We start from the raw sequence: 110,541 nt of genomic DNA on the forward strand, positions 1-110,541 counted from the left end.
GTGGATTTCAACGGGAAAACCCGTCCTTGGAAAGGAGAAGACTATTTTGGAAATAGTCTTCTTCCGGCTTTTTCCAGTCTGCAATTTCGGTGGAGTTGCCGTCGGATTGGGCACATCATTGGGGTGGGACGGCCCACCGATCCGCACCAGGAGGGCGTCGTGCAAGGGAGACGGGGGTGGTGCATCCCGAAACCATCGATTGGCGCGCGGTGTTCGCCGCCAGCCCCGCCCCGGCCTGCGTCGTCGGCGCTGGTGGTGTCATTCTGGCCGCCAATCCGGCGTTCGCTGCCCTGGCCGGTGCCGAGGCCGCCGTGCTGTCCGGCCAGCCCCTGGACGCGTGGCTGACCCTGGACGGCAGCCGTTGGGCCGTCGGAGCCCCGGAGCCCCCCATGGGCGGTCCGGCGGAGGAGCGGCGCGGCGTCGCCTTTCTCGCGGCGGGGGAGGGGCGGGCGATCCCCTACAGCCTGACCGCGCTGCCGGCCGGCGGCGGCCTTTTGTCGTTGAGCGACGCCGCCGACGAGCATTGCTTCATCTGCAAGGTCTTCTCCAGCCGCGACAAGTTCCGCACCGCCATCGACGACCAGTCGGAGGTGATCGTCCGCGTCGCTCCCGACCTGTCGGTGACGCTGGTGAACCGCGAGTTCGCCGCCCTGTTCGGGGTGCCGCCGCGCGCCCTGATCGGTCGTGGGCTGCACGACCTGATGCCTCCGGATTCGGCGGCGGCGACGGCGGCGCTGGCCGCCCGCGCCACCCCCGACGAGCCGGCCTCGGCCGCCGAGGAATCCTGGCCCTGCCGCGACGGGCGTGAGCGCTGGTTCAGCTGGCGCCGCTACGCGGTGTTCGACGGCGCCGGGCGGCTGACCGCGGTGCAGGCGGTCGGCCGCGACACCACCCGCCGCCGTCTGGCCGAGCAGGAGCGGCGGCGGCTGGAGGCGATGATCGCGCGCAGCCCGGTGATCGGGCTCGGCTGGCGCAGTGGCGGGCGGATGGCGATCGACCATGCGACCGAGAACATCTCCCGGCTGGGGCTCGACCGCCGGGCCTTGCTGGACAGCGGCGCCGGGCTGCTCGACCTCGTCCACCCCGAGGACGCGGCGGCCCTGCGCACCTGGGCCGCCGCCTGCCCGCCGGCGCAGACCGGCGACGCCGCGCCGTTCCCGTCGCTGAGCTTCCGCCTGCCGGGCGCCGGGGGCGAGCGCTGGCTGACGCTGAACGGCTGGTGCGCCGGCCCCGGCCGGATGGAGGGCGTGCTTCTCGACATCACCGAACGGCGCGACGCGGCGCTGGCGCTGCGCGAGCGCGAGCGGCGCTTCCAGGCCATCATCAACAGCGCCGCGGATTTCGTCGGGCTCCTGACCCCCGACGGCGTTCTGATCGAGGCCAACGAAGCGGCCCTCCGCTTCATCCAGGCCGATGCCACGGCGGTCTGCGGCCGGCCTTTCTGGGAAACCCCCTGGTGGACCGGCTGCCCCGAGCAGCCGCTGCTGCGCGCGGGCATCGCGCGGGCGGCGTCCGGCGACAGCCTGCGGTTCGAAACCACCCACGCCAGCCCGGACGGGGTGGTCATCCATCTCGATTGCAGCCTGCGTCCGATGCGCGACGCGGCGGACGCCATCGCCTTCCTGGTCATCGAGGGGCGGGAGATCACCCGCTTCAAGATGACGGAGGCGGAGCTGGTCGCCGCCCGCCGGCTCGCCGAGGCCGCGAACCGCTCCAAGACCCAGTTCCTGGCGGTGATGAGCCACGAGCTGCGCACCCCGCTGAACGCCGTCCTGGGCTATTCGGAGGTGATGCAGCGCGGCCTGTTCGGGCCGGTCGGCAACGAGCGCTACGCCGGCTATGTCGACGCCATCCACAGCGCGGGCCGGCATCTTCTCGACATCATCGACGATATCCTGGAGATCTCGCGGATCGAGCTGGGCGTCGTCGATCTGGTGGAGGAGATCATCCCGGTTGCCGATCTGCTCGACCGCTCCGTCCGGCTGCTGGCGACCCGCGCGGCCGAGGCCGGGGTCGAGCTGACGCCGGAGGCGGCGCCCGGCCTGCCGCCGCTGCGCTGCGACGCGCGGCGGGTGGTGCAGATCCTGGTGAATCTGGGCGTCAACGCGATCAAGTTCACCCCGCCGGGCGGCTGCGTCCGGCTGGAGGCCCGCCCCGCCGGCGCGGAGGAGGAGGCGGAGGGCGGTCTGCTCCTTGCCGTCCGCGACACTGGAAGCGGCATCGCGTCGTCTGACCTTCAGAAGGTGTGGGAACCGTTCGGTCAGGCCGGGAACGCCCATGTCAGCGGGGCCGGCGGCGTCGGGCTGGGGCTTGCCATCACCAAGGCGCTGGTCGAGGCCCATGGCGGCACCGCGTGGCTGGACAGCGCGCTCGGACGCGGCACCACCGTCACCCTGCGCTTCCCGGCGGAGCGCTGCGCGGCGGGGTAGGGAAGCCGAACCCGCCGGTCCGCTCCGGCGTCAGGGGAGCCGCCATCCGCGAAGGCCCGCCGGCTGCGGGCTGCCCATCCCCCGTCCGCCCATCCCCCGGCTGTCCATCCCCCGGTTCCGGCGTCGTCGCCGGGCCGCCGGGGCTGTCGGACGGCGGGAGCCGGTTCAGCTCCGCGACCAGGGTGGCGACGCCCTGGACGACCGCGCCCTCGTCGCCGGTCCGGCAGGCCTCGCACAGGGCGCGGGCGGCGCTGACGATGGCGGAATAGCCGAGCATGCCGGCCGCGCCGATCAGCCGGTGCGCGGTTTCGCACAGGGCGTCGCGGTCGGCGCGGGCGAAGATCAGTTCCGTGCGGGCGGCGGCGGCGCGTTTGAGGAAAGCGTCCTGCAAGGCCACCAGATGCGTCTCGCCGATCGCCGAGGCCATGGCGTCCCGCATCGCCGATTCCGGCCTGGGGGGTTTGGGCATGGACGGTTTGGGCCTGGGCGGCCTGGGCGGGGCCGGCCTGGGCGGGGGCGACGCGGCGGGGGCCGGCGTGTCCGCCGGTCCGGCCGGCCGGCCGCGGCGAAGCGCCTCGTCCACCGCCGCCAGCAGGTCGTTGGGAAAGAAGGGCTTGGCTACATGCCCGTCCATGCCGGCCTCGCGGCAGGCGGCGACGGTGCTGTGGAAGGCGTCCGCGGTCAGCGCCAGGATCGGCACGCCGCCCGTCGGCCCGTCGAGCGCCCGGATGGCGCGGGTCGCCCCGGCGCCGTCGAGGACCGGCAGATGGAGATCCATCAGCACGAGGTCGACGGGAGCCCGGCGCACCGCCGCGACCGCTTCGGCGCCGTCTCCGGCGACCATCACGTCGTAGCCGGCCCGTTCCAGCACCGTCCTGGCCAGGATCTGGTTGATCCGGTTGTCCTCCACCAGCAGGATTCGGGCGCCCGCCTGCCCGCGCGCCGGTTCGGCCGGCGCGGCGTCCGCCGCCGGGGCGGCAGCCAGGGGCAGCGACACCTCGAACCAGAAGGAGCTGCCGCGGCCCTCGATGCTGTCGACGCCGATGCGGCCGCCCATCAACTCGACCAGCGACTTGCAGATGGCCAGCCCCAGACCGGTGCCGCCATACTCCCGCGTGGTCGATGAGTTCGCCTGGCTGAAGCGCTGGAACAGCCGGTCGCAGCGGTCGGCCGGGATGCCGATGCCGGTGTCCTGCACGGCGACCCGCAGCCGCGAGCGCCCCTCCTCTTCCGGGACCTGGCCGACGAACAGCCGGATTTCGCCATGTTCGGTGAACTTGACGGCGTTGTTCAGCAGGTTGCCGATCACCTGTTGCAGGCGGGTCGGGTCGCCGCGCAGCCAGCGCGGCATGTCGGGCGCCACCTCGACCCGGATCGACAGGGCCTTGATCGCCGCCATCGGTTTGACCAGCGCGATGCATTGCCGGAGCATGCGGCGGAGGTCGAAGTCGATGATCTCCAACTCCACGCGGCCGGCCTCGATCTTCGAATAATCCAGGATGTCGTTGATGATCGACATCAGCGTCTGGCCGGTGGCGCGCTGGAAGGTCACCCATTCCCTCTGCTGGTCGTCGAGGGGCGATTTGGCGAGCAGATCCGAGAAGCCGAGGATGCCGGTCAGCGGGGTGCGCAGCTCGTGGCTCATCATGGCGAGGAAGGCGGACATCTCGTCGCTCTGCCGGTGGGCGTCGTCGAGGTCGGTGGACAGCGTCCGGGTCTGGCTCTCCAGCCGGCCGACCCGGCTCCAGACGGCGGACAGGGCGAGCGCGATGGCCGCCAGCAGCGCCAGCCCGCCGCCGGCGACCAGCAGCAGGCGAACCGGCCGATAGCTCCGTTCGGCCACGCTGTCCGGGATGGACATCATCAGATACCAGCCGGTTCCCGGAATGGGAACGACGGCGCCATAGGCCGGGGCGCCGCTCTTCATCGTGGTGCGCCCCAGCTCGGTGCGTCCGTTCTGGATCGCCGCGATGGTGGAGGGGGTTGGGGAGGCGCCGACGAATGCCTCGCCCTGCTCGCTGCGGGCGAGGATGGTCATGCTGCCGTCGATCAGCGCCGCGATCCAGCCCTTGGCGGCGACGTTCCTGCTCAGCAGTTCGTCGAACGTCTGGTGGGTGATGATTTCCGACAGCACGTAGCGGACCTGGCCCTGCCGCAGCACCGGGACGCGCAGGGCGATCTTGCCGTTCACCAGATTGCCGATGACCGGCTGCCTGGTGATCCAGACCGCGCTCAGGCTTTCCGGGTCCAGCAGGGAGGGGCGCGGCTGGTCCGGCGTGAGCCGGAGGTTGAAGATCTGGCGGCGCTCGTCGTTCAGGATGATGTTGGAAACGGTCGGCCGCATGCGGCGGGCAAGCTCGGCCTCGGCGCGGAAGTCGTCGAGATTGTCGGAGTCCAGCGTCTTGGAAATGGCGACTCCCGACAGATAGGCGATCTCCTGGGACAGGGTTCTCTGCACCGATTGGGACAGCGCCTCCATCTCGCCCTGAAGCTGTTCGCGAAGCATTGACCGATGCATCTGCGAAACAATCACCAAGAGCAACGCCGCAAAAATTACCAATGGCAACAATGCCGCCACGATCCACTGCCGCCGCATACACAGAGCCTCCCGACGATGCGGAAAGAGTACCTCAGCGCTGGATTGGGATATAGGCAATGAAATTGGCGCAAATTTCGCCGCTTCGCCATAAAGTGGCGCGGAATCGCTGATTTTCCTGATTGGATATACTGAATCGTAAACCCCGATGTTGAAACACAACGTCAGGTTCTTGGAAATATTTTCTCTTTCAAGAGAAGCAATCGTTCCGGAACGGCTTCGCGAAACGGAAGCCGGCATCGTCGCCACCGGACGCCTTGCGGAAGCGGGATGCGGCGGGGATGGCGGGAGGATTTTCTTGGCGGGATCATCCGCCGTTGGGCGGGACCGCCGTCATCCAGGGCGTGCCGGCCGCCGCACGGATCTCTTCGCTGCGCTCCAGCGCCGCCTTGAAGCCGGCCAGCGGGAAACGAACCTCGGCCTTGGCGCCGGATGGCGACTGGCCGACCACCGACACCTCCTGGGCGGCGGACAGGCGGTCCACCAGCTTGCGGTTGGTGTCCGGATCGGCGACGGCGCAGGTGTTGGTCTCGAAGGGGAAGGGCTTGCAGGGAAATTCGGGGCGGAACAGCCCCCGGTCCACCCAGACGCGCACCGGCTTGCCAAGCTCCAGCGCCTCGGCATCGACGCGGAAGCGCAGGCCGTCCAACCAGCGCTCGGTCGAGCGCAGCCAGACCAGCCGGGCGGTCCGGTCGTTGACCCCGCGCGCCGACAGCTCGCATTCCACGCGGCGGGTGGCGGTCCAGGTCCGGCAATAGAGCTTCCAGCCCTTGACGCTTTCCTCATGCTCCAGGAAGGCGCGGCCGTCCGGCGGGGAGGGCAGGAGGGCAGGCGGGGGCTCGGCGGCCCAACCCGGCGGGGCGAGACCCGCCACCGCCAGCGCCACCAGCCCCAGAAGCGTTCCGCGCCACCACCGTGCCGTTCCCGTCATCGCCCCCGGCTCCGTTTCCGTTCCGCAAACCCCGGCAGGTTATGGAATTTTCCCGAACGGGGCAATCCGATGGGGCGGCCGGAGCCCCCTCCGGGTCGCGTCCCTCCGCGCGCTTCAATCGTGCCTTTCGGCGACCCTTCAATCGCGCCGTTCGGCGCGGCGGCGCAGCAGATGGTCGGCCAGCACGCAGGCCATCATCGCCTCGCCGACCGGGACGGCGCGAATGCCGACGCAGGGGTCGTGGCGGCCCTTGGTCAGGATGTCCGTCTCCTGGCCGTGGACGTCCACCGTCTGGCGCGGCGTCAGGATCGAGCTGGTCGGCTTCACCGCGAAGCGCACCACCACGTCCTGGCCCGTGGAAATCCCGCCCAGGATGCCGCCGGCGTTGTTGGACTGGAAGACCGGCTTGCCGTCGGGCCCCATGCGCATCTCGTCGGCGTTGGTTTCGCCGGTCAACTCGGCCGCCTCGAAGCCGTTGCCGATCTCGACGCCCTTCACCGCGTTGATGGTCATCATCGCGCGGGCGAGGTCGCTGTCGAGCTTGTCGTAGAGCGGGTCGCCCAGACCGACCGGTACGCCGGACGCCACCAGCTCCACCACCGCGCCGACCGACGAGCCGCTCTTGCGGATGCCGTCGAGATACTCCGCCCACTGCGCGGCGGCCACCGGGTCGGGGCAGAAGAAGGGGTTGTTGTCGATCTCCGCCCAGTCCCAGCGGCTGCGGTCGACCTTGTGCGGGCCGATCTGCACCAGCGCGCCGCGCACCGTGATGCCGGTCCCCAGCACCTTGCGCGCCACGGCTCCCGCCGCGACCCGGCAGGCGGTCTCGCGCGCCGAGGAGCGGCCGCCGCCGCGATAGTCACGGATGCCGTATTTTTCCCAATAGGTGAAGTCGGCGTGGCCGGGGCGGAACTTGCCGGCGATCTCGCTGTAGTCCTTGGAGCGCTGGTCGGTGTTCTCGATCATCAGCGAGATCGGCGTGCCAGTGGTCCTGCCCTCGAAGACGCCGGACAGGATCTTGACCTGATCGGGTTCCTGGCGCTGGGTGGTGTAGCGCGACTGGCCGGGGCGGCGCTTGTCCATCCAGGGCTGGATGTCGGCCTCGCTCAGATCGAGGAGCGACGGGCAGCCGTCCACCACCACGCCGATGGCCGGGCCGTGGCTCTCGCCCCAGGTGGTGAAGCGGAAAAGCGTGCCGAAGCTGTTGCCGGCCATGTTTGGATCCTCCCCGAAACGGACGCCGCGTTTTGCGGCCTTTCGCGCGCGCCGTCAAGGCGGCGATGCGTCAGCGAAGCGGGATTGGGGAGGCGATGTGAAGAGGGGGAATGGTGCTGCCAGAGAGGATTGAACTCTCGACCTCTCCCTTACCAAGGGAGTGCTCTACCACTGAGCTACGGCAGCGCCGGGCGATGCGCATCGCCTTCGAAGGCCGGGGGAATGGTGCTGCCAGAGAGGATTGAACTCTCGACCTCTCCCTTACCAAGGGAGTGCTCTACCACTGAGCTACGGCAGCCCCGAGAACCGGATCATCCGAAGATGCACTCGCGAGGGGCGTCCAGGCTGTCCGCCCCCTGAGGTGGCGCGGGTTATGCCACAGCCCTCCGGGGGATGCAAGCGCGGAAGACCACTTGCATCCCGCTTTTTTTCAGGCTCCCGTCAAGCCTGGGTTCCGGTGGGTGGAAGCACCGCTTCGGCGCGGAAATCCGGCACGATGTTGCCGAGGATGGTCAGCACCCGCTCGCCGTCGCCGGCCTTCGCCGCCGCCTCCAGCTCGTTCAGCGCGCGGTTGACCAGCGCGTAGTCGATCAGCCGGGGCGAGGCCAGGAACACCCCGTCGGCCTCGGTGCGCGACGGCGCCTCGGCGGCGGTCAGGATCTCCTCGAACAGCTTCTCGCCGGGGCGCAGGCCGGTGTAGGCGATCTCGATGTCGATTCCGGGCCGGTAGCCGGCCAGCCGGATCATCTGGCGGGCGAGGTCGGCGATCTTCACCGGCTCGCCCATGTCGAGCACCAGCACCTTGCCGCGGTCCTCGCCGCGCGCCACCCCGTGGGCCGATGCCTGGAGCACCAGCTCCACCGCCTCGCGCACCGTCATGAAGTAGCGGCGCATGTCGGGGTGGGTGACGGTCAGCGGCCCGCCCTTGGCGAGCTGTCGGGTGAACAGCGGCACCACCGAGCCGGACGAGCCCAGCACGTTGCCGAAGCGCACGGTCATGTAGCGGGTGGCGTGGTCCGTCCCGTCGCGCGGCGGCAGCACGTCCAGCGCCTGGCAGTAGGTTTCGGCGAAGCGCTTGGCCGCCCCCATGATGCTGGTCGGGCGGATCGCCTTGTCGGTGGAGATCAGCACCATGGCGAGGCAGCCGGCGGCCCGCGCCGCGTCGGCGACGTTGCGGGTGCCGACCACGTTGGTCAGCGCGCCCTCGCACGGGTTGGCCTCGACCAGCGGCACATGCTTCAGCGCGGCGGCGTGGAAGACCATCGCCGGGCGTTCCTCCTGGAACAGCCGCATGACGCGGTCGCGGTCGCGCACGTCGGCGATGACGGCGCGGGTGTCGAGGGCGGGGAAGCGCTCCCGCACCTCCATCTCGATGCTGTAGAGGTTGAACTCGCCGGCATCGACCAGGATCAGCCGCTCCGGCGCCAGTGCTGCGATCTGGCGCACCAGCTCGCTGCCGATGGTGCCTCCGGCCCCGGTCACCACGACGCGCCGGCCGCCGACCAGCCCGGCGATGGCGCCGCGGTCGAGCACCGCCTGGGGGCGGCCCAGCAAATCCTCCAGCGCGATCGGGCGGACCTCGATGCTCTTGCCCTCGCCGAGCGCCGACTTGAACTCGGTCAGGCTGGGCAGGCGCGACAGGATCAGGCCGAGCGCCTCGGCCTGGTCGAGCAGGCCGCGCAGCAGGGCACCGGGAATTTCGTTGGATCCCTTGGCGATGATCAGCCGCTGCGGGCGGTCGCCCTTGCGGTCGAGGCTCTCGACGACGCGGGCGAGGTCGTCGGGGCCGCCCAGCACCTTGACGCCGCGCACGGCGTGGCCGACGCGGCGGCCCTTCTCGTCGAGGATGCCGACGACGCGGTAGGCGGCCTGCCCCGACTGGTCGAGCGAGCGGATGAACAGCTCCGCCGCGTCGCCGACGCCGAGCAGCAGCACGGGGATGCGCGGCACCCCGGCGGCCTCCTCGCCGAAGCTCAGCCGGCGGTCCTTGAACAGGCGGTAGGCGAAGCGCGGGCCGCCGAGCAGCACGATCTGCACCAGCCAGAGGATCGGCGGCAGCGAGCGGGGCAGTGATTCCAGCCGGGTCAGCAGGAACATCGCCAGCACGAAGCACAGCACCGCCACCGTGACGGCGCGGATCACCTGCACCAGGTCGGGGACCGACGCGTAGCGCCAGATGCCGCGGTAAAGCCCGAACAGAACGAAGACCACGGCCGAGATGCCGACCAGCATCGGCAGCGCGGTGGCCAGCGCGTCGGCGTAGTACGGGAAGGCGAAGCCGCCGACCCGCAGATAGAGCGCGACCGCCAGCGCCACGCCGGTCATGGTCAGGTCGTGAAGAAAGACGAGAAACGCCCGCGTGGACGGGATGCGCATGCCGCTTGCCCTGCTGTCGTTCGGCCGTGGCCGGGGCTTCTGCCCGGTCAGCCGCGTGAAGCTTTGAACCATTCCGCCGTGGCGCGCAACCCGGACGCGGGGTCGTGGGGCGGACGCCAGCCGAGCCGGTCGCGGATGGCGCGGTCGTCGATTGTCAGCGATCCGGCGATGCGGTCGTACACCGCCTGCTTGCCGGCCAGCCGGGCGCCAAGCGCCAGCAATCCGGCGGGAAGCGGCACCAGCCGGGCCGGCCGGCCGATCGCCGTGCCGATCGCCCGCACCAGCTCCGCCGTGGAGAGCGGCTGTCCGTCATGCACCAGAAAATGACCGCCGGAGGCCCCTGGGTGGGTCAGGCAGAGCGCCGCCGCGTCGGCGAGATTGCCGACGAAGATCAGGCTGCGCCGGTTGTCGAGCCCGCCCAGCGGCAGCGGCAGGCCGGACGCCACGAGTTTCAGAAGGCTGCGGAAATTGCCGGCGACACCGGGACCGTAGACCAGCGGCGGGCGGATCACCGCGACCTCCAGGCCACTGTCGGCGGCGATTCCGGCCAGCGCTTGCTCGGCCTCCAGCTTGGAGACGCCGTAAGGGGAGTGCGGGTCGGCGGGTGTGGCCTCGTCGAGCGGCCGGGGCTGGCTCTCGTCGACCAGCGCCTTGATGCTGCTGAGATAGACGAAGCGCCGGACGCCGGACGCCGCCGCCTGTTCGGCCAGCCGCCGGGTGCCGTCCGTGTTCACCGCGCGGAAGGCGGCGAGCGGGTCGGCGGCGGTGTCCTTCATGACATGGACGCGGGCGGCCAGATGCGCCACCGCGTCGATGCCGTCGAGCGCACGGTGCCAGTCGGTGTCCGGGCCGATGTCGCCGATGGCCACCGTCTCGGCGGCGTCGGGGACCACGGTGCCGGCCTTGCGGACGGCTGCGCGCACGTGATGGCCGCGTTCGGCCAGCAGCGGCACCAGCGCGCGGCCGACGAAGCCGTTGGCCCCGGTGACGAGGACGCGCATCACGCGGCGACCCGTGCCGGACGGGCCAGCGTGGCCAGCAGCAGAATCACCGCCACGGCGCCCGGAAGCACCACCACCCAGCCCAGCGACAGCGAGGCCGCGGCCAGCGCGACCAGCACGCCGTTCAGCGCCAGCACCAGCCGGACGACCTGCGCGTGGCTGCGTCCCCGCTGGGTGGCCTTCTGATAGAAATGCTCGCGGTGGGCCTGCCAGACCTTCTTGCCCTCGGCCAGCCGGCGCAGCAGGGTGAGGGTGGCGTCGGTCAGGAAATAGGCGGGGATCAGCAGGGCCGCCGGCCAGAATCCGGCCGCCGCCGTGCCCAGCAGCAGCCAGCCCAGCGCGAAGCCCAGCGGCACGCTGCCGACGTCGCCCATGAACAGCTTGGCCGGGTGCCAGTTCCACATCAGGAACCCCAGCGCCGCCCCCGCCGCCGCCAGACCGTAGAGCCCCAGCGCCGGATTCAGCGCCGCCGGCCCGGTCAGAGCGGCGACCAGCGCCAGCCCGCCGCCGATGGTCGCGGTCTCGCCGCCGGCCAGCCCGTCGATGCCGTCCATGAAGTTGAACAGATTGACGAACCACAGCCAGCCGACGGCGGCGACCAGCCGGTCGGCCCAGGCGGGCAGCAATCCCTGGAAGACCAGCCCGTCTCCCGGCAGCGCGGCGAGTCCGCCGGCGACGGCGGCAATCTGGATCAGGAAGCGCGGCGCCGAGCCGAGGCCGCGCCGGTCGTCCATCCAGGACACCGCCATCAGTGCCGCGATCCCGGCCAGGACCGGCAGGGCGCGCCGGAGGTCGCCGGTGGCGGCCCCGACCGCCACCCAGGCCGGAAGCAGGGTCAGCATGACGCCCCAGCCGCCGCCGCGTGGTGTCGGGATGGAGTGGCTCGACCGGTCGTTCGGGTGGTCGAGGATCGCCTTGCGCCGCAGATAGGCGAGAACCCGGCCGGTCAGCGCCCAGGACAGCAGCCAGGACAGCCCCAGCACGGCGAATGCGGCGATCGGACTCATGGTCATGACGCTCCCGACGCTTCCGCCGGCACGGTGGAGAGGGCGGCGCGGTCCAGCAGGCCGCGATACAGCTCGACGGTCTTCGCGCCGACATGCTCGGCGGACATGTCGGACTCGACCAGACGGCGGCTCGCCTCGCCGAAGCGGGCGCGCAGGCCGGGATCCCGCGCCAGGCGCTCAAGGGCCTCCGCCAGCGCTCCTGGATCGTTCCTCGGCACCAGCAGGGCGTTGACGTCCGCCTGGGCGACCTCCCGGCAACCCGGCACGTCGGTCGCCACGATGGCCCGGCCGCAGGCGGCGGCTTCCAGCAGACTTTTCGGCAACCCCTCGCCGCCGCGCGAGGGCAGCACGGCGACGTGGCAGCGCGCCCACAGCTTGCGGACATCCTCCACCTGCCCCAGCAGGGTCACGCCTGGCAGGGCAGCCCAACGGTCCAGCAGGGATTGCGGGATCGAGGTCGGGCTGGCCGGGTCGGGCTGGCCGGCCAGCAGAAGCTCGACGTCCAGCCCCTTGGCGCGCAGCCGCCCGTGAGCCTCCACCAGTTCGGCAATGCCCTTGTTGGCGAGCAGGCGGGCGGCGCAGCCGATCACCAGCGGCGGGGCCGGCGGGGCGGGAAGCGCCCGATAATGGTTGGTGTCGATCCCCGACCCCCGGATGATGCGGACCTGCGCGCCGTCGATCAGGCCGTGCCGCTCCAGCGTCCTGCGGTCGTCCGGATTTTGCAGGAGAAGAACGCTGTTCCGCCGGTTCAGCAGCCGGCGCAGCAGCGGATGCACGGCCAGCGCCACCAGCCGCGGCTTCAGCTTTCCGGCAGGGGTGAAGACCGTTCCCAGCCCGGCCAGCGCGTTGACCACCGCCGGCACGCCCGCCGCCAACGCCGCCAGCCCGCCGAGCAGCACCGGCTTCATGGCGACATGATGGACGACGTCGGGTTTCTCCCGCCGGTACAGCGCGGCGATCTCGCGGACGGCGGCCAGGGCGCCCAGCGGGTTGACGCTGCGCCGCTGCCAGGACAGCGGCAGAACCCGGAACCCTTCCGCCGCGATGCGCTCCCCGTGCCGGTCCACCCGCGTGGCGACCGTCACGTCGAAGCCGGCGTCGCGCGCGGCGCGCGCCATGGGCAGGCGGTGGGACCAGAAATACCAGTCCTCCGTCACGAGATAGAGCAGCTTCGGGCGGGGCGGCGGGGCCATCGGCGCAGTTGTGGGCAGGGTCATGATCGGGTCGGGCAATCTCGGGATGGTCCTTGCACCACGCTCGTCGACGCGAAGACCAGGAGACACCGCATGGTTCCTTGAAATCGTCATGCGCCGCGCCTGCCGGAGCGCGGCGAAGGTTTATATCATGCCGCCCGCCCTGACAACGGATCGCGGGCGGCGGGTTCCCCGGCTGTCGCCCGCCCGGCCCGGTCAGCCCGGCGCGTCGAAGGTCAGGGTGACGGCGTCGGCGGAGCGCTCGGCGGGGCCGTGATGCACCGCCTCGATGTTGTTGCCGTCGGGGTCGAGCAGGAAGGCGGCGAAGTAGCCGGGATGATAGGCCCGCTCGCCCGGACCGCCGTTGTCCCGCCCCCCGGCGGCGAGGCCCGCCTCGTGAAAGCGGCGGACCGCGTCGCGGTCCCGCGCCTGGAACGCCAGATGGACGTGGCTCGCCTGCTCGCCGGCGTCGATCCACAGCTCGTCCGCCCACAGGTGGGTGTCGGCCTCGACCACGGGGATCTCCAGCGTCGCCAGCACCGCCTTGTAGAACCGCTTGGTCGCCGGGAGATCCCTGGCGCGCAGATGGATATGGTCGATCAGGCGTCCGCGCTTCAGCTCCATGGTCTTTCCTCCGCTGGATGCAGCCCGTGCGACAACAGCACGGACCGTGCCGGATTGTGATCCTCCATTCGTCGGTTGTCGACTTGCGCCGATTGCGTGGTCATGATCCCGCCTCGCGGGTCCAGCGAGGACGCGCGGTTTTGGAGGGACGGGACTATGTCGAAGGCCGGGATGATCGCCGCTGTCCTGGGAGTCTGCGTGGCGACGGCATCGTCCGCCCATGCGGAGTCCAGAAATCTGTCGATCACCTACACGAACTGCATGGACAACGCCGGCGGCGTCACGGCCGAGATGCACGGCTGCATCGGGGCGGAGCACGAGAAGCAGGACAAGCGGCTGAACGCCGCCTACAAGGCCGCCATGAAGACCGTCGAGGGCAAGCGGGCGCAGGATTTCAAGGAGGTTCAACGCGCCTGGCTGAAGTTTCGGGATCTCAACTGCGGTTTCGCGGGCGGCGGCGAGGGGACGATCGCCGGCATTCTCGGCGCCTCCTGCGTTCTCAACATGACGGCGGAGCGGGCGGACGAACTCCAGGCGATCGCCGAAGCGCCGTAGGCGAGGGCGCGGAGCCGCCCGTTCATCGTCAACGATAAGGGCGGCTTTCCGGTCTCGCTGCTTGCCAAGAGTTGCCGCTAGCGCGCTTCTGATCGGCGTAATTGAGACAATTTCCGTTGTTGCAGCTCCCATGTTTGGGAGTGTGGCGAATTAGGGGGTGGCGTCATTTGGGCCGTGATTTTCTTGAGAGCGCCGTAGTTAAAAATATATATCTATATAGTCAGTGGCGTCGTCGCACGGGTTTTTCATATATGGCTCTCTCATTCTCCAGTATTTTCTATTTTCCGTTATGGCAAATCTCACTTTATTACTTCTTGTGCATATATTTCCTCCATTAATATGGTAAATTTTCATATTTATTTCTCCATCGAAGAAAAATTCCTTATCATTTATTTCCGTAATAACTCCATCCAAGGAAACGAAATCGTCTTCGTGCCTCTTGTATCCTCCCTGGCGTCCTTTTAACGTGATGATGCCGTTTTTTTCCGTTACAGCCACTCGGCCGATGGGGCCTTTGTCGAGCCATTGCAGTGTCAGGCCATGATTGCCCATGATCTTCGCCTTCGAAGCCCTGTCCGTCACAATCGTTGATACGATTGGTTTTTCAGGCTCCCCAGGCCGATCCTGGCGGTTTGGCGCCGGCGGCGAAGTCAACACCAGCGTCACCCGTGCGTTCGAGACGCCGCCGCCGTCCTCCTGGGCGCTGTATTCGAACGACACCTCACCGCCCCCGCCGTCCAGGGGAGCCGTATAGGTGAGGCTTTGACCGCCTTCGCTGATCTCCGCCCGGCCGCGCTGCACCCCGTCCAGGGAAACCACCCGCAGCCGGCCGCCGTTCGTCCCGCTGTCATTGTCCAGCACGGGCAGGCGGTAGGATTCTCCAGGCTCCAGCGCCACCCAGCGATCGTTGGCCAGGCGAGGGTTGGAGATTTTTTGCGTCGCCGTTGCCGTTGCCGTCGCTGGAGGCGGCAAGAGGAAAACGTCGCGCGACGGCAGCCGGTCGACCACTTCGGGCCTCTGCTTGCCGTCCGTGGTCCTCTCCACCTCCTCCCGCACCGCCGCGAACAGCTTGCGCAGATCGAGTTGCGGGTTTTCGGTCGGCGGGTGGTCGAGCACGTCGATCAACGCCGCGGCATAGGGGCTGTTTCTGCCGGTGCCGTCGAACGCGACTTCCCCCGGCATCGCCGCCAGCGCAACCACCGATCCTCCCGAAAGAACACGGCTGTCGATCCGCGCCATGCCGCGCGAGGCGCCCAGGGAGCGGCCCAGCTGCCCGGCGGAACGCGCCAGCCTGTCGCCGAACGGATTGTTGCGGCAGGCGTCGAGGATCACCGCGTTGACGGTGCCGCGCATCTGCGACAGCGCCGCCTCGAGTCGCACGGTTTCGAGATCGGCGTCGCTCACATCCTCCAGCCGCGCATCCACCGGGACCAGCAGGTTGATGCCATCGATCTGGACCCCATGGCCCGAATAGTAGATCACCGCCAGCCGCGCCCCCTGGGAACGGATGCGGAAATTCCTCAAGGCCCGTTCCAGCGCGCCCTTGTCGGTGTCCAGCACCAGGCCCTCGTCGCCCGGACCAAGGTCGAAACCGCGCCTCTGCAAGGCCGCCGCGACGGCGCGGGCGTCGTTGATCGGGTTGGCCAACGCTCCGCCATGGCGATAGGCGTTGTTGCCGATTACCAGCGCCACCTTGTCGGTGGCCCGCGCCGGCGACGCGACGGTGAAAAGCGCAATGGCGAGGATACAGGCGACAAGCCGACCGCACATGCCCGGGCATCTCCGCATTGGTTCGCTTTAACCGATGGGAGGACTTTCTATCATCGAGAGCGGTCGGCGTCACGCGAACTCAAAAAGCGATCGTGCTGGGCGCCGGTTCGTCTTGCGCCCCATGGCTCCCGTGCGTCACCCGACGGTCTTGACGCCGTGATACCCCTTGTACCACTCGACGAAGCGGGGCAGCCCGACCTCGATCGGGGTCCTGGGCTCGAAGCCGAGGTCGCGGCGGCTGGCCTCGATGTCGGCGGCGGTCTCCGGCACGTCGCCGGCCTGGAGCGGCTCCATGATCTTCACCGCCTCGCGCCCCAGCGACTCCTCCAGGATGCCGATGAAGCGCATCAGATCCTCGCAGCGGTTGTTGCCGAGGTTGTAGACCCGGTGTGGCGCGCCGGTCTCCGCATCCGGCGGCGCCGGGCGGTCGAGCGCCGCCAGCACGCCGGCGGCGATGTCCTCGACGAAGGTGAAGTCGCGCTTCATCCTGCCGCCGTTGAAGACACGGATCGGCCGCCCGGCGACGATCGCGTCGGCGAACAGGTAGGCCGCCATGTCCGGGCGCCCCCAGGGGCCGTAGACGGTGAAGAAGCGCAGCCCCGTCGCCGGGATCCGGTAGAGGTGGCTGTAGGAGAAGGCCATCATCTCCGCCGCCTTCTTGGTCGCGGCGTAGATCGACATCGGGCTGTCGACCCGGTCCTCGACCGAGAAGGGCATCTTCTTGTTGGCGCCGTACACCGAGGAGGTCGAGGCGTAGACGAGATGCTCGAGCTTCGGCATCCGCCGCGCCGCCTCCAGCAGGGCGACCTGCCCGGTGACGTTGGCGTCGACGTAGGCGTAGGGGTTTTCCAGCGAATAGCGCACCCCGGCCTGGGCCGCCAGATGCACCACCCCGGTCACGTCCTGGAACTGCGGCCACAGCCCCTCGACCGTCGCGCGGTCGGCGACGTCGGCCTTGACGAAGCGGAAGCCGGGCCGGGCCTGGAGCCGGGCCAGCCGCGCCTCCTTCAGCGCCACCGAATAATAGTCGTTGAGGTTGTCGAGGCCGAGCACGCTCTGCCCACGGTCCAGCAGGGCCGCCGCGACGTGCGAACCGATGAAGCCGGCGGCGCCGGTGACGAGGATGGTCATGGTCTGCTGGCCTCTTGCGGCAACCGAAGCTGTGGGTGCGCCTTCGCGTCCCGCACGCGTCTTATGCCCGACCGTCTTCCGCCGCGCCAGCCTTCAGAGGCTGGTCGCACGGCTTGACAGCGCCTTTGCCATCCCGGTCTACTGCGCCGACACCCGATACCAAGGACCGATGGGACGCGACCATGCCCCCCAAGAAGAACCCGCTGAACCTGAACCCGCTGCAACTCCGCACCCTGACCCTGTTGCAGGAGATCGCCCGGCTGGAGGACAAGCCCGCCGAGGGTGAGGAGGGCGCCTTCCTCATCACCGGCCTGCCGCACGCGCACGGCAACCACTTCCACCTCGGCCACGCCGTCGTCGCCGCCAAGGATGCCACCGGCCTCCAGAACGACGCCGTCTGGACCATCCTGGAGCGCAAGGGCATCGTGAAGCGCGAGCCGGGCCGCGCCGTGCTGACCGCCGTCGGCGTCGGCTACGACACCGGCCTGCGCGACGAGATCCTGCACCACTCCGACCACTGACAAGGCGGGGGTAGCGTCCGTGTGCGGCTTCTGCGGCTTCCTGCTCGACGCGGACGGGCGCGCGGCCTCCGCCGTGGCCACCGCCGGCGGCTTCGCGGCGGTGGTCGGCCGCATGAACGATCGCATCGCCCATCGCGGCCCCGACGGGGACGGCCTGTGGGCCGACGAGCCCGCCGGGATGGCGCTGGGCCATCGGCGCCTCGCCATCGTCGAGCTGTCGCCGCTCGGGCGGCAGCCGATGGAGTCGGCCGACGGGCGCCTCGTCATCGCCTACAACGGCGAGATCTACAATTTTCCGGAGCTGCGCGCCGAGCTGGAGGCCGCCGGCCACCGCTTCCGCGGCCAGTCCGACACCGAGGTGCTGGTCGAGGCCTGCGCCGCCTGGGGCATCGGGCGGGCGGTGCGCCGGTTGGTCGGCATCTTCGCCTTCGCCCTGTGGGACCGCCATGAGCGCGCGCTGACGCTGGTCCGCGACCCGCTCGGGGTGAAGCCGCTCTATTGGACGCGGCAGAACGGCGCGCTGCTGTTCGGCTCGCAGCCCAAGGCGCTGCGCGCCCATCCGGCCTTCACCGCCGGACTCGACCGCGACGCGCTGGCCGCCTATCTGCGCTTCAGCTACGTCCCGGCGCCGCACAGCATCTTCGAGGGCGTGCGCAAGCTGGAGCCCGGCCGCATCCTCACCGTCCGTCCCGGCCGCGAGCCGGAGGAGACGGTCTATTGGGACGTTGCCACGGCGGCGTGCGACGGTCTGGCGAACCCGCTGGCCCTGTCCGACGCCGAGGCGACCGACGCGCTGGAGGAGCTGCTGTCCGACGCGGTCGGGCGGCAGATGATGGCCGACGTGCCGCTCGGCGCCTTTCTGTCGGGCGGGGTGGACAGCTCCGCCGTGGTGGCGCTGATGGCCCGGCGCAGCGACCGGCCGGTGCGCAGCTTCACCATCGGCTTCCGCGAGGGCGGCTACGACGAGGCCGAGGCGGCGCGCGCCGTCGCCCGCCATCTCGGCACCGACCACACCGAGTTGGTGGTCGAGCCGCGCCACGCGCTCGACACCATCCCGAACCTGCCGGAGTGGTACGACGAGCCTTTCGCCGACAGCTCGCAGATCCCGACCGTTCTGGTGTCGCAACTGACGCGGAAATCCGTCACCGTCGCCTTGTCCGGCGATGGGGGGGACGAGCTGTTCGCCGGCTACAACCGTTATCTCTGGGGCGATTCGGTGTGGCGCCGCATGGCGCCGCTGCCGCCGGGGCTGCGTCGGACCGCGGCCGGAATGATCCAGGCGGTGCGGCCCGGTGGCTGGGATGCCCTGTTCGGGCTGCTGCCGGAGGGCCGCCGCCCGCGCCAGCCCGGCGACAAGCTGCACAAGCTGGCCGGCGTCCTGGCCTCTCCGGAACCGGACGCGCTCTACCGCCGATTGGTGTCGCAGTGGGACGATCCCGACGCGGTGGTGCGCGGCGGGCGCGAGCCGAAGGGGCTGGTCTGGGACGCGGAGCTTGCCCGGCGGATTCCCGGCTTCGTTCCGCGCATGCAACTGCTCGACAGCGCCACCTATCTGCCGGACGACATCCTTGCCAAGGTGGACCGCGCCAGCATGGGCGTCGGGCTGGAGGCGCGGGTGCCGCTGCTCGACCACCGGGTGGTGGAGTTCGCGTGGCGGGTGCCTCTGTCCCAGAAGATCCGGGACGGGCAGGGCAAGTGGCTGCTGCGGCAAGTGCTGTACCGCCATGTTCCGAAGGAACTGATCGAACGGCCGAAATCCGGCTTCGCCGTGCCGATCGACGCGTGGCTGCGCGGCCCCCTGCGGGACTGGGCGGAGGATTTGCTGAGCGAGTCCGCTCTGCGCTCGGAGGGTTGGTTCGATCCCGCAACGATCCGCGCTTGCTGGACCGAACATCTGTCCGGAACCCGGAACAACCAGCACAGGCTCTGGAACGTGCTGATGTTCCAGGCCTGGACCCGCCATTGGGCGCGCTCCGCCGCCGCCGCCCCGCTCGCCGCCTGATGCCCTGACGATCCTCCGATGACCGACGAGACCGAAACCCCCGCCCCGCCGAAGGGCAAGCCCGCCGCCAACAGCCGCGACGACCGTCTGGCCGCGCGGCTGCGCGAGAATTTGCGCAAGCGCAAGGAGCAGGCACGGCAAAGGGACAAGGCGGAGTAGCCGTCACCCCAGCGTCTTGCGGAACCAGATCTGTTTGTGCCCCTCGGGGTAGCCGTCCAGTTCGGCCCAGACCTCGTAGCCGTGCCTGGGGTAGAAGTCCGGCGCCTGGAAATCGTAGGTGTAGAGTCGCGACCAGCGGCAGCCGCGCGCCAGCCCCTCGGCCTCGGCCGCCGCCAGCAGGCGGGAGCCGACGCCGCCGCGCCGTCCCCCCTCGGCGATCCACAACTGATCGACGTAGAGCCAGTCCCACTGGGTGTAGCCGGCCAGCCCGCCGAGCAGCGTCCCGTCGGCGTCGCGGGCGACGATGGTCACGTCGCGCCGGTCGGGCGCACGCCCGGAGGCGGCTTCGTTGTAGCGCTTCAGCCCATTGAGGATGCTTGCGGCATCGGCGGAATCGGAGGCGTCCGTGAGGGACAGCGTGATGGAATCGTCGGTCATGGACGCGATCCTAGCGGCCCGCCGGCCAAGGGCAAAGACCCTTGCCCCCGGCCCCCGCGATATCCCGCCATGCGCGCCTGCCCCATTTCCTGTCCTTGAGCGGCCGGGCCGGCTCCGCTACAAACGGCCCTCGACCCCACACTTTCGATACGTCAAGGAGTTCCCCGATGGGCATCATGCCGGACAGCTGGATCCGCGAGATGGCCGAGACCAAGGGCATGATCGAGCCCTTCGTCGAGACGCAGAAGCGCGAGGGCGTCATCTCCTACGGCGTGTCGTCCTACGGCTACGACGCGCGGGTGGCCGACGAGTTCAAGATCTTCACCAACGTCGACAACGCCCTGGTCGATCCCAAGCGCTTCGACGACAGCAGCTTCGTCGACCGCAAGACCGACGTCTGCATCATCCCGCCCAACAGCTTCGCGCTGGCCCGCACGGTGGAGTATTTCCGCATTCCGCGCGACGTGCTGGTGATCTGCCTCGGCAAGAGCACCTACGCCCGCTGCGGCCTGATCGTCAACGTGACCCCGCTGGAGCCGGAGTGGGAGGGCCACGTCACGCTGGAGATCTCCAACACCACGCCGCTGCCCGCCAAGGTCTACGCCAACGAGGGGCTCTGCCAGTTCCTGTTCCTCAAGGGGGACAGCGTCTGCGAGGTGTCCTACGCCGACAAGGCCGGCAAATACATGGGCCAGAAGGGCGTGACGCTGCCGCGTCTCTGACCCTCCGCGTCCGGTTTCCCCATCTCCCGCAAGGCACAGGTCCCCATGGACAAGATCCGCATTCGCGGCGGTCGCCCGCTCAACGGCTCCATCACCGTCGGCGGCGCCAAGAACGCGGCGCTGCCGCTGATGACCGCCTCGCTGCTGAGCGACGAGACGCTGACGCTCACCAACCTGCCGATCCTCGCCGACATCAACACGCTGTGCAACCTGCTGCTCCAGCACGGCGTGGCGATCCACATGGCGGGGGCGGGCGGCGACTGCGCGGGCCGTGCGGTGGACTTCACCGCGCGCGACGTCACCAACACCACGGCGCCCTACGATCTGGTACGCAAGATGCGCGCCAGCGTGCTGGTGCTGGGGCCGCTGCTCGCCCGCTGCGGCGAGGCCAAGGTGTCGCTGCCCGGCGGCTGCGCCATCGGCGCGCGGCCCGTCGACCTGCACATCAAGGGCCTGGAGGCGATGGGCGCCGACATCCGGATCGAGGGCGGCTACATCGTGGCCAAGGCCCCGGCCGGCGGCCTGCGCGGCGCGGAATACGTCTTCCCCAAGGTGTCGGTCGGCGCCACCGAGAACCTGCTGATGGCGGCGACCCTGGCGAAGGGGACCACCATCCTGGTCAACGCGGCGCGCGAGCCGGAGGTGACCGACCTCGCCGAATGCCTGGTCAAGATGGGCGCGCGGATCACCGGCATCGGCACCGACCGGCTGGTGATCGAGGGCGTCGACCGGCTGCACGGCGCCCGCCACATGGTGGTGGCCGACCGCATCGAGACCGGCACCTACGCGATGGCGGCGGCGATGACCGGCGGGCGTCTTGACATCATGAACACGCGTCTCGATCTGATCAAGGCGGCGGTCAAGGCTCTGGCCCCCGCCGGTGTCGCCTTCGAGGAGATCGAGAACGGAATCCGCGTGTCCCGCGCCAACGGCGAGTTGCACGGCGTCGACGTGATGACCGAGCCCTATCCCGGCTTCCCCACCGACCTCCAGGCCCAGATGATGGCCCTGATGTGCGTGGCGTCGGGGGCGGCGATGATCACGGAGACCATCTTCGAGAACCGCTTCATGCACGCGCCGGAACTGACCCGCATGGGCGCGCGGATCACCGTGCACGGCTCGTCGGCGCTGGTGCGCGGGGTGGAGCGGCTGACCGGCGCGCCCGTCATGGCGACGGACCTGCGCGCCTCGGTCTCGCTGGTGCTCGCCGGCCTGGCGGCGGAGGGGGAGACGGTGGTCAACCGCGTCTACCACCTCGACCGCGGCTACGAGCGGGTGGAGGAGAAGCTCGCCGCCTGCGGGGCCGACATCGAACGCATTCACGGCGGCGAGGACTGAGCCCTCCCGCCCAAACGAGAGGTGCCATGAGCGTCCACCCGACCGCCGCCCCGATCCGCCTGCGCGCGGAGGACGACGAGGATTTGAAGGTCGTCTCCGCCTGCCTCCAGGACGCCATCCTGCCCATCGGCGACATGGGTTTCCTGCCGGACGAGAAGCGTTTCGTCATGGTGGTGAACCGTTTCCGCTGGGAGAGCGCCGACCGGCCGCGTCCCGGCCCGACGGCCGACGACGACGATCTGGCGCCGTTCGAGCGCGTCCATTGCGGGGTGCGCGTGGAGGGGGTGACCGGGGTCAAGCTGCGCGGCATCGACGTGAAGGACCGCGGGCAGATCCTGGAGCTGCTGTCGCTGGAGACGGTGGAGGGCGGGGTCGCCCTGCATTTCGCCGGCGGCGGCTGCGTCCGGCTCGACGGCAGCGGCTGGCGCCTGCTGGTCGAGGATTTGGGCGAGCCTTGGCCGACCGGCTGCAAGCCGAGCCACACGCTGGAGGGATGAGGGGCGGCGCTGCGCCCCCACCCCGACCCCTCTCCCCCTCGGGGAGAGGGGCGCTTGCGTTGCCGCCGATGTGGTCCCCTACCGCTCGGCCACCTGGGTGTCGTCGCGCATCCGGCGCAGCACGTCCGCGGCGGTCACCCTGACCGTCACCGTGTCCTCGTCCTCGCCGGGGCTGAGCTGCGAGCGGCGCAGCGTGAAATAGCGGTGGCCGACGTCCAGCATGCCGCTGGCCTCGACCAGAACGACGGCGTCCTTGTGGTTCGGCGTGTCGGACACCGAGGCGATCTGCCCCAACTCCTCGCCCAGCAGGCCGGTGACCTCCAGGCCGGTCAGGTCGCGCGTGCGCAGCGACTCTTCGGCATGGGCCGACTCGGGCAGAGCGAATGGCAGGGTTGCGACCAGGGCAACGGTCGCAAAAGCGTGACGGAGTCGCATGATTCGGCGCTCCCGGCTGTGAGTGTGATCCTTATGCAACGATCAACATGGGAATTGCCGGGCGGTTCCAAGGGAACGATGCGGGGGTAATCCGGTTGCTGCGGTTGTGAGGCCAACAGCAAGGAGGTTCCCCATGGCTCAGAACTTGACCGGCAAGACCGTGGCCGTGCTCGCCACCGACGGCTTCGAACAGGTGGAACTGACCGAACCGGTGAAGGCCCTGCGCGACGCGGGCGCCACGGTTCATGTCGTCGCCCCGAAATCCGGCCGGATCCAGGGCTGGAACCATCACGACAAGGGCGACATGGTTGCGGTCGACACGGTGCTCGACCAAGCCGACGCGGGCCGCTACGACGCGCTGATGCTGCCGGGCGGCGTCATCAACCCCGACGCCCTGCGGCTGGAGCCGAAGGCCATCGACTTCATCAGGAGCTTCGCCCAGGCGGGCAAACCCATCGCCGCGATTTGTCACGGCCCCTGGACGCTGATCGATGCCGGTGCCGTGAAGGGCCGGCGGGTGACGTCCTGGCCGTCGCTGAAGACCGACCTGACCAACGCCGGGGCGACCTGGGTCGACGAGACGGTGGTCACCGACCGCGGCCTCGTCACCTCGCGCAAGCCGGACGATCTGGCGGCCTTCTGCCCCAAGATGATCGAGGAGTTCGCCGAGGGCCGGCACGACCGCCAGCGCCACGCGGCGGAATGATCGCGGAACGGGGAGGGCGCCGGCGATCCCGGCGCCCTCTCCCCTCGCATCGGAGCGCCGCGCTCAGGCGGTGATGAGCGGCGACAACCCGTTCTGGATCGCCCACACCGCCGCCTGGGTGCGGTTCTGGGCGTTGATCTTCCGCATCACGTTCTTGAAATGCATCTTCACCGTCGATTCGGTGATGTGCAGGTTGCGGGCGATGGCCTTGTTCGACTGGCCGGCCAGCAGACAGCGCAGGATCTGCACCTCGCGCTTCGACAGGTCGCCGTTGGAGACGGCCGCCGCGACCGGCTGCGGGGTGGGGCGCTCGTTGCTGGCGGCCATCAGCAGGCTCGCCACATGGGTCGGGTAGACCACCTCGCCCAGCATGACCAGTTGCAGGGACCGCAGCAGCGACTCGCTGGACATGCTCTTGTTCAGATAGGCGTCCGCCCCGGCCTTCAGCGACAGCGACAGGGAGCGGTCGGCGATGGTGTCGGCCAGCACGACGATGCGGGCCTGGGTGGCGGCGCGCAGGCGCTTGATGCCGGCGATCTCCTCCGCCAGCCCGTCCTGGAGGGCCAGCACGATCACGTCCGGGGCGGCGCCGGCCGCGATGTCCTCCAACGCGTCGTCGGCGCTCAACGCGTGGGTGCCCACATGGAATGGGCCGCCGGCGATCAGCGTCGCGAGCGCCGCCGAGAACAGCCGGTCGTGATCCACCAGCATGACGTTCCACGTCTTCATAGACTCTCCTCCGCCGCGCCGTCCCCAGTCCCGTACCCGGTCCGGCGCTTCGTGAACGCCCGCCCCGCGTTCGAATTCCCGGAAAGGAAAAATACAAACAATATTGTCCGGAAAAAGCGGGCTTTACGCTTGATGACCCGATGATTTATACGGATGTCCGTTGACAGACGCAAGGCGCGACGGCGAAATCGACGATAATGATTTCGATTTTGTCGGAAATTCGTGCCAGTTGAACTGTCCAATCTTTCGGAGTAGTCGGGGTTCTTGACGCTTCGAAAGAAGGTCTTCCGGTTTTCGGCCAATCGTTGTCTTTGGCCGGTCTGGAGAACGACCGGATGCCATGTGGGGATACAATGGAGATAACGCTGCAAACCCGCGGCTTTGAGCGTGTCGCGACCGAAGCGGCACCGACCTTCCTGGTGGTCGACGATCATCCTCTCGTGCGGCATGGCTTCGCGCTCTCCGTTGGCGAAATCCATCCCGACGCCCGTGTCCTGGAGGCGGGATCGCTCGACGAGGCGATCGCGCTGGCCCGGCGCACGCCGGACCTGACCCTTGTGCTGTTCGACCTCGGTCTGGGCGGGGCGGGGGGCGGGGCAGGGGGTGGGGAGGACGATCGTCTGGAAACGGCCGGGACTGGAATCCATCCCGGCGTCCGCCGGATGATCGACGCGCTGGGCAGCGTGCCTCTGCTGGTGATCTCCGGATCCGACGAGGTGTCGGACATCGTCGACAGCGTCCGGCTGGGCGCGCGCGGCTACATCCTGAAGACCAGTTCGGCCGAGGTGTTGGAGCACGCCATCTCGCTGGCGCTGAGCGGGGACATCTTCCTTCCCCTGCCGCGCGCGGTGCTGAGCGGCACCGTGGTGAGCGATCCGGTGCGGCCGGCCTCCGGCATCCTCGACCGCCTGACCGACCGCCAGCGCGACGTCTTCCAGCTCCTGCTGGCCGGCCACTCCAACAAGGAGATCGCCCGCGGGCTCGGCGTGCTGGAGGGCACGGTGAAGGTGCATGTCCGCGCCATCATGCAGAAGCTCGGCGTGCGCAACCGCACCCAGGTCGCGGTGGTGGCCGCTCGCAGCGGCTGCTTCTCCGGCGAGGCGTAGGACGGCCACAGGACGTTTCGCATATTGTCCGTCACGCCACCAAAAGGTAACTTTCGGAGCAGGGAAGAGGAAGGTTCGCAACAAGAATCCATTCGGCTGCCGACCCTCGGCGCCATCATCGCCACGCAACCCAGAGGAGGTTCCGCGCATGCCCACCCGGCCCGTCCGCGCCGTCACGCGCAACCAGCGCATCCACACGGTTCCGGCCTCCGCGACGGTGCGCACCGCCGCGCATGTGATGAAGGAACACCGCATCGGCGCCCTGATGGTGGTGGAGGGAGAGCGGCTGATCGGCATCTTCACCGAACGCGACGCCCTGTTCCGCGTGCTGGCCGGTGGGCTCGATCCCGACCGGACCCGGGTCGGCGAGGTGATGACCGCCGAGCCGACCACGGTGTCGCCCGACCAGTCCGTGATGCACGCGCTGCATCTGATGCATGAAGGCGGTTTCCGCCACCTGCCGGTCGCCGAGCGGGGGATGCCCGCCGGGATGGTGTCGATCCGCGACGCGCTGGGCGTCGAGCTGTCGCGCTTCGAGCGGGAGGTCCACGACCGCGAGGCCATCGCCGAGATCCTCGGCTGATCCCGTGCCGACACCGCGGGTTGCGCCGCCCCGCTCCCTTCCGGCAGACTGCGGCCGCCACACGGGAGGGGAGCGGAACAGCGTGCTTCAGACGATCGAGGAGGCGGCCGGCGGGGTGACGACCACGAGCCGGGCCGCTCCGTCCGGCGAGGAGAAGAAGGTCGCGGTGCATGGCGCCGCGACCGTGCGTTTCGAACACCGGCACGGCGAGACCCGGCTGGCGACCCTCTACCACCACGACCCGCTGCGGGTGCTGCTGCCGACGCCGCGCCGCGGCGACGTTCCCATCGCGGTGCTGGCGACGACCTCCGGCGGGATGGTCGGCGGCGACCGCATGGACATCGACCTCTCGGTGGGCCCGTGCGCGCGGGCGCTCGTGACCACCCAGGCGGCGGAGAAGGTCTACCGCTCCACCGGCCCGGACTGCCGCATCGACACCCGCGTGGCGGTCGCGGACGGGGCGTGGCTGGAATGGATGCCGCAGGAGGCCATCGTCTTCGAGGGCTCGCGCCTGCGCCGGCTGACCCGGCTGGAACTGGCGGGCGACGCGCGGCTGATCGCCGGCGAGATGCTGGTCTTCGGCCGCGCCGCCTTCGGGGAGACGGTCACGCGCGGCCTGATCCGCGACGCCTGGGAGGTGGTCCGCGACGGCCGGGCGCTGTGGGCCGACGCGCTGCATCTGGATGGCGACATCGCCGAAACCCTGAACCATACCGCCGGCTTCGGCGGGGCCGGCGCCTGCGCGACCCTGCTGCACGCCGCGCCCGACGCGGCGGACCGGCTGGACGCGGTGCGCGCGCTGGCGGACGGAGCCGCCCAGCAGGACGGGCGGGCGCGGGTCGGGGCGACGGCTTTCGACGGGTTTCTGGTGGTCCGCATCCTGGGCGGCGACGCCCGCGCGGTGCGCCGGGCCTACATGACCTTGTGGTCGGGCCTGCGCGCCGAGGCGGCCGGCCTGCCGACGCGGCTGCCGCGCCTCTGGGAGGTGTGAGCGGTTATCGGCGCATGGATCGGGTCGCACGCCCGATAGCCCCTCACCCTCCCCACCGCTTCGCGGCGGGTCCCACGGTCGCTCGCAAGTCTCGCGATCGCGCGCCACCTACGATCGCCTTCGGCGCTTGTCCGGCCTGCGGCCGTCGGTTCTGCGCCCTCTCCCGGGGCGGGAGAGGGCTCAATCCGCCGCCATGGCGACCGGCGCCGGGCTGTCCGCCCGGTCCGCCCCCTCGCGGAGCAGCAGGGCGTAGCGGCGGGTCAGCCAGACGATGCGCTCGAACAGCGCGGTCTGGGCGACCAGAGCCTGCTGGACCGCCGGGGCCGGCGGGTCGTCGCCGCGCAGCAGCGCGCGGCGGATGCGCCCCATCAGCTCCCCGCGGTCGCCGGTCAACCCGACCAGAAGGGACACGCCGTCATGGTCCGGGTCGGCGGCGGTGTCGGCGAGGCTGGCGAGCAGCGCGTGCAGGCTCTCGGCCATCTGGCCGGGCAACGGATGGCGGCGCAGCGTTTCGGGCGCGTCGTGGATCTGGCGTACCAGCTCGTGCACGCTGTCGTGGAGCGACACCAGGATTTCCAGCCGGTTCTGCTGGGCAATGGCGCGCACCAGCGTGCCGCGCGGCAGGTCGCCGCCGATCAGCTCGGTCTGGAAGGCTTCGACGGCGCGGGCGACGGCGGTCATGCTCTCGTGCAGCGCGCCGAAGGGGATCGGGTCGGGGGTGTCCGGCTCGGCCCGCACGCAGTCCAGATAGTCGGGCAGATGGCGCAGCAGGCGGAGCTGCTCCTTCCCGGCCAGCGGCAGGGCGCTTTCGGGATCGATCAGCGCCTCGTCGGACAGGTAGCGCGGGCGCGACAGCTCCTCCGTCTCGGTCGGCGGCGACCAGCGAGCGAGCAGCCGCTCCGCCACGCCGAAGACGGGCAGCAGGACCAGCGCCGGCACCACCTGGCACAGCACGAAGACCCAGGCGATGCGCTCCGGCAGGCCGTCGGCCACCGAATCGATGGCGTGGCGCAGCAACGGCAGGCCGATGCCGTCCTCCAGCAGGAACAGCGGCAGCAGGATCGCGACCCCCAGCGCCTTGAACAGCGCCTGGAAGATGGCGAGCTGCCCGGCACGTCCGTCGAGGTTGCCGCCGAGCAGCAGGGTGGTCAGGCCGGAGCCGAGGCTCGACCCCAGCACCAGCAGGATGGTCTCGCGCTCCCCGAACAGACCGGCGCCGGCCATGGTGACGGCCAGCACGGCCACCGTCGCCGAGGATTGCGCGATCAGCGTGATCGCCGCCCCGATCAGCAGCAGCAGGAAATCGGACGAGGCGGCGAACAGCAGGGCGGCGCGCATCGCCGGCACGTCGCGCAACGGCCCGGCCCCGGCCTTCATCAGTTGCAACCCCAGGAACAGGATCCCCAGCCCGAGCAGGGCGCCGACCAGATGGCGGTAGCGCGCCGAGCGGTCGAGGTCGAAGTAGAAGCACAGTCCGGTGACGCCCAGCACATAGAGCACCGCCAGCCGCAGATCGACCGCCGTCAGCGCCACCAGCACGGCGGTGCCGAGGTTGGCCCAGCCGACCAGCGGCATCGCCTGCCGCATGGTGACGGCGCCCGCCGTGATCAGGTTGATGACGATGAAGGTGGCGGCGTTGGTGCTCTGGGTCAGCACGCCGAGCAGCGTGCCGGCGACGGTGGCGCTCAGCGGGTTGGCGGTCGCCCTGGCCAGCACGGCGCGGAAGCGGCGCCCGGCCATGTGCTGGAGGTTGCGGCCGATCAGCTTCACCCCGGTGAAGAACAGCCCGAGCCCGCCGAACAGCGTGGCGACGATGTCCATGATCGCTCCGCCCCCGCCGCTCAGCCGCGCCGCCCGACCGCGCGGCCCAGCGCCACGGCGATCAGCAGCAGGCCGAGCAGCATGCTGGCGACGGCGACCACCCGCGTGCCGGTGTAGCGCTCGGCCGCCGCCGCCGCGAGGTCGCCTTGCCGGGCCTTGGCGTGGGCGCGGGTCGATTCGGCGATGGCGTCGATGGCGCTGTCCAGCGGCCGGTCGATGCCGCGCACCGCGCGGTCGACCGCCGCCGCGTCGCCGCCGGGCGACGTCGGGTCGAAGCGGGTCAGCGCCTGCCGGTAGCGCTCGCCGAGCGTCGCGTGGTCGCGAATCGCCGCTTCCACGGCGCCGTGGTCGAGGCCGAGCGCCGGGGCGGTGGCCCGGAGCCGGGTCAGCGCCTCGCCGACCCGGCGCTCCTGCTCGGCGAAACGGTCGAGGTAGCGGCGGCTCTCCTCCGGGTCGCTGCCGCGCAGCAGCAGGTTCTTCCACTCCTGCACCTGGATCTTGAAGGCGATCTGCGCTTCCCGCGCGGTGTCGAGCGCCTCGATCAGGCTGGACTGGGTGGCGTGCCCGGCCTCGTCGGCCTTGCGGGCGTAGTCGATGGCGAAGAGGCCGACGAGGCTGTTGACGATGAACACGGCGATCAGCGCGCCGGCCAGCGCCACCACGGGTCGTCGCCCGCCACCGGCCCTGTAGCGCGGCCGTTCGCCGGTAGACCCTGCCGCCTGCGTCATCTGATAAACCCCATTGCGCGAATGCCTTCGGCCGTTGCTGTACGCGCGGCGGCGCGGAGCGGCAAGTTACGGTCCTGTGACAGCCCCGCTTCCGCTCCCTTCGCCTCCCGACTCCGGCCCATCCCCGGTCCAAGTCCCTGATACGTCATACGACGCACTTGGCGCGACGCGGCAACGTGGCATAATCCCCGGCAACGAACAGGGCGGCAAAAGGCAATTCCCCGATGAACCTGACAGGGCGCGAGAAGGACAAGCTGCTCGTCGCGATGGCCGCGATGGTGGCCCGGCGGCGGCTGGAGCGCGGCGTGAAGCTGAACCACCCCGAGGCGGTCGCCCTCATCACCGACTTCGTGGTCGAGGGGGCCCGCGACGGGCGGACCGTCGCCGAGCTGATGCGCGACGGCGCCACCGTGCTGACGCGCGAGCAGGTGATGGAGGGCATCCCCGAGATGATCCACGACATTCAGGTCGAGGCGACCTTCCCCGACGGGACCAAGCTCGTCACCGTCCACCAGCCGATCCGTTGAAGGGGAGTTCCTGCCCATGAAACCCGGTGAGATCCTCCCGGCGTCCGGCGAGATCGTGCTGAACGCCGGCCGCGCGACCGTCGAGCTCGACGTCGCCAACGCCGGCGACCGGCCGATCCAGGTCGGCTCGCACTACCATTTCCACGAGACCAACGCGGCGCTCAGCTTCGACCGCGAGCAGGCGCGCGGTTTCCGGCTCGATATTCCGGCCGGCACGGCGGTGCGCTTCGAGCCGGGGCAGACCCGCCGGGTGACGCTCGTCGCCTATGACGGCGACCGGGTGGTGATCGGCTTCAACCGCAAGGTCAACGGCGCCCTCTGACGGGCCTGTCCAGCAAGGGGCAAACCAGACATGGCGTACCGCATCGACCGGGCCGAATACGCGGCCCTCTACGGTCCCACCACCGGCGACCGCGTCCGGCTGGCCGACACCGACCTGATCGTCGAGGTCGAGCACGACCACACCGTCTACGGCGAGGAGGTCAAGTTCGGCGGCGGCAAGGTGATCCGCGACGGCATGGGCCAGTCGCAGCGCTCGCGCCACCAGGGCGCGGTGGACACGGTCATCACCAACGCGCTGATCATCGACCATTGGGGCATCGTCAAGGCCGACATCGGCATCACCGGCGGGCGCATCGCCGCCATCGGCAAGGCCGGCAACCCCGACGTCCAGCCCGGCGTGACCATCGTCGTCGGCCCCGGCACCGAGGTGATCGCCGGCGAGGGCAAGATCGTCACCGCCGGCGGCATCGACGCCCACATCCACTTCATCTGCCCGCAGCAGGTCGACGAGGCGCTGAACAGCGGCGTCACCACCATGCTGGGCGGCGGCACCGGCCCGGCGGCCGGCACCTCGGCCACCACCTGCACGCCCGGCCCCTGGCACATGGAGCGCATGCTCCAGGCGGCGGAGGGGCTGCCGATCAACCTCGGCTTCTTCGGCAAGGGCAACGCCAGCCGTCCCGACGCGCTGATCGAGCAGGTCGCCGCCGGCGCCTGCGGCCTCAAGCTGCACGAGGATTGGGGCACCACCCCGGACGCCATCGACACCTGCCTGTCGGTCGCCGACCAGCTCGACGTCCAGGTGGCGATCCACACCGACACGCTGAACGAGTCGGGCTTCGTCGAGGACACCATCGCCGCCTTCGCCGGCCGCACCATCCACGCCTTCCACACGGAAGGGGCGGGCGGCGGCCACGCGCCGGACATCATCAAGGTGGCCGGGCTGCCCAACGTGCTGCCCAGCTCGACCAACCCGACGCGGCCCTTCACCGTCAACACGGTGGACGAGCATCTCGACATGCTGATGGTCTGCCACCATCTCAGCCCGCGCATCCCCGAGGACGTCGCCTTCGCCGAGAGCCGCATCCGCCGCGAGACCATCGCGGCGGAGGACATCCTGCACGACCTCGGCGTCTTCTCGATGATCAGCTCGGACAGCCAGGCGATGGGCCGGCTGGGCGAGGTGGTGCTGCGGACCTGGCAGACCGCGCACAAGATGAAGGTCCAGCGCGGCCGGCTGCCGCAGGAGACCGGCGACAACGACAATGTCCGGGTCAAGCGCTACATCGCCAAATACACCATCAACCCGGCGCTGTCGCACGGCATCGGCCATGTCGTCGGCTCGGTCGAGGTCGGCAAGCTCGCCGATCTGGTGGTGTGGTCGCCGGCCTTCTTCGGGGTGAAGCCGGACATGGTGCTGAAGTGCGGCACCATCGCCGCGGCGCTGATGGGCGACCCCAACGCCTCGATCCCGACGCCGCAGCCGGTGCATTACCGCCGCATGTTCGGCTCCTTCGGACGGTCGTTGCAGGCGAGCAGCGTGACCTTCGTCAGCGGCAAGGCGCTGGAGCTGGAGGTCGGCCGCCAGCTCGGGCTGCACCGCGAGCTGATCGCCGTGCAGGGGACGCGCACCGTCGGCAAGAAGGACATGATCCACAACGCCGAGATGCCGCACATCGAGGTGGATCCGGAAACCTACGAGGTGCGGGCCGACGGGCAATTGCTGACCTGCGAACCGGCGGCGGTCCTGCCGATGGCGCAGCGCTATTTCCTGTTCTGAGGTTAGTCTCCCTCTCCCGCCCCGGGAGAGGGAAGGGGCCCATGCGCAGCATGGGAAGGGTGAGGGGCTGTCGGGCGAGCTACGACATCCATGTTCGGGGAGCCCCTCACCCTTTCCACCGCTTCGCGGCGGGTCCCCTTCCTCTCCCGGGGCGGGAGAGGAAATGGACGACAAGAGGTTTCCATCCGTGATCGGTGTCTTTGATTCGGGCCATGGCGGGTTGACGGTGCTGCGCGCGCTGGTGGATGCGGCTCCCGGACGGCCCTTCGTCTATCTCGGCGACCACGCCGCCGCCCCCTACGGGCCGCGCGACGACGGGGACATCCACCGCCTGACCATTCGCGGGATGGAGCATCTCTTCGCCCAGGGCTGCCGGCTGGTCGTCATCGCCTGCAACACCGCCGCCGCCGTGGCGCTGCGGCGGTTGCAGCAGGAGTGGCTGCCGACGGCCCATCCCGGCCGCAACGTGCTGGGCGTGCTGGTGCCGATGGTCGAGGCGATCACCCGCGTGCCCTGGATGATCGACACCGTGCCGCCCGACCATCTGGGCGAGCCGCGCACCGTCGGCGTCTTCGCGACGCAGGCGACGGTCAACTCCGGCTCCTTCCCGCGCGAGATCGGCAAGCGGGCGCCCTCGGTCCGCGTCGTGCAGCAGGCCTGCCCCGATCTGGTCCCGCTGATCGAGCGCGGGGCGCCCGACGAGGTCCTCGCGCCGGTCGTGGCCGGCTATGTCGCGGCGCTGCTGGAGCGGCTGGGCGGCCAGCCGCTCGACACCGTGGTGCTCGGCTGCACCCATTACCCGCTGGTGGAACGCCTGTTCCTGCGGGCGCTGCCGCCGGGGGTCGAGGTGCTGTGCCAGCCGACGCTGACCGCCCGCTCGCTGGAGCAGTATCTGGAGCGCCACCCCGAATACCGTCCCGCCGCCGGCGAGCATGGCGTGCGTTTCTTCACCACCGGATCGGCGCCGCTGGTCAGCGAACTGGCCGGGCGCTTCTTCGGCCACCCGACTCCTTTCGAACGGCTCTCACCATGAACGATCTTTCCCGCCGCGCCACCCGCGTCCACGCCCGCGCCCACTGGCCGCTGGAGCGCGCGGCCGGCACCGTGACGCTGGCCTTCGACGACCGCCACCGGCGGCGCATGGCGATGACCGATGATGCCGGCGTCGGCTTCCTGCTCGACCTGCCGCGCGCGGTGGCGCTGGACGACGGCGACGGGCTGGAGCTTGGCGACGGCGGTATCCTGCGCGTCGTCGCGGCGCCCGAGGAGCTGATGGAGGTCCGCGTTTCCGGCCCGGCCGAGGCCTTCGCGCGGATCGCCTGGCATCTCGGCAACCGGCATCTGCCGGTGCAGATCGTCGGCGACACCATCCGCCTGCGCCGCGACCATGTGATCGCGGACATGCTGCGCGGGCTCGGCGCCGAGGTGCGCGACGTGCATCTGCCCTTCATGCCGGAGGGCGGGGCCTATGGCGGGCAGGCGCATGGCGGCGGGCATGGGCATTCGCACGGGCATGATCACCATGGGCACGATCATGACCATGGACACGATCACGGGCATCCGCATGAGCATTGACGATGCCGGCGCTTCTCTCCTTCTCCCCCCTGGGGAGAAGGTGGGGATGAGCGGTTTCGGCGAAGCCGAAAATCTCCATGCGGCGCATCCCCCTCACCCCGACCCTCTCTCCGGGGGGGAGAGGGGGATGGATGCGGGGGTAGGTATCCACGCGCTGACCCGCCTGCTGGCGTGGCTGTCGCCGTCCTTTCCAGTGGGCGGCTTCTCCTACAGCCACGGCATCGAGGCGGCGGTCGAGCAGGGGCTGGTGCGCGACCGCGCCTCGCTGACCGTCTGGCTCGACGGCATCCTGCGCCACGGCGCCGGGCGCACCGACGGGATGCTGTTCGCCGCCGTCCACCGCGCGGTGCGGACCGGCGACGAGGCCGCCTTCGCCTGGGCGGTCGAGCGCGCCGACATCCTGCGCGCCTCGTCCGAGACCGCGCTGGAATCGCGCGCCCAGGGGCAGGCCTTCCTGGTCGCCATCCGCGCCGCCTGGTCGCTCGACGGGCTCGCCCGCTGGGACGCGGCGCTGGCCGCCACCGGGCGTCCACCGGCCTACGCCGTCGCCGTCGCGCTGGTGTCGGCCCTGATCGGCGTCGCCGAGGGGCCGGCGCTCGCCGCCTACCTGCACGCCTTCGCCGCCAACCTCGTCTCCGCCGGGGTGCGGCTGGTGCCGCTCGGCCAGACCGACGGGCAGCGGGCGCTGGCGGCGCTCGACCCGATCACCCACGCGGCGGCCGAGGCCGCCCTCGCAGCGCCGCTCGAGGATCTCGGTGGCCGGGCGATGGCCGTCGATTGGACCTCGATGATCCACGAAACCCAATACACGAGGCTTTTCCGCTCATGAGCACGCTTCCCGCTATCGAGAAGAGCCACGCCGGCCCCTTGCGCGTCGGCATCGGCGGCCCGGTCGGCTCCGGCAAGACGGCGCTGACCGACGCGCTGTGCAAGCGCATGCGCGACGATTGGGAAGTCGCCGCCATCACCAACGACATCTACACCAAGGAGGACGCCGAATTCCTCACCCGCTCCGGCGCGCTGAAGCCCGAGCGCATCATGGGGGTGGAGACCGGCGGCTGCCCGCACACGGCGATCCGCGAGGACGCCTCCATCAACCTCGCCGCCGTCGACACGATGAACGCGAAATTCCCCAACCTCGACCTGATCTTCATCGAATCGGGCGGCGACAACCTCGCGGCGACCTTCTCGCCGGAGCTGGCCGACATCACCATCTACGTCATCGACGTGTCGGCCGGCGACAAGATCCCGCGCAAGGGCGGGCCGGGCATCACCCGCTCCGACCTGCTGGTCATCAACAAGATCGACCTCGCCCCGCTGGTCGGCGCCAGCCTGGAGGTGATGGACCGCGACGCCCGCAAGATGCGCGGCGACCGTCCCTTCGTCTTCACCAACATCAAGACCGGCCAGGGGCTGGACGCGGTGCAGTCCTTCATCGTCCAGCGCGGCGGCCTGCCGCTTCCCGGCTGACGGGAGCCCGGCCGCCCGGCCGACAAAACCGGGCGGCCTCCGGGTAAACACGGAACCTCCGGCTTGACCGTGCTGTTCATTCAGCACGCGATGTTCCGAGCCGGAGGAGTCCCTTGATGAAACGCCCGCTGCTTGGCGCTGCCCTGACGATGGCCGCGCTGGGGGTATTGTCCGCCGCGACGCCGGCGCTGGCCGCCGATGGCTGCACCGAGGGACTCGACCGGCTCGGCCAGCGGGTCGCCGCGCTGGAGGCCGCCGGACCGGGAACCCCCGCCCCCGTCACCCCGCAGGAAACCGCCCAGCTCCGCGCGCTCCAGCAGACCGCGCAGCGCGTGGCGCAGACCGGCAACGCGCCGGCCTGCCTCGCCATCCTCGGCGAGGCCGACGCCCTGCAAAGCTCCATCGCGCACCCACGCGCGGTCGCCGCCGACGATCTGGCGAAGGCCAGGCTGCACGGCGCCGACGGCGCCGAACTGGGCAAGATTTCCGAGCTGGTGATCGATCCCAACAGCGGCCGCGTCGCCTACGCCGTCGTCGAGATGGGCGGCTTCCTCGGCATCGGCGACGCCCATGTGCCGGTGCCGTGGGCGCTGTTCCAGCCGGCCGCCAGCAATGGCGGCCCCGACAGCGGCGGTTATGCCCTGAACGTGCCGAAGGACCGGCTGGCCGGGGCGCCGCGCTTCAGCGGCTCCAGCCGGCCGGACATGGGCGACCGGCAATGGGCGATGGCCGTCCACACCTACTATGGCGTGCCGCCCTACTGGATGCGCGATTCCGCCACGCTGGCGGCGGCCGGCGGGCCGATGGCGCAGCCGGCGCCGCTCCAGCAGGAGGTGCAGCGGCTGTCGCAGGAGGTCGCGCGCCTGAACGCCGAACTGACCCAGGCGCGCGCCGCCTCCGGGGGAAGCGCCGCGTCCGACACGGCGGGCGGGCGGAGCGGCGCCGCGCAGCCGTCATCCCCGCAGCCGCCGACCGCCAACCAGTGACCCGACGAGCTTGAGCAAAGCAGGAGGACCAGCCATGGCACTCTCGACCATCACGGACAATTTCGACCACGGCGTCAACAGCGGCCACAGCATCAACGTCGGCCACACCGAACGGCTGGTGTCCCTGGTCGGCGGCGGGCTTTTGGCGGTGCTGGGGCTGCGCCGCGCCGACACGGCGGGGGCGGCGCTGGCGCTGGCCGGCGGCGCCCTGGTGGCGCGCGGCCTCACCGGCTACTGCCCGGTCAAGGGCATGATGGCCGGCTGGGGGCACGACCACCGCGCCTTTCCCGCCCAGGACGTCGAGGAGGGGCGCAACCAGTTCTCGCGCCATCCCGGCGACATCTACGACACCGATCCCGAATGCGAGACGGTGGATGAAGCGTCGCAGCAATCCTTCCCGGCCAGCGATCCGCCCTCCTTCAATCCGGGCGTCGCCCGCTGATCCTGGGAAATTCCAAGAAACGGCCTCCCGGCATCCGATCGGGGGGCCGTTTCTTTGATATGGATCAATGAAGGCGGACGCCGCATCTGGCCTGTTTTATTGTTCGAATGCGAAGGGTTTTCTCCCATTATTTCGAATGTCGTTTTTGTTTCAACACGAATGACTTGATCGCCTTTGGATCCTGGTTTATGGTGCGCTGCACAAGGGACGGGACGCGAAAGTCCGGCACCGGTCACGACCCGCGGGGGCGACGGGGTCGAGGCCTCGCGGTTCCCTTGTTCCTCCCACCCTGACTCCAGGACTGCTCGCATGACCACGATCATTCCCGCCGCCGCCACGCTCGAAGGCAAGAAGGGACTCGTCCTCGGCATCGCCAACGACCAGTCGATCGCGTGGGGCTGCGCCCGCGCCTTCCGCGCGCTGGGCGCCGATCTGGCGATCAGCTACCTGAACGAGAAGGCCAAGAAGCACGTCGAGCCGCTGGCCGAGCAGGTCGAGGCCGAGATCTTCGAGCCGGTCGACGTCACCAGCGAAGGCCAGCTCAAGGCCATCTTCGACAAGGTCGCCGACAAGTGGGGCCGTCTCGACTTCGCGCTGCACAGCATCGCCTTCGCCCCGAAGGACGACCTGCACGGCCGCGTCACCGACTGCTCGCGCGAGGGGTTCCAGCAGGCGATGGACGTCTCCTGCCACTCCTTCATCCGCATGGCCAAATACGCCGAGCCGCTGATGACCAACGGCGGTTCGCTGTTCACCATGTCCTATTTCGGCGCCAACCGCGTCATCGACAATTACGGCGTGATGGGGCCGGTCAAGGCGGCGCTGGAGGCCAGCGTGCGCTACGTCGCCGCCGAGCTGGGCCCCAAGGGCATCCGCGTCCACGCCATCTCGCCGGGCCCGATCAAGACCCGCGCCGCGTCCGGCATCGCCCATTTCGACGAGCTGATGGACAAGGCGGCGGAGCGCACGCCGGAACACCGTCTGGTGACCATCGAGGAGGTCGGCTACACCACCGCCTTCCTCGCCACCGACGGCGCCAAGGGCATCACCGGCAGCACGACCTATGTCGATTGCGGCTACTCGATCATCGGCTGACGCGTCTTCCATCGTGACGGCGGGCGGGGGCGGCGACGCTCCCGCCCGTTTCGCGTTCCGGTCTTCCAACCGTCATCCGGCTGTCACGGGTGCGTCAAATTGACGTGTGACTCCGCCAACCGTTTGGTTCCTCCGGCCGGACCACCATAATCGCCGGACGAGCGGGCCGGAAGCCGCCGCGGAGAACCCGGCGGGACCCGGCAGGGAGGAGGCTGAGAGAGCATGAGCGTCATTCTGTGGCGTCGGCAATTGAGCGTCGGCCAGCCGACCATCGACGACGACCACAAGCACTTGATCGCGTATCTGAACGAACTCGACGCCGCCCTGAACGCCGAACGCTTCCAGCCGGTCCGCGTCGCCAAGATCCTGGTCAAGCTGCTGGAATACACCAAGGAGCATTTCGCCCGCGAGGAGCGGATGATGCAGGCCGTGCGCTACCCGCACTTCAGGGAGCACGCCGAGCAGCACCGCGAGGCGGTCCGCGCCGTGAGCGAGCTGTCGCACAGCTTCTCCGTCGAGCCGACGCACGAGAACGCCGCGAAGCTGTACAAATTCACCGCCGACTGGCTGGTCCGCCACATCATCCTTCAGGATACCCAGCTGACGCCCTATGTGAAGGGCGTCTGGACCTGAGGCGCCGGCCGTCCGGCCGGCGGGATCATCGCCGCCCTCACCCGACGAACTGGTCGATCCGGTAGCCCTGGGCGAACAGCAGCGCCGTCAGATCGCCGTGGTCGACGCGGGCCCGTGCCTCGGCGGCGACCGCCGGCTTGGCGTGGTAGGCGATGCCGAGCCCGGCGGCCAGCAGCATCGGCAGGTCGTTGGCGCCGTCGCCGACCGCCATCGTCTCGGCCACCGGCACCCGGTGCTCGCCGGCGTAGGCCAGCAGGGCCTCCAGCTTGCTGTCCTTGTCGAGGATCGGCTCGATCACCCGTCCGGTCAGAACGCCGTCGGCGATCTCCAGCCCGTTGCCCTGGTCGTCATCGAAGCCGATCCAGGCGCGCACCCGGCTGGTGAAGCAGCGGAAGCCGCCCGACACCAGCGCGCAGACCGCGCCGTTCGCCCGCATGGTGGCGACGAGCTGGGCGGCGCCCGGCATCAGGGTGGCGCGCTTCCACACCGTGTCGATGACGCTCTCCTCCAGCCCCTTCAGCAGGGCGACGCGCTCGCGCACCGCGTCCTTGAAGTCGATCTCGCCGTTCATGGCGCGGGCGGTGATCGCCGCGATGTGGTCCTTCAGTCCGACGCAGTCGCCCAGCTCGTCGAGCAGCTCCTGCTCGATGATGGTGGATTCCATGTCGGCGACCAGCAGCCGCTTGCGCCGGGTGGCGGCGGGCTGGGCGATGACGTCGAACGGCAGGGAGAGGGGCAGTGTACGGCGGATCGCCGCCTCGGCCTGCTCGGGGGCCAGATTGCCGAAGGGCAGGTCGCAGGCGGTGCCGGGGGCCAGCCAGTCGGGCTGGCCGGCGTCGGCGCCGAGCGCCAGCAGCGCCGCGCGGGCGGGCATGACGACGCTCTCGTCGAGGGCGACAAATCGGGGGGCGATCAGCGTGGCGACGGCGTTCATGGCGTGTGTTCCGGCAGAGCAAAGGGCCTTCGGGCCGCTGCCTACCACAGTGGGGGAGGCGGGTCCAACGAAGCTTCGGCGAAACGGGCGCGTGCGGGGCGGGGATCGCGGCCGGGCCGGGGGATTTTTGACACGGATGGACACGGATGCGGGCTGCGCCCGCCCATGGATGAGGTTCGGCAAGGCCCATGCGTCCCATATCCGTGTCAAAGGCAACCTTTCACCCGCTTCGATTTTTCTTGGTCTTCCGGCGTCTCGGTGGTGAATCTCCGCCATGGAAACGAGGGCCGGGGACATGAGCGAGCTTACGGACGTCGTCGTCATCGGCGGGCCGACCGCATCGGGGAAATCGGGGCTGGCGCTGGACGTCGCCGAGCAATTCGGCGGCACCGTCATCAACGCCGACAGCATGCAGCTTTACGCCGAGCTGGACGTCGTCACCGCCCGCCCGCCCGCCGGGGATCTCGCCCGCGCGCCGCACCGGCTCTACGGCGTGCTGCCCGCCGCCGAGCGGGGGTCGGCGGCGCGCTGGCGCACCCTGGCGCTGGAGGAGATTGCCGTCGCCAAGGCCGCCGGCCGCCTGCCCGTCGTCGTCGGGGGCACCGGCCTCTATCTGCGCGCCCTGATGCAGGGCTTGAGCGAGGTTCCGCCCATCCCCGACGCGGTGCGCGCCGCCGCCCACGCCCGCTTGGCCGAGCTGGGCGGCGAGGCCTTCCGCGCGGATCTCGTCGCCCGCGACCCGGACTCGGCCAGGCTCAACCCCGGCGACACCACCCGCCTGACCCGCGCCTGGGAGGTGCTGGAGGCCACCGGCCACAGCCTGACCCATTGGCAGACGCGGAGCGGACAGGGCGCGCCCGAGGGGCTGCGCTTCGCCGTCGCCGTGCTCGACCCGCCGCGCGAGGAGCTGTACGCGCTGTGCGACCGCCGCTTCCTCCTTATGATGGAGCAGGGCGCCCTGGAGGAGGTCCGCAACCTCGACCGCATCGCGCGGGAGCGGGATCTGCCACCCGACCTGCCGGTGCTGAAGGCGCTCGGCGTGCCCGAGCTGCGCCGCCACCTGCACGGCGACGTCACGCTGGACGACGCCATCGCGCTTGCCCAGCAATCGACCCGGCGCTATGCCAAGCGGCAGGTGACGTGGTTCCGCCACCAGCTTGTCGAGCGTCCGCCGCATACGGCACCGCATGGCTGCCATCATGCGACGGATTCGCTCTGTTCATTGGCCCAGCGGAATGCAATTCTCGCTCACCTAAGCACCATGTTGGGCCGTTAAATCTTTGCCTTGGGAGAATCGACGTGTCGGTTGATTGGGGTCATGTGTTCGCGGGCCGCGTGGGCGGCATGACGGCGTCCGAAATCCGGGAGCTGCTGAAGCTGATCGACCGTCCGGAGATCATCTCCTTCGCCGGCGGCATCCCCGACCCGGACTTCTTCCCCACCGCCGCCATCGCGCGGGCCTACGAGAAGATCTTCCAGTCCAACGGCGGCGCTGGCGGCGCCCTGCAATACACCATCACCGAGGGCTACACGCCGCTGCGCGAGTGGATCGCCTCCTACATGGGCCGCAACGGCGTCAATGTCGGGCTGGACGGCGTGCTGGTCACCAACGGCTCGCAGCAGGTGCTGGAGTTCGTCGGCAAGCTGCTGATCGGCGCCGGCGACAAGATCGTGGTGACGCGGCCGACCTATCTCGGCGCGCTCCAGGCCTTCTCGCCCTACGAGCCCGTCTACATCTCCATCCCGATGGATGAGGAAGGGCCGGAACTGGCGGCGCTTGAGGCGGCGCTGGCCGAGAAGCCGAAGTTCTTCTACCTCGTCCCCGACTTCCAGAACCCGAACGGCACCACCGTGTCGCTCGCCCGCCGCGAGGCCATCCTCGACCTCTGCGCCGCCGCCGGCGTGCCGGTGATCGAGGACACCGCCTATTGCGAGCTGCGCTACGACGGCGAGCCGCTGCCGCTGATGGCGGCGCTCGACTGCGCCCGCAACGGCGGCAAGCTGACCAACGTCATCTATTGCGGCACCTTTTCCAAGACGATGGTGCCGGCGCTGCGCGTCGGCTGGGTCAACGCGGCGCCCGAGGTCATCAACCGTCTGGTGCTGATGAAGCAGGCGGCCGACCTGCACACCAGCACGATCAACCAGATCATCATGCACGATGTGGTGTCGCAGCTCTTCGACAGCCACATCAAGCATCTGCGCGTCCAGTACAAGGAGCGCCGCGACGCCATGCTGTCGGCGCTCGACGAGTTCGCCCCGCCCGGCGTCACCTGGACCAAGCCCGAGGGCGGCCTGTTCGTCTGGATCGAGGCCCAGGAGGGCGTCGACGGCACCGCGCTGCTGGCCCGCGCCATCAAGGAGGCCAACGTCGCCTTCGTTCCCGGCTCGGCCTTCCACGCCGACCGTTCGGGGAAGAACACGCTGCGTCTGGCCTTCTCGGTCACCAAGCCGGAGCGCATCCGCGAGGGCATCCGCCGCCTGTGCAACCTGCTGAAGGACGCGGCGTAATCCGCGCTCCATCGACCCTTGATCCCGTTCATGCACATGCGCATAGTCGACGCGCATGTGCATGGAGGGATCGATGCCCGATACGCGCCTTCCGTTCGACCCTTCCGCCCCGAAGCGGGCGACCAACGTCAGCCTCAACAGCGATCTTCTGGAGCAGGCCAAGGCTCTCGGCATCAATGTGTCGCGGGCCTGCGAGCGCGGACTGGCGGACCAGATCGCCGAATTGCGTGAAAAGCGCTGGCTGGAGGAGAACCGCGAGGCTCTGGCATCCTCCAACGCCTATGTCGAGACGCACGGCCTTCCGCTGGCCAAGCATCGCCCTTACTGATGGCGCGCTTCGACGTCCACCGCCGCCTCGACGGTCCCGGCTATCTCCTCGACCTTCAGGCCAACATCCTGCGCGACCTCAACACCCGTTTCGTGGCCCCGCTCCTGCCACCGCATGGGGCACCGCAGCCCGCCGTCCGGCTCAACCCGGTTTTCACCATCGAGGACAGTCCGCACGTCATGGTCACGCAGTTCGCCGGTGCGGTGCATGTCTCCGAACTCGGTCCTTGCGTCGGCAGCCTCCTGTCGGAGGACACCATCATCATGGCGGCTCTCGACCTGTTGACCGGCGCCTGACGCCCTTTGCACGCCCGACCGACGGCGGCCGCCTTCCGAGCGGCCGCCGCTTTCGTTTAGATCGGATCGCGTGAAATCTGAATCGATTTGAAGCGTGAATCCGATCGCCAAACATAGAGCTATAGCAGCGGCCCGACTTTCCATCCGCGACGGGCAGTGCGCAACAATCGGAAAAATCGCGACAAAAAAACTTCTCGATCATTCGCAAAATGGGTTGACCTGTGATGCCCCCTTTGGCTAGTTTGCGGCTCCCGCCCCAAATCCACGGGGCTAAGCCGTTGTTTTGACGGCAAGGCTTCATCCGGGGGGCGTGGCAGTTCCGAGGAAACGGGCGCCCGAAGGAGAGGCGCCCCTACGAGAAGGTCGCGAGCGATGTCCGAACAGAAGCTGACCGGCGCCCAGATCATCATCAAGGCTCTGAAGGATCAGGGCGTTGACACCATCTTCGGCTATCCCGGCGGCGCCGTACTTCCCATCTACGACGCGCTGTTCCAGCAGAACGACCTTCGCCACATCCTCGTACGCCACGAGCAGGCCGCGGTCCATGCGGCGGAAGGCTACGCGCGCTCGACCGGCAAGGTCGGCTGCGTGCTGGTGACCTCCGGCCCCGGCGCGACCAACGCGGTGACCGGCCTGCTGGACGCGCTGTGCGACAGCATTCCGATCGTCTGCCTGTCGGGGCAGGTGCCGACCCACCTGATCGGCAACGACGCCTTCCAGGAGGCCGACACCACCGGCATCACCCGTCCCTGCACCAAGCACAATTACCTGGTGAAGGACGTCAACAGCCTGGCCCGCACCCTGCACGAGGCCTTCTATGTCGCGCGCAGCGGCCGTCCGGGTCCCGTGCTGATCGACGTGCCGAAGGACGTGCAGTTCGCCGACGGAATCTACGTCCCGCCGGCCGAGGTCAAGCACAAGACCTACCGTCCGCAGGTCAAGCCGGAGATCGCGCGCATCGAGGAGGCGGTCGAGCTGATCGCCAACGCCAAGCGGCCGATCTTCTACACCGGCGGCGGCGTCATCAACGCCGGCCCCTTCGCCGCCAAGCTGCTGACCCAGTTCGTCAAGGCCACCGGCTTTCCGATCACCTCGACCCTGATGGGTCTGGGCGCCTTCCCGGCGTCGGACAGCCAGTGGCTCGGCATGCTCGGCATGCACGGCACGTACGAGGCGAATCTCGCCATGTACAATTGCGACGTCATGATCAACATCGGCGCCCGCTTCGACGACCGCGTGACCGGCAAGCTGTCGGAATTCGCGCCGGGTTCCAAGAAGATCCACGTCGACATCGACCCCAGCTCGATCAACAAGACGGTCGAGGTCGACATCCCGATCGTCGGCGACTGCGGCGCGGTGCTGGAGGACATGCTGCGCATCTGGAAGGCGCGGGCCAAGCGCCCCGACCAGGCGGCGTTGAAGAGCTGGTGGGGGCAGATCGAGGGCTGGCGCGCCCGCAACTGCCTGAACTACAACCGCACGGAATCGGTCATCAAGCCGCAATACGCGCTGGAGCGGCTGCGCGAGGCGCTGCGCGGCAAGGACCATTACGTCACCACCGAGGTCGGCCAGCACCAGATGTGGGCCGCCCAGTTCCTGCCCTTCGACCAGCCGAACCGCTGGATGACCTCGGGCGGGCTGGGGACCATGGGCTACGGCCTGCCGGCCGCCATCGGCGCGCAGATCGCCCATCCCGACGCCATCGTCGTCGACGTGTCGGGCGAGGCCAGCTTCCTGATGAACATGCAGGAGATCGGCACCGCCGTGCAGTACCGCGCCCCGGTGAAGATCTTCATCCTGAACAACCAGTACATGGGCATGGTCCGCCAGTGGCAGGAGCTGCTGCACGGCTCGCGCTTCTCGCAGAGCTATTCGGAGGCGCTGCCCGACTTCGTCAAGCTGGCCGAGGCCTGGGGCTGCGTCGGCCTGCGCGCCACGACGGTGGCCGAGGTGGACGACGTCATCGCCAAGATGCTGGCCGTCACCGACCGCCCCTGCATCGTCGACATCGCGGTCGATCCCAAGGAGAACTGCTTCCCGATGATCCCCGGCGGCAAGGCCCACAACGAGATCCTGCTCGGCCCGGAGGACAGGCCGTCGGACGCCACGCCGGAAGACGGCATGGTTCTGGTCTGAGACCAGGTCTGATCGGCTGCTGACGGAACGCTCCTCGGGGGAATGGGAATCATGGACGAGCACAAGATCGAGAAGCACACCATCGCGGTGCTGGTGGACAACGAGCCGGGCGTGCTGGCGCGCGTCATCGGGCTGTTCTCCGGCCGCGGCTACAACATCGAGAGCCTGACGGTGGCGGAGGTCAACAACGCCGACCACCTGTCGCGCATCACGCTGGTGACGTCGGGCACCCGGATGATCATCGAGCAGATCAAGGCCCAGCTCAGCCGGCTGGTCCCGGTCCACCGGGTCCACGACCTGACCGACGAAGGTCCGTCGGTCGAGCGCGAGCTGGCTCTGGTCAAGGTCGCCGGCACCGGCGACAAGCGCATCGAGGCGCTGCGGCTGGCCGACATCTTCAAGGCCACCGTGCTCGACGCGACGCTGACCTCCTTCGTCTTCGAACTGACCGGCACCACCGCGCAGGTCGACGATTTCGTCGGGCTGATGGGCCAGCTCGGTCTGGTCGAGGCCAGCCGCACCGGCGTCGTCGCCATGTCGAAGGGCGCCACCGGCTTCTGAGGCCGCTTCCGGCCCCGATTTCCGGGGTTGGGTTCTTATCCGATGGTCAGGGTGGCGAAAAACGCAAGGAAGCTCCGCGTTTCGCCGCCCGATCATGCGATTGTTTCGCTTGACGCGCAGCTTTGCTCAATGGAGTAATCCGCCGGCAAGGGAACGCACTTCATCTCTCTGGTTTGCGAATTCAAGGAACCATCACCATGCGCGTCTATTACGATCGTGATGCCGACGTCAACCTGATCAAGGGCAAGAAGGTCGTCATCGTCGGCTACGGCAGCCAGGGCCACGCTCACGCCCACAACCTGCGTGACAGCGGCGTCAAGGACGTGCGGATCGCCCTTCGTCCCGGCTCGGCCACCACGAAGAAGGCCGAGGCCGCCGGCTTCCAGGTGATGGCGCCGGGCGAGGCCGCCGCCTGGGCCGACGTCGTGATGGTTCTGACCCCCGACGAACTCCAGGCCGACCTGTACAAGGACGATCTGGCCAAGAACATGAAGCAGGGCGCCGCGCTCGCCTTCGCCCACGGCCTGAACGTCCACTTCAACCTGATCGAGCCGCGCGCCGACCTCGACGTGTTCATGATCGCGCCGAAGGGCCCCGGCCACACCGTGCGCAGCGAATACCAGCGTGGCGGCGGCGTGCCGTCGCTGGTCGCCGTGCACCAGAACGCCTCGGGCAACGCGCTGGACATCGCGCTCTCCTACGCCTCGGCCAACGGCGGCGGCCGCGCCGGCATCATCGAGACCACCTTCAAGGAAGAGTGCGAGACCGACCTGTTCGGCGAGCAGGTCGTCCTCTGCGGCGGTCTGACCGAACTGATCAAGTGCGGCTACGAGACCCTGGTCGAGGCCGGCTACGCCCCGGAGATGGCCTATTTCGAGTGCTTGCACGAGGTCAAGCTGATCGTCGACCTGATGTACGAGGGCGGCATGGCCAACATGCGCTACTCGATCTCCAACACGGCCGAGTACGGCGACTACCGCACCGGCCCGCGCATCATCACCGCCGAGACCAAGGCCGAGATGAAGCGCGTGCTGACCGACATCCAGGAAGGCCGCTTCGTGCGCGACTGGATGCAGGAGTGCAAGGTCGGCCAGCCCTCCTTCAAGGCGATCCGCCGCCGCAACGCCGAGCACGAGATCGAGAAGGTCGGCGAGAAGCTGCGCGCCATGATGCCGTGGATCGCCGAGCGCCGTCTGGTCGACAAGTCGAAGAACTAATCTGGCCTCTGCTGCCGGTTCGGTTTGGAAAGCGCGTCCCTCGGGGCGCGCTTTTCTTTTGTGCACCCTTTCCCGCGGCGGGAGGGGGGCGTCACCCCCGCGGGCCGTCCTTCATCGACGAGGGCGGATTCTCCGCCACCGCCGCCCGGCCCGGATCGCGCTTCTGGCATTCCAGCAGGATGTCGCGGGCGATCGGCGCCGCCGCCGTCGAGCCGCCGCCGCCATGCTCGACGAAGACCGAGCAGGCGTAGCGCGGCGCGTGGACCGGCGCGAAGGCGACGAACAGCGCGTGGTCGCGCTCGCGCCACGGGATGTCCTCGTTCTTCTTCACGCCGGTGCTGCGCTCGGCCATGGTGATGCGGCGGACCTGGGCCGAGCCGGTCTTGCCGGCCAGCTCGAAACCGGGCTGGGTGATGCGCGACTTGTAGGCGGTGCCGTTGGGCGCGTTGGAGACCTCGTACATGCCGCGCAGCACGACGTCGAGATTCTCCTTCTTCACCCCCAGGCTGGGCCAGGTCACCTGCTCGCCGCTGACCGACTTGATCTGCTTGGTCAGGTGCGGCTTGACCGCGTAGCCGCCGTTGGCCAGCCGGCAGGTCATCACCGCCAGCTGGAGCGGCGTCGCCAGCACATAGCCCTGGCCGATCGACGCCACCAGCGTCTCGCCCATGTCCCAGCCCTTGCCGAGCGTCGCCTTCTTCCAGGCGATCGAGGGGATCAGCCCGCCGCGCTCGTGCGGCAGGTCGAGCCCGGTGCGTTCGCCCAGCCCGAAGCGCCGCGACATCTCGGCGATGCGGTCGACGCCGACCCGCCGCGACACGTCGTAGAAGAACACGTCGCAGGAATGGCGCAGCGCCCCCACCATGTCCACGGTGCCGTGGCCGCCCCGCTTCCAGCAGTGGAAGCGGTGGTCGCCCAGCTCCATGTGGCCGGGGCAGAACACCGTGTGGCGGCTGTTGATGATGCCGGATTCCAGCCCGGCCAGCGCCACCACCATCTTGTAGGTCGAGCCTGGCGGGTACTGGCCGGCCACCGCCTTGTTGCTCAGCGGGGTCGCCGGGTTGGCCAGCAGCTCCTCCCACAGCTCGGCGCTGATGCCCATGGTGAACTGGTTGGGGTCGTAGCTGGGGTGGGAGGACAGCGCGTAGATGCCGCCGGTGTGGATGTCCATCACCACCGCCGACGCGCTCTGCTCCTGCGACAGCCGTTCCTGGACGTAGCGCTGGAGCCCCATGTCGATGGTGAGCTGGACCTCGCGGCCCGACTGGCCCTCGTCGCGCGACAGCTCGCGGATGACGCGGCCGACCGCGTTGACCTCCAGCTGGCTGGTGCCGGCGGTGCCGCGCAGCACCTTCTCGTGGTGCTTCTCGATGCCGGCCTTGCCGATGCGGAAGCCGGGCAGCGAGAGCACCGGGTCGCTGTTGCCGCTCAGCTCGGCCTCGGAGACGGCCCCGACATAACCCATGATATGGGCGGTCGCCTCGGCCTGCGGGTAGTTGCGGATCTCGCCCACCTCGATCGACACGCCGGGCAGGTCGGGCGTGTTCATCTCGATGGTGGCGACCTGCTCCCAGCTCAGGTTCTCGCGCACGGTGACGGGGACGAAGCGGCGCTTGCGGTGCAGCTCGCGCATCACCCGCCGCCGGTCGCTGTCGGTCAGCGGCACGATGCGGGAAATCTTGTCGAGCGTCTCCTGGATGTTGCGGGTGCGCTCCGACACGACGACGACGCGGTAGTTCTGCTGGTTGATCGCCAGCGGCGTGCCGAAGCGGTCGACGATGGTGCCGCGCGACGGCGCGATCAGCCGCAGGCTGATGCGGTTCTCCTCGGCCAGCATGGTGTAGCGCGCCGATTCCACGACCTGGAGATAATAGAGCCGCCCGACCAGCGTCGACAGCCCGGCCAGCTTGATCCCGCCCAGCACCAGCGCGCGGCGGGTCAGCAGGCGGGAGCGGTCGGTGTCGCGGTCGATGGAACTCATGAAAACCGTTACCCGTTCAGGAAGGCGCGGTGCATCCGGATCAGCAGCCAGCCGACCGCCGGGAACATCGCCACCGTCAGCAGGCCCTGGAACAGAGCCGGCTTGACCGGCAGGATGCCGGCGTTCAGCACCGAGAAGGCCAGCCATTGCAGGAAGGCCGCGCCGGTCATCACCATGGCGAAGCCGATCCACAGCAGCGCGAAGGTGCTGGCCAGGAACACCCGGCGCTGGTTCAGAACCGCCCATTGGGCGACGACCAGCATCAGCGCGTTGACGCCCAGCGGCCCGCCGGTCAGCAGATCCTGCAACAGCCCGATCAGAAAGGCCACCCCCGGCCGCATCAGGTCAGGCCTGTGGATCGTCCAGTAATAGACCGAGATCAGCGTCAGATGCGGCGCGACCCAGCTGTAGGACGGGATCGGGATGGGGATCATGCCGACCAGCACCAGCATCACCGTGACGGCGAAGGGCGCCAGATTCCGCCCGGCCTTGTCCAGCCGTTGCCAGAAGGTCGCGGTCATCGTGCCACGCCTACTTCAACTCGGCCGTCAGATCCAGCTCGGTGCCGGCCAAACCGAAATCGACCAGCCGCAGATGCTCGACCCGCGACAGGTCGGCGTTGGGCAGCACGCGCACGCCGCGCTCGCTGGCCGAGGTCACGACGCCGACCGGCAGGCCCGGCGGGAACAGCCCGCCATGGCCCGAGGTGACGACCCGCTCGCCGACCTGCACCGGCGATTCCGGCGGCAGGTAGAGCAGCCGGGCCTGGTCGGAGTTGTCGCCGGCCAGCACCGCGCGCTGGCGCGAGCCTTCCAGCACCACGGGCACGCGGGCGTTGATGTCGGTCAGCAGCAGCACGCGCGACGACCATTCGCCGACTTCGATCACCCGGCCGACCAGGCCGGCGCCGGCCAGCGCCGCCTGCCCCTTGCGCACCCCGTCGCGCCGGCCGGCGGTGACCACCAGCGTGCGGACGAAGGAGCTGCCGGGCGTGGCGATGACGCGGGCGGTGATGAAGGAGACCGACGGCTCGGCGGTGGCGTGCAGCAGGGTGCGCAGGCTGGCGTTCTCGGTCTCCAGCCGCAGGGCCGCCTGCTTCCATTGCAGCAGGCGCGCGTTCTCGGCCTTCAGCCGCCGGTTCTCGTCGAAGGCGTTCTCAAGCTCGACCGCGGATTCGATGACGCGGGCGGCGGTCGCGGCGGGGCGCGAGATGGCGTCGAGGATCGGCGCGAAGGCGTCGGTGACACGCGCCCGCGCGGCATCGACCGACACGGACTCGACCTTGCCGACCATCATCAGGGCGATGGAGGCCAGCACCAGCAAAAGAAAGGAGAAGCGATGCGCAAGAGCCCGCAAGGGAGCGGCAAGGCGTATGACGGAGCCGGATGAGCGTGGCTTCACAGGAAATTCCCGTCCAGATACGCGGTCCGTCTTCGATTTTCACGCTGCGGAGAGCGTGAAAATCGAAGGCCTTCCACCCGAGAGATACACCAGTCAGTAGGCGCTGACCAAGACGTTTCGCAGCGTCTTCATCTCTTCCAGGGCGCGCCCTGTGCCCAGCGCGACACAGGAGAGCGGGTCGTCGGCGATCGACACCGGCAGGCCGGTGGCGTGGCGCAGGACGAAGTCCAGGTTCCCCAGCAGCGCGCCGCCGCCGGTGAGCACGATGCCCTTGTCGACGATGTCGGCGGCCAGTTCCGGCGCGGTGTGCTCCAGCGCCACCTTGACCGCCTCGACGATGGCGGACACCGGCTCGGCCAGGGACTCGGCGATCTGCCGCTCGGAGATGATCAGCTCCTTGGGCACGCCGTTCATCAGGTCGCGGCCCTTGATCTCCAGGATGCGGCCCTCGCCGTCTTCCGGCGGGCAGGCCGACCCGATTTCCTTCTTGATGCGCTCCGCGGAGCCTTCGCCGACCAGCAGATTGTGGGTGCGGCGGATGTAGCCGATGATCGCCTCGTCCATCTTGTCGCCGCCGACGCGGACCGAGCGCGAATAGACGATGCCGCCGAGCGACAGGACCGCCACCTCGGTGGTGCCGCCGCCGATGTCGACGACCATCGAGCCGGTCGGCTCGGTCACCGGGAGCCCGGCGCCGATCGCGGCGGCCATCGGCTCCTCGATCAGGAAGACCCGGCGGGCGCCGGCGGCCTCGGCCGATTCCTGGATGGCGCGGCGTTCCACGGCGGTCGAGCCCGACGGCACGCAGATGATGACCTGCGGGCTGGCGAAGCTGCGGCGGTTGTGAACCTTGCGGATGAAATGCTTGATCATTTCCTCCGCGACCTCGAAGTCGGCGATCACGCCGTCGCGCAGCGGCCGGATGGCCTGGATGTTGCCGGGCGTGCGGCCCAGCATCATCTTGGCCTCGTCGCCCACGGCGAGAACCTGCTTCTTGCCGCGCACGTTGGCGATGGCGACGACGGACGGTTCGTTCAGGACGATCCCGCGGCCCTTGACATAGACCAGGGTATTGGCCGTCCCAAGATCGATCGCCATGTCGGCGGACAGAACGCCAAGCAGTTTGGAAAGCATGGAGCTGACGGACTCTTCGAAAGCGGTTGCGACGGCCGATCCGGCGGAATGGCATAGCACGTCCGCCAGCGGTTCCATAGACGAATGCTGATGCACCCTCAAGCGGAGAGTGCGCCCCGGCGGAAACGAACGCCGGATCGTCGAAATCCCAACCGTTCGGAAGGGCTCCGGTGCCGGCCACACTGGCGGATCAGGGTTAATTTTCCGTCAACGGAACCGGCCGGTCTTCCGGATCGCCGGGCCGCTCGGCCGCCTGCGAATCCGGCGGCCGGCGGCCCCGTTTCCGTTGCCCTGTCTAGGCCGATTCATGCTGCGCCGCAACGGCCTTGTGACGGAAGGAAACGGGGGCGGTCAGTGTTCCGCGGGAACGGATTTGGCGGTTCTGCCGGGGGCGGGCTTGGCGGCGTGGTGGCCCTCCAGCCGGTCCATGCAGGCCAGCAGCACGCCGGACACCACGAAGGTCATGTGGATGATGACCAGCCACATCAGCTCGTCGCGCGAGATGTTCTGGAGATTCATGAAGGCCTTGAGCAGATGAATGCCGGATATGGCGACGATCGAGGCGATCAGCTTCAGCTTCAGCCCGCCGAAATCGACCTTGCCCATCCAGTCGGGCCGGTCCTCGTGGTTGGCGACGTCGATCTTCGAGACGAAATTCTCGTAGCCGGAGAAGATCACCATCACCAGCAGGTTGCCGGCCAGCGACAGGTCGATCAGCGTCAGGATCGCCAGCAGCACGTCCTTTTCCGGCATGTCCAGCACATGCGGGATGATGTGGAAGACCTCCTGGCCGAACTTCACCATCAGGGCGGCGAGCGCGATCACCAGACCGAGATAGAAGGGGGCGAGCAGCCAGCGGCTGGCGAAGATGACCTGTTCAAAGCGGCGTTCGATCATGGCGGGCATCGTGGCTGTTGTCGTCGGGGGGAGGGCGGAGAGCCGGCGGGGGAGGCCCCGCGCGCCCCGCATGTGACAGTGTTGCACTGCAAAATCAACCGTCCGGCGTTGCGGCGCGGCGCAAAAATCGACGGGCGATGCGACGTCTGGCCGCGACCGTCATGCATCGGTAACGTGGGCGCGCTATTGTGCCGCCGTACCAATGATGCCGTGTCGAAAGGGCCCCCGCGATGACCAACTCCGCCCCGCACATCGTGTCTGCGTTCGAGGACGCGCTGAAGCGGCTGAAGTCCGCCATCGTCCAGATGGCCGGCGCCGCGGAGACGCAGCTCGACCAGGCGATGACCTGCCTCGCCCAGCGTAACCCGGAGCTGGCGCTCGAGATCGTGCAGTCCGACGCCCGGCTCGACAGCTTCGAGCAGGACATCGAGGCGCATTGCCTCAGCCTGCTGGTGCTGCGCCAGCCGGTCGCCGACGACCTGCGCGAGGTGATCGCCGCCCTGAAGATCGCCGGCAACCTGGAGCGCATCGGCGACTACGCCGCCAATTCGGCCAAGCGCACCGCCGCCATCGCCAGCTTCCCGGAGACGGCGCCCTTCGCCGGCCTGCCCAAGCTCGGCCGTCTGGTGCGCGAGCGGCTGACCAGCGTCATCGACGCCTACGTCGACACCGACGGCGAGGCGGCCCTGCGCATCTGGCGCACCGACGACGAGGTCGACGCGCTCTACACCAGCCTGTGCGGCGAGATCGAGCGTTCGGCGGTGGAGCATCCCGGCGGCTTCATGCCCCACATGCACCTGATGATGATCGCCAAGAACCTGGAGCGGATCGGCGACCACGCCACCAACATCGCCGAGGTGGTGTATTTCGTCAGCACCGGCCGTCCGCTGCTGGAGGAGCGCCCCAAGGCCGACCGCTCCTGCGACCCGGCCCAGTGACCGCCCGGTGCGGGGGGGCTGACGGGACTATCCGCTTCGGAGCGGGGCTGAATATCGGGCGATAACCGAGAGTTGGATGGAAAGTTCGGCGCGAAGGGTTCACGCTGTCGGTGCGATCAACGCCGAATCCCGCAATGACCGAGACCATGACCAGCTCCGACCAGCCTCCACCAGCCCCGGCACCCGTTCCGGCCGCCCCGGCCGCCGCCCCGGCCGCCGATGACCTGCTCCGCCTGTACGAGGCCATCCTCGCCCGGCGGGGCATGAATCCGGCCGAGTCGAAGACCGCCCGCCTGTTCGCCGCCGGTCCGAAGAAGATCGCCAAGAAGGTCGGGGAGGAGGCGGTCGAGGTGGCGCTCGACGCCATGAACGAGGACCGCCAGGGCGTCGTCAACGAAAGCGCCGACCTGCTCTACAACCTGTCGGTCCTGTGGGCGACGCTGAGCATCCATCCCGACGACGTGTTCGCCGAGATCCGGCGCCGCGAGGCGCTGTACGGCATCGCCGAGAAGCTGCCGAAACCGTCGGGGGGCGGCTCGTCGGGGCGGTAGAGCGCCCCATGTGCCCCCGTCAGCGCACCCCCAGCCGAGCCAGCAGCGGCTGCCGCCGCGCGGTGAAGGCCGCGTGACGGCTCGCCAGTTCGGCGATGCTTTCCTCCGCGCTCTCGAATCGGCGGCCGTCCCGCCCCAGCGCGATGCCGTCCGCCGACAGGTGGCGCCACGCCAGGTCCGCCGGATCCTCGGCCAGCCGGGCGGCCAGCAGGAACAACCCCTCGATCCGCGACAGCGCGACCCCCGATCCGAGAAGCGGTGAGGCGAGATGCCCCGGCGTGTCGCCGCTGCGGTGGCGCTCCAGCACCGCGCCGTTGAAGCGGTCGGCCTGGGCCTGCCGCTCCGCCAATCCGTCCTCCTCCGGCAACGGGGCGGCGAAGCCGAGGCTGGTCAGCAGGACGAGGGCGCGCACCACCGCCGCTTCCCCCTGTGCGGCGAGCGCGGGAAGGGCGAGCAGTTCGCCCAGCCGGCGCGGACCGGCGCCCAGCGCCTCGCCCAGCGGCCCATGCACGGCGCGGGGGAAGGGCAGGCGGCCGAGCGGGGTGGAGGCGACCTCGGGGAGATCGTCGGGCGGCACCAGCAGGGCGAAGCGGGTGGCCCGCAGCAGGAGGGAGCGTTCGGCCGGCGTCAGCCGCTCGCCGCCCTTGACGAACAGGTCGCGGCGGAAGCTGCGGTTGGTCAGCACGTCGCGCAGGGTCTCGGCCACCGCCGGGTCGGCGGCCTCGGCCGCCATCGCCTGGGCGGCGGGGGAGAGGGTCAGGTCGTCGAGCTGCTCCATCGGCACGGCGGCGCCGGCGAACTCCAGCTTGGCGGCGGCCAGTTCGCGCGCGACGTCGGCGTGGTAGAAGGCGGTCCAGTCGCCGTTCAGATACTCGTGCGCGATGTAGTTGGGCGATTTGTGGCGCAAGGATTCGATGCGCTCCGTCACCCCGTCCGCCCCGGCGAACCAGCCGCCGCCCAACGCCGCGAGGCGGGCGGCGAACTCCACCGCCCGCTCGATGCGGTCGGGCAGGGGGCCGGTTCCGGCGGCGCACTGCTCGACCAGGAGGCGGCGCAGCGGCATGTGGGCGAGCGTGCCGGGCAGCGCGTTGTAGCTGACGAAGACGACCCCGCCGGGGGCCAGCCGGCGACGCAGCACCTCCACCAGGATGGCCCGGTTTTCGGCGCTGACCCAGGACCAGACGCCGTGCAGCGCCACCGCGTCGAGCGGCGGCCCATCGCGCCGGGCGTGCTCGGCGAAGCTCTCCTCCAGGAAGGCGGCGTTGGCAAGGCCGCCCTCCGCCGCCAGCCGGCGTGCCCCGGCGATGTGGGAGGGGTTGAAGTCCATTGCCTCGAAGCGCGCGCGCGGGTTGGCGCCGGCCAGCACGGCGCTGGTCAGGCCGTGGCCGCAGCCCAGCTCCGCCAGGGTGAAGGCGCCGTCGCGCAGCGCCGTGGGCGGACGCCAGCCGCGCAGCGTCAGTGCGAAGGACAGCAGCGCCGGCGACCAGTCGCGGTAGAAGGCGCGGATGTAGTCGATTCCGCCGACATACCCTTCCGTCCAGCCGTTCATGCCGTGTCCTCCCCTGCGATCATCCGTTGCGCGGTGGTGTAGCGGGCGGGTGGCCGGCACCGCTTCAAAAAAATGCACGCATTCGGGTATTTTGCTATCGACAGCTCCGAGGGGCTTCGCTATAAACCGCGCCACACCGGCCGGGCCCACGGCAAGGCCGGAACGATGGACAGTCGGTTGCGCGAGCATCGGCTGGTCATCGATCGAGAGATGGGCGCATAGCTCAGTTGGTAGAGCAGCTGACTCTTAATCAGCGGGTCCAAGGTTCGAGTCCTTGTGCGCCCACCATCTCTTGAAGCGAACGACGTTGCGGATGGGCGCATAGCTCAGTTGGTAGAGCAGCTGACTCTTAATCAGCGGGTCCAAGGTTCGAGTCCTTGTGCGCCCACCATCCCAGCGGACGACGACACGACGACCCACGAAAAGCCGGCCTCCCCATGGAGCCGGCTTTCGTCGTTTTTGGGCCGGTTCCAGGCGGCCTGGTCCGGCGATCCGGATGCCTGAAACCGCCCGGTCCGGTCATGATCAGGGCGCGTTCGCCAGGAAGGCCGCCGTCACCCGGTCCATCGTCGCCAGATGATTGTGGAACCAGTCCGGGAACTGGTGACGCAGATAGCGCCGGGCGCGCTCCTCCCCGCCGCCGGCCAGTTCGGCCTCGACCGACGCGATGCCCTCCAGCACGCGGGCGTGCTCGCCGCTGTGGCAATGCAGGGCGAAGAAGCCCTTTTCGGTCATCAGCGCCTCCTCCCGCGCGAAATGCTCGCGCAGATGATTGGCGAAGGCGGCGAAGGGAGCGACCAGCGCGCCGGCCGGCGCCGCCTTGGCGGCCTCCCACAGTTCCAGGGAATCGGCGTGGTCGCGGTCCATGACCGCGTAACCCAGGGCGATGTCGTCGAACGCGATCATGGCGGGTGCTGTCCTTGGAAAAGAACGTGGGGGAAAAGAAAATGGCCTCCGGAACCGAAGCTCCGGAGGCCATCATACCCACACACGAATCAGGGATGATTGACCGCGGTCAAGCCGCCTCCAGCTCGTCGACGAATCCGCGGATGACGTTCAGCCCCTTCTGCCAGAAGGCCGGGTCGGAGGCGTCCAGCCCGAAGGGGGCCAGCAGCTCCTGGTGGCGCAGCGTGCCGCCGGCCGTCAGCATCGCCAGATACTTCTCGGCGAAGCCCTGCTCGGCGTCCTGGTAGACCGCGTAGAGCGAGTTCACCAGACAGTCGCCGAAGGCGTAGGCGTAGACGTAGAAGGGCGAATGGATGAAGTGCGGGATGTAGGACCAGTAGTTGCGGTAGCCCTCGTCGAAACGCAGCGCCGGGCCGAGGCTCTCGGTCTGCACGGCCATCCAGATCTCGCCGATGCGCTCGGCGGTCAGCTCGCCCTCGCGGCGCTCGGTGTGGACCCGGCGCTCGAAATCGAAGAAGGCGATCTGGCGGACCACCGTGTTCAGCATGTCCTCGACCTTGCTCGCCAGCATGATGCGGCGGCGCTTCGGGTCGGTCTCGGCGGCGAGCAGGGCGCGGAAGGTCAGCATCTCGCCGAAGACCGACGCGGTTTCGGCCAGCGTCAGAGGCGTGTCGGACAGGAAATGCCCCTGCTTGCCGGCGAGGATCTGGTGGACGCCGTGCCCAAGCTCATGGGCGAGCGTCATCACGTCGCGTGTCTTGCCCTGGTAGTTGACCAGCAGGTAGGGGTGGACGCTGGGCACCGTCGGGTGGGCGAAGGCGCCCGGCGCCTTGCCGGGGCGGACCGGGGCGTCGATCCACGGGTTGTCGAAGAAGCGCTTGCCGATGCTCGCCAGCTCCGGCGAGAAACGGCCGTAGGCGCCGAGCACGATGTCGCGCGCCTCGTCCCAGCGGATGCTGCGGTCGCTGTCGTCGGGCAGGGGGGCGTTGCGGTCCCAGTAGTCGAGATGCTCCTGGCCGAACCATTTGGCCTTCAGCTTGTAATAACGGTGCGACAGGTCGGGGTAGGCGCCCTTGACGGCGGAGGCCAGCGCGTCGACCACCTCGTCCTCGACCCGGTTGGACAGGTTGCGGGCGGCGGTCGGCGTCGGGTAGTTGCGCCAGTTGTCCTCGATCTCCTTGTCCTTGGCGAGCGTGTTGGTGATCAGCGCGAACAGGCGGGAGTTGTCGCCCATGACCCGGCCGACCACCTCGCCGGCCTCGCGGCGGGCGGCCGGGTCGCGGTCGGACAGGCGGTTCAGCGCCTCGGCGCAGGTCAGATCCTTGCCGCCGATGGGGAAGCGCAGGCTGGCGATGGTCTCGTCGAACAGGCGGTTCCAGGCGGCGCGGCCGACGACGTACTTGTCGTGCAGCAGCCGTTCGGCCTCGTCGGAGAGCTGGTGGTCGCGGTAGAGCCGGGTGTCGCGCAGCCAGGGGGCGTAGCGCGCCAGCGCCTTCGACTGCTTCAGCCTGGCGGCGAGCGCCTGTTCCTCCAGCCGGTTGATCTCCAGCGTGAAGAAGATCAGGTGGGCGGAGATGGCGTTCACCCGCTCCTGCGCCGACTGGTAGAATTTGGCGATGTCGGGATCGACCATGTTGCCGTTGTAGACGAGCCCGGCGTAGGACATGGCGCGCGACAGCGTCTCGTCGATGTCCTCGTAGGCGCGGATGGCCGCCGCCAGCCCGTCGCCGTCGAGATCGGCAAGCTTGCCGGCGTAGCGGTCGCGGAAGCCCTTGGACTCCGTCTCCATCCGGTCGAGGTCGGCCTTCAGCTCGGGCGAGTCCATGCCGGGATACAGGTCGTCGAGGTTCCAGGCGGGAAGAGCGCCCAGATCCGGGCTGTCGGTTGCGGCCGTGGCGGCGCTGCTGGTCATCGAACCCTCCTGACGATTGGTCCGATGGATATAAGCGCCCCCGTGTTCGGCTCAAAGCCTTGCGTGAGCGATGAAAGCCCTGCGTGAGCGACGAACAGGGGGTCAGGCCGGATCGGCGTCCTGCGCGCGGCGGATCGCCGCCTCGACGCATTGCAGGTGCAGCTTCTTGCGGGCCAGCAGGCGGGCGCGGCGCTCCTCCGGGTCGGTGCTCGCCATCGCCTCGATCCGGCAGCCGCGCCAGCCGTTGGCGTCGAGCGCGCGGGCGACCTCGGCGTAACCGAAATAGCCCTTGTCCGGCTGCGGCCAGGGCGGGCGGAAATCCGGCTGGCGCAGCACGAAGCGGTTCGACTGGCTGCCGCCGCCGAGGTTGGTCAGCCGGGCCACGATCAGCCGTTCGCCGTTGCCATGCACGACGGTCAGGATGGGGCGGATCCCGGTGATGGGCGGATCGGACGACATGCTCCATCCATAGCCGTCCGGCGACCGTCTGACCAGAGACTAGGGCGGGCGGGATGGCCGGCGATCCGGTGCAACCGCTTCACCGGAAACGGAAAATCGCCTATCATCGCCCGATCCGTTCCACGGAAGCCCGTTCCACGGAGGCGACCCTCATGATCCGCGCGGCCCTGCTGTCCCTCGCCCTGCTGTGTCCGGCCGGCGCCTTCGCCCAGTTCGCGCCGGCACCGGCACCGGCGCCGCTGCCGGTCATGGACTGCGCCGCGCTGGCCGGCAGCCCGATGGTCGAGGCGACGCTCTACTTCGGCCGCAACGTCGGCGACGCGGTGGGCGTCAGCGAGAAGGATTGGACGCAGTTCCTCGACCGCGAGATCACGCCCCGCTTTCCCGACGGGCTGACGATCCATGACGCCTTGGGCCATTGGCGCGACAGCGGGACCGGCCGGCTGATCCGCGAGCCGAGCAAGATCCTCACTCTGCTGACGCCGCAGGACGCCGCCTCGCTCACGCTGATCCGCGAGATCGTCGACCTCTACAAGGAGCAGTTCCACCAGCAGTCGGTCGGCACCGTGCTGCGCCCCGCCTGCGTCGGGTTCTGAGACGGATTGGGAGATAACCCGAAAGTAGGGGGTGTGACGGTCCGTCGCACCCCCGACTTTCTGACATTTGCACAAGCTTATGGACTCGGCGCAGATTGGGGTGGGGGAGCGTGGCGATTCGTTGCGCGCCCGTGAGGAAATGCTGGCCAAATATAACAAAGGGGACGCCCCGATGAGCCCGAGCACAGCCGAACGCTTCAACGAGATGCACGCCCGCTCCCTGTCCGATCCCACCGGATTCTGGGGCGACGCCGCCAAGGACATCGACTGGTACAAGCCGGCCGACACGATCCTGGACGACAGCAACGCGCCCTTCTACCGCTGGTTCGTCGGCGGCGAACTGAACACCTGCCACAACGCCGTGGACCGCCACGTCGCGGCCGGGCGCGGCGCGCAGGCGGCGATCATCTACGACAGCCCGGTGACGCAGACCGTCCAGACCATCAGCTACGCCGAGCTTCAGGACCAGGTCGCCCGATTCGCCGGCGCGCTGCGCGCCCAGGGCGTCGGGAAGGGCGACCGCGTCCTGCTCTACATGCCGATGATCCCGCAGTCGGTCGTCGCCATGCTGGCCTGCGCGCGGCTGGGGGCGGTGCATTCGGTGGTGTTCGGTGGCTTCGCCCCCAACGAGCTGGCGACGCGGATCGACGACTGCACGCCCAAGGCCATCGTCTCGGCCTCCTGCGGCATCGAGCCGAACCGGGTCGTCAAGTACAAGCCGATGCTCGACGCCGCCATCGAGCAGTCGTCGCACAAGCCGTCGCGCGTCATCGTCTTCCAGCGCCCGCAGGAGACCGCCACCCTGGTCGAGGGCCGCGACGTCGACTGGGCCGAGGCGGTGGCGGCGGCCGAGCCGGCGGACTGCGTGCCCGTCGCGGCGACCGACCCGCTTTACATCCTCTACACCTCGGGCACGACCGGTCAGCCCAAGGGCGTGGTGCGCGACAACGGCGGCCACGCGGTGGCGCTGCGCTGGACCATGACCAACATCTACAACGTCCAGCCCGGCGAGGTGTATTGGGCGGCCTCGGACGTCGGCTGGGTGGTCGGCCATTCCTACATCGTCTACGCGCCGCTGCTGACTGGGGCGACGACGCTGGTGTTCGAGGGCAAGCCGGTCGGCACCCCCGATCCGGGCACCTTCTGGCGGGTGATCGAGCAGCACAAGGTCGGCACGCTGTTCACCGCCCCCACCGCCTTCCGCGCCATCAAGCGCGAGGATCCCGACGCCAACTATCTCAAGAAGTACGACCTGTCGCATTTCCGCGCCCTGTTCCTGGCCGGCGAGCGCTCCGACCCCGACACGCTGCATTGGGCCGAGGACAATCTGAAGGTTCCGGTGATCGACCATTGGTGGCAGACCGAGACCGGCTGGGCGATCTCCGGCAACCCGCTGGGCGTCCATCTCTTCCCGATCAAGTACGGTTCGGCGACTCGGCCGATGCCGGGCTGGGACGTGCGGGTGCTGAACGCCGAGCTTCAGGAGGTGCCGCGCGGGGACATCGGCGCCATCTGCGTCAAGCTGCCGCTGCCGCCGGGCACGCTGCCGACCCTGTGGAAGGCCGACGAGCGCTTCAAGAAATCCTACCTCGCCGACTATCCCGGCTATTACCAGACCGGCGACGCTGGCTTCATCGATGACGACGGCTACGTCTATGTGATGGCGCGCACCGACGACATCATCAACGTCGCCGGCCACCGCCTGTCGACCGGCGCGATGGAGGAGGTGCTGGCCAGCCACCGCGACGTGGCGGAGTGCGCGGTGATCGGCGTCGCCGACGACCTCAAGGGGCAGGTGCCGCTCGGCTTCGTTTGCCTCAAGGCGGGGGTGAGCCGTCCGCACGCCGACATCGTCAAGGAGATCGTCGCTCTGGTGCGCGAGCGAATCGGCCCGGTCGCCGACTTCAAGCGCGCCCTGGTGGTGGAGCGGCTGCCGAAGACCCGCTCGGGCAAGATCCTGCGCGGCACCATGCAGAAGATCGCCGACAGCCAGGACTACAAGATGCCGGCGACCATCGACGACCCCGGCATCCTGCCGGAGATCGCCGAGGCGTTGCAGTCGCTCGGCTACGCCAAGTCCGGCGGCGCGGCGTAGGAATCGCGGCATAGAAATCGCGGCGTAAGAATCGCGATGGTGGCGGAGGGGGCGTTTTCCCGCCTTTTCCCTCTCCGCCACACGCACCGCATGGTTGTTCCGACTGCGTTCCGATGCTAGGATTTCCCTCCGTTTTCCGTGCCACGGCAGACGCGGAGACCGTGGAGGGGAACCGAGGGTGCGGGCATCGGGGGAGGGCGGCGCGGAATGATGGCGTCCTCGCACATCATCGTCGGTGCCGCGACCTGGACATGGCTGTCGGCGCGCTTCGGCCTGCCCGCGCTCGACCCGCTGGCGCTGGGCATGGCGGTGCTCGGCTCGCTGGCGCCCGACATCGACCACCCGAAATCGGCGCTGGGCAGCCGGCTGAAGCCGATCTCGATTCCCATCTCCGTCGTCTTCGGCCATCGCGGCATCACCCATTCGCTGCTGGCGGTCGGGGCCTGCACGTGGCTGTTCCTGGAAAGCGGCGCCTACGCCCGCTTCACCGCGCCCTTCCTGGTCGGCTACATGATGCATCTGGCGGGCGACCTGCTGTCGCCGGCCGGGCTTCCGTTGCTCTATCCGCTGAAGCGGCGGCGCACCTTCGCTCTGCCGATCATCAAGACCGGCGGCTTTTCCGAGCAGATCGTCGTCGTCCTGCTGTGCGGCTGGCTGATCTCCGGCCTGTTCGGCTGCGACTGGCGCGGCATCCTCGACACCGGGCCGTGGCGCAGCGTCGTCGCCGTCCTCGACGAGACCGAACGCGCGCTGTCGCGGCTGCGGCCGGTGGTGGAAACCCATGTCCCGTCCCACACCCCCTCCCACGCCTCGCCTGTTCCGCCCAAGCCGGTTCCGAAGCCGGTGCCCAAGCCGCCGCAGCGGGTGGCGGCGGTGGCCTGCGGCGGTTGCGGCTGAAGCCTTTCCGCGTCATCGCCACCTTTTCGCCGGAATTTTGCTGCACGCCGACAAAAGTCTGGAATAAAGGATGCGGGACGCGCGTTCGCACCCATATGCATCGGGTCCTTGTTCATAAGGCCCGGCCCTGGATTGCGGCGCCGCGTTCCTCGTCTCGACCCCTCCGTCGAGAGGGGGCCATGGCGCGAGCCATGGCGTGACCGAAACGATCGGGTGCGCGGTTGAGCAAATTCGGGGTCGATCTGGAAGTCCACATTGCGTCCTTGCGGCGCTACGCGCGGGCTTTGCTGCGCAACAACCGCGCGGACGCCGAGGATCTGGTGCAGGAAGCGCTGACGCGCGCGGTGGCGCGCGCCGACAGCTTCCAGGCGGGGACGAACCTGCGGGCGTGGCTGTTCACCATCCTGCACAACGTCCACGTCAATCAGGTCCGGTCCAAGGCCTCCCGTCCGGTCGAGGTCGACGTCGAGGACGTCGAATCGAAGCTGGTCACGCCGGCACGGCAGGAGGAGCGTGTTGAACTGCGCGAGATGATGCGCGCGGTCGACGAACTGCCCGAGGAGCAGCGCAAGGTGCTGCTCCTGGTGGCGCTGGAGGGCCTGAAATACGACGAGGTCGCCGAGATGCTCGGCGTGCCGATCGGGACCGTCATGTCGCGCCTCTCGCGGGCGCGCGAGGCGGTCAGGGCGAAACTGGCGAACGAGGGCGGCGTTGCCCTCCGGCGGGTGAAGTGATGAGCGCGCAACGGGTGAGCGAGGCCGAACTCCACGCCTATGTGGACGGCCAATTGGACGGCAACCGCCGTCTTGCGGTGGAACGCTGGCTGGCCGACGATCCGGAGGCCGCCCGGCGGGCCGAGGATTACCGGACGCAGACGGCGCTGCTGCACGACCTGTTCGACACCGTGCTGCGCGAGCCGCCGACCGACGAGGAGCAGGAACTGGCCGACCGGCTGAAGGGCCGGCTGGCCTTCAACGACAACCGGCCGCCCTGGCACGCCCGGCCGCTGGTGCGATTCGCCGCCGCCGTCATGCTGGTGGTGGCGGGGGCCGGCGGCGGCTGGTTCGGGCGCGGCGCCCAGGGTCCGTCGCCGGTGGTCCAGCAGCAACAGCAGCAGCGCCAGACGCTGGCCACTTTCGCCGAGGAGGCGACCCAGGCCCACCGCTTCTACACCGCCGACGAGCGCTTCCAGGTCGAGCTTGGCGCCGACAACCAGGACGAGCTGAACGGCTGGCTGTCCAAGCGGATGGGACGCGACGTGTTCGGGCCCGATCTGGGTCGCGTCGGCTTCCGGCTGATCGGCGGGCGGTCGCTGCCGACCGATCTCGGCGCCGGCGCCCAGTACATGTACGTCAACGACGGCAACAAGCGGATCACGCTGTTCGTCGGCGCGCCGCGTTCCGGCAACGCCTCGGAGTTCAGCTTCACCCAGAACGGCGACGTCCTGACCTTCTACTGGGTCGAGGGACCGCTTGCCTATGCGCTGGCCGGGCGTCTGTCGAAGGAGGAGCTGCTCCAGATCGCCAAGGCGGTCTACAGCGACGTCAAGGCCGGCCCGCCGCGCCGCGAGGAACCGCCACCGCAGGATCAGCGCCCGCAGGACCAGCAGCAGCAACAGCAGCAGCAGGACCAGCCGGCCGGCGTTCAGCCGATCAGCGACACGCAGAAGCCGAAGGACAGCTGAGAAGAGGGGCCGCCGTTTCCTTGCGTCATGCCCGTGCTCGGCACGGGCATCCACGGGCAGGCTTTAGGGTTCCGCGTGGATGACCGGGACAAGCCCGGTCATGACGGGAGGCGCCGCTGCCGAAGCGTCACTGCGCCTTGCGGGCGTGCTGAACGGCGCGCCGCACGATGGAGCGGGCTTCGACCGTCACGTCGCCGTTGCCGAACAGGCGCAGGAACATCGCGTTCAGCGAGGCGCGGCCGCTGACCGTCAGCGTGCCGGCCGCCGCATCCTCGGCGATGGTGAGCGGGGCGGCGTGGGCGCCCAGGAAGCCGTTCGGGAAGGCCTTGTCGAAGAAGCTGCGAATGTGTCCGTCGCGCTGGGTGTCGAACATCACCCGTCCGCCGGCCAGCGCCGCCGAATCGACGGCCTGGGCCAGCCGGGCCCGCACCGCGTAGCCGCGCAGCGCGTCCACCGTGCAGCCGGCCCCGAGAATCGCCGGCGCGGTGAGGACCAGCGCCAGGACGAGCGCGAAACGTCGACCCGTCCGCCGGCCCTCATGCCCGCCGTAGGGCAGGGGACGATAGACCAAGGTCATGCCGGCCTCCCAAGCAATCGCCAATGTGAAATGCAGTGATGAAGATATGCGGCCCTCTCTTAACATGGGTTTAAGGCTGCGAGAACCTGGATTTTACCAAAAAGTTCACAACGAGTTTCGGTGTATTTTATATGTTAACCATTCCCGGTCCGCGCGATGGGGCGCGGCGCCGGAAAAACCCCTGTCGAGGCCATGCCATGATGAGGTCGGGGTGGGCGGTTCGACTTGCCGGATGCCTTTGGTCCGCAAGGGAATGAGGCAAGTTTGCGACAAATCTTAACAATGCCGGCCCCGTTCAGACATTGTTTCCCGACCCGGCGCCAGAATCTTGCGGATCCTGTCACTGTTCCTCCTCCGCGAGCGCGCATGCCCGACCTCTCCTCCCTCTTCCGCAACCGGGCCGGTCTGCCGGTCCGCGACCATGCGCTCCTGGTGGCGGTGGTCGCCCTTCTCCTCCTGGGCCTGTCGGGGGAGGTGCGCGGGTCGCTCGCCGTGCTGATGGCCGGCTTGCCCGGCCCGCTCCTCTGAGCCGCCCTTTCGGAGCGCGGAACGGCGGGCCGCTTCACCGTTTCCGCCGCTGTGGGTAATGTCGGGTCATGATGGTGACGCAACGGGAGGCGGCCCGATGATGGGCGGTGCATGGCGGGTGGCAATGGCGGGGCTGGTGACCGCCGCCGCGGCCCTGGTCTTTCTCGGCATGGACATCGCCGGGACGGCCGGCATCGATCCGGGCGTGCCGATGCGGGAGGTCCAAATCCGCGACATGGCGGCGGCCGGGATCGGTCTGATCGCCGTGTGGATCGTCTTCGCCAAGCTCAACCGCCATTTCCGCGATCTCGGGCGCCTGCGCGACCGGCTGGCCGGGGGAGGGGGGCGGAGCCGTGACGACGACTGGGCGTCCGGCCGCAGCGACGAGGTCGGCCGGCTGGCCCAGGCCGCCGCCCAGTTGGCGCGTCCCGACCGGATGGCCGAGCGGACGCTCCCCGGCCGTCCGGAACGGAGCCTGTCGGCCCTGCTGGGCCTGGCGGATTCGCCGCTTCTGCTGCTCGACGACCATGGGCGGGTCGAGCGGCTCAACGCCGCCGCCGTCCGCCTGCTGGGCATCGGGGAGGGCGACGACATCGGCCAGGCGCTGGTCCGCGCCGATCTCGCACGGGCGATCGAGCGCGCGCGGGGCAGCGGCGAGGCGACGCCGGCCGTGCTGCGCCGTTCCGACGAGAGCGAGCTGTCGGCGCGGGTCGTCGATCTCGGGCTGAACGCCGGGGTGGCCCTGTCCTTCGTGCGCGGCGGGGCCGGGTTGAGCGGCACCCGCACCCTGTCCCTGCGTCCGGCCGCTCCGGCCGAGCCGCTGGGCGACGAGCAGCCGCTGGCCTCCCTGCCGTTCGTCGCGCTGTGGGTGGCCACCGCCGGGCCGGGGCCGGAGGAAGGGCCGGTCGTCGCCGTCGGCACGGTGCGTCTGGCCGGGGCGCGGGTGTTCCGCACCGTGTCGCTGTCGCTGCTGGTCGATCCCGCCACCCCGATCGCGGCGGAGGCCACCGCCCGCCACGGCATCGCCACCGGCACCGTTGCCGGCGAGCGTCCCTTCGCCGAGGTCTGGCCGTCGGTCGCCGAGGCGATGCACCATTGCCTCGCGGTCGGCGTCGGGGTGGATATGGCGCTGGCGGCGCTGGCGCGGACCTGCGCGCAGGTGGGGCTGCCGCTGCCGCCCCTGCCGCCGTCGCTCGATCTCGGCGCCCTGGCGGTGGCGCTGGAGCCGTCGCTGGCCGGTGCGGCGCTCGACCGGCTGGCGGATGCCTTCGGCGTGGCGCCGGCCGCCGCCGGGCCCTTCGCTCCGGCGCTGCGGCAAGCCGAGCTGGCGGCGGTCCTGCTGCGCCGTCTGGACGCGCGCGGCATCGCCACCCACGGGCAGGTTCGGGCGCTGCTGGCCGGTGGGTCCGGTTCCGCGCCCGCTTGACCCGGAATCCGACTCGGGAACCGCCGCCACCGCCGGAGCGTTGCTTGTCCCATGGCGGCGTTCCAACCAGCGGCAATCGACCGGTGTCCATGGCCGGCGGCAGGCGGTGACCGATGAGCGGTGGATTGACGGACTGGCTGGTGCAGGTGATGCACCAGCTCGATTATTTGGGGATTTTCCTGCTGCTGGTGCTGGCGCGCGTCGTGCCGCCGGTGCCCGCCGAGTCGGTGATCCCTCTGGCCGGCATCGGCGCGGCGACCGGCGAATACAGCCTGCTCGGCATCGCCATCGCCGGCGGGCTCGGCTCGCTGGCCGGGCAGCTGGTCTGGTTCCTGCCGAGCCGCCTGATGGGGCGCGACCGGCTGGAGGCTTTCCTGAAGAGGTATGGTCCCTGGCTGACCATCCACCCCAGGAAGGTGCGGCGCAGCACCGACTGGTTCGAGAAGCGCGGCGGCCTCGCCGTCCTGTTCTCGCAGCCGGTGCCGGGCGTGCGCACGCTCATCTCGATTCCGGCGGGGGCCTGCCGGATGCCGATCCTCAACTATTGCCTGGCCGCCGGCGCCGGGTCGGTCCTGTGGACGCTGGTGCTGGCCTGGACCGGCTACACGCTGTCCTCCTGGCCCTTCGCCCACCGGCTGGTCGGGTATGCCACGGTCGGGCTGCTGGTGGTCCTGGTCGGTCTCTACCTGTTCCGGCTGGTCGGCCATCTGCGCCTGCTGCGCAAGGGGACCGCCGGCCCGCAGCCCTACACCCCGTCGCCCAACTGCTGAGGGTCAGCCGGCGTTGGCGGCGATGCCGGTGGCGGCCATGCCCAGCGCCCACAGGCCGAATGCGGCCAGGGCCACCCCGGTGCAATGGTTCAGCATGACCAGTCCGCGGTCGGAGATGCGGTGCCGGACGGCCGCCACCCCCATCGACAGGGTGAACCACCAGAGCGACGCGCCCAGGAACACCCCGAGAACCAGCGTCGACGCCTCGACCCGGTCCAGCGTGCCGCCCAGCCCGAATCCGGCGAAGATGGCGATGAAGGCCATGATCGTCGCCGGGTTGGTCAGGGTCAGCGACAGGCCGGTCATGAAGCCGCCGATCCAGGTTTTGCTGTCGGGGGCCGAGGCCGCCTCGCGTTCCTCCGCGTCGGGTTTCTGGCGGAAGGTGCGGACGGCGACGACCAGCAGGAAGATGCCGCCGACGAGCTGGAAGGCGACCTCGTGCCCGCGCAGGAAGCTGAGCGCCGCCGACACGCCGAAGGCGGCGATGGCGCCGTAGATGGTGTCGGCGATGGCGGCGCCGAAGCCGGTGAAGAAGCCCATCAGCGGGCCGTGCTGAAGCGTGCGGCGGATGCACAGCAGGCCGATCGGCCCGACGGGCGCGGCGATGGCGAACCCGAGGACGATTCCCTGAATCAGCACCCACAAGCCTGCCACCGCGCGTCGCCCCCATTCCAGGAATTCATCGCGGTGTCGATTCGTCGCACCGGCGCGTCGGCGGGTGATAAACGGCCCGGCCGCATCCGTCAATCTTCCATCCTTCAACCGGGGGAACCCGGATTCGCTGCTGTTCGAGCCGAGTGTTTCTTTGTTGTGTGGAATGATGGGACGGATATCCTTTGGGTCAAGTTTCGACGTCCGGGAGAGGGTGGGACATGAAGACGCGTTTTCTTGCCGCGCTGTTGACGGGTTCGGCCCTGGCTCTGCCGATGGTCGCCGCCACCGCCCCGGCCGTGGCGCAGGAGTTCGTGCCGGCCGTGGTGTTCGACCAGGGCGGCAAGTTCGACAAGTCCTTCAACGAGGCCGCCTACAACGGCGCCGAAAAGTTCAAGAAGGACACCGGCACCGCCTATCGCGAGTTCGAGATCACCAACGAGGGCCAGCGCGAGCAGGCGATGCGCACGCTGGTGCGGCGCGGCGCCTCGGTGATCGTCGCCGTCGGCTTCTCGCAGACCGCCGCCGTCGAGAAGGTCGCCAAGGATTCGCCCAACACCAAATTCTGCCTGATCGACGACAAGCTCGACGCGCCCAACGTCCAGTCGGTGACCTTCAAGGAGCATGAGGGCTCCTTCCTGGTCGGCATGGCGGCGGCGCTGGTGTCGAAGACCGGCAAGGTCGGCTTCGTCGGCGGCATGGACATCCCGCTGATCCGCAACTTCCTGACCGGCTACGAGCAGGGCGTGAAGCACGTCGCGGCCGGCAACGAGGTGTTCGTCAACATGACCGGCACCACGCCGGCCGCCTGGAACGACCCGACGCGCGGCGCCGAACTCGCGAAGAGCCAGTTCGGGCGCGGCGCCGACGTGGTGTTCGCGGCGGCCGGCGCCACCGGCCTCGGCGTGCTCCAGGCGGCGGCGGACGCCGGCAAGCTCGGCATCGGCGTCGACAGCAACCAGAACCATGTCCATCCCGGCAAGGTGCTGACCTCGATGGTCAAGCGGGTCGACGTCGTCGTCCACGACTGCATGAAGTCCGCCAAGGAGGGGAGCTGGAAGCCCGGTCACCGCGTCGTCGGGCTGAAGGAGGAGGGCGTCGGCTACGCGCTGGACGCCAACAACCGGGCGCTGATCTCCCCGGAGGTCGAGGCGAAGCTGGAGGCCGCCAGGAAGGACATCATCGACGGCAAGCTGGCGGTGAAGCCCTACCAGCCCTGACGCCACGGCCCCGCCATGGATGGCGCCCTCCCGCCCCCGAATCCCGCCCCCGGCTCCGCCCCGGCCTCGCCTCCGGCCGCGCTGGAGGCGGTGGCGATCAACAAATGGTTCGGCGCCAACCACGCCAACCGCGACGTCTCGCTGGCCATCCCCGCCGGGACCATCCACGGGGTGATCGGCGAGAACGGCGCCGGCAAGTCGACGATCATGAGCATCGTCTACGGCTATCTGCGCGCCGACAGCGGAGAGATCCGGGTGAACGGCCGGCCGGTCGCCATCCGCAGCCCGCGTCACGCGCTGGCCGCCGGCATCGGCATGGTCCACCAGCACTTCATGCTGGTCGATCCCTTCAGCGTGCTGGAGAACGTGCTGCTGGGGGCGGAGGGCGGCGTCACGCTGTCGGTCGGGCTGGCCCGCGCCCGCGCCGAGCTGACCCGGCTGGCCCGCGACTACGGGCTGGAGGTGGATCTGGATTGTCCGGTCGGCGATCTGCCGGTCGGGGCCCAGCAGCGGGTGGAGATCCTGAAGGCGCTCTACCGCGGCGCCGACATCCTGATCCTCGATGAGCCGACCGGGGTGCTGACCCCGCAGGAGGCCGACCATCTCTTCCGCATCCTGCGCGCGCTGCGGGCGCAGGGGAAGACGGTGGTCATCATCACCCACAAGCTGCGCGAGATCATGGAGCTGACCGACAACGTGACGGTCATGCGGCGCGGCCAGGTGGTCGCCGACGTCGCCACCCGCGACACCAGCCGCGAGCAGCTCGCCGAGCTGATGGTCGGCCGCAAGGTTCTGCTGCGGGTCGACAAGCCGCCGGCCCGGCCGGGTGCGGAGGTGCTGCGGGTGGAGGGGCTGCGGGTGCGCGACCCGTCCGGGGTGGAGCGGGTCAAGGGCGTCGGCCTGTCGGTGCGGGCGGGGGAGATCGTCGGCATCGCCGGCGTCTCCGGCAACGGCCAGTCGGAACTGCTGGAGGCGCTGGCCGGGATGCGGCCCATCGCCGGCGGGTCGGTGCGGCTGCGCGGCGAGGAGCTGGCCGGGCATCCCGAGCGCTTCAACGCGCGGGCGCTGCGCCGGCTCGGCGTCGGCCATATCCCGGAAGACCGCCAGCGGGTCGGCCTGGTCACCAGCTTCTCGGCGGAGGAATGCTCGATCCTCGGTTTCCAGGACGACCCGGCCTGGAACGGCGGCCTGCTGCTGGACCGTGGCGCGGTGGCCGAGCGTTGCGCCCGCCAGATGGAGGATTACGACACCCGTCCGCGCGATGGCGGCCTGAGCGCCGCCAACTTTTCCGGCGGCAACCAGCAGAAGATCGTGCTGGCGCGCGAGATCGAGCGGAATCCCGACCTGCTGCTGGTCGGCCAGCCGACGCGCGGCGTCGACATCGGCGCCATCGAGTTCATCCACCGCCGTCTGGTGGCCCTGCGCGACCAGGGCAAGGCGATCCTGCTGGTGTCGGTCGAGCTGGACGAGATCCGCGCGCTGTCCGACCGCATCCTGGTGATGTTCGACGGCCATCTGGTGGGGGAGGTCGCTCCCGACGAGGCCGACGAGAAGCGGCTGGGCCTGATGATGGCCGGCGCGGCGGATTGAGGTCCCTCTCCCGCATCGGGAGAGGGACGATCCTTATTTCGCGAACAGCTGCCCCATGTCGGCGAACGCCTTGAACTCCAGCGCGTTGCCGGCCGGGTCGAGGAAGAACATGGTCGACTGCTCGCCGACCTGCCCCTTGAAGCGGGTGTAGGGCTCGATCACGAATTTGACGCCGGCCGCCTTCAGGCGCTCGGCCAGGGCATCCCAGTCGGCGGGGTGCAGCACGACGCCGAAATGCGGCACCGGCACGTCGTGGCCGTCCACCGGGTTGTGGTGGGCGCCGGGAGTCGCCTCGTCGCGCGGCTTCAGGTGGGCGACGATCTGGTGGCCGAACAGGTCGAAGTCGATCCACTGGTCGCTGCTCCGCCCTTCCGGGCAACCGAGCACATGGCCGTAGAAGCGGCGGGCCTCGGCCAGATCGTCGACCGGGAAGGCGATGTGGAAGGGCGTCAGTGTGCTCATGGGTGAGGTCTCTTTCCCGCTGGCGGATGGCTGTTGCGGTTCCCAGCAGACCGTATCGTCGCGGGGTTGACAAACGAGTTCTTGGTCGGATTTGTATGAGTTGAACTCATAGATCGGCCCAACCCCATGTCCGACCGCTCCCTGCCGTCCCTGAACGCCGTCCGCAGCTTCGTCGCGGTGGCCCGCCATCTCAGCTTCACCAAGGCGGCGGCCGACCTGTCGGTGACCCAGGGGGCGGTGAGCCGCATGATGCAGACCCTGCACGCCGACCTCGGCGTCGAGCTGTTCCGTCGCGTCGGGCGCGGCATCGAGCTGACGCCGACCGGCGAGGCGTTCTACGCCGAGGCGTCCCAGGCGCTCGACCGCATCGCGGCGGCGGCGCGCGCGGCGCGGTTGCAGGAGGGCGGCGTGCTGCGGGTCAGCGCGTTGCCGACGCTGGCCCAGCGCTGGCTGGTGCCGCGGCTGAAGCGTTTCCAGGCCGAGAATCCCGACATCCTGGTGGACGTCAGCGTCGGCGAGCACAACGTCGATTTCGCCAAGGAGCCGCTGGACGTCGCCATCCGTTTCGGGGTGGCCGGCTGGCCGGGCACCGTCACCACGCCGATGATGGCCGAGACGATCGGCGTCTTCTGCGCGCCGTCGCTGTTGGAGCAGGGGCCGCCGCTGCGCCACCCCTCCGACCTGCCCAAGCACCGGCTGTTGCAGCACACGACGCGGCCCGATTCCTGGCGCGGCTATCTCGGCGCCTTCGGTCTGACCCTGCCGGAATCGTCCCTGTCGCTCGGCTTCGAGCATTTCTTCATGATCATCGAGGCGGCGTCGGCCGGCATGGGGGTGGCGTTGCTGCCGGTCTTCCTGGTGCAGGACGATCTCGCCTCGGGCCGGCTGGTGCAGCCTTTCGCCGAGACCCTGCGCCAGCGCGGCAGCTACTTCATCGCCCACGCGCCGGGGGCCGAGCGGGCCCGCCGGGTCCGCCAGTTCAAGGCGTGGCTGCTGACCGAGATCGGCTGAAACAGCGCGTCATGCCCGGACTTGGTCCGGGCATCCATCGCCGCAAATCACGATGGAAAGGTTGCGCGTGGATGGCCGGGTCAAGCCCGGCCATGATGAATGGGGAAGGCGGTTGTCAAAAAGAGATGGAGCTGTTTGGGATCGGCCCAAAAACGAAAAGGCCGCCCATTGGGCGGCCTTTCGTAGAACGGTCGATTGGGAGCCTTACTTGATCTTGGCTTCCTTGAACTCGACATGCTTGCGAGCCACCGGGTCGTACTTGCGGAACGACAGCTTCTCGGTGGTCTTCTTCGGGTTCTTCTTCTTCACGTAGAAGAAACCGGTGTCAGCCGTGCTCAGCAGCTTGATGAGGACGGTGTTCTGCTTGGCCATGATCTCGATCCCGACAAAAAATCCGTGCCCGCCGGCCCGGCGGGGGCGGCGTCGTAGCGGCGGAAGATACCGTCTGCCACCACGATGTCAAGAGTTAAGGGAGGCGGCTTCCAAGAAGAAAATCATCCCCCGACCAAGTCGCCGAGTCTAACGCTCCGCCACGGTGTTGACCACGGCAAGAGCCGCCGCGCGCTGGTAAAGCGCCGGTTCGGACAGCAGGCGCGTCGCGACTTTCAGGTCCAGTTCCGGTTCGTGCTCCTTCCAGGGGCAGGACTCGCGGAGCCGGGCCAGCGCCTGCTCGTCGTCGGCCGCCTTGGCGCGCCAGCCGGCGATCTGGGTCGGGCGCAGCCGCCCGTCGCGCAGGTCGCCCAGCAGGGCGTCGGGGTCGTCCTGGCCGGCCCGGCTGGTGCAGACGGTGGGTTGGACGCCCTGGCGGTGCAGCGTGTAGCCGGCCGGGGTGTAGATGCGGCTCCAGGTCAGGAAGAGCTCGCCGTCGTTGGGCAGGCGGGTCACCGTCTGGACGCTGCCCTTGCCGTAGGAGGAGGCGCCGACCACCACCGCGCGGCCCGAATCCTGGAGCGCCGCCGCCACCACCTCCGCCGAGGAGGCCGAGCGGCCGTCGACCAGCACCACCAGCGGCAGCCCGTCGGCGATGTCGTCGGGGGCGGCGTCGAAGCGCTGGCGGCTGTCGGGATGGCGGCCCTCGGTGGCGATGATGCGGCCGCGCCGGATGAACAGGTCGGCGACCGACACCGCCTGGTCGAGCAGCCCGCCGGGGTTGCCGCGCAGGTCGAGCACGAGGCCGCGCAGGTTCCGCCCGGCGCTCTGGCGGATGGTCGCCACCGTCTCGCGCAGGTTGGCGGCGGTCGTCGCGTTGAAGCGTTCCAGCTTCATCACGCCGACCTGATCGGTGATGGAGTAGCTGACGGTGTTGGGCACCACCCGTTCGCGGCGCAGCGGCAGGCGGCGCGGCGTGCCGCCGTCGCGGGCCAGCGTCACCATGACGATGGTGCCGGTCGGGCCGCGCAGCCGGTCGCGCATGTCGGCCTCGCTCATGCGGCCGGTCAGGTCGCCGTCGATGGCGAGCATCTGGTCGCCGTCGCGCATGCCGGACCGGTCGGCCGGGCTGCGCGGCAGCACGTCGCGCACCGTCACCCGTCCGTTGGCGAGGTCGAGCGAGACGCCGATGCCGCCGTAGCCCTCGCGCTGCGCCCGTTCGTTGGTCGCGCGCTGGACGCCGGTGTAGCGGGAATAGCCGTCGAGGTCGGCGGTCACGCCATCGAACACCACCTGATAGATGCGCTCGGGCGTCGCCTGGGCGATCGGCGGCGAATAGAGGCGGGCGCGGTCGATGACGCGCGTGGTCAAGGTCGCCCAGCCGGCGGCGTCGGCCGCCCCGGCGGCGCCGTACTCGCCGGCCAGGCCGCCGGACACGTACAGGCGTACGGTGCTGTTGGCGCGCTCGACCTTCACGGTCGGGTCGATGACGGTCAGGCCCTTCAGCCCGTCGACGCCGAGCTGGTCGAAGCTGACCGGCTTCAGATAGACCTCGGCGATCTTGCCGAAGCCGACGGCGAAGACCTGTTCGCTGACCGTCGCCGGATCGGCGTTCGGCACGGCGTGGACCGGGTTGCCATGGGCGTTGAGGGCAAGGAAGGCGGCGGCGGCGGGAGCGGCGATGCGTCGGGCTCCGCGCAGGCGATGCGACAGAACCCGGAACGGCGAAACGCGAGACGGAGCGTTGCGATCGCGACTGGCCATGGGGCGAACCCGGCCTCCCTTTCCAGCAAATCCGGACCGGAGGGGGGATGATCCCGATCCCGGATGGGTAAGAGATAGCACCATCGTTCGTGGCCGAAGCGGGACAAAATTGAGAGTCCCAACACAATCTTGCGAATTCCATGCCAGTGTGGCGTCAAGGCCACGCTTGCCTGACCGACTCGCTGAAACGCCACGCTTTCGCTGGTGAGCGGAAGCGTGGCTTGACGGTCACACCTGGGGATCGGCCCCGGAGTCGGCGAGCCGGAAGAGGGTGCTGCCGGTCAGCGGATCGGCCTCGGTCAGCACCACCGCCACCGGCGCGCCGAGGCGGTAGGCGCGGCCGCCGCGCTCGCCGACCAGCGCGTGCCTCGCCTCGTCATGCTCGTAGCGGTCGTCGGGCAGGGTGCTGGCCGGGACCAACCCGTCGGCGCCGCTCTCGTCGAGCCGCACGAACAGGCCGAAGCGCGTCACCCCGGCGATGCGGCCGGTGAAGCGATCGCCCACCCGGTCGGCGAGATGGGCGGCGGTGAAGCGGTCCACCGCGTCGCGTTCCGCCGCCGCCGCCCGCCGTTCGGTGGTGGAGATGTGGTCGCCGATCTCCTCCAGCCGTCCCAGCGTCCCGTCGTCGAGCCCACCGACGCCGAGGTTGAGGCTGCGGATCAGCGCGCGGTGGACGATCAGATCGGCGTAGCGGCGGATCGGCGAGGTGAAATGCGCGTAGCGCCGCAGGGCGAGGCCGAAATGCCCGATGTTCTCCGGGCTGTAGACGGCCTGTGCCTGGGCGCGCAGCACGACCTCGCTGACCAGCGGGGCCTCGGGCGTGCCCTCCACCTTGCGCAGGATGCGGGTGAAATGGTCGGGCGTCAGCTCCTGCCGCTTGGGCAGCGCGAGGCCGAGGCTGGTCAGGAACCCGCGCAGGGATTCCATCTTCTCCATCGCCGGCTGGTCGTGGACGCGGTAGAGGCCGGGCATGGTCCGCGTCTCCAGCGTCTCGGCGGCGGCGACGTTGGCGGCGATCATGAACTCCTCGATCAGCCGGTGGCTGTCGAGCCGCTCGCGCACGGCGATGCCGAGGACCCGGCCGCGCTCGTCGACCCGTACGCGCCGTTCCGGCAGATCGAGCTCCAGCGTGCCGCGCCGCGCGCGCGCCTGCCACAGCCGGGCGTACGCGCCGTAGAGCGGGGCGATCACCGGTTCGGCGAGCGGGCCGGTGTCGTCGTCCGGCCGCCCGTCCCGGCAGGCCTGGACCTGTTCGTAGGTCAGCCGGGCGGCGGAGCGCATCAGCCCGCGCACCAGCCGGTGCCGGATCAGCGCACCGTTGCGGTCGAGCCACAGATGGAAGGCGAGGCAGGCGCGGTCCTCGCCCGGCCGCAGGGAGCACAGCCCGTTCGACAGCGCCTCCGGCAGCATCGGCACGACGCGGTCGGGGAAATAGACCGAGTTGCCGCGCTCATAGGCGGCGCGGTCGAGCGCCGAGCCGGGGCGGACGTAGTAGGAAACGTCGGCGATGGCGACCAGCAGGTGCCAGCCGCCGGCATTGGCCGGGTCGGGGTCGGCCTCCGCCCACACCGCGTCGTCGAAATCGCGGGCGTCGGAGCCGTCGATGGTGACCAGCGGGATGGCGCGCAGATCCTCGCGCTGCCCGAGCGGCGGCACGGCGGCCAGTTCGGCCTCGCGCAGGGCGGCGTGGGGGAAGCCGGTCGGCAGGCCGTGGCTGTGGATGGCGATCAGGCTGAAGGCGCGCGGCTCGGCGGTGGAGCCGAAACGCTCGGTGACGCGGGCCTGCGGCAGGCCGAGCCGTCCGGCCGGCAGGATGTCGGCGAGCACGAGGTCGCCGTCCTCGGCCTCGCCCCGGTTGGGCGGCAGGACGACGAACTCGGTGCGGTTGCGGCGGTCGGTCGGCAGGATGCGCCCGCCGTCGGGCGCCGGCCGGTAGACGCCGAGGATGCGGCCGTCGGTTCCGGCGTCCACCCGGCGGACGATGCGGCCCTCGTAGAGCCGGTCGTTGATGCGGGCCAGCTTGGCGAGCAGCCTGTCGCCGACGGCCAGGGCGGGAAGGCCGGGGCGGTCGCCCTTGCGCCCACCCTTGGACTCCGGCAGCAGGAAGATGCGCGGCGGCGCGCCCTCGCCGGTCCAGGTCAGCGGGCGGGCCTGGAGCTCGCCGTCGGGGTCGATGCCGGACACCTCCAGGACGGCGATCTCGGGCAGCGACTGGGGTGGGGCCATGCGCTTGTTGCGGCCGCGCTCGACGGTGCCGCCGGCCTCCAGGTCGCGCAGCAGCTCCTTCAGCCGCTCGCGGTCGGCGGAGCCGGACAGTTTGAAGGCGCGGGCGATTTCCCGCTTGCCGACCGGCACCGTGCTGGAGCGGATGAAGGCGAGGACGGCGTCCTTGGTGGGAAAGCGGGAGTCGGTCAAGGGAGGGCGCCGTTCGGGAAGGGGAGGGCGGATAGGTAAGCCCTGGCTCGGGGAAATCCAACCATTCCCCGCGCGATCGCCCGCTCGTCCAGCGTCACGTCTTCCGCGCCCGTGGATGGGCGGAGCGGTAGACGCTCATCAGCTGCTCGCTCTCGACGTCGGTGTAGCGCTGGGTCGTGGAGAGCGAGGCGTGGCCCAGCAGATCCTGGATCGCCCGGAGGTCGCCGCCGCCGGCCAGCAGATGAGTGGCGAAGCTGTGGCGCAGGGCGTGCGGGGTGGCGCTGTCCGGCAGGTCCATCAGCCCGCGCAGGCGCTGCATCTGGTGTTGGGCGATGCCGGGGCTCAGCCGTTTGCCGCGCACGCCGACGAACAGCGGCCCGTCCGGCGCCAGCGTGAAGGGGCAGAGGTCGAGATAGGCGCGCACCGCCTCGTTGACCGCCGGCAGCACCGGGATCATGCGCTCCTTGCGGCCCTTGCCGGTGACGCGCAGCGTGTCGCCCAGCGGCGCCTCCTTGCGCGCCAGCCCCAGCGCCTCCGAGATGCGCAGGCCGCAGCCGTAGAGCAGGGTGAACAGGGCGCGGTCGCGCTTGCCGACCCATGGCTCCTCGCGGTCCTGCTCGGCCTCGCCCAGGAAACGGTCGGCGTCGATCTCGGTCAGCGGGCGGGGGGCCGGACGCAGCACCTTGGGCGTCGTGAGGGTGCCGACGGCCGGGTTGTGCAGGCGCCCGCTGCGGTCCAGCCAGCGGAACAGGTTGCGCACGGCGGCGAGCTTGCGCGCCCGGCTCGCCCCGACCAGCCCGGCCATGGCGAGGCGCGACAGCCACGCGCGGAAGTCGCCGGCCTTCAGGTCGCCGAGATCGTTGAGCGAGGGCGTGGCGCCGCCGCGGTATTCGGTGAGGAACTGGAGAAACTCGGCGACGTCGCCGATGTAGGCCGACAGGGTGTGGCGCGAGACGATGCGCTCGCTCTCCATCCAGCGGCGCCAGTGCTCCAGCGCCTCCTGCGCGTCGGGCTTCGCGGCGAAGCCGAGGCTTGGTCCGGTCATCGGGGTGTGGTCATCCGCGTTCGCTCACGCCGGCAGTTCCAGCCAGCCGCGGATGACCCGCTCGACCACGCGGGCGAGGAAGCCGACCAGCTCGGTGCCCTGGCCGCCGTGGAAGGTGTCGGGCTCGCGGCTGCCGAAGGCCAGCATCCCCTCGGGCGTCTCGCTCGACACATGGATGCGGATCAGCGCCTCCGAGCGCACCAGACCGGCACCGGGGCCGTAGAGTTCGGGATCGCCCTGGATGTCCTTGTTGAGCACCACGTCGGCGCGGCCCAGCCGCTCGGCGATGGCGCCCGGCTCGACCACGCGCACGCCGGACGTGTGGACGTGCGGGATGTCGGCCCCGTTCGATTCGACGACCAGACAGGCGACGTCGAGGTCGAGCAGGACCGCCAGATCGGTGGTGATGGTCTGAATCAGCTGCTCGAAGCTCTGGGCGTCGAGCAGGAACAGCACGGCGGCGTGGATGCGGTTCTGGCTGTTCAGGTTGGCGCGGCTGGTGGCGATCAGCTCGCGCTGCTCGGCCTTCAGGCGCCGCACCTCGCCGCGCAGCCGCTCGACCATGAAGGCCTGGAGGTCCACCACCCCGCGCCCGCGGTCGAGCGACGGCGGGGTCAGGTGGTGGACCAGATCGGCGTTCTGGACCAGGAAATCCGGGTGGTCCCGCAGATAGGCGCAGACATCCTCGGCGGAGAGGGTGTGCGTCGGTCGTTGGGTGTGGCCCGGCTCCCGGCCCATGGCGCGTCGGCCCGCCCTTAGAGGATCGACTGGCCGGTCTTCTTCCAGTCGTCGACGAACTGGGCGAGGCCCTTGTCGGTCAGCGGGTGGTTGAAGAGCTGCTTGAGCACCGACGCCGGGGCGGTCACCACATGGGCGCCCAGGCGGGCGGCCTTGACGATGTGCATCGGGTTGCGGATCGAGGCAACCAGCACCTCGGTCTTGAACTGTTCGTAGTTGCTGTAGATCTCGCAGATGTCGGTGATGATGCCCATGCCGTCCTGGCCGATGTCGTCCAGCCGGCCGACGAAGGGCGACACGAAGGTGGCGCCGGCCTTGGCGGCGAGGATGGCCTGCGCCGGGGAGAAGCACAGCGTGACGTTGACCATCGTCCCTTCCGACGACAGGATCTTGCAGACCTTGAGCCCGGCCGGGGTCAGCGGCACCTTCACCGCGACGCGGTGCGAGATCTTGGCGATCTTGTGGCCTTCGGCCAGCATGGTCTCGAAATCGGTCGAGGCCACCTCGGCGCTGACCGGGCCGTTCACCACCTCGCAGATCTCGGCGACGAGGTCGAGGAACTTGCGGCCGCTCTTGGCGATCAGGGTGGGGTTGGTGGTAACACCGTCCAGCAGACCGGAATCGGCCAGATCGCGGATTTCGGCGATGTCGGCGGTGTCGACGAAGAACTTCATGACGAAGGGTCCATGCTTGCAGAAGATGACCGGGACCGGCCGCACCGGCACCTTACCGACGCGCCGCCCCGCCCGGTGTCCGGGACATGAGGTCACTGTAGCCGATGCGTGAGCCTTCCGCCAGTTCCGGCCCCAGCGGCCAGGGTGATCTTCTGGGGCCGGTGCCGCGCGTCGCCGTGCTGCTGCCGCTGCCGCTGCGCGAGCCCTATGACTACCGCGTGCCCGACGGCATGATTCTCAACCCCGGCGACGTGGTCGAGGTGCCGCTGGGACCCCGCCGCGTCGTCGGCGTCGTCTGGGGACCGGGGAGCGGGCAGGTCGAGAGCGGGCGCTTAAAGGCCGTCGTCCGCCGCTTCGACGTGCCGGCGATGACGGATGTCGCCCGCCGCTTCGTCGAGTGGGTTGCCGCCTACACCATGACGCTGCCCGGCTTCGTGCTGCGCATGGCGATGAGCGTGCCCTCGGCGCTGGAGCCGCCCAGGCCGATGCTGGCCTACACCCGCAAGCCCGGCGCCGAGCCGCCGCCCGGCTTCAAGATGACCGACCCGCGCAGGCGCGTGCTGGCCCTGCTGGAAGACACATCGGTGGGCGACACGCTGGCCGGCGGTCCGCCGCGCACGCCGGCCGAACTGGCCGAGGAAGCCGGTTGCGGCGTCACCGTGGTGCGCGGGCTGGCCGAGGCCGGGCTGCTGGAGCCGGTGATGCTGAACCCGACGACCATCGGCCGCCAGCCCGACTGGCTGCGCCCCGGCCCGGCTTTGTCGGCCACCCAGCAGGCCGCCGCCGACGATCTGCGGACCCGCGTCGAGGCCGGCGGCTATTCGACCGTGCTGCTCGACGGCGTCACCGGGTCGGGCAAGACCGAGGTCTATTACGAGGCGATCGCCGCCGCGCTGAAGCAGGGCAGGCAGGCGCTGGTCCTGCTGCCGGAGATCGCGCTGTCGGCCCAATGGCTCGACCGCTTCGCCCGCCGTTTCGGCGCGCCGCCGGCCGAATGGCACTCCGAGCTGACCGGCGCCCAGCGCCGCGACACCTGGCGCGCCGTCGCCAAGGGCGAGGTGCCGGTGGTGGTCGGCGCCCGCTCCGCCCTGTTCCTGCCCTACCCCGACCTCGGCGTCATCGTCGTCGACGAGGAACACGACTCGGCCTACAAGCAGGAGGAGGGGGCCATCTACCACGCCCGCGACATGGCGGTGGCGCGGGCCCATCTCGGCGGGTTGCCGATCGTGCTGGTCTCGGCCACCCCGTCGCTGGAGACCAAGGTCAACGCCGACAGCCGGCGCTACGCCCGCATCGAGCTGCCGGGCCGTCACGGCGGCGCCGTGCTCCCGGACATCGAGCTGGTCGACCTGCGGCGCGACCGCCCGCCGGCCCGCCACTGGCTGGCGCCGAGCCTGACCAGGGCGCTGACCGAGACGCTGGCCGGCGGCGAGCAGGCGATGCTGTTCCTGAACCGGCGCGGCTACGCCCCGCTGACGCTGTGCCGCGCCTGCGGCCACCGCATGCAGTGTCCGAACTGCACGGCCTGGCTGGTCGAGCACCGGCTCGCGCGCAAGCTCCAGTGCCACCATTGCGGCTTGCAGCAGCCGCTGCCGCACGCCTGCCCGGAATGCGGCGAGGAGGGCACCATGGCGGCCTGCGGGCCGGGGGTGGAGCGCATCGCCGAGGAGGTGGCCGAACTCTTTCCCGAGGCCCGCGCCGCCATCATGGCGTCGGACACGCTGTTCGGCCCGCGCGCCATCCAGGAGATGGTGCGCAAGGTCGGGGATCATGAACTCGACATCATCATCGGCACCCAGGTGATGGCCAAGGGCCACCATTTCCCGATGCTGACCCTGGTGGGCGTGGTGGATGCCGACCTGGGCCTGAACGGCGGCGACCTGCGGGCGGCCGAGCGGACCTACCAGCTCCTGCATCAGGTGGCGGGCCGGGCCGGGCGCGGCGAGCGGCCGGGGCGGGTCATGCTGCAAACCTTCATGCCCGAGCATCCGGTGATGCAGGCGTTGGCCGCCGGCGACCGCGACGGCTTCTACCAACTGGAGGCGGAGATGCGGCTGGAGGCCGGGATGCCGCCCTTCGGCCGGCTGGCGGCGCTGATCGTGTCCGGCGAGGATCCGACGCTGGTCGAGCGGGTGGCGATGGCGCTCGGCCGCGCCGCGCCGCGCAGCGAGACGGTGCATGTGCTGGGGCCGGCCCCGGCACCGCTGGCGCTGCTGCGCGGCCGCCACCGCCGCCGTCTGCTGCTGAAGGCGCCGCGCAGCACCCCGGTGCAGCCCCTGATTGCGGAATGGCTGGAGCGCGTTGAAATTCCACCCGCGGTCCGCGTACAGATCGATGTCGATCCCTACAGCTTCCTGTAAGACCCGAAACAAAACAGGGAGAAGACCCGCGGCGGGCAGCGTCGGCGTCACGGCATGGCACCTGTGACGATTGGTCCATTGCCATGGGCCTCGTCATGGTATTACCACGGTCCGGTCCTTTTTCGGCTCCGTCCTCTACCCGAGATCACTCATGCACAGGCTGAGCGGCCGCCTCCACCGCCACACCCTGCTGACGGTTCTTCCGGTTCTTCTTCTGCTGCTGGTCATCGCGCTGGCCGCCGGGGCGCCCGCCCGCACGCGCGGCACCGACGCCGAGGCCGGGGCGATGATGGACCGGGCGGAGCAGTTCCTGCGCCGCCATGGCGCGGCCGCCGCCGTCGGCGCCTTCGCCGATCGCGAGGGGGTCTTCATCGACCGCGACCTCTACCCGATGTTGCTGGACCGCGAGGGGGTGATGGTGGCGCACGGCTGGACGCCGGCGCTGATCGGGTCGAGCCTGCTCGACCTGCGCGACGTGGACGGCAAGCTGTTCATGAAGGAGGCGCTGGAGGGTGTCGAGCGGCAGGGCAGGGCCGACGTCACCTATCAATGGCTCGATCCGCTGTCGGGCCAGATCACCCGCAAGACGCTGCACGCGCGCCGCCTGGAGCTGGGCGGCGAACCCTACGCGCTGGCGGTCGGCGTCTACCGCTGAGCCGCCGGTCCCCAACGGGCCCCGGAGATTGGGGGCGCCGAAACAGGGGCCGCAAAACAGAGTCGGCGAAACAGGGGCAGCAAAACAGGGTCAGCGCGCCGCCGGCTTGTCGGACGGGCGGGGGCGCCAGATCGCCAGGCACTCGGCGGCGCTGCCGCCGGCGCCGATGCCGTACCAGCCGGAACGGTCGTGGAAGGACAGGCTGTAGCGCCCCTCGCCGTCGCGCTCGAACCGGAACACCGGCTTGTCGACCTCCGGCAGCAGCACCAGCAGCCGGTCGTGCCCGCGCCCCGACTCGCGGACGACGCCGACCCAGCGGCCGTCCCGCAGCTTGGGTTCGGCGATGGATTCGAAGGTGGCGAGATCGTCCGGCGTGAAGCGGGCCCGCGAGAAGGCGATGACGGTGGCGGTGCTGGCGGCGGCGGTGGCGGTCATGGTGGAGGGCCTTTCGTTTCGGTGTCCCGAAATGAGGCGAACCGAAGAAGCGGCTCTGAAACAAGCGGTGCGGCGACCTTGCGCCCGAATGGTTAATTGCCGCTTAAGTTGAGTCCGCGTGACCTCGGAGGTCACAGCCGGTCCGACCACTGGACCGGATTCACCGGTGGCCCGACCGAAGATTCCGCAACCGCTCAAAACGCCGCAGTCAAATTGTCCAGACTCCGTTGCGCGGTGGCGGATCCTGTGATATTGGACCGCTCGCTTTCGCGGCCGGGGTGTTTGTGCCTCGGGTTGACACCCTCTAGGGCCGCCGAATTCACCGTCTACCGAACTCAATTCGAGGGATCAGGTGGCATCCGAAGGAACAGGCGTTTCCGAACTCGCCGCGCGCTACTCCACCGCGCTGTTCGAGCTTGCGGACGAAAACCAGGCGTTGGACACGGTCGCGAGCGATCTGTCCACGCTGAAGCAGATCCTGGCCGAGAGCGCTGACCTGCGTCGCCTCGTCCGCAGCCCCGTGATCAGCCGTGCCGACCAGGCCCGCGCGATGGCCGCTGTCCTGGACAGCGCCGGCCTGTCCGATCTGACCAAGCGCTTCATCGGGCTGGTGGCGGCGAACCGCCGCCTCTTCGCGATCGACGGCATGATCGAGGGCTTCCTGGCCGAGCTGGCCCGGCGCCGCGGCGAGGTGACCGCCCAGGTCACCTCGGCCCAGCCGCTGAGCGACGCCCAGCACGCGGCCGTGGTCGACGCGCTGAAGGCGTCCATCGGTTCCAAGGTGCTGGTGAACACCTCCGTCGATCCCGAGCTGATCGGCGGCATGATCGTCAAGTTCGGCTCGCGCATGGTCGATACCTCGGTGCGCACGAAGCTGAACAAGTTGCAACTCGCCATGAAGGCCTCAGGGGGGTCAGTCTGATGGATATCCGCGCCGCAGAAATCTCTGCGATCCTCAAGCAGCAGATCGCGAATTTCGGTACCGAGGCGGATGTCGCCGAAGTCGGTCAGGTTCTGTCGGTGGGCGACGGCGTCGCCCGCGTGCACGGCCTGGACAACGTGCGCGCCGGCGAGATGGTCGAGTTCCCCGGTGGCCTGCAGGGCATGGCGCTGAACCTCGAGACCGACAATGTCGGCATCGTGATCTTCGGCGACGACCGCGGCATCAAGGAAGGCGACACCGTCAAGCGCACCGGCACCATCGTCGACGTCCCCGTCGGCAAGGGCCTGCTGGGCCGCGTCGTGGACGGTCTGGGCAACCCGATCGACGGCAAGGGCCCGCTGGTCGACGTGACCCGCACCCGCGTGGAAGTGAAGGCCCCCGGCATCATCCCGCGCAAGTCGGTGCACGAGCCGATGCAGACCGGCCTGAAGGCCGTCGACAGCCTGGTTCCGATCGGGCGCGGCCAGCGCGAGCTGATCATCGGTGACCGCCAGACCGGCAAGACCGCCGTCGTCATCGACACCTTCCTGAACCAGAAGCCGATCAACCAGGGCGACGACGAGAGCAAGAAGCTCTACTGCATCTACGTCGCCATCGGCCAGAAGCGCTCCACCGTCGCCCAGATCGTCAAGACCCTGGAAGACGCCGGCGCCATGGAATACTCCATCGTCGTCGCCGCCACGGCCTCGGAACCGGCCCCGCTCCAGTTCCTGGCGCCCTACACCGGCTGCACGATGGGCGAGTATTTCCGCGACAACGGCATGCACGCCCTGATCGTGTACGATGACCTGTCCAAGCAGGCCGTCGCCTACCGCCAGATGTCGCTGCTGCTCCGCCGTCCGCCCGGCCGCGAAGCCTACCCCGGTGACGTGTTCTACCTCCACTCGCGCCTGCTCGAGCGCGCCGCCAAGATGGGCGACGCCCACGGCAACGGCTCGCTGACCGCCCTGCCGGTCATCGAGACGCAGGCCGGCGACGTGTCGGCCTACATCCCGACCAACGTGATCTCGATCACCGACGGCCAGATCTTCCTGGAAACCGGCCTGTTCTACCGCGGCATCCGTCCGGCCATCAACGTCGGCCTGTCGGTGTCCCGCGTCGGCTCCGCCGCCCAGATCAAGGCGATGAAGCAGGTCGCCGGCACCATCAAGATGGAACTCGCGCAGTACCGCGAGATGGCCGCCTTCGCGCAGTTCGCGTCCGACCTCGACGCCTCGACCCAGCGCCTGCTGGCCCGTGGCGCCCGTCTGACCGAGCTGCTGAAGCAGGGCCAGTTCCAGCCGCTGCCCGTCGAGGAGCAGGTCGTCTCGATCTTCTCCGGCGTGAAGGGCTACCTGGACGCGATCAAGGTCGAGGACGTCAACCGCTTCGAGGCGAAGTTCCTGTCGGAAATCCGCGCCAAGGGCGCTGACATCCTGGCGGCGATCCGCACCGACAAGCAGATCACGTCGGCGACCGAGGAAAAGCTGAAGGCCTTCCTCGACAGCTTCTCCAAGGTCTTCGTCTGATCCGACGAGCAACAGGGGGCGGGCAACCGCCCCCCGCTGTCACGAACGGTCACGGAACGACCCCGAGCGGAATTGAAGGGCCGGCATGCCTAACCTCAAGGACCTAAAAAACCGGATCGCGAGCGTCCAGTCGACGCGCAAGATCACCTCGGCCATGAAGATGGTCGCGGCCTCCAAGCTGCGCCGCGCGCAGGAGCAGGCGGAAGCCGGCGGTCCCTACGCGGAGCGTATGGGCCGGATGCTGGCCTCGCTGGCCTCCAACGTGCAGGACAGCGGCAACGGGCCGAAGCTGATGACCGGAACGGGCGCCGACAAGGTGCACCTGCTGGTCGTCGTCAGCTCCGATCGCGGTCTGTGCGGCGCCTTCAACGGCTCCATCGTCCGCGAGGCCAAGCGCCAGATCGCCCGCCTCCAGGGCGAGGGCAAGACCGTGAAGCTGCTGACCGTCGGCCGCAAGGGCCGCGACCAGCTGCGCCGCGAGTACGCCTCGCTGATCGTCGAGAGCTACGAGGATGTCGGCCGCCGCCGGCTGTCCTTCAGCGACGCCGACATGGTGGCGAAGAAGGTGCTGGCGATGTTCGACGCCGGCGAGTTCGACGTCTGCTCGGTCGTCTTCAACAAGTTCAAGTCGGCGATCTCGCAGATCGTGACCGTCCAGCAGCTGATCCCCTTCGCGGTTCCGGTCGCGGCCGACGCCGCTCCCGCCGCGACGGAGGAAGCCAAGCCGGTCTACGAGTTCGAGCCGGACGAGGAGCAGATCCTCGCCGAACTGCTGCCGCGCAACCTGTCGATCCAGATCTACCGCGCGCTCCTGGAGAGCGCGGCGTCCGAACAGGGCGCCCGGATGACTGCGATGGACAACGCGACGCGCAACGCCGGCGACATGATCAACAAGCTGACGATCACCTACAACCGGACGCGCCAGGCCTACATCACCAAGGAGCTGATCGAGATCATCTCCGGTGCCGAGGCCCTGTAAAGGCAGCGACGAGAACGCAATCGGCCGGCGACGGCACACCGACACTTACCGAGTTCCTAGGGAGCTTTACTCCATGGCCACCACCAATTCCGTCGGCAAGATCACGCAGGTTACGGGCGCCGTCGTCGACGTGCAGTTCGACGGCGACCTGCCGTCGATCCTGAACGCGCTGCACACCCAGAACGACGGCAAGACCCTCGTCCTGGAAGTGGCGCAGCACCTGGGCGAGAGCACGGTCCGCACCATCGCCATGGACAGCACCGACGGGCTGGTGCGCGGCTCGGAAGTCGTGGACACCGGCAACCCGATCGCCGTGCCGGTCGGCCCTGAGACGCTCGGCCGCATCATCAACGTCATCGGCGAGCCGATCGACGAGCGTGGCGCCGTCAACGCCGCCCGCACCCTGCCGATCCACCGCTCGGCCCCGGACTTCGTCGACCAGTCGACCGACGCCGAAGTGCTGATCACCGGCATCAAGGTCATCGACCTGCTCGCTCCCTACGCCAAGGGCGGCAAGATCGGCCTGTTCGGCGGCGCCGGCGTCGGCAAGACCGTGACCATCATGGAGCTGATCAACAACGTCGCGAAGGCGCACGGCGGCGTGTCGGTGTTCGCCGGCGTCGGTGAGCGCACCCGTGAGGGCAACGATCTCTACCACGAGATGATCGAGTCGGGCGTCATCAAGCTCGACGGTCCGGGTTCCAAGGTGGCGCTGGTGTACGGCCAGATGAACGAGCCGCCGGGCGCCCGCGCCCGCGTCGCGCTGAGCGGCCTGACCCTGGCGGAGTATTTCCGCGACGAGGAAGGCCAGGACGTGCTGTTCTTCGTGGACAACATCTTCCGCTTCACGCAGGCCGGTTCGGAAGTGTCGGCTCTGCTCGGCCGCATCCCGTCGGCGGTGGGCTACCAGCCGACGCTGGGCACCGACATGGGCGCGCTCCAGGAGCGCATCACCTCGACGAAGAAGGGTTCGATCACCTCGGTGCAGGCCATCTACGTGCCCGCCGACGATCTGACCGACCCGGCCCCGGCCGCCTCCTTCGCCCACCTCGACGCCACCACGGTGCTGTCGCGCTCGATCGCCGAAATGGCCATCTTCCCGGCCGTGGACCCGCTCGACTCGACCAGCCGCATCCTCGACCCGCGCGTCGTCGGTGACGAGCACTATTCGGTCGCCCGTTCGGTCCAGAAGGTTCTGCAGACCTACAAGTCGCTGCAGGACATCATCGCCATCCTGGGCATGGACGAGCTGTCGGAAGAGGACAAGCTGGTCGTCGCCCGCGCCCGCAAGATCCAGCGCTTCCTGTCGCAGCCCTTCCACGTCGCCGAGGTGTTCACCGGCACGCCGGGCGTGCTGGTCAGCCTGGAAGACACCATCAAGGGCTTCAAGGGCATCGTGAACGGCGACTACGACCATCTGCCGGAAGCCGCCTTCTACATGGTCGGCACCATCGACGAGGCGATCGCCAAGGCCAAGAAGCTGGCGGCCTGATCGGCCTCCGACCTTCGCTGACGCATGGTTCACCCTCTCCCCTCGCAAGAGGGGAGAGGGTTCTTACGAAGAGGCACCAGGAAACCCATGGCCGATAAAGTCGAATTCGAGCTGGTCTCGCCGGAAAAGCTGCTGAAGTCGCTGCCGGTGGACATGGTCGTGGTGCCGGGTACGGAAGGCGATTTCGGCGTGCTCGCCGGGCATGCGCCGCTGATCTCGACCGTGCGTCCGGGCGTCATCGACGTCTATGAGGGCGAGCGGATCGTGGACCGTGTCTTCGTCGCCGGCGGTTTCGCCGAGGTGACCGAGACGCGCTGCACCGTCCTGGCCGAGGAGGCGGTGGCGCTCTCCGATCTCGACCGCGTGTCGGTCGAGAAGACGATCAAGGATCTTTCCGAGGATCTGGACGACTCCAAGTCCGACGCCGAGCGGGCCGCGGTCGAGGCGAAGCTCGCCGTCGCGCGCGCCAAGCTGGAGGCGCTGGGGGCGTCGGCCGCCGCTCACTGAGCGTACGGCACACATCTCGTTGGTTCGACGGGCGGTTCGGTCATCCGAACCGCCCGTTTCCGTTGCAACGCGGTGAACATTCCTTACATTCAGACGTTGGGCGCGGGCGGCGACGTCGGCGCTTCGACGAGGCTTTCGCCGCGACGGCGCGGCACAACAGAGGCGGACCATGGCCCGAACCCACTGGCGGATCGACGACCTTCCCTGGGACCAGTTCGATCGCAGCAAGATCGATCCGGACATCATCCCGCTGATCAAGGCCGCGGCGCTGGTGGAGTTCAACGCCCACGACTACACCGCCTATCTCTGCAACGTGTTCCACGATGACGCCGAGTTCAAGGCCGTCGCCCAGGATTGGGCGGTGGAGGAGGTCCAGCACGGCCAGGCGCTCGGCCGCTGGGCGGAGCTGGTCGATCCGGAGTTCCAATTCGAGGAGGCGGTCGCCCGCTTCCGCGCCGGCTACAAGGTGCCGATCGACCTGGAGGACTCCGTGCGCGGCTCGCGCAGCGGCGAGATGATCGCCCGCTGCATCGTCGAGACCGGCACCAGTTCCTACTACACCGCCATCGGCGATTCCACCGACGAGCCGGTGCTGAAGGAGATCTGCCGGCGCATCGCCGCCGACGAGCTGCGTCATTTCAAGCTCTTCTACACCTACACCAAGAAGTATCTGGAGCTGGAAGGGCTCAACAGGTTCCAGCGCCTGAAGGTGGCGCTGTCGCGCATCGGCGAATCCGAGGACGACGAGCTGGCCTACGCCTACTACGCGGCCAACGCGCCGGCCGACAGCGTCTACGACCACAAGCGCTACAACGCCGCCTATTCGCGGCGCGCCTACGGCCGCTTCCGGCCCAAGCACATCGACCGCGCCGTCGCCATGGTGTTCAAGGCCTGCGGGCTGACTCCGCACAGCCGCCTGTGCAGCGTCGCCTCGCGCGGCGCCTGGTGGCTGATGGACCGCCGCACCAAGCGGCTGATCGCGCAAGGCGCCTGATCGGGCGCGCCGCCGGCCGGGGCGTCAGCCCCGGCGCCCGCGGCGGACCAGCGACTCCGGGGTGAATTCCTCCGGTTTCAGCGGCTTGTCGAAGATAGGCGGGCGTTGCAGATTGTCGATGCCGCGCGCGACGTAGCGGTCCGTCGTCAAGTCATGGACGAACTCGACCGCCGGCAGGAAGGCCGGCGCCTGCCAATGGGCGACGTTGTGCGCCTCGGCGTAGCGCAGCAGCTCGCCCTTGCCGTTGTAATGCTCGGCCATGACGATCTGCCAGGAATCCTCGTCCAGGTAATAGGTGCGGTCGGGCAGGGCGTGCTGGAAGTTCGGCTTCAGCCGGGCGTCGACGATCCACACCCGGTGCAGCTCGTAACGCAGGAACTGCGGGTTCGGGTGGCCGTACCATACGAATTCCGACGGGGCGAGGCCGGCCGTGTTCAGGCGGTAGGCGTTGTAGGGAACGTACATCTCGCGCCGCGACACCAGCGTGAAGTCGAAGCGGTCGAGCGGACCGCTGAACATGTCGAGCATGTCGGCGGTGGCGATGCCGTCGGTCGCCGGATCCGGCGTGTCGTAGAGGAAATCGGGCGCCGGCACGACGCGTCCCCGCTCCCCCTGGCGGAACCAGGCACGAAAGCCCGACTGGATCGGGTTCAGGGTCGCCTGGGCCAGCAGCACGCTGCCTTCCTGCTCCTTGGGCAGCAGGGTGGTGCGGCGGTAGAGCAGGGGACGGCCGCTCTCCTCGCCGGCCGCGTAGGGAAAGGCGACATCCTCGCGGTACAGGCGGCTGTCCAGAGCGCCGGTGGCGCTGGGCAGGATCGTCTGGCCGGTGCGGGTGAGCGACGTGCCGCGCCAGCGCAGAAGATGGTTCCACATCGCCTGCACGCCGTTGGCCGGGATGGGGAAGGGCACGCCGACACGGGCGCCGGTCAGCACCAGCCCGTTGTTGCCGAGCGCGGCGCGGCCGGCGTTCTCCAGGCTGGCGTCGTAGACCGCCTGCGGGGCTGCGGCGCTGCGGCGGCAGGGGAAGACCGGCACCTCGAAGCTGTCGGGATGCTTCGCCAGCAGGGTCTGGAGCCCGGCCGACAGACGGATCTTGTAGCGTTCGACGTCGTTGGGGCCGACGGTGAACCAGCGCCCGTCCTCGATGTAGGGGTTGGGCGAAGGGCGGCCGGGGACATAGCCCCTCGGGGCCCTGGTCAGCCCGCCGGTCCAGGCGGGGATGGCGCGGGTGCGGTTGCCGGCGCGGATGGCGCCGAAGGGGGTCAGCTCCTCGCCGAGCTTCGGCAGGGGGCGCGCCTCGGTCGGTGCCGTCACCGCCTCCTGCGCGCCCGCCACGGTGGCGGCGGTGGTGGTGGCGGCGGTCGTGGCGATCGTTCCCAGCGCCAGGGCCAGCGCCTCGCGGCGGGTGAGGGGGTGGCGGCCGCTCATGCGCCCGCCACGAAGCGTTCGACGGCGGCGAAGGCCGCCCGCAGCGCGGTCGCCCGCTCGGCGAGGTGAAGCCAGGAGGTATCGTCCGCCGCCGCGCGTTCCAGCGCCAGCGCGGCGGCGGCGAGCGGCTCGGCCCCGGCGTTGCGCGCGGAGCCGCGCAGATTGTGGGCGCAGGCCCGCACGGCCTCCCGGTCGCCGGCCGACACGGCATGGTCGAGATCGGTGAGGATTTTCCGGCTGATCGACACGAAATCGTTCAGCAGTTCGGCGACCATCCCGTCGTCTCCGCCGCACAGGGCGCGCAGACCGGCGCGTTCGACAGGCGGCGTCTGGACCTCCACCGGAGCGGTCGGAGTCGGCGTGGGGGGGAGCCAGCGCGCCAGGGCCGCCGCCAGTTGCGGAAGGTCGAGGGGTTTGCTCAGCACGTCGTCCATCCCGGCGGCGTGGTAGCCGGCGATGTCGTCCGGCCCGGCGTTGGCGGTGACGGCGACGATCGGCAGCCGGGCCAGGCCCTCCGCCAATTCGCCGGCCCGGATGCGGCGGGTCAGCTCGACCCCGTCGGTTTCCGGCATCTGCACGTCGGTCAGCAGCAGGCCGTAACGGCGCGGCCCCCGCCACGCGGCCAGCGCGGCGGCACCGCCGTTCGCCATCTCCGCCGCGTAGCCCAGCGCGTGCAGCTGCATCAGCAGCACCTTGCGGTTCACCGCGTTGTCCTCGGCCACCAGGATCAGGCGGCCCTGCGCCAGGGCGTCCTCCGGATCCGGCGCTTCGGGAGCGGGCGGGACGCCCGGCCGCGCCGCCTCCGGGGCGGGCACGGGCTGGGGGAGGAGCGGGGAGGATTCGTCCGCGGCGGCGAGGCGCCCGGCGGCGGCGGCCACGGCGCGCAGCAGGGGCAGGCGCCGCAGCGGCCGGCCGAGCGGTATCACGCCGTGCGCGCACCGCTCGCCGCCGGACCCTTGCAGCAGCAGGATGACGGGCGGTCGCCGTTCGCCGCTGCGGCGGCCCAGCTCCTCGGGCGCGCAGGCGGCGGCGGGGACGTGCAGCGCCTCGTCCACCGCCACGACGTCGGCGGCGTGGCCGGCCTCGCGGGCGAGGCGGGCCTGGGCGGCCAGATCGGACGGCGAGGCGGCGCCCAGCACGCGGGCGCCGGCGGCCTCCAGATAGCAGGACAGGAAGCTGCGTTCCGTGTCGTCGGGCACCCCCAGCAGCACGGTCAGACCGTCCAGCCCGACGGCGGAACCGGCCTCGGCCTGGGGCTGGGCGTCGCCGTCCGGCGTGCCGGCGGAATCGGCGCGGTCGAGCGACAGGCCGAGCCAGAAGGTCGAGCCGACGCCGGGGACGCTCTCCACCCCGATCTCGCCGCCCATCAGCGCGGCCAGCCGCCGGCTGATCGACAGGCCGAGCCCGGTCCCGCCGAAGCGCCGGGCGGTCGAGCTTTCCGCCTGGGTGAAGGGCTGGAACAGCCGGCGCCGCACCGACTCCGGAATGCCAATGCCGGTGTCGGTCACCTCGATCCGCAACGCCGTCGCCGGCCCGCTTCCGGACCCGGCGGCCAGGGAGGCGCGCATGACGATGCGGCCCGTCTCGGTGAACTTGATGGCGTTGCCGCCGAGATTGAACAGGATCTGCCGCAGCCGCACCGGATCGCCCAGCAGGGTCGGCGGAATCGCCGGGTCGATGTAGGTCAGAAGCGGCAGCCCCTTGGCGCGGGCCGACGGCGCCAGCGTCTCCGCGACCCCCTCGATCAGGGCGGGGATGGAGACGGGCACCCGCTCGACGTCCATCTTGCCGGCCTCGATCTTCGAGAAGTCGAGGATGTCGTCGATGATCCGCAGCAGCGAGATCGCCGATTCCCGCATCGTCGCCACGGTGTCGCGCTGGTGGGCGTCCAGCCCGCTGCGCTCCAGCATGCCCAGCATGCCCAGCACCCCGTTCATCGGCGTGCGGATCTCGTGGCTCATGGTGGCGAGGAAGGCGGACTTGGCCTTGGTCGCCTGCTCGGCCTGTTCCCTCGCCTCCTCCATCCGCTGTTCGGCCAGCTTGCGGCCGGTGATGTCGTAGATCCAGGCGAGATAAACCCCGCGCCCCTCGACCATGGCCGGATCGACCGACAGCAGGGCCCAGAAGGTCGAGCCGTCGGCGCGCCGCAAGGTCACCTCGGCGTCGCGGATCGGACGGTGCTGGAGCAGCGCGCGCAGCTCCGGACGGTTGTCCGCCGGGGCGAACAGCGCGCCGATGGGCGAACCGGCGAGCCGCTCCCTGGGAATGCCGAGCAGCGTGACCAGCCGCTGGTTGGCCAGCACGACGGTGCCGTCCTCGTCATAGGCGCAGACGCCGACGGGGCTCGCCTCCAGCATGGCGTTGACCTGCTCGCGGCTCTCGCGCAGCTCGCGGGTGCGCTGGGCGACGCGGGTCTCGATCGACTGGATCTGGTCGAAGGCGCGCAGCGCGGCGATGACGGCGGTGAACAGGCTTTCCGCCGACAGGTCGGCCTTGGGCTTGTAGTCGTTGATGTCGTACTCGACGATCACGTCGCGCTGCGGCGCCTGCCCCGGCTGGCCGGTGCGCAGGATGATGCGGACGTCGCGGTTGCCGAGTTCGTTGCGGATCCAGCGCACCAGCCGCAGGCCGGCCTCGTCGTCCCCCATCACCACGTCGAGCAGGATCACCGCGACGTCGCGCCGGCTTTGCAGGGCGCGCCGGGCGTCGGCCGCGCTGAAACAGCCGACGAGGTCGAGCCGCCGCCCCTGGAAGACGACGTCGGCGAGCAGCAGCCCGGTCATCGCGTGGACGTCGGCCTCGTCGTCCACCACCAGGATGGTCCAGGGGGGAGGTTCGGCGTCGGCCGGAAGGGCCCCGCCGGTTCCCGAATCCTCCGCAGCGAACAGGATGTCGTCGTCGTCGCAGGGGGGTTCAGCGAGCGCACCCGTGCTCATGCCGCCTCGGTCTCCACGCGTCTGGCTCCCCCGCCGGGGCCGGGGCTGGCGCCCGCCGTCTTGGGAATGCGAAGCGTGAACGTAGTGCCGTCGCCGGGCGCGCTGTCAACCGAGATCCGTCCGCCCAGCGTCTGCGTCACCAGATTGAAGACGATGTGCAGGCCGAGCCCGCTGCCGCCGGCCCCCCGCCGCGTGGTGAAGAAGGGTTCGAAGATCCGGGGCTGGTGATCGGCCGGGATGCCGGCGCCGTCGTCGGTGAAGCGGATGACCACCTCGCCCTCCGGCCGCTCCTCGGCGTCGATCACCATGTGGCCGGCCGCCACCAGACCGGTGGCGTCGGGGGGGAAGGCGTGGGTCAGCGCGTTCATCACCAGATTGGTGACAACCTGGCTCAGCGCGCCGGGAAAGCTGTCCAGCACGATGCCGGGGGAGCAGGCGATGGCGATGCGGTGCGGCCCCCTGCGCAGGGCGGGGCCGAGGGAGGTCACCACCTCCTCCAGATAGGCCAGCAGTTCGAAGCGGCGGCGCTCCTGGCTGGTCTGGTCGATGGCGACGCGCTTGAAGCTCTGGATCAGCTCGGCCGCGCGGGTCAGGTTCTGCTGGATCAGGCGGGTGGATTCGCCGGCGGTCGCCACATAGGCGGCGAGGTCGGACTTCTTCATCGTTCCGCCGGCGAAGGCGTCGGACAGCGCGCGGGTCCGGGCGGACAGGTGGGTGGAGCAGCCGAAGGCGATGCCGACCGGGGTGTTGATCTCGTGGGCGACGCCGGCCACCAGCAGCGCCAGCGAGGCCATCTTCTCCGCCTGCACCAGGCTGGCCTGGGTTTCCTTCAGGTCGGCGTAGGCGGCCTCCAGCGCCTGCATGGCGTGGAAGATCTCCTCGGCGGAGCGCGCCTCGACCGTCACGTCGGTGAAGGTGCGGACGAAGCCGCCCTCCGGCAGCGGGTTGGTGCGCACCTCGACGATGCGGCCGTCGGGGCGGCGGCGCTTGAAGGTGAAGGGCTGGTCCAGAAGGCCGCGCAGGCCGGCGCCATCCTCGGAGACGAGGTGGAGATCGGGGTCGTCGCCCATCGCGTCGAACGCGCCGCGGGTGCGTTGGAGGGCGACGATGTCGGGAAAGGCGGGGCCGGGAAGGCCGGGACCGCCGGCCAGCGCTTCCGGCGGGACGTCGAGGAGTTCGGCGGCGCGGCGGTTGGACATCACCACCCGCAGGTCGTGGTCGACCTTGATGATCCCCTGGTCGGTGTTGTCCAGCGTGACCTGGAGGATGTTGCGCTCGCGCGCCAGATCCAGCTCGGCCTGGATCCGCTCGGTCACGTCGGACATGGTGCCGGTCAGGCGCAGGGCGGCCCCGCCCGCGTCGCGCTGGGCGGTGGCGCGGTCCTCGATCCAGGCCCATCGGCCGTCGCGCCGCCGCATCCGGTAGATGGCGGTGTAGGCCATCGCCTTGTCGCGCACGCGGCGCCGGGATTCGGCGACGATGCCGGCCGCCTCGTCCGGGTGCAGCAGCGATTCCCAGGTCGCGGCGGTCATCGCCAGCTCGTCGGGGCCGTAGCCGAGCAGGGCGGGGAACTCCTTCGACCACCAGTATTGCGTGCTGCGCAGATCGTAGTCCCAGACCGACGAGCGGGTCGCGGTGATCGCCAGGGCGAGCCGCTGCTCGCTCTGGCGCAGGGCCGCCGCCTCCGCGTCGAGCCGGGCCAGCATGCCGTTGTAGGCCAGGATCACCCGGCCCATCTCGTCCGCTGCCGCCCAGTCGACCGGCCGGCGGCCGTGCCCGCGCTCGGAATCGAGGATCGAATCGACCAGCCGGCGCAGCGGCAGGCCGATGGTCAGGCGCAGGGCGGCCAGCGCCGCCGCGATGGTCCCGGCCAGCATCAGCAGCAGCAGGAAGGCGGTGTTCGCCACCTCCTGCCGCAGCTGCTCGCGGATGGGGGCCTGCGTGTAGTGCAAGGCCAGCGTGCCGACCGGGGAGCCCAGCGCCATGACGGTCCGGCGCTCGACCTCGCCGGTCCGCCCGGCGTCGGAGCAGGCGGGGCCGGACCAGGCGAACAGGCCGTCGGGCTGGTTGTCGCCGACCTCGACGCAGACCAGCTCGCGGTTGGCGGCGATGGACTGCATGACGTTGTGGATGGCGGTGACATCGTATGACCAGAGGTTGTGCGACAGCGCCGCCGCGTTGACGTCGGCGATGGTGGCGACCTTATCGCGCAGCGCGTCGCGCAGATCCTGGTAGCGGTTGTGGAAGAAGATCGCCGAGAAGCCCGAGACCGCGAGGACCAGGCTGGGGACCAGGATCATCAGGAACTTGGCCGACACCGTCGGCACCCGGCGCCACGCGCGCGCCACACTGTCGATGCCTTGGCTGCTCATGCCCTGCCGGTCCGGACGCTGGCTTGGAGAATGCCGTCGCCGGCACGGAGAGCGGGTGCCTCCGGGGGGAAGTTCTACCCTGTTCCGGCCGGCATCGTCCATCCCGCCGGGGGAAACCCGCCGGCCGGCGGCGACGGCGCTTGAGAAGCCCGCGCCGCTTGCACTACTGTGCATAGGCGAAGACGGTGGGATACGCGCGCGCCCGTAGGGCTGGGCGCGCCAGCGGTCCCGAAGATGTGGGGGTATGATGCAGTTCCAAACGCGCAGCACGTCGGACGAGGTCGAGGTGCGGCTGAACGGTCGGCTGGAGTTCACCGACCACGACCGGCTGTCCGACATCGTCGGGCTGCTGGACGGCCAGCGGGCGCGCCGCTTCACCATCGACCTGTCGGGGCTGGAGTTCCTCGATTCCGCCGGGCTCGGCATGCTGCTGATCCTCCAGGAGGAGGCCGAGCAGCGCAACATCAAGCTGACCGTGCGCGGCGCCCAGGGTGACGTGAAGCGGTCGATCGATCTCGCCCGGATCGGCGAGATCATCACCATCGAACCGTAAGCGGCGCGCCGTGGAGCCGGCCTCCCCGCATCTGCGCCCCTTCTGCGTGATGTGGACCCGCGTTCCCGACGAGACGCGGGCGCGGATCGCCGCCCGCTTCGCCATGCCCGGCTTCGAGCTGCCCGGCTTCGAGCCGGCCGACCCGGCGGCCCTGCCCTCCTGGGCCGACGCCCTGCTGCTGGAGCAGGCCGACCGCGACCGGCTGCGCGAGGCGTTCGACCGCAACCCCTTCCTGACGGTCGAGCTGGGGAAGGGCGGCGACGAGCCCGCCGCCCTGCTCGAGGACTGGACCGGCGCCCCGGCGGTCGAGCCGGGCTTCTACCTGTCGCTGACCACCGGCACCGCCTACGGCCTGCAATGCGCGGTGCTGGTCTGCGACGAGCTGGCGCGGCGCGGCGGCCTGCGGGCCGACCAGCGCTCCAACGTCGAGCTGTGCCTGCACGAGGCCATCGCCAACGCCATCGTCCACGGCAACCTCGGCCTGTCGAGCGCGACCAAGAACCAGCCGGACGGCTACCGGCTGTTCGGGCAGATGCTGCGCGACCGTCTGGAGGATCCGGCGATCAAGCGGCGCCGCATCGACATCTTCTGCCGCTGGAACGCCGCGACCGTCGCCATCGCGGTGGTCGACCAGGGCGGCGGCTTCGACAGCGGCGCGGCTCCGGCCGCGGTGGGCGGCAAGGCGCGCTCGGGGCGCGGCTTCGTCTTCATGCGGGCGCTCGCCAGCCGCGTCGCGGTGACCGACGGCGGCCGCTGCACCGTCCTGCATTTCGACCTCTGACGGGCTTCCACGCCATGGCGATGTCGCTGTCCGACAGTCGGGTCCTCATCGTCGACGACAACGAGTTCAACCGGAAATCGCTGGCTCTGGTCATCCGCCGCGCGGGCATCAGCGAGATCGCCTTCGCCGGGGACGGGGAGGAGGGGCTGCGGGCGGTGGACCGCTTCCGCCCCGACCTCGTTCTGCTCGACGTCGACATGCCGGTGATGAACGGGCTGGAGATGTGCCGGGCCCTGCGGCGCAACGCGACGCACGAGGAACTGCCGGTGCTGTTCCAGACCGCGCTGGACAGCGACGAGGAGCAGGTCCGCTGCTTCGACGCCGGGGGCAGCGACTTCATCTCCAAGCCGATCCGGCCCGGCGAATGCGTGGCGCGGGTCCGCCACCAGCTCGAGAAGCGCAAGCTGTTCAACGACCTCGCCGCCTACCGCGAGCGTGTGCAGCGGGAGCTGTCGCACGCCCGCGCGATGCAGCATTCGCTGCTGCCGGAAAGCCGCCGGATCGCGGCGGTCGCCGAGCGCTACGGCCTGATCCTCGACGCGCATTTCGAGACGTCGTCGGAGCTTGGCGGCGATTTCTGGGGGGTCTATCCGCTCGACGACCGGCGCGTCGGCTTCCTGCTGATCGACTTCGCCGGGCACGGCATCACGGCGGCGATCAACACCTTCCGCCTGCACACGCTGATCGACCGTTTTCCAATGGAGGACGCGGCGCCGTCGCAATGGCTGTCGCGGCTCAACGGCGCCCTGAAGGACGTGCTGCCGACCGGGCAGTTCGCCACCGCCTTCTTCGGGATCCTCGATCTGGCGACCGACACGCTGACCTTCGCGGGCGCCGGGGCGCCGAACCCGGTGCTGGGGGTGGGCGCCGACTTGCGGCTGCTCGATTCGGCGGGGCTGGTGCTGGGAGCATCGCGACGGGCCCGCTACGCCGACCAGAGCCACCGCCTGCCGCGCGGCGGTTTCCTGTTCCTCTACAGCGACGCGCTGATCGAATGCGGCGGGGAGGAGCATGGTCCGCTTGGCCAGGAGGCGGTTCCCGCCTTCGTGCGCGACGCCCTGGCGGTCAACCGGCTGCACCCGTTGCGGCCGATGCTGGATCGTTTCTACGCCCGCACCCGCCAGCCGCTGCGCGACGACCTGACGGCGGTGTGGATCGCCCGCCGGGCTTGAGCCGTCCGGCGGGTTGTCCGGCGATCGGTTCGGGTCACGCCGCCGTGGCGGTCACACCTGCGACGTGGCCCGGCGGCGGACCCAGCGGATGCTCTTGAAGGCGATCCACAGCACGGCGATGGCGGCGGCGATCAGCAGCAGGATCTTCGTGCCGTTCTCGCCGACCGACGCGGCGGCCTCGCCGAACAGGTAGCCGGCGCCGGCGAAGCTCCAGGCCCAGATGCCGGCGGCGACGAAATTCCACACCATGAAGCGGCGCCATGGCATGCGGGACGTGCCGACGGCGACCGACGCGATGTTGCGGACGCCGTAAAGGAAGCGGAACACCAGGATGAAGCCGACCCCGTACACCTCGAGCCAGCGCAGCACACGGGCGCTGTGGACCTCGGCCGCCGGAAAGCGGGCCAGCGCCTTGGCGCCCCAGCGGCGCCCCATCCAGAACCAGAGCTGGTCGCCGAGGAAGCTGCCGATCCACACCGAGGCGACCAACCAATATAGATTGATGACACCGAGCTGGGCACCCATCCCGCCGAAGATGACAAATGTTTCACCTTCAAAAAAAGCCCAGAAGAATGCCAGTGGGTAGAAGGCATTGCCCCATTCCTGCAACCAGGTGATCCAGTCCAAAGCTCCCTCCGGGAGGCGGTGCGCGGTTCAGTTCCTGCCATTCGCTGCCGATGCGCCGCTCTATTGTGCGATGCGAAAGAAAACGACGGCCGAGCCATGATGATGGCACAGGTCTGCACTGCTTGTCCCGTAAACTTTCCCTGGAATCCGGGATCACCCGTAATCTTCCTGCGACCGCCGGCCGGTGGCGGACGGGATCAGGCGTCGTCGCCCGCCAGCTCGCCCACCACCTGCCGGGCGGCGCGCAGAAGCATAGGGTTGGGTTCCGTCGCCTCGCCGGACTCGTCGTCGTCCGCGCGGTCGGGCAGGGCGCGCCGCTTCAACTCGCGCGCCGCCTCGATCAGCAGATAACTCAACCGGGCATCGGGAATGGCCTGGACGACGGCGCGCAGTTCGGGATTCGACAGCGCGCCCGGGTCGAAGGGCGGCGGCGGTGCCGGTGGAGCGGGCGGGCTGAGCGGCAGCGTCGCGGCACAGGACGCGGCGAGGGCGGCGGACGCCGGCATGGGCACCGCCTCCCGCACCATGTCGACGGCGACGGGGGCGGCGATGCTGGTCGCGCGGGACCGGCGGGCCGGCTTGCGCACGCGCTCCGTCTCGGGCAGATCGTCGAAGAGAAGATGCTGGGCGCTCATCCGTTCACCCGCGGTTTGCGAAGTGTTCCCTTTTTATTCTATGAAGGGGCCCGTTTGTCGAGGGGAATCTGTGGTTGCGGCGCGGTGCTTCGGATCCGTGTCCGCTCAGGCCACGGCTTCCAGGAAGCGCTCCGGGCGGCGGATCGGGGTCCGGCCGATCGACCGCACCGACAGAAGCTGGCGGTCCACCGTGACCAGCCAGTCGGCGTCGCCGGCCAGGGCTGCGGCGAGGAACATATCATCCTCGGGATCGCGGCACAGCCGGCCGATGGGGGCGGGAACGACCAGGGTGGTCTCCGCGGTGATGGCGTCGACGAAGCGCTGGCGTGCCGCCGCCGGGCTGTAGCGTTCGAAACCGGGGCGCATCAGCACGGCGCGCAGCTCGGCCAGGGTTGCCGTGCTGCCGAGCAGGCCGCGGTCGGCGCGCACCCGTTCCACGCAGCGGCGCAGGGCGTCGTGGCGGCGGGGAGCCGGTGTTTCGTCCAGAAGGGCGAAGGCCACCAGTATGTTGGTATCCAGCACGGCGCGGACAGGCTTGACCGAATGAAGCCCGGCCCCTTCGTTCCGGGTATCATGATTCTCCCCGATGGTCATTTCGTCAAATCCGGTCTTTCTTCCAAGAAACCTTCTTCCGGGAGGCTTTCTTGTGGGGCCTCGCGCTTTGCGGTATGAACGCTGCACGGCGTCAACGAATCATTAAGAGCGGAATCCCCGGCATGACCACGATCCTCATCGTCGACGACAGTCGGCTGGCGCGCAACATGGTCGCCAGCGTCATCGCGTCGTTGCGGCCGGACTGGACCATCCTGTCCGCCGCCAGCGGCGAGGAGGCGCTTGGGGTCGTCGCCGACGCCACGCCGGTGGCCGCCATCGTGGACTACAACATGCCGGGCATGGACGGGATTGCGCTGGCCGAGCAGCTGAAGGCGCGCTTCGACAGCCTGCCGATCGGCCTGCTGACCGCCAACGTCCAGGATTCGTTGAAGAGCAAGGCGGCGGCGATCGACATCCGCTTCATCGCCAAGCCGATCACCTCGGACAAGATCCGGGACTTCCTCGCCGCCGCCGGGCAGTGACGCCGATGGCCGGCGACGAACCGCTGCTTCCGCAAGGCGACGAGGCCGACGCCATCGCCGAGCTGTTCAACATCGGCATGGGGGAACCCGCAGCCGCCTTGAGTTCCATGCTGGGGGAGGAGGTCCGTCTGTCGGTGCCGTCCTTCGCGGTGTCGACCCGCTCGGCCGTCGCCCGCGACCTCGCCCCGGCCATTGTCCCGCCGGTCTGCGCGGTGCGCGGCGCCTTCGCCGGTCCTTTCACCGGCGAGGCGATGCTGCTGTTTCCCGAACAGGGGACGCTCGCCCTGGTCGGCCGTCTGGTCCCGGTCGATCCCGCCGCCGAGGGGCCGGGGGAGATGGAGCAGGACGCGCTGACGGAAATCGGCAACATCATCCTGAACGGCTGTCTGGCCAGCCTGTCCAACCTGATCGGCGGCGAAATCGCCGGGGCGGTTCCCGGCTATGGGACCGGCGACCCGGAGGCGGTGATCGGGGCGGCCGAGGATCCCGTCCTGGCCGTGCGCATCGACATGGCGCTGGCCGCCGGCGACGCGCAGGGGCACGCGCTGTTCCTGCTGGACATCGCCTCCCTCGAGGCTTTCCGCGAGGCGATCCGGCGCACCCTGGCGAATCTCGGTTCCTGACCGTCCGGCTTTGATCTGGGCGTGCCCGCCTTGGCGCGGGCCGTTTGGAGCCTGCCGGTTTGAAATGGAAAAGGCCGGTCAACCTTGCGGTTCGACCGGCCTTTTCTTGATGGTAGCAGCGGAGGGATTTGAACCCCCGACCAAGGGATTATGATTCCCCTGCTCTACCACTGAGCTACGCTGCCATCGTGTCTACCATCCTGCCCGGTCGTTTCCGCCGGGGCCGCTTCTATAGGATAGGGGGGTGTGGGGTGTCAAGCGGCGAAAACATCCCCTCCCGTTATTTTTTCTAGGACGCCGTCGCGGCGATCCAGCCCCCCCCCAGAACCCGGTCGCCCTGGTACACGACGCAGGCCTGGCCGGGCGCGATGCCGTGCTGCGGCTCGTGCAGGTCCACCCGCGCGGTGCCGTCCGCGGCGAAGCGCCAGGTCGCGGCGGCCGGCGCCTGGGCGGAGCGCAGCTTGACCGACACCTCCAGCCCGTCGCCCTCGGGAAGGGCGGAACCGAGCCAGTTGATCTCGCGCACCGTCACGACGGAGCGCGCCAGATCGCGGCGCGGGCCGACGACGACGCGGCGCTGCGCCGGCTCCAGCCGGACGACGTAGAGCGCCTCCTCCTCGCCGCCGCGGATGCCGCCGATGCCCAGCCCCTTGCGCTGGCCGACCGTGTAATGCACGACGCCGCGGTGCCGGCCCAGCACGCGGCCGTCGATGTGGACGATCTCGCCCGGTTCGACCGAGCCGGGGCGCAGCTTCGCCACCACCTCGGCGTAGTCGCCGTTGGGCACGAAGCAGATGTCCTGGCTGTCGGGCTTGGCCGCGACCTCCAGCCCGTGGCGCTCGGCCAGGGCGCGGGTCTCCGGCTTGGTCAGGCCGCCCAGCGGAAAGCGCAGGAAGCCGAGCTGGTCGCGCGTGGTGGCGAACAGGAAATAGCTCTGGTCCTTGCCTGGGTCGACGGCGCGGTGCAGTTCGGCGCCGTGCGTGCCCTCGACGCGGCGCACGTAATGGCCGGTGGCCAGCGCCTCGGCGCCGAGGTCGCGGGCGGTGTTCAGCAGGTCGCGGAACTTGACGCGCTGGTTGCAGCGCACGCAGGGGATCGGGGTCTCGCCGCGCAGGTAGCTGTCGGCGAAATCGTCCATCACGTCCTGGGAGAAGCGGCCCTCGTAATCCAGCACGTAATGCGGGATGCCGATGCGCTCGGCGACCTGGCGGGCGTCGTAGATGTCCTGCCCGGCGCAGCAGGCCCCGGCCTTCTGCAAGGCCAGCCCGTGGTCGTAGAGCTGGAGGGTGATGCCGACGACGTCGTAGCCCTCCTCCCGCAGCATGGCCGCGGTGACGGAGGAATCCACCCCGCCGGACATCGCGACGACGACGCGGGTGTCCTGGGGGCGCTTGGAAAGACCGAGGGAGTTCATGGCGCCCAATATGGGAGAAACGGCGGGCAAGGAAAGGGGCGGTCCTTCGACGGGGTTCTGACCCCCGGAAGGGCCGCCGACCCGCGCCCCGTCCCGTCCTTACGACATCGCGTTGTTGCTGCCGCCCGGCAGGCGGACCGTCAGACCGTCGAGTTCCTCGGTCATGATGATCTGGCAGCCCAGGCGCGAGGTCTTGGTCAGGCCGAAGGCCAGATCCAGCATGTCCTCCTCGTCCTCCGCCGCTTCCGGCAGGACGTCGTACCATTCCGGCTCGATCACGACGTGGCAGGTCGAGCAGGCCAGCGACCCCTCGCAGGCGCCTTCCAGATCCAGGCTGTTCTTGTGCGCGATCTCCAGCACGGACAGGCCGAGCGGGGCGTCGACCTCGCGGCGGGTGCCGTCGGTCTCGATGAAGGTCATCTTGGGCATGAAGGTCCTCTTTCCGTTGGTGAGGGTGCGCGGGTCGGGATTCAGGAGGACGCCGGAGGCGGGCTCAGCGCCGCGCGGCGGGCCGCGGCTTCGGCGGCCAGGGACTCCAGCCGTTCCAGCCGGGCCAGGATGCGCGCGGCGGCATCCGTCTTTGACGGATCGGCCTGGGCCTTGCGGAAGGCCGGCGTCAGATACTTGATGCAGGCTTCGATCCGGTGGTCGACGTCCAGCGCGGCGCGGTCGAGCGCCGCCGGGTCGGTGGCGGCGGCGACGGCCGTCACCAGCGCCGTGGTTTCCTCGTCGGTGTCATCGGTGGCGGCGGCGCCTGCCGGGAGGTCCAGCAGCGCCAGCAGGGCGTGGGCGCGGCGGACCGGGGCGCGCAGCGCCTCGTGCGCGGCGTCGAGCGCCTGGAGCTGCGCCTTCGCGTCGGCCTGCTCGCGCGGGCTGCGGGCGGCGAAGCGCTCCGGGGCCAGGGCGCGGCCGAAGCCGGCGTGCTGGCGCGCCAGCTGGGCGGGGTCGAGGTCGAAACGGCGCTCCAGCCCCAGCCGGGCGAAGGGATCGAGCGGGCGGGGCGGCTGGACCGCGCCGCAGGCGTGGCAGAACAGGGCGCGCGGCGCCACCGGGCCGCCGCACAGCGCGCAGGGTTCCAGGTCGCCGGCGAGGCTGCCGGAAATGCCGCCGGTGCGGGAGCCGGGCGGGCCGGAGTCGGAACGTGTCATGCGTGCTGTCCATCGAAACGCCAAGACGGTCGGCCACACGACAGGCCGCTCGTCGGTGCTCCAGCCGCGTCATACCCAGAACCGCGGCCCGGCGCAATGCGCGAATTCGGCAGGGCGCGGCCGGAAACGTCGCGGGTCACGCCCGGGCGCTTCGCCGGGCCATGGCGATCCAGGCGGCCAGGAAGCGGTCCACCGTCTCGTCGTCGCTGGTCCAGCCCAGGCTGACGCGGATGGCCGAGGCCGCCGCCGCCGCGTCCTCCCCCATCGCCGCCAGCACATGCGACGGTTTGACCTTGCCGCTGGAGCAGGCCGACCCGGCGCTGACCGCGACGCCGGCCAGATCCAGCCCCATGACCTGCGTCTCGCCGGGGACGCCGGGCAGGACGAGGCAGCTCGTGTTGGGCACCCGCGCCGCGAGGCCTCCCATCACGCGGGCCTGGGGGACGGCGGCCAGGGCCTCGCACTCCAGCCGGTCGCGCAGGGGGGCGAGGGCGGCGGCGTCGGGAAGCGTGTCGAGCGCCTGCCGGGCCGCCGCGCCGAAGCCGACGATGCCGAGCAGGTTCTCGGTGCCGGCGCGCTTGCGCCGTTCCTGCCCGCCGCCGCGGATCAACGCCTCGGGCTCCAGCCCCTCGGCGAGGATCAGGGCGCCGACGCCCGCCGGCCCGCCCAGCTTGTGGGCCGACAGGGTCATCAGATCGGCCCCGAGAGCCGGGAAGGAGAGGGGAATCCGTCCGGCGGCCTGGACCGCGTCGCAATGGAGCAGCGCGCCATGCGCGTGGGCGATGCGGGTGGCCTCGGCGACCGGCTGGATCACGCCGGTCTCGTTGTTGGCGAGCATCAGCGAGACGAGAGGGGCGGAGGCGGCGGCGGCCAGCGCACGCTCCAGCGCCGCGAGGTCGATCGTGCCGTCGCGACAGGCCGGAAGGCGGGGTGCGTCGGGCGCCGCCGCCAGCACGGACTCATGCTCGATGGCCGAGACCAGGACCGTCCGCGTGGTGAAACCGCGCAGGGCGAGGTTGTTGGCCTCGGTCCCGCTGCCGGTGAACAGCACCTGCGCCGGCCTGACGCCGGCCAGCGCGGCCACGGCCGCCCGCGCCTCGTCCACGGCGCGCCGCGCGCTCCGCCCGAAGGCGTGCACGGACGACGGGTTGCCGACCAGATCCATCGCCTGGACCATCGCCGCCTTCACCGCCGGCTTCAGCGGGGTGGTGGCGTTGTGGTCCAGATAGAGGTGGCCGCCGGGGGCCGGGCCGTTTCCGGACAAGGCACTCACTCGGCGGCGACGGCCGCGCTGTCGGCCTCGGCCAGGACCGGGCGGCCGAGGATCAGGCCGCTGGTGCCGATGATCCGCCGCTCCACCACGTCGGCGACGGTGACCGAGCTGAGATACATATGGATCTGGTTGCCCAGTTCCTCCCACAGATCGTGGGTCAGGCAGCGCGAGCGGTTGGTGCGGCAGCCCTGCGGCGTGCCGTTGGCGCAGCGGGTGGTGCGGATCGGCTCGTCCACCGCCAGGATGATGTCCGACACGCGGGTGGCGTCGGCCGGATGGGCCAGCAGATAGCCGCCGCCGGGGCCGCGCACGCTCTTGACCAGACCGCCCTTGCGCAGCTTGGCGAAGAGCTGTTCCAGATAGGACAGGGAGATCTCCTGCCGTTCGGCGATGTCGGCGAGCGCGACCGGGCTGCCCTGGCTGGTCGCGGCCAGATCGACCATCGCCATTACGGCGTAGCGGCCCTTGGTGCTCAGTCTCATCGCGTGTCTCCTTGCGCTTCCCGAATCCCGCCGTTGCGGGTCATGACGATGTCTGGTGAAGAGGGGGGTGGTTGGGAAAGCCGTCCGGCCTCCAGATCCCCGACGCGGGCCTGCAACGCGGTCATCCGGTCGAGCAGACCGGACAGCGCGCGGGCCACGGGGTCGGGGGTGTCGCCGCAGGGCGTGCCGTAGGGCAGGAAAGCTCCGTTGTCGGTGCGGTCGCGCGGCGTCACCGGCCGGGCCGGGATGCCGACCATGGCGGTGCCGGGCGCCACGTCGGCGACCACCACCGCGTTGGCGCCGATGCGCGCACCCTCGCCGACGGTGATGGCGCCCAGGATCTTGGCGCCGGCCCCGACGATGACGCCGTCGCCCAGCGTCGGGTGGCGCTTGCCGGGGGCGAGCGAGGTGCCGCCCAGCGTGACGCCGTGGTAGAGCATCACGTCGTCGCCGATCTCCGCCGTCTCGCCGATGACGACGCCCATGCCGTGGTCGATGAAGAAGCGGCGGCCGATGGTGGCGCCGGGGTGGATCTCGATGCCGGTCAGCGCTCGGGCGGTCTGCGAGACCAGCCGCGCGGCGAGATGCCAGCCGGCGTCGCGGCAGCGCCGCGCCACCCGGTGCAGCAGCAGCGCGTGGAGACCGGGGTAGCACAGCGCCACCTCCAGCCGGGACCGCGCGGCAGGGTCGCGCGCCATGATCCCGTCGATCTCTTCGCGAAGATGCTTGAACACGCCATCACCCGCCGTGGTATAGTCCGCCGCTCTTGTTGGAGGAGCGATCTTTCGCAAGTCCCATCGAGGCGCACCCGTTGTCCGGCCGCAGCGGACGGGCCATGGGTGCGGACTGGCGGGTTGCCCCGGAGGACGTACCGACGCATATATGATGACCAAGCAAAATGGTCAAGAATTGTGTGCGAAAACCCCACTCCATGACGGGAGACCCCGTCAGCACGCCGGGGCGTCCGGTCTCCGGCGCCGTGGTGGTTCCGACAACCCTTTGTTCGCGTCAGGATCGTCGCTCCCATGCCCGAAGTGCTCATCAACGGCCCCGCCGGTCGCCTGGAAGGCCGTTACACCCACGGCAAGCAGCCGAACGCGCCGGTCGCGCTGCTGCTGCACCCGCATCCGCAGCACAACGGGACGATGAACAACAAGGTGGTCTTCACCCTGTTCCAGTCCTTCACCAAGCGCGGCTATTCGGCCCTGCGCTTCAACTTCCGCGGGGTCGGGCGCAGCCAGGGCACCTACGACAAGGGGGAGGGCGAGCTGGCCGATGCGGCGGCGGCGCTGGACTGGTTGCAGACCTACAACCCCAACGCTCCGGTCTGCTGGATCGGCGGTGTGTCGTTCGGGGCCTGGATCGGCATGCAGCTGCTGATGCGGCGGCCGGAGATCGACGGCTTCGTGTCGGTGTCGCCGCCGGCCAACCTGTTCGACTTCTCCTTCCTGGCGCCGTGCCCGTCCTCGGGCCTGATCGTCCATGGCGACAAGGACGAGCTGGTTCCCCAGGCGGCGGTGAACAAGCTGGTGACCAAGCTGTCGCATCAGAAGGACATCCGCATCGACCACCGGGTCGTTCCGGGCGCGAACCATTTCTTCCTGAATCGCACCGACGATCTGGCGGTGCAGGTCGACGACTATCTCGACAAGGCGCTCGGCAACCCGCTCGCCGCCATCGCGGAATAAGGGGCGCTCCGGCGCCCCTTCGCCGTTTGGCGCCCCCCCCTCACCGTTTGACGCCGTTGCCGGCGGCGATCGCCTTCCGCGGGGTGTTCAGCGGGCCTGGGCCGTGAACTGGTCGAACGCCTCCAGGGCCTGGGCGGCGTACATCACCGACGGTCCGGCGCCCATATAGACCGCCATTCCCATCGTTTCCAGCACCTCCGCCCGGCTGGCGCCCTGCCGGACCGCCGCCTCCGCGTGGAAGGCGACGCAACCGTCGCAGCGTATGGCGACGGCGATGCCGAGCGCGATCAGCTCCTTGGTCCTTGTGTCCAGCGCGTCGGCCTTCAGCGCGGCCTGGGCGATTCCCGAAAAGGCCTTCATCACCTCCGGTGCGCCGCCGCGCAGGTCGCGCAGCGCTCCCGACAGCTCGTCCGCCATGCGCGGCCAGTCCTTGTGCATGGTGTGCTCCTTCCGGTTCGGGGGGGGTCAGTGGGCGCGCAGGCCGAGGCGGGCGCCGAAACGATTCAACGCCATCGCCAGTGGACACAGGTTGGTGAAGGCGGCCTGAAGCAGGTTCGCGCCGACGAAGGCGGTCAGCCACAGCCAGGCGGGGTCATGCCATTGCGACAGGGCGAGGCTGACGAGGACGACGATGCCGGCGAAGGCGAAGACGATGCGGTCGATGGTCATGCGGGGTCTCCGGGATGGATGTGGGACGCGGGCGGGGCGGCAAAAGCCGAACCGGCGTTGACTGAACATTAGATTTTTCTTATTTAATGGTCAAGGCCAGGGACGGGGGCGCGGCAATGGCCGCCGGGGTCCGGGCCCTGCCGTCGAGCGATCAGAATGATCCGAACATTCCCAAGGAGTTGACCGTCATGTCTCTATGCGCGCTGTTCCGCCGCCTCCTGTCATCCGCCCCGGCCGGCCGGAGCGGGACCGACGAGCGAATCCGGCAGGTCGACCCGGCGACCGCCATCGGCTGGCTGGCGGAGGGCAAGCTGGTCGTCGTCGATGTGCGTGAGCCGCAGGAGCATCGGGCCGGGCGCATTCCGGGCGCCATCCTGAATCCGCTGTCGTCCTTCGACCCGGCGGCGGTCCCGTATGATCCGGACAGGCGGCTGCTGTTCCATTGCCAAAGCGGGCGGCGCTGCGGCCCGGCGGCGGAACGGCTGATGGCGACGGATTTTCAGGGTACGGTGCACCGCCTGCAAGGCGGATTGGCCGCCTGGGCCGGCGCTGGCGGCCCGGTCGAGCGCTGAAGCGCCAGGTCTGGCGCTGTACTGTCAGGAGAAGGTGGTGCGGGCGGTCGGAATCGAACCGACACTCCTTTCGGAACCGGATTTTGAGTCCGGCGCGTCTACCAGTTCCACCACGCCCGCAACGCGCCCCTTCTAGCGCAATCGCCGTGAAACGGAAAGGCCAAATTCGCCGCCGCCGCCCGGCGTGGGGGCCGGGGCGGCGACGACGGCGATGCGCCTTCTATTCCATGGGGTTGCGCCGACGGCAGCCATGCCTCTCCGGCGTTGGGCGACGCACGGGGCGGCTGGTCGAACGGCGCCGTCCGCGCTACTCTCCCTGGCATGACGACGCTCTCCCATCCGCTCGACGATCCGCGGCTTCCCGCCATCCTGCTCGCCCTGGCCAGCGCCGGGGTTCTGGGGGCGGCGCTGTTCTTCCAGTTCGTGCTGGGCTACCAGCCCTGCGTGCTCTGCCTCATGCAGCGCTGGCCCTATGTGGCGGTGCTGGTCTTCTCCGGCGTGACCCTGCTGTTCCGCCAGTGGAAGGGGGTGGGGGACGCGATGCTGGTGGCCAGCGGGCTGGCCCTGCTGGCCTGCGCCGGCATCGCCGCCTACCATGTCGGGGTGGAGCAGCATTGGTGGGCGGGAACCTCGTCCTGCGGCGGGTCGGCCCCGGCCAACTCGCTGGAGGCGTTGCGCGCCCAGGTGATGGCGGCTCCCGTCACGCGTTGCGACGAAGTGGCATGGTCCCTGTTCGGGGTTTCCATGGCGGGGTACAACGTGCTGATCTCGCTGGGGCTGGCCGTCTTCGCCTTCGTCGCGGCCCGCGCCGCCTACACCCGCACCCCGGTGTCGAGGACCGCATTGTGACCGCAACGCCCCAGCCGAATCCGGCCGCCGCTCCGAAGCGTGGTTTCCTGCCCGGCGATCCGACGCCGCGCGAGCGGCTGGCCCGCATCGTCCGTGTCGACCACGCCGGGGAGTATGGCGCCAAACGCATCTACGAGGGCCAGATCGCCGTCATGGGCAAGGGCCGGCACGGCAAGACGCTGCGCCACATGGCCGAGCAGGAGCTTGAGCACCTGCGATATTTCGAGACGCAGCTCAACAGGCGCCAGGTGCGTCCCACCCTGCTGCAACCGCTGTGGCACGTCACCGGCTTCCTGCTGGGCGCCGGCACGGCGCTGATCGGCGAGCGCGCGGCGATGGCCTGCACGGTGGCGGTCGAGGAGGTCATCGAAGGCCATTACGAGGAGCAGCTCAAGCATCTCGGCCCGGAGGAGGGGGAACTGAAGGACAGCATCCTCCGCTTCCAGGCGGAGGAGGTCGCGCACCGCGACATCGGTCTCGCCAACGAGGCGGAGCAGGCGCCCGCCTATCCCGTCCTGTCCGCAGCGATCAAGGCCGGCACCCGGGCGGTGATCTGGGTGGCCGAGCGGGTGTGAGCGCCGGCCGCGCGCCCCTCACATCGGATCGAGTTCGGTGTCCCAATAAAGAAAATCCCGCCAACTTTCGTGAAGGAAGTTTGGCGGGAAGGCGCGTCCGTTCTCCTGAAGCTCGTAGGCACTCGGCTGGAAAGGCGGACTGAGCGGGATCATGCCGCAGACATGCGGCATCCGGTTGCCCTTTTCCAGGTTGCAGGCCGAGCAGGAGGTGATGACGTTCTCCCACGTCGTCCGACCGCCGCGCGAGCGCGGGATCACATGGTCGAAGGTCAGTTCGTGGGTGGGGAAGGGGCGTCCGCAATATTGGCAGGTGAAGCGGTCGCGCAGGAAGACGTTGAAGCGTGTGAAGGCCGGGCGGCGTGTGGCCGGGATGAACTCTTTGAGGGAAATCACGCTGGGAAGCTGGACTTCGAAACTGGGCGACCGGACGATGCGGTCATAGTGCGATACGATGTTGACCCGCTCCAGAAACACCGCCTTGACCGCTTCCTGCCAGGACCACAGGGACAAGGGGAAGTAGCTGAGCGGACGGAAATCCGCGTTCAGCACCAGAGCCGGACAGTGATCGGGTGGTGGAGCCAAAGGCCACTCCCTTGTCTGGATTGTCTGGGCCCCGCTTGCGGGGGCGTGTCTGCGCCGCCCCGGCCGGCCGGATCGCCGATCCGAGACACCATAGACATAGTGGATCAAGGGCTGTGACTCAACATCCCGGGGACGGGCGGCCCAAAAACTTCACGAACGTGTAACCTTTTTATCTCCATGGGCATTGCCGGAATCGCCTCTTGGTAGGGGGTGTGACAATCGCCGGCTCCTCCAGCTTGGTTACGGACCATTAACCATGATCGGCGATGGTGGGGTCGTTCGATCAAGCCAGCGACCGGGGAGACACCTCATGAGCGCCATCGTCATCGACCTTGCCGACAAGCGCCGCGAACGCGAGGAGCGTGAGCGTCAACGCCGCATCGACGCCTTCGACCGCGAGCTGCGCCGCCGGCTGGCGCTCTATCTCGACGGCGACGACCTGCCGGTCGAGCCGATCCGCGACAACCCCTACATCTGATCGGCCCGGCCGCCGATCTTTCCGGTCCAGGGGCGGCCGTCCCAGGGTATAAGACGGGTCATGAGCGACCTCGTCACCCGCTTCGCGCCCAGCCCGACCGGGCATCTGCATCTCGGCC

112 protein-coding genes and 6 tRNA genes (1 of these 118 cut by a window edge) are annotated in these 110,541 nt (G+C 69.7%); 64 read left to right on the forward strand and 54 right to left on the reverse strand.

The features are described from left to right. The first annotated feature begins 176 nt into the window (after window positions 1–176). Window positions 177–2,429, forward strand: a complete 2,253-nt coding sequence (locus JN22_RS22360) for a PAS domain-containing protein (RefSeq protein ID WP_085556011.1) — start codon at window positions 177–179, stop codon at window positions 2,427–2,429. Here JN22_RS22360 and JN22_RS22365 read toward each other — a convergent pair. The 10 genes from JN22_RS22365 to JN22_RS22410 all read right to left on the reverse strand — a co-directional run bounded on the left by JN22_RS22365 (window position 2,389) and on the right by JN22_RS22410 (window position 13,372). Continuing rightward, window positions 2,389–4,935, reverse strand: coding sequence for an ATP-binding protein (locus JN22_RS22365; RefSeq protein ID WP_179166207.1), 2,547 nt, complete (start codon window positions 4,933–4,935; stop codon window positions 2,389–2,391). The genes JN22_RS22360 and JN22_RS22365 overlap by 41 nt on opposite strands. Window positions 4,936–5,332: 397 nt before the next feature. Continuing rightward, a complete protein-coding gene (locus JN22_RS22370) occupies window positions 5,333–5,956 on the reverse strand; it encodes an invasion associated locus B family protein (RefSeq protein ID WP_085556013.1) in 624 nt (207 codons plus the stop codon). 138 nt (window positions 5,957–6,094) lie between these two features. Further along, on the reverse strand, window positions 6,095–7,171 hold the full coding sequence (gene aroC / locus JN22_RS22375) for a chorismate synthase (protein WP_085556014.1): 1,077 nt from the start codon (window positions 7,169–7,171) through the stop codon (window positions 6,095–6,097). Between the two features lie 111 nt (window positions 7,172–7,282). After that, window positions 7,283–7,357 (reverse strand) — tRNA-Thr (locus tag JN22_RS22380). A 37-nt stretch (window positions 7,358–7,394) separates the two neighbouring features. Continuing rightward, window positions 7,395–7,469, reverse strand: a tRNA-Thr gene (locus tag JN22_RS22385). Between the two features lie 143 nt (window positions 7,470–7,612). Beyond that, window positions 7,613–9,547 carry a polysaccharide biosynthesis protein gene (locus tag JN22_RS22390; protein WP_085556015.1) on the reverse strand — a complete coding sequence of 645 codons (1,935 nt, stop codon included), beginning with the start codon at window positions 9,545–9,547 and terminating at the stop codon, window positions 7,613–7,615. A gap of 47 nt (window positions 9,548–9,594) precedes the next feature. Continuing rightward, on the reverse strand, window positions 9,595–10,548 hold the full coding sequence (locus JN22_RS22395; RefSeq protein WP_085556016.1) for a UDP-glucose 4-epimerase family protein: 954 nt from the start codon (window positions 10,546–10,548) through the stop codon (window positions 9,595–9,597). Then, complete coding sequence (locus JN22_RS22400; protein ID WP_143268572.1) at window positions 10,548–11,555, reverse strand: MraY family glycosyltransferase; 1,008 nt, start codon at window positions 11,553–11,555, stop codon at window positions 10,548–10,550. The genes JN22_RS22395 and JN22_RS22400 overlap by 1 nt, the downstream gene beginning before the upstream one ends. 2 nt (window positions 11,556–11,557) lie before the next feature. Further along, on the reverse strand, window positions 11,558–12,772 hold the full coding sequence (locus tag JN22_RS22405; RefSeq protein WP_223677843.1) for a glycosyltransferase family 4 protein: 1,215 nt from the start codon (window positions 12,770–12,772) through the stop codon (window positions 11,558–11,560). A gap of 192 nt (window positions 12,773–12,964) precedes the next feature. Continuing rightward, window positions 12,965–13,372, reverse strand: a complete 408-nt coding sequence (locus tag JN22_RS22410; protein ID WP_085556017.1) for a VOC family protein — start codon at window positions 13,370–13,372, stop codon at window positions 12,965–12,967. A gap of 171 nt (window positions 13,373–13,543) precedes the next feature. Here JN22_RS22410 and JN22_RS22415 point away from each other — a divergent pair, with 171 nt between their 5' ends. Then, the gene (locus JN22_RS22415) at window positions 13,544–13,927 is read left to right on the forward strand and encodes a lysozyme inhibitor LprI family protein (protein ID WP_179166208.1); all 384 of its coding nucleotides are present in this window, start codon (window positions 13,544–13,546) and stop codon (window positions 13,925–13,927) included. Window positions 13,928–14,125: 198 nt separating this feature from the next. On the opposite strand, the gene JN22_RS22420 is transcribed toward JN22_RS22415, so the two are convergent. Both JN22_RS22420 and JN22_RS22425 read right to left on the reverse strand, forming a co-directional pair. Beyond that, window positions 14,126–15,697: a caspase family protein gene (locus JN22_RS22420; protein WP_179166209.1), complete on the reverse strand. Its 1,572-nt coding sequence runs from the start codon at window positions 15,695–15,697 to the stop codon at window positions 14,126–14,128. Between the two features lie 135 nt (window positions 15,698–15,832). Continuing rightward, a complete protein-coding gene (locus JN22_RS22425) occupies window positions 15,833–16,828 on the reverse strand; it encodes an SDR family NAD(P)-dependent oxidoreductase (protein WP_085556020.1) in 996 nt (331 codons plus the stop codon). A gap of 182 nt (window positions 16,829–17,010) precedes the next feature. Between JN22_RS22425 and JN22_RS22430 the strand changes: the two genes are divergently transcribed. From JN22_RS22430 to JN22_RS22440, 3 genes are read left to right on the forward strand one after another with little or no spacing between them, the layout of a single operon-like run. Then, complete coding sequence (locus JN22_RS22430; RefSeq protein WP_085556021.1) at window positions 17,011–17,349, forward strand: hypothetical protein; 339 nt, start codon at window positions 17,011–17,013, stop codon at window positions 17,347–17,349. Between the two features lie 19 nt (window positions 17,350–17,368). Then, the gene (gene asnB, locus JN22_RS22435) at window positions 17,369–19,351 is read left to right on the forward strand and encodes an asparagine synthase (glutamine-hydrolyzing) (RefSeq protein ID WP_085556022.1); all 1,983 of its coding nucleotides are present in this window, start codon (window positions 17,369–17,371) and stop codon (window positions 19,349–19,351) included. Window positions 19,352–19,369: 18 nt separating this feature from the next. Next, a complete protein-coding gene (locus JN22_RS22440; protein WP_179166210.1) occupies window positions 19,370–19,510 on the forward strand; it encodes a hypothetical protein in 141 nt (46 codons plus the stop codon). Window positions 19,511–19,513: 3 nt separating this feature from the next. On the opposite strand, the gene JN22_RS22445 is transcribed toward JN22_RS22440, so the two are convergent. Then, window positions 19,514–19,948 (reverse strand): GNAT family N-acetyltransferase, encoded by a 435-nt coding sequence (locus tag JN22_RS22445; RefSeq protein WP_085556023.1) that lies wholly within the window; start codon window positions 19,946–19,948, stop codon window positions 19,514–19,516. A gap of 167 nt (window positions 19,949–20,115) precedes the next feature. On the opposite strand from JN22_RS22445, the gene dcd reads away from it, so the two are divergent. The 3 genes from dcd to JN22_RS22460 are packed head-to-tail and all read left to right on the forward strand — an operon-like array spanning window position 20,116 to window position 22,505. Further along, complete coding sequence (dcd, locus tag JN22_RS22450) at window positions 20,116–20,670, forward strand: dCTP deaminase (RefSeq protein WP_085556024.1); 555 nt, start codon at window positions 20,116–20,118, stop codon at window positions 20,668–20,670. A gap of 45 nt (window positions 20,671–20,715) precedes the next feature. After that, window positions 20,716–22,008: a UDP-N-acetylglucosamine 1-carboxyvinyltransferase gene (gene murA, locus JN22_RS22455; protein ID WP_085556025.1), complete on the forward strand. Its 1,293-nt coding sequence runs from the start codon at window positions 20,716–20,718 to the stop codon at window positions 22,006–22,008. A 26-nt stretch (window positions 22,009–22,034) separates the two neighbouring features. Beyond that, the gene (locus tag JN22_RS22460; RefSeq protein ID WP_085556026.1) at window positions 22,035–22,505 is read left to right on the forward strand and encodes a DUF2948 family protein; all 471 of its coding nucleotides are present in this window, start codon (window positions 22,035–22,037) and stop codon (window positions 22,503–22,505) included. A gap of 78 nt (window positions 22,506–22,583) precedes the next feature. Here the strand turns inward: JN22_RS22460 and JN22_RS22465 are convergent, their stop codons facing one another. Next, window positions 22,584–22,940, reverse strand: a complete 357-nt coding sequence (locus tag JN22_RS22465; RefSeq protein WP_085556027.1) for a hypothetical protein — start codon at window positions 22,938–22,940, stop codon at window positions 22,584–22,586. A gap of 133 nt (window positions 22,941–23,073) precedes the next feature. On the opposite strand from JN22_RS22465, the gene JN22_RS22470 reads away from it, so the two are divergent. Next, on the forward strand, window positions 23,074–23,646 hold the full coding sequence (locus JN22_RS22470; protein ID WP_085556028.1) for a type 1 glutamine amidotransferase domain-containing protein: 573 nt from the start codon (window positions 23,074–23,076) through the stop codon (window positions 23,644–23,646). A gap of 63 nt (window positions 23,647–23,709) precedes the next feature. Here JN22_RS22470 and JN22_RS22475 read toward each other — a convergent pair whose 3' ends face one another. After that, window positions 23,710–24,375, reverse strand: coding sequence for a LuxR C-terminal-related transcriptional regulator (locus JN22_RS22475; RefSeq protein WP_085556029.1), 666 nt, complete (start codon window positions 24,373–24,375; stop codon window positions 23,710–23,712). A 353-nt stretch (window positions 24,376–24,728) separates the two neighbouring features. On the opposite strand from JN22_RS22475, the gene JN22_RS22480 reads away from it, so the two are divergent. From JN22_RS22480 to JN22_RS22490, 3 genes are all read left to right on the forward strand, one after another. Continuing rightward, complete coding sequence (locus JN22_RS22480) at window positions 24,729–25,481, forward strand: LuxR C-terminal-related transcriptional regulator (protein ID WP_085556030.1); 753 nt, start codon at window positions 24,729–24,731, stop codon at window positions 25,479–25,481. 148 nt (window positions 25,482–25,629) lie between these two features. After that, window positions 25,630–26,064 carry a CBS domain-containing protein gene (locus tag JN22_RS22485; protein ID WP_085556031.1) on the forward strand — a complete coding sequence of 145 codons (435 nt, stop codon included), beginning with the start codon at window positions 25,630–25,632 and terminating at the stop codon, window positions 26,062–26,064. An 82-nt stretch (window positions 26,065–26,146) separates the two neighbouring features. Beyond that, complete coding sequence (locus tag JN22_RS22490; protein WP_223677844.1) at window positions 26,147–27,055, forward strand: urease accessory protein UreD; 909 nt, start codon at window positions 26,147–26,149, stop codon at window positions 27,053–27,055. A gap of 180 nt (window positions 27,056–27,235) precedes the next feature. On the opposite strand, the gene JN22_RS22495 is transcribed toward JN22_RS22490, so the two are convergent. Further along, window positions 27,236–28,876, reverse strand: coding sequence for a Na/Pi symporter (locus JN22_RS22495; RefSeq protein WP_085556032.1), 1,641 nt, complete (start codon window positions 28,874–28,876; stop codon window positions 27,236–27,238). A gap of 20 nt (window positions 28,877–28,896) precedes the next feature. Further along, window positions 28,897–29,604 (reverse strand): hypothetical protein, encoded by a 708-nt coding sequence (locus tag JN22_RS22500; RefSeq protein ID WP_143268382.1) that lies wholly within the window; start codon window positions 29,602–29,604, stop codon window positions 28,897–28,899. 224 nt (window positions 29,605–29,828) lie between these two features. On the opposite strand from JN22_RS22500, the gene JN22_RS22505 reads away from it, so the two are divergent. The 11 genes from JN22_RS22505 to JN22_RS22555 all read left to right on the forward strand — a co-directional run bounded on the left by JN22_RS22505 (window position 29,829) and on the right by JN22_RS22555 (window position 38,394). Continuing rightward, window positions 29,829–30,131, forward strand: coding sequence for an urease subunit gamma (locus tag JN22_RS22505; RefSeq protein WP_085556034.1), 303 nt, complete (start codon window positions 29,829–29,831; stop codon window positions 30,129–30,131). Between the two features lie 16 nt (window positions 30,132–30,147). Continuing rightward, window positions 30,148–30,453, forward strand: coding sequence for an urease subunit beta (locus JN22_RS22510; RefSeq protein WP_085556035.1), 306 nt, complete (start codon window positions 30,148–30,150; stop codon window positions 30,451–30,453). 30 nt (window positions 30,454–30,483) lie between these two features. Then, window positions 30,484–32,193, forward strand: coding sequence for an urease subunit alpha (ureC, locus tag JN22_RS22515; protein WP_085556036.1), 1,710 nt, complete (start codon window positions 30,484–30,486; stop codon window positions 32,191–32,193). A gap of 187 nt (window positions 32,194–32,380) precedes the next feature. Beyond that, window positions 32,381–33,226 (forward strand): glutamate racemase, encoded by an 846-nt coding sequence (gene murI / locus JN22_RS22520; RefSeq protein ID WP_209781186.1) that lies wholly within the window; start codon window positions 32,381–32,383, stop codon window positions 33,224–33,226. Further along, entirely contained in the window at window positions 33,223–33,768 is a 546-nt protein-coding gene (locus JN22_RS22525) for an urease accessory protein UreE (RefSeq protein ID WP_085556038.1), read from the forward strand. The genes murI and JN22_RS22525 overlap by 4 nt, the downstream gene beginning before the upstream one ends. Before the next feature lie 127 nt (window positions 33,769–33,895). Then, entirely contained in the window at window positions 33,896–34,597 is a 702-nt protein-coding gene (locus JN22_RS22530; protein ID WP_085556039.1) for an urease accessory protein UreF, read from the forward strand. After that, complete coding sequence (gene ureG, locus JN22_RS22535) at window positions 34,594–35,238, forward strand: urease accessory protein UreG (RefSeq protein ID WP_085556040.1); 645 nt, start codon at window positions 34,594–34,596, stop codon at window positions 35,236–35,238. Before JN22_RS22530 ends, ureG begins: the two co-directional genes overlap by 4 nt. Before the next feature lie 116 nt (window positions 35,239–35,354). After that, window positions 35,355–36,224: a PRC-barrel domain-containing protein gene (locus tag JN22_RS22540; protein WP_085556041.1), complete on the forward strand. Its 870-nt coding sequence runs from the start codon at window positions 35,355–35,357 to the stop codon at window positions 36,222–36,224. 34 nt (window positions 36,225–36,258) lie between these two features. Then, the gene (locus JN22_RS22545; protein ID WP_085556042.1) at window positions 36,259–36,666 is read left to right on the forward strand and encodes a YgaP-like transmembrane domain; all 408 of its coding nucleotides are present in this window, start codon (window positions 36,259–36,261) and stop codon (window positions 36,664–36,666) included. Window positions 36,667–36,975: 309 nt separating this feature from the next. After that, the gene (fabI, locus tag JN22_RS22550) at window positions 36,976–37,761 is read left to right on the forward strand and encodes an enoyl-ACP reductase FabI (protein ID WP_085556043.1); all 786 of its coding nucleotides are present in this window, start codon (window positions 36,976–36,978) and stop codon (window positions 37,759–37,761) included. A 222-nt stretch (window positions 37,762–37,983) separates the two neighbouring features. Further along, window positions 37,984–38,394, forward strand: coding sequence for a bacteriohemerythrin (locus tag JN22_RS22555; RefSeq protein ID WP_085556044.1), 411 nt, complete (start codon window positions 37,984–37,986; stop codon window positions 38,392–38,394). A gap of 37 nt (window positions 38,395–38,431) precedes the next feature. On the opposite strand, the gene serB is transcribed toward JN22_RS22555, so the two are convergent. After that, window positions 38,432–39,328 (reverse strand): phosphoserine phosphatase SerB, encoded by an 897-nt coding sequence (gene serB, locus JN22_RS22560; protein WP_085556045.1) that lies wholly within the window; start codon window positions 39,326–39,328, stop codon window positions 38,432–38,434. 295 nt (window positions 39,329–39,623) lie between these two features. On the opposite strand from serB, the gene miaA reads away from it, so the two are divergent. From miaA to ilvC, 7 genes are all read left to right on the forward strand, one after another. After that, window positions 39,624–40,604, forward strand: coding sequence for a tRNA (adenosine(37)-N6)-dimethylallyltransferase MiaA (miaA, locus tag JN22_RS22565; RefSeq protein WP_085556046.1), 981 nt, complete (start codon window positions 39,624–39,626; stop codon window positions 40,602–40,604). Window positions 40,605–40,672: 68 nt separating this feature from the next. Beyond that, window positions 40,673–41,839: an aminotransferase-like domain-containing protein gene (locus tag JN22_RS22570; protein ID WP_085557299.1), complete on the forward strand. Its 1,167-nt coding sequence runs from the start codon at window positions 40,673–40,675 to the stop codon at window positions 41,837–41,839. A gap of 73 nt (window positions 41,840–41,912) precedes the next feature. Continuing rightward, complete coding sequence (locus tag JN22_RS22575; protein ID WP_223677845.1) at window positions 41,913–42,167, forward strand: type II toxin-antitoxin system CcdA family antitoxin; 255 nt, start codon at window positions 41,913–41,915, stop codon at window positions 42,165–42,167. After that, on the forward strand, window positions 42,167–42,463 hold the full coding sequence (locus JN22_RS22580; protein WP_085556048.1) for a CcdB family protein: 297 nt from the start codon (window positions 42,167–42,169) through the stop codon (window positions 42,461–42,463). The genes JN22_RS22575 and JN22_RS22580 overlap by 1 nt, the downstream gene beginning before the upstream one ends. A gap of 372 nt (window positions 42,464–42,835) precedes the next feature. Then, the gene (locus tag JN22_RS22585) at window positions 42,836–44,599 is read left to right on the forward strand and encodes an acetolactate synthase 3 large subunit (RefSeq protein WP_085556049.1); all 1,764 of its coding nucleotides are present in this window, start codon (window positions 42,836–42,838) and stop codon (window positions 44,597–44,599) included. 51 nt (window positions 44,600–44,650) lie between these two features. Beyond that, window positions 44,651–45,160 carry an acetolactate synthase small subunit gene (gene ilvN, locus JN22_RS22590; RefSeq protein WP_085557300.1) on the forward strand — a complete coding sequence of 170 codons (510 nt, stop codon included), beginning with the start codon at window positions 44,651–44,653 and terminating at the stop codon, window positions 45,158–45,160. Between the two features lie 197 nt (window positions 45,161–45,357). Then, the gene (gene ilvC / locus JN22_RS22595) at window positions 45,358–46,377 is read left to right on the forward strand and encodes a ketol-acid reductoisomerase (protein WP_085556050.1); all 1,020 of its coding nucleotides are present in this window, start codon (window positions 45,358–45,360) and stop codon (window positions 46,375–46,377) included. Between the two features lie 91 nt (window positions 46,378–46,468). Here the strand turns inward: ilvC and mrdA are convergent, their stop codons facing one another. From mrdA to JN22_RS22620, 5 genes are all read right to left on the reverse strand, one after another. Further along, window positions 46,469–48,358, reverse strand: a complete 1,890-nt coding sequence (gene mrdA, locus JN22_RS22600) for a penicillin-binding protein 2 (protein WP_085556051.1) — start codon at window positions 48,356–48,358, stop codon at window positions 46,469–46,471. Between the two features lie 8 nt (window positions 48,359–48,366). Next, window positions 48,367–48,879, reverse strand: coding sequence for a rod shape-determining protein MreD (gene mreD, locus JN22_RS22605; RefSeq protein ID WP_085556052.1), 513 nt, complete (start codon window positions 48,877–48,879; stop codon window positions 48,367–48,369). Between the two features lie 10 nt (window positions 48,880–48,889). Continuing rightward, window positions 48,890–49,759, reverse strand: coding sequence for a rod shape-determining protein MreC (gene mreC / locus JN22_RS22610; protein ID WP_085556053.1), 870 nt, complete (start codon window positions 49,757–49,759; stop codon window positions 48,890–48,892). Between the two features lie 93 nt (window positions 49,760–49,852). After that, window positions 49,853–50,893 (reverse strand): rod shape-determining protein, encoded by a 1,041-nt coding sequence (locus JN22_RS22615; RefSeq protein ID WP_014240000.1) that lies wholly within the window; start codon window positions 50,891–50,893, stop codon window positions 49,853–49,855. 351 nt (window positions 50,894–51,244) lie between these two features. After that, complete coding sequence (locus JN22_RS22620; protein ID WP_085557301.1) at window positions 51,245–51,790, reverse strand: TIGR00645 family protein; 546 nt, start codon at window positions 51,788–51,790, stop codon at window positions 51,245–51,247. 230 nt (window positions 51,791–52,020) lie between these two features. On the opposite strand from JN22_RS22620, the gene phoU reads away from it, so the two are divergent. Then, complete coding sequence (gene phoU / locus JN22_RS22625; protein ID WP_085556054.1) at window positions 52,021–52,728, forward strand: phosphate signaling complex protein PhoU; 708 nt, start codon at window positions 52,021–52,023, stop codon at window positions 52,726–52,728. A 134-nt stretch (window positions 52,729–52,862) separates the two neighbouring features. Next, complete coding sequence (hisE, locus tag JN22_RS22630) at window positions 52,863–53,279, forward strand: phosphoribosyl-ATP diphosphatase (RefSeq protein WP_223677846.1); 417 nt, start codon at window positions 52,863–52,865, stop codon at window positions 53,277–53,279. 19 nt (window positions 53,280–53,298) lie between these two features. Here hisE and JN22_RS22635 read toward each other — a convergent pair whose 3' ends face one another. Then, window positions 53,299–54,828 (reverse strand): class I SAM-dependent methyltransferase, encoded by a 1,530-nt coding sequence (locus JN22_RS22635; protein ID WP_085556055.1) that lies wholly within the window; start codon window positions 54,826–54,828, stop codon window positions 53,299–53,301. Between the two features lie 212 nt (window positions 54,829–55,040). Between JN22_RS22635 and JN22_RS22640 the strand changes: the two genes are divergently transcribed. Then, window positions 55,041–55,116: transfer RNA gene (locus JN22_RS22640), tRNA-Lys, on the forward strand. Window positions 55,117–55,143: 27 nt separating this feature from the next. After that, a tRNA-Lys gene (locus tag JN22_RS22645) sits at window positions 55,144–55,219 on the forward strand. A 134-nt stretch (window positions 55,220–55,353) separates the two neighbouring features. Here JN22_RS22645 and JN22_RS22650 read toward each other — a convergent pair. The 3 genes from JN22_RS22650 to JN22_RS22660 all read right to left on the reverse strand — a co-directional run bounded on the left by JN22_RS22650 (window position 55,354) and on the right by JN22_RS22660 (window position 58,105). Beyond that, window positions 55,354–55,734, reverse strand: coding sequence for a hemerythrin domain-containing protein (locus JN22_RS22650; protein ID WP_085556056.1), 381 nt, complete (start codon window positions 55,732–55,734; stop codon window positions 55,354–55,356). 109 nt (window positions 55,735–55,843) lie between these two features. Then, the gene (locus JN22_RS22655; RefSeq protein ID WP_085556057.1) at window positions 55,844–57,646 is read right to left on the reverse strand and encodes a M3 family oligoendopeptidase; all 1,803 of its coding nucleotides are present in this window, start codon (window positions 57,644–57,646) and stop codon (window positions 55,844–55,846) included. A 102-nt stretch (window positions 57,647–57,748) separates the two neighbouring features. After that, a complete protein-coding gene (locus tag JN22_RS22660) occupies window positions 57,749–58,105 on the reverse strand; it encodes a hypothetical protein (RefSeq protein WP_085556058.1) in 357 nt (118 codons plus the stop codon). A gap of 152 nt (window positions 58,106–58,257) precedes the next feature. Here JN22_RS22660 and JN22_RS22665 point away from each other — a divergent pair, with 152 nt between their 5' ends. The 5 genes from JN22_RS22665 to JN22_RS22685 all read left to right on the forward strand — a co-directional run bounded on the left by JN22_RS22665 (window position 58,258) and on the right by JN22_RS22685 (window position 63,377). Next, window positions 58,258–58,701 carry a DUF3574 domain-containing protein gene (locus JN22_RS22665; protein ID WP_179166212.1) on the forward strand — a complete coding sequence of 148 codons (444 nt, stop codon included), beginning with the start codon at window positions 58,258–58,260 and terminating at the stop codon, window positions 58,699–58,701. A 172-nt stretch (window positions 58,702–58,873) separates the two neighbouring features. Continuing rightward, entirely contained in the window at window positions 58,874–60,796 is a 1,923-nt protein-coding gene (locus JN22_RS22670; protein ID WP_085556060.1) for a propionyl-CoA synthetase, read from the forward strand. A gap of 207 nt (window positions 60,797–61,003) precedes the next feature. Next, a complete protein-coding gene (locus tag JN22_RS22675; RefSeq protein WP_085556061.1) occupies window positions 61,004–61,693 on the forward strand; it encodes a metal-dependent hydrolase in 690 nt (229 codons plus the stop codon). 221 nt (window positions 61,694–61,914) lie between these two features. Then, on the forward strand, window positions 61,915–62,427 hold the full coding sequence (locus JN22_RS22680) for a sigma-70 family RNA polymerase sigma factor (protein WP_085556062.1): 513 nt from the start codon (window positions 61,915–61,917) through the stop codon (window positions 62,425–62,427). After that, on the forward strand, window positions 62,427–63,377 hold the full coding sequence (locus JN22_RS22685) for an anti-sigma factor family protein (RefSeq protein ID WP_085556063.1): 951 nt from the start codon (window positions 62,427–62,429) through the stop codon (window positions 63,375–63,377). Before JN22_RS22680 ends, JN22_RS22685 begins: the two co-directional genes overlap by 1 nt. Before the next feature lie 127 nt (window positions 63,378–63,504). Here JN22_RS22685 and JN22_RS22690 read toward each other — a convergent pair whose 3' ends face one another. Then, window positions 63,505–63,954: a pilus assembly protein TadG-related protein gene (locus tag JN22_RS22690; RefSeq protein WP_085556064.1), complete on the reverse strand. Its 450-nt coding sequence runs from the start codon at window positions 63,952–63,954 to the stop codon at window positions 63,505–63,507. A gap of 366 nt (window positions 63,955–64,320) precedes the next feature. Here JN22_RS22690 and JN22_RS22695 point away from each other — a divergent pair, with 366 nt between their 5' ends. The 3 genes from JN22_RS22695 to JN22_RS22705 all read left to right on the forward strand — a co-directional run bounded on the left by JN22_RS22695 (window position 64,321) and on the right by JN22_RS22705 (window position 66,678). Next, window positions 64,321–64,482 carry a hypothetical protein gene (locus JN22_RS22695; RefSeq protein ID WP_179166213.1) on the forward strand — a complete coding sequence of 54 codons (162 nt, stop codon included), beginning with the start codon at window positions 64,321–64,323 and terminating at the stop codon, window positions 64,480–64,482. A gap of 97 nt (window positions 64,483–64,579) precedes the next feature. After that, window positions 64,580–65,908 carry a DNA polymerase III subunit epsilon gene (locus JN22_RS22700; RefSeq protein ID WP_085556065.1) on the forward strand — a complete coding sequence of 443 codons (1,329 nt, stop codon included), beginning with the start codon at window positions 64,580–64,582 and terminating at the stop codon, window positions 65,906–65,908. A gap of 113 nt (window positions 65,909–66,021) precedes the next feature. Further along, window positions 66,022–66,678, forward strand: a complete 657-nt coding sequence (locus JN22_RS22705) for a DedA family protein (RefSeq protein WP_085556066.1) — start codon at window positions 66,022–66,024, stop codon at window positions 66,676–66,678. A 3-nt stretch (window positions 66,679–66,681) separates the two neighbouring features. On the opposite strand, the gene JN22_RS22710 is transcribed toward JN22_RS22705, so the two are convergent. Continuing rightward, the gene (locus JN22_RS22710; protein WP_223677847.1) at window positions 66,682–67,317 is read right to left on the reverse strand and encodes a LysE family translocator; all 636 of its coding nucleotides are present in this window, start codon (window positions 67,315–67,317) and stop codon (window positions 66,682–66,684) included. 233 nt (window positions 67,318–67,550) lie between these two features. Here JN22_RS22710 and JN22_RS22715 point away from each other — a divergent pair, with 233 nt between their 5' ends. Together JN22_RS22715 and JN22_RS22720 are read left to right on the forward strand one after the other, a co-directional pair. Then, a complete protein-coding gene (locus JN22_RS22715; protein ID WP_085556068.1) occupies window positions 67,551–68,549 on the forward strand; it encodes a BMP family lipoprotein in 999 nt (332 codons plus the stop codon). Between the two features lie 15 nt (window positions 68,550–68,564). Then, window positions 68,565–70,139 carry an ABC transporter ATP-binding protein gene (locus JN22_RS22720; protein WP_223677848.1) on the forward strand — a complete coding sequence of 525 codons (1,575 nt, stop codon included), beginning with the start codon at window positions 68,565–68,567 and terminating at the stop codon, window positions 70,137–70,139. Between the two features lie 33 nt (window positions 70,140–70,172). Here JN22_RS22720 and JN22_RS22725 read toward each other — a convergent pair whose 3' ends face one another. Next, on the reverse strand, window positions 70,173–70,601 hold the full coding sequence (locus tag JN22_RS22725; protein ID WP_085556069.1) for a VOC family protein: 429 nt from the start codon (window positions 70,599–70,601) through the stop codon (window positions 70,173–70,175). Window positions 70,602–70,727: 126 nt separating this feature from the next. Here JN22_RS22725 and gcvA point away from each other — a divergent pair, with 126 nt between their 5' ends. Beyond that, a complete protein-coding gene (gene gcvA, locus JN22_RS22730; protein WP_085556070.1) occupies window positions 70,728–71,612 on the forward strand; it encodes a transcriptional regulator GcvA in 885 nt (294 codons plus the stop codon). Between the two features lie 204 nt (window positions 71,613–71,816). On the opposite strand, the gene rpmG is transcribed toward gcvA, so the two are convergent. From rpmG to fsa, 6 genes are all read right to left on the reverse strand, one after another. Then, window positions 71,817–71,984, reverse strand: coding sequence for a 50S ribosomal protein L33 (rpmG, locus tag JN22_RS22735; protein ID WP_085556071.1), 168 nt, complete (start codon window positions 71,982–71,984; stop codon window positions 71,817–71,819). Between the two features lie 147 nt (window positions 71,985–72,131). Then, entirely contained in the window at window positions 72,132–73,745 is a 1,614-nt protein-coding gene (locus tag JN22_RS22740; RefSeq protein ID WP_085556072.1) for a S41 family peptidase, read from the reverse strand. Window positions 73,746–73,973: 228 nt separating this feature from the next. Further along, complete coding sequence (gene rnr / locus JN22_RS22745) at window positions 73,974–76,160, reverse strand: ribonuclease R (RefSeq protein ID WP_085556073.1); 2,187 nt, start codon at window positions 76,158–76,160, stop codon at window positions 73,974–73,976. Between the two features lie 94 nt (window positions 76,161–76,254). Beyond that, window positions 76,255–77,205: a tyrosine recombinase XerC gene (locus JN22_RS22750; protein WP_085556074.1), complete on the reverse strand. Its 951-nt coding sequence runs from the start codon at window positions 77,203–77,205 to the stop codon at window positions 76,255–76,257. Window positions 77,206–77,229: 24 nt separating this feature from the next. Continuing rightward, window positions 77,230–77,943 carry a DUF484 family protein gene (locus JN22_RS22755; protein ID WP_085556075.1) on the reverse strand — a complete coding sequence of 238 codons (714 nt, stop codon included), beginning with the start codon at window positions 77,941–77,943 and terminating at the stop codon, window positions 77,230–77,232. 17 nt (window positions 77,944–77,960) lie between these two features. Further along, window positions 77,961–78,617, reverse strand: a complete 657-nt coding sequence (gene fsa / locus JN22_RS22760; protein WP_085557304.1) for a fructose-6-phosphate aldolase — start codon at window positions 78,615–78,617, stop codon at window positions 77,961–77,963. Between the two features lie 104 nt (window positions 78,618–78,721). Here fsa and JN22_RS22765 point away from each other — a divergent pair, with 104 nt between their 5' ends. Together JN22_RS22765 and JN22_RS22770 are read left to right on the forward strand one after the other, a co-directional pair. Continuing rightward, window positions 78,722–80,977, forward strand: coding sequence for a primosomal protein N' (locus tag JN22_RS22765; RefSeq protein WP_085556076.1), 2,256 nt, complete (start codon window positions 78,722–78,724; stop codon window positions 80,975–80,977). Window positions 80,978–81,128: 151 nt separating this feature from the next. Further along, window positions 81,129–81,632 carry a cache domain-containing protein gene (locus JN22_RS22770; protein WP_085556077.1) on the forward strand — a complete coding sequence of 168 codons (504 nt, stop codon included), beginning with the start codon at window positions 81,129–81,131 and terminating at the stop codon, window positions 81,630–81,632. Window positions 81,633–81,722: 90 nt separating this feature from the next. On the opposite strand, the gene JN22_RS22775 is transcribed toward JN22_RS22770, so the two are convergent. Continuing rightward, a complete protein-coding gene (locus tag JN22_RS22775) occupies window positions 81,723–82,067 on the reverse strand; it encodes a hypothetical protein (RefSeq protein ID WP_085556078.1) in 345 nt (114 codons plus the stop codon). A gap of 352 nt (window positions 82,068–82,419) precedes the next feature. Between JN22_RS22775 and JN22_RS22780 the strand changes: the two genes are divergently transcribed. The 6 genes from JN22_RS22780 to JN22_RS22805 all read left to right on the forward strand — a co-directional run bounded on the left by JN22_RS22780 (window position 82,420) and on the right by JN22_RS22805 (window position 88,490). Next, on the forward strand, window positions 82,420–82,989 hold the full coding sequence (locus tag JN22_RS22780) for a F0F1 ATP synthase subunit delta (RefSeq protein ID WP_085556079.1): 570 nt from the start codon (window positions 82,420–82,422) through the stop codon (window positions 82,987–82,989). Next, complete coding sequence (gene atpA, locus JN22_RS22785) at window positions 82,989–84,518, forward strand: F0F1 ATP synthase subunit alpha (RefSeq protein WP_085556080.1); 1,530 nt, start codon at window positions 82,989–82,991, stop codon at window positions 84,516–84,518. The genes JN22_RS22780 and atpA overlap by 1 nt, the downstream gene beginning before the upstream one ends. An 85-nt stretch (window positions 84,519–84,603) precedes the next feature. After that, window positions 84,604–85,497, forward strand: coding sequence for a F0F1 ATP synthase subunit gamma (locus JN22_RS22790; RefSeq protein ID WP_085556081.1), 894 nt, complete (start codon window positions 84,604–84,606; stop codon window positions 85,495–85,497). Between the two features lie 73 nt (window positions 85,498–85,570). Beyond that, window positions 85,571–86,989 carry a F0F1 ATP synthase subunit beta gene (atpD, locus tag JN22_RS22795; protein ID WP_085556082.1) on the forward strand — a complete coding sequence of 473 codons (1,419 nt, stop codon included), beginning with the start codon at window positions 85,571–85,573 and terminating at the stop codon, window positions 86,987–86,989. An 87-nt stretch (window positions 86,990–87,076) separates the two neighbouring features. Beyond that, the gene (locus tag JN22_RS22800; protein ID WP_085556083.1) at window positions 87,077–87,496 is read left to right on the forward strand and encodes a F0F1 ATP synthase subunit epsilon; all 420 of its coding nucleotides are present in this window, start codon (window positions 87,077–87,079) and stop codon (window positions 87,494–87,496) included. Window positions 87,497–87,665: 169 nt separating this feature from the next. After that, window positions 87,666–88,490 carry a ferritin-like domain-containing protein gene (locus JN22_RS22805; protein WP_085556084.1) on the forward strand — a complete coding sequence of 275 codons (825 nt, stop codon included), beginning with the start codon at window positions 87,666–87,668 and terminating at the stop codon, window positions 88,488–88,490. 24 nt (window positions 88,491–88,514) lie between these two features. Here JN22_RS22805 and JN22_RS22810 read toward each other — a convergent pair whose 3' ends face one another. The 3 genes from JN22_RS22810 to JN22_RS22820 are packed head-to-tail and all read right to left on the reverse strand — an operon-like array spanning window position 88,515 to window position 95,226. Further along, complete coding sequence (locus JN22_RS22810; protein WP_085556085.1) at window positions 88,515–89,918, reverse strand: DUF1329 domain-containing protein; 1,404 nt, start codon at window positions 89,916–89,918, stop codon at window positions 88,515–88,517. Next, window positions 89,915–92,854, reverse strand: a complete 2,940-nt coding sequence (locus JN22_RS22815; RefSeq protein WP_085556086.1) for a hybrid sensor histidine kinase/response regulator — start codon at window positions 92,852–92,854, stop codon at window positions 89,915–89,917. The genes JN22_RS22810 and JN22_RS22815 overlap by 4 nt, the downstream gene beginning before the upstream one ends. Beyond that, entirely contained in the window at window positions 92,851–95,226 is a 2,376-nt protein-coding gene (locus JN22_RS22820; RefSeq protein WP_085556087.1) for a PAS domain-containing sensor histidine kinase, read from the reverse strand. Before JN22_RS22820 ends, JN22_RS22815 begins: the two co-directional genes overlap by 4 nt. Before the next feature lie 244 nt (window positions 95,227–95,470). Here JN22_RS22820 and JN22_RS22825 point away from each other — a divergent pair, with 244 nt between their 5' ends. From JN22_RS22825 to JN22_RS22835, 3 genes are read left to right on the forward strand one after another with little or no spacing between them, the layout of a single operon-like run. Further along, entirely contained in the window at window positions 95,471–95,779 is a 309-nt protein-coding gene (locus JN22_RS22825; protein WP_223677849.1) for an STAS domain-containing protein, read from the forward strand. Window positions 95,780–95,789: 10 nt separating this feature from the next. Then, the gene (locus JN22_RS22830) at window positions 95,790–96,560 is read left to right on the forward strand and encodes an ATP-binding protein (protein WP_223677850.1); all 771 of its coding nucleotides are present in this window, start codon (window positions 95,790–95,792) and stop codon (window positions 96,558–96,560) included. A 14-nt stretch (window positions 96,561–96,574) separates the two neighbouring features. Further along, complete coding sequence (locus JN22_RS22835) at window positions 96,575–97,732, forward strand: PP2C family protein-serine/threonine phosphatase (RefSeq protein ID WP_085556088.1); 1,158 nt, start codon at window positions 96,575–96,577, stop codon at window positions 97,730–97,732. Window positions 97,733–97,783: 51 nt separating this feature from the next. Here JN22_RS22835 and JN22_RS22840 read toward each other — a convergent pair whose 3' ends face one another. The 3 genes from JN22_RS22840 to JN22_RS22850 all read right to left on the reverse strand — a co-directional run bounded on the left by JN22_RS22840 (window position 97,784) and on the right by JN22_RS22850 (window position 99,588). Then, the gene (locus JN22_RS22840; RefSeq protein WP_085556089.1) at window positions 97,784–98,359 is read right to left on the reverse strand and encodes a DedA family protein; all 576 of its coding nucleotides are present in this window, start codon (window positions 98,357–98,359) and stop codon (window positions 97,784–97,786) included. Window positions 98,360–98,556: 197 nt separating this feature from the next. After that, on the reverse strand, window positions 98,557–98,994 hold the full coding sequence (locus tag JN22_RS22845) for a hypothetical protein (protein WP_085556090.1): 438 nt from the start codon (window positions 98,992–98,994) through the stop codon (window positions 98,557–98,559). 105 nt (window positions 98,995–99,099) lie between these two features. Beyond that, window positions 99,100–99,588, reverse strand: coding sequence for a putative toxin-antitoxin system toxin component, PIN family (locus tag JN22_RS22850; RefSeq protein WP_085556091.1), 489 nt, complete (start codon window positions 99,586–99,588; stop codon window positions 99,100–99,102). A 122-nt stretch (window positions 99,589–99,710) separates the two neighbouring features. On the opposite strand from JN22_RS22850, the gene JN22_RS22855 reads away from it, so the two are divergent. Both JN22_RS22855 and JN22_RS22860 read left to right on the forward strand, forming a co-directional pair. Next, complete coding sequence (locus JN22_RS22855; RefSeq protein WP_085556092.1) at window positions 99,711–100,070, forward strand: response regulator; 360 nt, start codon at window positions 99,711–99,713, stop codon at window positions 100,068–100,070. Between the two features lie 5 nt (window positions 100,071–100,075). After that, entirely contained in the window at window positions 100,076–100,693 is a 618-nt protein-coding gene (locus tag JN22_RS22860; protein ID WP_085557307.1) for a chemotaxis protein, read from the forward strand. A 110-nt stretch (window positions 100,694–100,803) separates the two neighbouring features. Here JN22_RS22860 and JN22_RS22865 read toward each other — a convergent pair. From JN22_RS22865 to epsC, 7 genes are all read right to left on the reverse strand, one after another. Next, window positions 100,804–100,878: transfer RNA gene (locus tag JN22_RS22865), tRNA-Met, on the reverse strand. Between the two features lie 104 nt (window positions 100,879–100,982). After that, entirely contained in the window at window positions 100,983–102,107 is a 1,125-nt protein-coding gene (gene mnmA, locus JN22_RS22870; RefSeq protein WP_085557308.1) for a tRNA 2-thiouridine(34) synthase MnmA, read from the reverse strand. A gap of 99 nt (window positions 102,108–102,206) precedes the next feature. Then, window positions 102,207–102,536 carry a ferredoxin family 2Fe-2S iron-sulfur cluster binding protein gene (locus JN22_RS22875; RefSeq protein ID WP_085556093.1) on the reverse strand — a complete coding sequence of 110 codons (330 nt, stop codon included), beginning with the start codon at window positions 102,534–102,536 and terminating at the stop codon, window positions 102,207–102,209. A 41-nt stretch (window positions 102,537–102,577) separates the two neighbouring features. Beyond that, window positions 102,578–103,255, reverse strand: coding sequence for a J domain-containing protein (locus tag JN22_RS22880; RefSeq protein ID WP_085556094.1), 678 nt, complete (start codon window positions 103,253–103,255; stop codon window positions 102,578–102,580). A 136-nt stretch (window positions 103,256–103,391) separates the two neighbouring features. Continuing rightward, the gene (locus tag JN22_RS22885; protein ID WP_085556095.1) at window positions 103,392–104,519 is read right to left on the reverse strand and encodes a cysteine desulfurase family protein; all 1,128 of its coding nucleotides are present in this window, start codon (window positions 104,517–104,519) and stop codon (window positions 103,392–103,394) included. Window positions 104,520–104,524: 5 nt separating this feature from the next. Continuing rightward, a complete protein-coding gene (locus tag JN22_RS22890; protein WP_085556096.1) occupies window positions 104,525–105,010 on the reverse strand; it encodes an Rrf2 family transcriptional regulator in 486 nt (161 codons plus the stop codon). After that, window positions 105,007–105,744, reverse strand: coding sequence for a serine O-acetyltransferase (gene epsC, locus JN22_RS22895; protein WP_085556097.1), 738 nt, complete (start codon window positions 105,742–105,744; stop codon window positions 105,007–105,009). The genes JN22_RS22890 and epsC overlap by 4 nt, the downstream gene beginning before the upstream one ends. Window positions 105,745–106,035: 291 nt before the next feature. Here epsC and JN22_RS22900 point away from each other — a divergent pair, with 291 nt between their 5' ends. Further along, window positions 106,036–106,698: an alpha/beta hydrolase gene (locus tag JN22_RS22900; RefSeq protein ID WP_085556098.1), complete on the forward strand. Its 663-nt coding sequence runs from the start codon at window positions 106,036–106,038 to the stop codon at window positions 106,696–106,698. A gap of 87 nt (window positions 106,699–106,785) precedes the next feature. On the opposite strand, the gene JN22_RS22905 is transcribed toward JN22_RS22900, so the two are convergent. After that, on the reverse strand, window positions 106,786–107,136 hold the full coding sequence (locus JN22_RS22905) for a carboxymuconolactone decarboxylase family protein (RefSeq protein ID WP_085556099.1): 351 nt from the start codon (window positions 107,134–107,136) through the stop codon (window positions 106,786–106,788). Between the two features lie 27 nt (window positions 107,137–107,163). Next, the gene (locus tag JN22_RS22910; protein ID WP_085556100.1) at window positions 107,164–107,367 is read right to left on the reverse strand and encodes a YgaP family membrane protein; all 204 of its coding nucleotides are present in this window, start codon (window positions 107,365–107,367) and stop codon (window positions 107,164–107,166) included. Between the two features lie 116 nt (window positions 107,368–107,483). On the opposite strand from JN22_RS22910, the gene JN22_RS22915 reads away from it, so the two are divergent. Further along, a complete protein-coding gene (locus JN22_RS22915; protein WP_223677851.1) occupies window positions 107,484–107,939 on the forward strand; it encodes a rhodanese-like domain-containing protein in 456 nt (151 codons plus the stop codon). A gap of 35 nt (window positions 107,940–107,974) precedes the next feature. Here JN22_RS22915 and JN22_RS22920 read toward each other — a convergent pair. Next, a tRNA-Leu gene (locus JN22_RS22920) sits at window positions 107,975–108,059 on the reverse strand. Window positions 108,060–108,260: 201 nt separating this feature from the next. Here JN22_RS22920 and JN22_RS22925 point away from each other — a divergent pair. Both JN22_RS22925 and JN22_RS22930 read left to right on the forward strand, forming a co-directional pair. Next, the gene (locus tag JN22_RS22925; RefSeq protein WP_143268385.1) at window positions 108,261–108,788 is read left to right on the forward strand and encodes a disulfide bond formation protein B; all 528 of its coding nucleotides are present in this window, start codon (window positions 108,261–108,263) and stop codon (window positions 108,786–108,788) included. Then, window positions 108,785–109,363 (forward strand): demethoxyubiquinone hydroxylase family protein, encoded by a 579-nt coding sequence (locus JN22_RS22930; RefSeq protein WP_143268386.1) that lies wholly within the window; start codon window positions 108,785–108,787, stop codon window positions 109,361–109,363. The genes JN22_RS22925 and JN22_RS22930 overlap by 4 nt, the downstream gene beginning before the upstream one ends. Before the next feature lie 18 nt (window positions 109,364–109,381). On the opposite strand, the gene JN22_RS22935 is transcribed toward JN22_RS22930, so the two are convergent. Beyond that, window positions 109,382–109,945, reverse strand: coding sequence for an HNH endonuclease (locus JN22_RS22935; RefSeq protein ID WP_085556102.1), 564 nt, complete (start codon window positions 109,943–109,945; stop codon window positions 109,382–109,384). A gap of 310 nt (window positions 109,946–110,255) precedes the next feature. Here JN22_RS22935 and JN22_RS22940 point away from each other — a divergent pair, with 310 nt between their 5' ends. Continuing rightward, entirely contained in the window at window positions 110,256–110,423 is a 168-nt protein-coding gene (locus tag JN22_RS22940) for a hypothetical protein (RefSeq protein WP_179166214.1), read from the forward strand. Window positions 110,424–110,483: 60 nt separating this feature from the next. Further along, a protein-coding gene (gluQRS, locus tag JN22_RS22945) for a tRNA glutamyl-Q(34) synthetase GluQRS (RefSeq protein WP_085556103.1) crosses the window boundary here: on the forward strand, window positions 110,484–110,541 show its 5' end (the start). The gene runs 800 nt beyond the window's last position; only the first 58 of its 858 coding nucleotides appear in the window; it begins with the start codon at window positions 110,484–110,486; its stop codon lies off the right edge, out of view.

Source organism: Azospirillum agricola, from assembly GCF_020005195.1.
GTDB lineage: Bacteria > Pseudomonadota > Alphaproteobacteria > Azospirillales > Azospirillaceae > Azospirillum > Azospirillum agricola.

Coding starts and splice junctions, on each gene's coding strand:
- JN22_RS22365 (WP_179166207.1), bottom strand. CDS start 4,935: ATGCTTCGCGAACAGCTTCAGGGCGAGATGGAGGCGCTGTCCCAATCG.
- JN22_RS22370 (WP_085556013.1), bottom strand. CDS start 5,956: ATGACGGGAACGGCACGGTGGTGGCGCGGAACGCTTCTGGGGCTGGTG.
- aroC (WP_085556014.1), bottom strand. CDS start 7,171: ATGGCCGGCAACAGCTTCGGCACGCTTTTCCGCTTCACCACCTGGGGC.
- JN22_RS22390 (WP_085556015.1), bottom strand. CDS start 9,547: ATGCGCATCCCGTCCACGCGGGCGTTTCTCGTCTTTCTTCACGACCTG.
- JN22_RS22395 (WP_085556016.1), bottom strand. CDS start 10,548: ATGCGCGTCCTCGTCACCGGGGCCAACGGCTTCGTCGGCCGCGCGCTG.
- JN22_RS22400 (WP_143268572.1), bottom strand. CDS start 11,555: ATGAGTCCGATCGCCGCATTCGCCGTGCTGGGGCTGTCCTGGCTGCTG.
- JN22_RS22405 (WP_223677843.1), bottom strand. CDS start 12,772: ATGACCCTGCCCACAACTGCGCCGATGGCCCCGCCGCCCCGCCCGAAG.
- JN22_RS22410 (WP_085556017.1), bottom strand. CDS start 13,372: ATGGAGCTGAAGCGCGGACGCCTGATCGACCATATCCATCTGCGCGCC.
- JN22_RS22415 (WP_179166208.1), top strand. CDS start 13,544: ATGATCGCCGCTGTCCTGGGAGTCTGCGTGGCGACGGCATCGTCCGCC.
- JN22_RS22420 (WP_179166209.1), bottom strand. CDS start 15,697: ATGTGCGGTCGGCTTGTCGCCTGTATCCTCGCCATTGCGCTTTTCACC.
- JN22_RS22425 (WP_085556020.1), bottom strand. CDS start 16,828: ATGACCATCCTCGTCACCGGCGCCGCCGGCTTCATCGGTTCGCACGTC.
- JN22_RS22430 (WP_085556021.1), top strand. CDS start 17,011: ATGCCCCCCAAGAAGAACCCGCTGAACCTGAACCCGCTGCAACTCCGC.
- JN22_RS22440 (WP_179166210.1), top strand. CDS start 19,370: ATGACCGACGAGACCGAAACCCCCGCCCCGCCGAAGGGCAAGCCCGCC.
- JN22_RS22445 (WP_085556023.1), bottom strand. CDS start 19,948: ATGACCGACGATTCCATCACGCTGTCCCTCACGGACGCCTCCGATTCC.
- dcd (WP_085556024.1), top strand. CDS start 20,116: ATGGGCATCATGCCGGACAGCTGGATCCGCGAGATGGCCGAGACCAAG.
- murA (WP_085556025.1), top strand. CDS start 20,716: ATGGACAAGATCCGCATTCGCGGCGGTCGCCCGCTCAACGGCTCCATC.
- JN22_RS22460 (WP_085556026.1), top strand. CDS start 22,035: ATGAGCGTCCACCCGACCGCCGCCCCGATCCGCCTGCGCGCGGAGGAC.
- JN22_RS22465 (WP_085556027.1), bottom strand. CDS start 22,940: ATGCGACTCCGTCACGCTTTTGCGACCGTTGCCCTGGTCGCAACCCTG.
- JN22_RS22470 (WP_085556028.1), top strand. CDS start 23,074: ATGGCTCAGAACTTGACCGGCAAGACCGTGGCCGTGCTCGCCACCGAC.
- JN22_RS22475 (WP_085556029.1), bottom strand. CDS start 24,375: ATGAAGACGTGGAACGTCATGCTGGTGGATCACGACCGGCTGTTCTCG.
- JN22_RS22480 (WP_085556030.1), top strand. CDS start 24,729: ATGGAGATAACGCTGCAAACCCGCGGCTTTGAGCGTGTCGCGACCGAA.
- JN22_RS22485 (WP_085556031.1), top strand. CDS start 25,630: ATGCCCACCCGGCCCGTCCGCGCCGTCACGCGCAACCAGCGCATCCAC.
- JN22_RS22495 (WP_085556032.1), bottom strand. CDS start 28,876: ATGGACATCGTCGCCACGCTGTTCGGCGGGCTCGGGCTGTTCTTCACC.
- JN22_RS22500 (WP_143268382.1), bottom strand. CDS start 29,604: ATGACGCAGGCGGCAGGGTCTACCGGCGAACGGCCGCGCTACAGGGCC.
- JN22_RS22505 (WP_085556034.1), top strand. CDS start 29,829: ATGAACCTGACAGGGCGCGAGAAGGACAAGCTGCTCGTCGCGATGGCC.
- JN22_RS22510 (WP_085556035.1), top strand. CDS start 30,148: ATGAAACCCGGTGAGATCCTCCCGGCGTCCGGCGAGATCGTGCTGAAC.
- ureC (WP_085556036.1), top strand. CDS start 30,484: ATGGCGTACCGCATCGACCGGGCCGAATACGCGGCCCTCTACGGTCCC.
- JN22_RS22525 (WP_085556038.1), top strand. CDS start 33,223: ATGAACGATCTTTCCCGCCGCGCCACCCGCGTCCACGCCCGCGCCCAC.
- JN22_RS22530 (WP_085556039.1), top strand. CDS start 33,896: ATGGATGCGGGGGTAGGTATCCACGCGCTGACCCGCCTGCTGGCGTGG.
- ureG (WP_085556040.1), top strand. CDS start 34,594: ATGAGCACGCTTCCCGCTATCGAGAAGAGCCACGCCGGCCCCTTGCGC.
- JN22_RS22540 (WP_085556041.1), top strand. CDS start 35,355: ATGAAACGCCCGCTGCTTGGCGCTGCCCTGACGATGGCCGCGCTGGGG.
- JN22_RS22545 (WP_085556042.1), top strand. CDS start 36,259: ATGGCACTCTCGACCATCACGGACAATTTCGACCACGGCGTCAACAGC.
- fabI (WP_085556043.1), top strand. CDS start 36,976: ATGACCACGATCATTCCCGCCGCCGCCACGCTCGAAGGCAAGAAGGGA.
- JN22_RS22555 (WP_085556044.1), top strand. CDS start 37,984: ATGAGCGTCATTCTGTGGCGTCGGCAATTGAGCGTCGGCCAGCCGACC.
- serB (WP_085556045.1), bottom strand. CDS start 39,328: ATGAACGCCGTCGCCACGCTGATCGCCCCCCGATTTGTCGCCCTCGAC.
- miaA (WP_085556046.1), top strand. CDS start 39,624: ATGAGCGAGCTTACGGACGTCGTCGTCATCGGCGGGCCGACCGCATCG.
- JN22_RS22570 (WP_085557299.1), top strand. CDS start 40,673: ATGACGGCGTCCGAAATCCGGGAGCTGCTGAAGCTGATCGACCGTCCG.
- JN22_RS22575 (WP_223677845.1), top strand. CDS start 41,913: ATGCCCGATACGCGCCTTCCGTTCGACCCTTCCGCCCCGAAGCGGGCG.
- JN22_RS22580 (WP_085556048.1), top strand. CDS start 42,167: ATGGCGCGCTTCGACGTCCACCGCCGCCTCGACGGTCCCGGCTATCTC.
- JN22_RS22585 (WP_085556049.1), top strand. CDS start 42,836: ATGTCCGAACAGAAGCTGACCGGCGCCCAGATCATCATCAAGGCTCTG.
- ilvN (WP_085557300.1), top strand. CDS start 44,651: ATGGACGAGCACAAGATCGAGAAGCACACCATCGCGGTGCTGGTGGAC.
- ilvC (WP_085556050.1), top strand. CDS start 45,358: ATGCGCGTCTATTACGATCGTGATGCCGACGTCAACCTGATCAAGGGC.
- mrdA (WP_085556051.1), bottom strand. CDS start 48,358: ATGAGTTCCATCGACCGCGACACCGACCGCTCCCGCCTGCTGACCCGC.
- mreD (WP_085556052.1), bottom strand. CDS start 48,879: ATGACCGCGACCTTCTGGCAACGGCTGGACAAGGCCGGGCGGAATCTG.
- JN22_RS22615 (WP_014240000.1), bottom strand. CDS start 50,893: ATGCTTTCCAAACTGCTTGGCGTTCTGTCCGCCGACATGGCGATCGAT.
- JN22_RS22620 (WP_085557301.1), bottom strand. CDS start 51,790: ATGATCGAACGCCGCTTTGAACAGGTCATCTTCGCCAGCCGCTGGCTG.
- phoU (WP_085556054.1), top strand. CDS start 52,021: ATGACCAACTCCGCCCCGCACATCGTGTCTGCGTTCGAGGACGCGCTG.
- hisE (WP_223677846.1), top strand. CDS start 52,863: ATGACCGAGACCATGACCAGCTCCGACCAGCCTCCACCAGCCCCGGCA.
- JN22_RS22635 (WP_085556055.1), bottom strand. CDS start 54,828: ATGAACGGCTGGACGGAAGGGTATGTCGGCGGAATCGACTACATCCGC.
- JN22_RS22650 (WP_085556056.1), bottom strand. CDS start 55,734: ATGATCGCGTTCGACGACATCGCCCTGGGTTACGCGGTCATGGACCGC.
- JN22_RS22655 (WP_085556057.1), bottom strand. CDS start 57,646: ATGACCAGCAGCGCCGCCACGGCCGCAACCGACAGCCCGGATCTGGGC.
- JN22_RS22660 (WP_085556058.1), bottom strand. CDS start 58,105: ATGTCGTCCGATCCGCCCATCACCGGGATCCGCCCCATCCTGACCGTC.
- JN22_RS22665 (WP_179166212.1), top strand. CDS start 58,258: ATGATCCGCGCGGCCCTGCTGTCCCTCGCCCTGCTGTGTCCGGCCGGC.
- JN22_RS22670 (WP_085556060.1), top strand. CDS start 58,874: ATGAGCCCGAGCACAGCCGAACGCTTCAACGAGATGCACGCCCGCTCC.
- JN22_RS22675 (WP_085556061.1), top strand. CDS start 61,004: ATGATGGCGTCCTCGCACATCATCGTCGGTGCCGCGACCTGGACATGG.
- JN22_RS22685 (WP_085556063.1), top strand. CDS start 62,427: ATGAGCGCGCAACGGGTGAGCGAGGCCGAACTCCACGCCTATGTGGAC.
- JN22_RS22690 (WP_085556064.1), bottom strand. CDS start 63,954: ATGACCTTGGTCTATCGTCCCCTGCCCTACGGCGGGCATGAGGGCCGG.
- JN22_RS22695 (WP_179166213.1), top strand. CDS start 64,321: ATGCCCGACCTCTCCTCCCTCTTCCGCAACCGGGCCGGTCTGCCGGTC.
- JN22_RS22700 (WP_085556065.1), top strand. CDS start 64,580: ATGATGGGCGGTGCATGGCGGGTGGCAATGGCGGGGCTGGTGACCGCC.
- JN22_RS22705 (WP_085556066.1), top strand. CDS start 66,022: ATGAGCGGTGGATTGACGGACTGGCTGGTGCAGGTGATGCACCAGCTC.
- JN22_RS22715 (WP_085556068.1), top strand. CDS start 67,551: ATGAAGACGCGTTTTCTTGCCGCGCTGTTGACGGGTTCGGCCCTGGCT.
- JN22_RS22720 (WP_223677848.1), top strand. CDS start 68,565: ATGGATGGCGCCCTCCCGCCCCCGAATCCCGCCCCCGGCTCCGCCCCG.
- JN22_RS22725 (WP_085556069.1), bottom strand. CDS start 70,601: ATGAGCACACTGACGCCCTTCCACATCGCCTTCCCGGTCGACGATCTG.
- gcvA (WP_085556070.1), top strand. CDS start 70,728: ATGTCCGACCGCTCCCTGCCGTCCCTGAACGCCGTCCGCAGCTTCGTC.
- rpmG (WP_085556071.1), bottom strand. CDS start 71,984: ATGGCCAAGCAGAACACCGTCCTCATCAAGCTGCTGAGCACGGCTGAC.
- JN22_RS22740 (WP_085556072.1), bottom strand. CDS start 73,745: ATGGCCAGTCGCGATCGCAACGCTCCGTCTCGCGTTTCGCCGTTCCGG.
- JN22_RS22750 (WP_085556074.1), bottom strand. CDS start 77,205: ATGACCGGACCAAGCCTCGGCTTCGCCGCGAAGCCCGACGCGCAGGAG.
- JN22_RS22755 (WP_085556075.1), bottom strand. CDS start 77,943: ATGGGCCGGGAGCCGGGCCACACCCAACGACCGACGCACACCCTCTCC.
- fsa (WP_085557304.1), bottom strand. CDS start 78,617: ATGAAGTTCTTCGTCGACACCGCCGACATCGCCGAAATCCGCGATCTG.
- JN22_RS22765 (WP_085556076.1), top strand. CDS start 78,722: ATGCGTGAGCCTTCCGCCAGTTCCGGCCCCAGCGGCCAGGGTGATCTT.
- JN22_RS22770 (WP_085556077.1), top strand. CDS start 81,129: ATGCACAGGCTGAGCGGCCGCCTCCACCGCCACACCCTGCTGACGGTT.
- JN22_RS22775 (WP_085556078.1), bottom strand. CDS start 82,067: ATGACCGCCACCGCCGCCGCCAGCACCGCCACCGTCATCGCCTTCTCG.
- atpA (WP_085556080.1), top strand. CDS start 82,989: ATGGATATCCGCGCCGCAGAAATCTCTGCGATCCTCAAGCAGCAGATC.
- JN22_RS22790 (WP_085556081.1), top strand. CDS start 84,604: ATGCCTAACCTCAAGGACCTAAAAAACCGGATCGCGAGCGTCCAGTCG.
- atpD (WP_085556082.1), top strand. CDS start 85,571: ATGGCCACCACCAATTCCGTCGGCAAGATCACGCAGGTTACGGGCGCC.
- JN22_RS22800 (WP_085556083.1), top strand. CDS start 87,077: ATGGCCGATAAAGTCGAATTCGAGCTGGTCTCGCCGGAAAAGCTGCTG.
- JN22_RS22805 (WP_085556084.1), top strand. CDS start 87,666: ATGGCCCGAACCCACTGGCGGATCGACGACCTTCCCTGGGACCAGTTC.
- JN22_RS22810 (WP_085556085.1), bottom strand. CDS start 89,918: ATGAGCGGCCGCCACCCCCTCACCCGCCGCGAGGCGCTGGCCCTGGCG.
- JN22_RS22815 (WP_085556086.1), bottom strand. CDS start 92,854: ATGAGCACGGGTGCGCTCGCTGAACCCCCCTGCGACGACGACGACATC.
- JN22_RS22820 (WP_085556087.1), bottom strand. CDS start 95,226: ATGAGCAGCCAAGGCATCGACAGTGTGGCGCGCGCGTGGCGCCGGGTG.
- JN22_RS22825 (WP_223677849.1), top strand. CDS start 95,471: ATGATGCAGTTCCAAACGCGCAGCACGTCGGACGAGGTCGAGGTGCGG.
- JN22_RS22835 (WP_085556088.1), top strand. CDS start 96,575: ATGGCGATGTCGCTGTCCGACAGTCGGGTCCTCATCGTCGACGACAAC.
- JN22_RS22845 (WP_085556090.1), bottom strand. CDS start 98,994: ATGAGCGCCCAGCATCTTCTCTTCGACGATCTGCCCGAGACGGAGCGC.
- JN22_RS22850 (WP_085556091.1), bottom strand. CDS start 99,588: ATGACCATCGGGGAGAATCATGATACCCGGAACGAAGGGGCCGGGCTT.
- JN22_RS22855 (WP_085556092.1), top strand. CDS start 99,711: ATGACCACGATCCTCATCGTCGACGACAGTCGGCTGGCGCGCAACATG.
- JN22_RS22860 (WP_085557307.1), top strand. CDS start 100,076: ATGGCCGGCGACGAACCGCTGCTTCCGCAAGGCGACGAGGCCGACGCC.
- mnmA (WP_085557308.1), bottom strand. CDS start 102,107: ATGAACTCCCTCGGTCTTTCCAAGCGCCCCCAGGACACCCGCGTCGTC.
- JN22_RS22875 (WP_085556093.1), bottom strand. CDS start 102,536: ATGCCCAAGATGACCTTCATCGAGACCGACGGCACCCGCCGCGAGGTC.
- JN22_RS22880 (WP_085556094.1), bottom strand. CDS start 103,255: ATGACACGTTCCGACTCCGGCCCGCCCGGCTCCCGCACCGGCGGCATT.
- JN22_RS22890 (WP_085556096.1), bottom strand. CDS start 105,010: ATGAGACTGAGCACCAAGGGCCGCTACGCCGTAATGGCGATGGTCGAT.
- JN22_RS22900 (WP_085556098.1), top strand. CDS start 106,036: ATGCCCGAAGTGCTCATCAACGGCCCCGCCGGTCGCCTGGAAGGCCGT.
- JN22_RS22905 (WP_085556099.1), bottom strand. CDS start 107,136: ATGCACAAGGACTGGCCGCGCATGGCGGACGAGCTGTCGGGAGCGCTG.
- JN22_RS22910 (WP_085556100.1), bottom strand. CDS start 107,367: ATGACCATCGACCGCATCGTCTTCGCCTTCGCCGGCATCGTCGTCCTC.
- JN22_RS22915 (WP_223677851.1), top strand. CDS start 107,484: ATGGCCGCCGGGGTCCGGGCCCTGCCGTCGAGCGATCAGAATGATCCG.
- JN22_RS22925 (WP_143268385.1), top strand. CDS start 108,261: ATGACGACGCTCTCCCATCCGCTCGACGATCCGCGGCTTCCCGCCATC.
- JN22_RS22940 (WP_179166214.1), top strand. CDS start 110,256: ATGAGCGCCATCGTCATCGACCTTGCCGACAAGCGCCGCGAACGCGAG.